The sequence below is a fragment of the Bradyrhizobium sp. SZCCHNR1053 genome (assembly GCF_032381235.1).
GTDB lineage: Bacteria > Pseudomonadota > Alphaproteobacteria > Rhizobiales > Xanthobacteraceae > Bradyrhizobium.
Window position 1 is genome coordinate 627,286 of the sequence record NZ_JAUHJM010000002.1, and the last position, 113,015, is coordinate 740,300.

General features: G+C 66.2%; 102 protein-coding genes and 2 pseudogenes (2 of these 104 only partly in view). 48 read left to right on the top strand and 56 right to left on the bottom strand.

The features are described 5' to 3' along the window. On the top strand, positions 1-41 hold the 3' portion of the coding sequence (locus QX051_RS07760; protein WP_315775671.1) for an enoyl-CoA hydratase/isomerase family protein. It extends 766 nt beyond the left edge of the window; the window shows 41 of its 807 coding nt (coding positions 767-807); the start codon falls outside the window, past its left edge; the stop codon is at positions 39-41. 46 nt (positions 42-87) lie between these two features. Here the strand turns inward: QX051_RS07760 and QX051_RS07765 are convergent, their stop codons facing one another. The 3 genes from QX051_RS07765 to QX051_RS07775 all read right to left on the bottom strand — a co-directional run bounded on the left by QX051_RS07765 (position 88) and on the right by QX051_RS07775 (position 3,173). Further along, positions 88-861 carry a VOC family protein gene (locus QX051_RS07765; protein WP_315775672.1) on the bottom strand — a complete coding sequence of 258 codons (774 nt, stop codon included), beginning with the start codon at positions 859-861 and terminating at the stop codon, positions 88-90. Between the two features lie 131 nt (positions 862-992). Then, a complete protein-coding gene (locus tag QX051_RS07770) occupies positions 993-1,787 on the bottom strand; it encodes an enoyl-CoA hydratase (RefSeq protein ID WP_315775673.1) in 795 nt (264 codons plus the stop codon). Between the two features lie 201 nt (positions 1,788-1,988). Beyond that, positions 1,989-3,173: an ABC transporter substrate-binding protein gene (locus QX051_RS07775; protein WP_315775860.1), complete on the bottom strand. Its 1,185-nt coding sequence runs from the start codon at positions 3,171-3,173 to the stop codon at positions 1,989-1,991. A 213-nt stretch (positions 3,174-3,386) separates the two neighbouring features. On the opposite strand from QX051_RS07775, the gene QX051_RS07780 reads away from it, so the two are divergent. Beyond that, positions 3,387-4,163 (top strand): thermonuclease family protein, encoded by a 777-nt coding sequence (locus QX051_RS07780; RefSeq protein ID WP_409998073.1) that lies wholly within the window; start codon positions 3,387-3,389, stop codon positions 4,161-4,163. 48 nt (positions 4,164-4,211) lie between these two features. Further along, positions 4,212-5,678, top strand: coding sequence for a M48 family metalloprotease (locus tag QX051_RS07785; protein ID WP_315735734.1), 1,467 nt, complete (start codon positions 4,212-4,214; stop codon positions 5,676-5,678). A gap of 401 nt (positions 5,679-6,079) precedes the next feature. Here QX051_RS07785 and QX051_RS07790 read toward each other — a convergent pair whose 3' ends face one another. The 5 genes and pseudogenes from QX051_RS07790 to QX051_RS07810 all read right to left on the bottom strand — a co-directional run bounded on the left by QX051_RS07790 (position 6,080) and on the right by QX051_RS07810 (position 13,007). Then, positions 6,080-6,910 (bottom strand): CarD family transcriptional regulator, encoded by an 831-nt coding sequence (locus QX051_RS07790; protein ID WP_315715249.1) that lies wholly within the window; start codon positions 6,908-6,910, stop codon positions 6,080-6,082. Positions 6,911-7,412: 502 nt separating this feature from the next. Then, positions 7,413-7,751, bottom strand: a complete 339-nt coding sequence (gene fdxA, locus QX051_RS07795; RefSeq protein ID WP_315715248.1) for a ferredoxin FdxA — start codon at positions 7,749-7,751, stop codon at positions 7,413-7,415. A gap of 142 nt (positions 7,752-7,893) precedes the next feature. After that, positions 7,894-8,160, bottom strand: a pseudogene (locus QX051_RS07800) (RNA-binding S4 domain-containing protein); the annotation flags it as partial. 61 nt (positions 8,161-8,221) lie between these two features. Next, positions 8,222-11,779: a helicase-related protein gene (locus tag QX051_RS07805; RefSeq protein ID WP_315775674.1), complete on the bottom strand. Its 3,558-nt coding sequence runs from the start codon at positions 11,777-11,779 to the stop codon at positions 8,222-8,224. Positions 11,780-12,227: 448 nt separating this feature from the next. Next, positions 12,228-13,007 (bottom strand): DUF3108 domain-containing protein, encoded by a 780-nt coding sequence (locus QX051_RS07810; protein ID WP_315735736.1) that lies wholly within the window; start codon positions 13,005-13,007, stop codon positions 12,228-12,230. 641 nt (positions 13,008-13,648) lie between these two features. Between QX051_RS07810 and rpmB the strand changes: the two genes are divergently transcribed. Next, complete coding sequence (gene rpmB, locus QX051_RS07815; RefSeq protein ID WP_315735146.1) at positions 13,649-13,957, top strand: 50S ribosomal protein L28; 309 nt, start codon at positions 13,649-13,651, stop codon at positions 13,955-13,957. A gap of 341 nt (positions 13,958-14,298) precedes the next feature. Beyond that, entirely contained in the window at positions 14,299-15,561 is a 1,263-nt protein-coding gene (locus QX051_RS07820) for a DUF2235 domain-containing protein (RefSeq protein WP_315773201.1), read from the top strand. Positions 15,562-15,621: 60 nt separating this feature from the next. Here the strand turns inward: QX051_RS07820 and QX051_RS07825 are convergent, their stop codons facing one another. The 3 genes from QX051_RS07825 to QX051_RS07835 form a co-directional block, all read right to left on the bottom strand. Then, on the bottom strand, positions 15,622-15,870 hold the full coding sequence (locus QX051_RS07825; RefSeq protein WP_315775675.1) for a hypothetical protein: 249 nt from the start codon (positions 15,868-15,870) through the stop codon (positions 15,622-15,624). A gap of 159 nt (positions 15,871-16,029) precedes the next feature. Then, positions 16,030-16,266, bottom strand: coding sequence for a transcriptional regulator (locus QX051_RS07830; RefSeq protein ID WP_315775676.1), 237 nt, complete (start codon positions 16,264-16,266; stop codon positions 16,030-16,032). 127 nt (positions 16,267-16,393) lie between these two features. After that, positions 16,394-16,600 carry a cold-shock protein gene (locus QX051_RS07835; RefSeq protein WP_315735153.1) on the bottom strand — a complete coding sequence of 69 codons (207 nt, stop codon included), beginning with the start codon at positions 16,598-16,600 and terminating at the stop codon, positions 16,394-16,396. A gap of 457 nt (positions 16,601-17,057) precedes the next feature. Here QX051_RS07835 and rpsU point away from each other — a divergent pair, with 457 nt between their 5' ends. Further along, on the top strand, positions 17,058-17,381 hold the full coding sequence (rpsU, locus tag QX051_RS07840; RefSeq protein ID WP_315773200.1) for a 30S ribosomal protein S21: 324 nt from the start codon (positions 17,058-17,060) through the stop codon (positions 17,379-17,381). Between the two features lie 55 nt (positions 17,382-17,436). Here the strand turns inward: rpsU and QX051_RS07845 are convergent, their stop codons facing one another. The 11 genes from QX051_RS07845 to cobS form a co-directional block, all read right to left on the bottom strand. Beyond that, a complete protein-coding gene (locus tag QX051_RS07845; protein ID WP_315735157.1) occupies positions 17,437-17,625 on the bottom strand; it encodes a hypothetical protein in 189 nt (62 codons plus the stop codon). A 250-nt stretch (positions 17,626-17,875) separates the two neighbouring features. Next, on the bottom strand, positions 17,876-19,486 hold the full coding sequence (locus QX051_RS07850) for an ABC transporter ATP-binding protein (RefSeq protein WP_315775677.1): 1,611 nt from the start codon (positions 19,484-19,486) through the stop codon (positions 17,876-17,878). 4 nt (positions 19,487-19,490) lie between these two features. Continuing rightward, positions 19,491-20,330 carry an ABC transporter permease gene (locus tag QX051_RS07855; protein ID WP_315775678.1) on the bottom strand — a complete coding sequence of 280 codons (840 nt, stop codon included), beginning with the start codon at positions 20,328-20,330 and terminating at the stop codon, positions 19,491-19,493. Continuing rightward, positions 20,327-21,298, bottom strand: a complete 972-nt coding sequence (locus QX051_RS07860) for an ABC transporter permease (protein WP_315756918.1) — start codon at positions 21,296-21,298, stop codon at positions 20,327-20,329. The genes QX051_RS07855 and QX051_RS07860 overlap by 4 nt, the downstream gene beginning before the upstream one ends. Before the next feature lie 80 nt (positions 21,299-21,378). Next, entirely contained in the window at positions 21,379-22,926 is a 1,548-nt protein-coding gene (locus QX051_RS07865; RefSeq protein WP_315775679.1) for an ABC transporter substrate-binding protein, read from the bottom strand. A gap of 324 nt (positions 22,927-23,250) precedes the next feature. Continuing rightward, complete coding sequence (locus QX051_RS07870) at positions 23,251-23,676, bottom strand: hypothetical protein (protein WP_315735167.1); 426 nt, start codon at positions 23,674-23,676, stop codon at positions 23,251-23,253. A gap of 182 nt (positions 23,677-23,858) precedes the next feature. Beyond that, positions 23,859-24,959, bottom strand: coding sequence for an LLM class flavin-dependent oxidoreductase (locus QX051_RS07875; RefSeq protein WP_315775680.1), 1,101 nt, complete (start codon positions 24,957-24,959; stop codon positions 23,859-23,861). A 217-nt stretch (positions 24,960-25,176) separates the two neighbouring features. Continuing rightward, positions 25,177-26,289: an NADH:flavin oxidoreductase/NADH oxidase gene (locus QX051_RS07880; RefSeq protein ID WP_315775681.1), complete on the bottom strand. Its 1,113-nt coding sequence runs from the start codon at positions 26,287-26,289 to the stop codon at positions 25,177-25,179. Between the two features lie 103 nt (positions 26,290-26,392). After that, on the bottom strand, positions 26,393-27,469 hold the full coding sequence (locus QX051_RS07885) for an esterase-like activity of phytase family protein (protein ID WP_315775682.1): 1,077 nt from the start codon (positions 27,467-27,469) through the stop codon (positions 26,393-26,395). 66 nt (positions 27,470-27,535) lie between these two features. Further along, positions 27,536-29,437: a cobaltochelatase subunit CobT gene (cobT, locus tag QX051_RS07890; RefSeq protein WP_315735175.1), complete on the bottom strand. Its 1,902-nt coding sequence runs from the start codon at positions 29,435-29,437 to the stop codon at positions 27,536-27,538. A gap of 144 nt (positions 29,438-29,581) precedes the next feature. Next, positions 29,582-30,580 (bottom strand): cobaltochelatase subunit CobS, encoded by a 999-nt coding sequence (gene cobS / locus QX051_RS07895; RefSeq protein ID WP_315735178.1) that lies wholly within the window; start codon positions 30,578-30,580, stop codon positions 29,582-29,584. A gap of 294 nt (positions 30,581-30,874) precedes the next feature. Here cobS and QX051_RS07900 point away from each other — a divergent pair, with 294 nt between their 5' ends. Beyond that, positions 30,875-31,531 carry a DedA family protein gene (locus tag QX051_RS07900; protein WP_315775683.1) on the top strand — a complete coding sequence of 219 codons (657 nt, stop codon included), beginning with the start codon at positions 30,875-30,877 and terminating at the stop codon, positions 31,529-31,531. Positions 31,532-31,536: 5 nt separating this feature from the next. Here the strand turns inward: QX051_RS07900 and QX051_RS07905 are convergent, their stop codons facing one another. Next, positions 31,537-32,760: a citrate synthase family protein gene (locus QX051_RS07905; protein WP_315775684.1), complete on the bottom strand. Its 1,224-nt coding sequence runs from the start codon at positions 32,758-32,760 to the stop codon at positions 31,537-31,539. A gap of 81 nt (positions 32,761-32,841) precedes the next feature. Between QX051_RS07905 and QX051_RS07910 the strand changes: the two genes are divergently transcribed. After that, positions 32,842-33,930: a citrate synthase/methylcitrate synthase gene (locus QX051_RS07910; protein ID WP_315775685.1), complete on the top strand. Its 1,089-nt coding sequence runs from the start codon at positions 32,842-32,844 to the stop codon at positions 33,928-33,930. Between the two features lie 43 nt (positions 33,931-33,973). Here QX051_RS07910 and QX051_RS07915 read toward each other — a convergent pair whose 3' ends face one another. After that, on the bottom strand, positions 33,974-34,618 hold the full coding sequence (locus tag QX051_RS07915) for a J domain-containing protein (RefSeq protein WP_315735186.1): 645 nt from the start codon (positions 34,616-34,618) through the stop codon (positions 33,974-33,976). Between the two features lie 110 nt (positions 34,619-34,728). On the opposite strand from QX051_RS07915, the gene QX051_RS07920 reads away from it, so the two are divergent. Then, the gene (locus QX051_RS07920; protein WP_315752308.1) at positions 34,729-34,998 is read left to right on the top strand and encodes a BolA family protein; all 270 of its coding nucleotides are present in this window, start codon (positions 34,729-34,731) and stop codon (positions 34,996-34,998) included. A 7-nt stretch (positions 34,999-35,005) separates the two neighbouring features. On the opposite strand, the gene QX051_RS07925 is transcribed toward QX051_RS07920, so the two are convergent. The 3 genes from QX051_RS07925 to QX051_RS07935 form a co-directional block, all read right to left on the bottom strand. Further along, positions 35,006-36,310: an HlyC/CorC family transporter gene (locus QX051_RS07925; RefSeq protein ID WP_315735190.1), complete on the bottom strand. Its 1,305-nt coding sequence runs from the start codon at positions 36,308-36,310 to the stop codon at positions 35,006-35,008. A gap of 73 nt (positions 36,311-36,383) precedes the next feature. Continuing rightward, complete coding sequence (aroB, locus tag QX051_RS07930) at positions 36,384-37,532, bottom strand: 3-dehydroquinate synthase (protein ID WP_315775686.1); 1,149 nt, start codon at positions 37,530-37,532, stop codon at positions 36,384-36,386. Further along, positions 37,529-38,194 (bottom strand): shikimate kinase, encoded by a 666-nt coding sequence (locus tag QX051_RS07935; protein WP_315775687.1) that lies wholly within the window; start codon positions 38,192-38,194, stop codon positions 37,529-37,531. Before QX051_RS07935 ends, aroB begins: the two co-directional genes overlap by 4 nt. Positions 38,195-38,349: 155 nt before the next feature. On the opposite strand from QX051_RS07935, the gene QX051_RS07940 reads away from it, so the two are divergent. The 7 genes from QX051_RS07940 to QX051_RS07970 all read left to right on the top strand — a co-directional run bounded on the left by QX051_RS07940 (position 38,350) and on the right by QX051_RS07970 (position 46,324). Continuing rightward, positions 38,350-38,496, top strand: coding sequence for a histidine kinase (locus QX051_RS07940; RefSeq protein WP_315735738.1), 147 nt, complete (start codon positions 38,350-38,352; stop codon positions 38,494-38,496). A gap of 171 nt (positions 38,497-38,667) precedes the next feature. Then, positions 38,668-39,624 carry a site-specific tyrosine recombinase XerD gene (gene xerD, locus QX051_RS07945; RefSeq protein ID WP_315775688.1) on the top strand — a complete coding sequence of 319 codons (957 nt, stop codon included), beginning with the start codon at positions 38,668-38,670 and terminating at the stop codon, positions 39,622-39,624. Between the two features lie 219 nt (positions 39,625-39,843). Continuing rightward, the gene (locus tag QX051_RS07950; RefSeq protein ID WP_315756907.1) at positions 39,844-40,806 is read left to right on the top strand and encodes an acetyl-CoA carboxylase carboxyltransferase subunit alpha; all 963 of its coding nucleotides are present in this window, start codon (positions 39,844-39,846) and stop codon (positions 40,804-40,806) included. A 294-nt stretch (positions 40,807-41,100) separates the two neighbouring features. Beyond that, the gene (locus QX051_RS07955; RefSeq protein ID WP_315775689.1) at positions 41,101-42,588 is read left to right on the top strand and encodes a L,D-transpeptidase family protein; all 1,488 of its coding nucleotides are present in this window, start codon (positions 41,101-41,103) and stop codon (positions 42,586-42,588) included. A gap of 990 nt (positions 42,589-43,578) precedes the next feature. After that, complete coding sequence (locus QX051_RS07960) at positions 43,579-44,043, top strand: Rrf2 family transcriptional regulator (protein WP_315735202.1); 465 nt, start codon at positions 43,579-43,581, stop codon at positions 44,041-44,043. After that, a complete protein-coding gene (locus QX051_RS07965; RefSeq protein WP_315775690.1) occupies positions 44,033-44,740 on the top strand; it encodes a class I SAM-dependent methyltransferase in 708 nt (235 codons plus the stop codon). The genes QX051_RS07960 and QX051_RS07965 overlap by 11 nt, the downstream gene beginning before the upstream one ends. A 264-nt stretch (positions 44,741-45,004) precedes the next feature. Next, positions 45,005-46,324, top strand: coding sequence for a hypothetical protein (locus QX051_RS07970; protein WP_315775691.1), 1,320 nt, complete (start codon positions 45,005-45,007; stop codon positions 46,322-46,324). Between the two features lie 57 nt (positions 46,325-46,381). Here the strand turns inward: QX051_RS07970 and QX051_RS07975 are convergent, their stop codons facing one another. After that, complete coding sequence (locus QX051_RS07975; RefSeq protein ID WP_315775692.1) at positions 46,382-47,272, bottom strand: hypothetical protein; 891 nt, start codon at positions 47,270-47,272, stop codon at positions 46,382-46,384. 172 nt (positions 47,273-47,444) lie between these two features. Here QX051_RS07975 and QX051_RS07980 point away from each other — a divergent pair, with 172 nt between their 5' ends. After that, positions 47,445-47,567, top strand: coding sequence for a hypothetical protein (locus QX051_RS07980; protein ID WP_315775693.1), 123 nt, complete (start codon positions 47,445-47,447; stop codon positions 47,565-47,567). Between the two features lie 131 nt (positions 47,568-47,698). Here QX051_RS07980 and QX051_RS07985 read toward each other — a convergent pair whose 3' ends face one another. Beyond that, a complete protein-coding gene (locus QX051_RS07985) occupies positions 47,699-48,880 on the bottom strand; it encodes a substrate-binding domain-containing protein (RefSeq protein ID WP_315775694.1) in 1,182 nt (393 codons plus the stop codon). A gap of 185 nt (positions 48,881-49,065) precedes the next feature. Here QX051_RS07985 and QX051_RS07990 point away from each other — a divergent pair, with 185 nt between their 5' ends. From QX051_RS07990 to QX051_RS08000, 3 genes are all read left to right on the top strand, one after another. Continuing rightward, entirely contained in the window at positions 49,066-49,509 is a 444-nt protein-coding gene (locus QX051_RS07990; protein WP_315735215.1) for a MarR family winged helix-turn-helix transcriptional regulator, read from the top strand. Between the two features lie 335 nt (positions 49,510-49,844). Next, on the top strand, positions 49,845-51,752 hold the full coding sequence (locus tag QX051_RS07995) for an acyl-CoA synthetase (RefSeq protein WP_315775695.1): 1,908 nt from the start codon (positions 49,845-49,847) through the stop codon (positions 51,750-51,752). A gap of 62 nt (positions 51,753-51,814) precedes the next feature. Beyond that, entirely contained in the window at positions 51,815-52,324 is a 510-nt protein-coding gene (locus QX051_RS08000; protein ID WP_315775696.1) for a GNAT family N-acetyltransferase, read from the top strand. Positions 52,325-52,459: 135 nt separating this feature from the next. Here QX051_RS08000 and QX051_RS08005 read toward each other — a convergent pair whose 3' ends face one another. Beyond that, a complete protein-coding gene (locus QX051_RS08005; RefSeq protein WP_315775697.1) occupies positions 52,460-53,488 on the bottom strand; it encodes a glycerophosphodiester phosphodiesterase in 1,029 nt (342 codons plus the stop codon). A gap of 211 nt (positions 53,489-53,699) precedes the next feature. Between QX051_RS08005 and QX051_RS08010 the strand changes: the two genes are divergently transcribed. Next, a complete protein-coding gene (locus QX051_RS08010) occupies positions 53,700-54,998 on the top strand; it encodes a flavin-dependent oxidoreductase (protein WP_315775698.1) in 1,299 nt (432 codons plus the stop codon). Positions 54,999-55,248: 250 nt separating this feature from the next. After that, the gene (locus QX051_RS08015; RefSeq protein WP_315775699.1) at positions 55,249-55,683 is read left to right on the top strand and encodes a hypothetical protein; all 435 of its coding nucleotides are present in this window, start codon (positions 55,249-55,251) and stop codon (positions 55,681-55,683) included. Between the two features lie 154 nt (positions 55,684-55,837). Here QX051_RS08015 and secA read toward each other — a convergent pair whose 3' ends face one another. After that, positions 55,838-58,690: a preprotein translocase subunit SecA gene (gene secA / locus QX051_RS08020; RefSeq protein WP_315775700.1), complete on the bottom strand. Its 2,853-nt coding sequence runs from the start codon at positions 58,688-58,690 to the stop codon at positions 55,838-55,840. A gap of 393 nt (positions 58,691-59,083) precedes the next feature. Here secA and QX051_RS08025 point away from each other — a divergent pair, with 393 nt between their 5' ends. Next, on the top strand, positions 59,084-59,983 hold the full coding sequence (locus QX051_RS08025; protein WP_315775701.1) for a peptidylprolyl isomerase: 900 nt from the start codon (positions 59,084-59,086) through the stop codon (positions 59,981-59,983). A 275-nt stretch (positions 59,984-60,258) separates the two neighbouring features. After that, positions 60,259-61,500 (top strand): bifunctional glutamate N-acetyltransferase/amino-acid acetyltransferase ArgJ, encoded by a 1,242-nt coding sequence (gene argJ / locus QX051_RS08030; protein ID WP_315773188.1) that lies wholly within the window; start codon positions 60,259-60,261, stop codon positions 61,498-61,500. A gap of 60 nt (positions 61,501-61,560) precedes the next feature. On the opposite strand, the gene QX051_RS08035 is transcribed toward argJ, so the two are convergent. After that, positions 61,561-62,889, bottom strand: a complete 1,329-nt coding sequence (locus QX051_RS08035) for a TadE/TadG family type IV pilus assembly protein (protein WP_315773186.1) — start codon at positions 62,887-62,889, stop codon at positions 61,561-61,563. A gap of 182 nt (positions 62,890-63,071) precedes the next feature. Between QX051_RS08035 and QX051_RS08040 the strand changes: the two genes are divergently transcribed. Next, positions 63,072-63,482 carry a (deoxy)nucleoside triphosphate pyrophosphohydrolase gene (locus QX051_RS08040; RefSeq protein WP_315735232.1) on the top strand — a complete coding sequence of 137 codons (411 nt, stop codon included), beginning with the start codon at positions 63,072-63,074 and terminating at the stop codon, positions 63,480-63,482. A gap of 120 nt (positions 63,483-63,602) precedes the next feature. On the opposite strand, the gene QX051_RS08045 is transcribed toward QX051_RS08040, so the two are convergent. Next, positions 63,603-64,460, bottom strand: coding sequence for a methyltransferase domain-containing protein (locus QX051_RS08045; protein WP_315775702.1), 858 nt, complete (start codon positions 64,458-64,460; stop codon positions 63,603-63,605). Between the two features lie 78 nt (positions 64,461-64,538). On the opposite strand from QX051_RS08045, the gene QX051_RS08050 reads away from it, so the two are divergent. The 5 genes from QX051_RS08050 to QX051_RS08070 all read left to right on the top strand — a co-directional run bounded on the left by QX051_RS08050 (position 64,539) and on the right by QX051_RS08070 (position 67,580). Beyond that, positions 64,539-65,342 (top strand): ComF family protein, encoded by an 804-nt coding sequence (locus QX051_RS08050; protein ID WP_315775703.1) that lies wholly within the window; start codon positions 64,539-64,541, stop codon positions 65,340-65,342. 29 nt (positions 65,343-65,371) lie between these two features. Next, a complete protein-coding gene (gene grxC / locus QX051_RS08055; RefSeq protein WP_315735238.1) occupies positions 65,372-65,647 on the top strand; it encodes a glutaredoxin 3 in 276 nt (91 codons plus the stop codon). Next, the gene (locus QX051_RS08060; protein ID WP_315735240.1) at positions 65,644-66,522 is read left to right on the top strand and encodes a carbon-nitrogen hydrolase family protein; all 879 of its coding nucleotides are present in this window, start codon (positions 65,644-65,646) and stop codon (positions 66,520-66,522) included. Before grxC ends, QX051_RS08060 begins: the two co-directional genes overlap by 4 nt. Continuing rightward, the gene (locus tag QX051_RS08065; RefSeq protein ID WP_315735242.1) at positions 66,519-67,001 is read left to right on the top strand and encodes a DUF1178 family protein; all 483 of its coding nucleotides are present in this window, start codon (positions 66,519-66,521) and stop codon (positions 66,999-67,001) included. The genes QX051_RS08060 and QX051_RS08065 overlap by 4 nt, the downstream gene beginning before the upstream one ends. Positions 67,002-67,142: 141 nt before the next feature. After that, positions 67,143-67,580, top strand: coding sequence for an EamA family transporter (locus QX051_RS08070; protein WP_315735244.1), 438 nt, complete (start codon positions 67,143-67,145; stop codon positions 67,578-67,580). On the opposite strand, the gene QX051_RS08075 is transcribed toward QX051_RS08070, so the two are convergent. Continuing rightward, entirely contained in the window at positions 67,581-68,480 is a 900-nt protein-coding gene (locus QX051_RS08075; protein WP_315775704.1) for an EamA family transporter, read from the bottom strand. Positions 68,481-68,718: 238 nt separating this feature from the next. Here QX051_RS08075 and QX051_RS08080 point away from each other — a divergent pair, with 238 nt between their 5' ends. After that, the gene (locus QX051_RS08080; RefSeq protein ID WP_315775705.1) at positions 68,719-69,000 is read left to right on the top strand and encodes a GIY-YIG nuclease family protein; all 282 of its coding nucleotides are present in this window, start codon (positions 68,719-68,721) and stop codon (positions 68,998-69,000) included. Positions 69,001-69,364: 364 nt separating this feature from the next. Here the strand turns inward: QX051_RS08080 and ubiG are convergent, their stop codons facing one another. Then, the gene (gene ubiG, locus QX051_RS08085) at positions 69,365-70,129 is read right to left on the bottom strand and encodes a bifunctional 2-polyprenyl-6-hydroxyphenol methylase/3-demethylubiquinol 3-O-methyltransferase UbiG (protein ID WP_409998076.1); all 765 of its coding nucleotides are present in this window, start codon (positions 70,127-70,129) and stop codon (positions 69,365-69,367) included. Between the two features lie 47 nt (positions 70,130-70,176). Next, entirely contained in the window at positions 70,177-70,644 is a 468-nt protein-coding gene (locus QX051_RS08090) for a PH domain-containing protein (RefSeq protein WP_315735252.1), read from the bottom strand. Positions 70,645-70,808: 164 nt separating this feature from the next. Between QX051_RS08090 and QX051_RS08095 the strand changes: the two genes are divergently transcribed. The 5 genes from QX051_RS08095 to QX051_RS08115 all read left to right on the top strand — a co-directional run bounded on the left by QX051_RS08095 (position 70,809) and on the right by QX051_RS08115 (position 78,258). Continuing rightward, positions 70,809-72,065, top strand: a complete 1,257-nt coding sequence (locus QX051_RS08095) for an aspartate kinase (protein WP_315775706.1) — start codon at positions 70,809-70,811, stop codon at positions 72,063-72,065. A 302-nt stretch (positions 72,066-72,367) separates the two neighbouring features. Beyond that, positions 72,368-74,635: a phosphoenolpyruvate--protein phosphotransferase gene (gene ptsP / locus QX051_RS08100; protein WP_315735256.1), complete on the top strand. Its 2,268-nt coding sequence runs from the start codon at positions 72,368-72,370 to the stop codon at positions 74,633-74,635. Positions 74,636-74,695: 60 nt separating this feature from the next. Then, positions 74,696-75,781, top strand: a complete 1,086-nt coding sequence (gene prfA, locus QX051_RS08105; RefSeq protein WP_315775707.1) for a peptide chain release factor 1 — start codon at positions 74,696-74,698, stop codon at positions 75,779-75,781. Positions 75,782-75,974: 193 nt separating this feature from the next. Beyond that, positions 75,975-76,862, top strand: coding sequence for a peptide chain release factor N(5)-glutamine methyltransferase (prmC, locus tag QX051_RS08110; protein ID WP_315775708.1), 888 nt, complete (start codon positions 75,975-75,977; stop codon positions 76,860-76,862). 562 nt (positions 76,863-77,424) lie between these two features. Continuing rightward, positions 77,425-78,258, top strand: a complete 834-nt coding sequence (locus QX051_RS08115; protein WP_315775709.1) for a DUF4167 domain-containing protein — start codon at positions 77,425-77,427, stop codon at positions 78,256-78,258. 88 nt (positions 78,259-78,346) lie between these two features. Here QX051_RS08115 and QX051_RS08120 read toward each other — a convergent pair whose 3' ends face one another. Continuing rightward, a complete protein-coding gene (locus QX051_RS08120) occupies positions 78,347-79,123 on the bottom strand; it encodes a class I SAM-dependent methyltransferase (RefSeq protein WP_315735264.1) in 777 nt (258 codons plus the stop codon). A 193-nt stretch (positions 79,124-79,316) separates the two neighbouring features. On the opposite strand from QX051_RS08120, the gene gloB reads away from it, so the two are divergent. Continuing rightward, entirely contained in the window at positions 79,317-80,084 is a 768-nt protein-coding gene (gene gloB, locus QX051_RS08125; protein ID WP_315775710.1) for a hydroxyacylglutathione hydrolase, read from the top strand. Between the two features lie 14 nt (positions 80,085-80,098). After that, a complete protein-coding gene (locus QX051_RS08130; RefSeq protein ID WP_315775711.1) occupies positions 80,099-80,533 on the top strand; it encodes a cupin domain-containing protein in 435 nt (144 codons plus the stop codon). A gap of 1 nt (position 80,534) precedes the next feature. Here QX051_RS08130 and QX051_RS08135 read toward each other — a convergent pair whose 3' ends face one another. The 4 genes from QX051_RS08135 to QX051_RS08150 form a co-directional block, all read right to left on the bottom strand. Beyond that, positions 80,535-82,544: a putative bifunctional diguanylate cyclase/phosphodiesterase gene (locus QX051_RS08135; RefSeq protein ID WP_315735270.1), complete on the bottom strand. Its 2,010-nt coding sequence runs from the start codon at positions 82,542-82,544 to the stop codon at positions 80,535-80,537. A 229-nt stretch (positions 82,545-82,773) separates the two neighbouring features. After that, the gene (locus tag QX051_RS08140; RefSeq protein ID WP_315735272.1) at positions 82,774-83,646 is read right to left on the bottom strand and encodes a DMT family transporter; all 873 of its coding nucleotides are present in this window, start codon (positions 83,644-83,646) and stop codon (positions 82,774-82,776) included. A 152-nt stretch (positions 83,647-83,798) separates the two neighbouring features. Continuing rightward, positions 83,799-84,524, bottom strand: a complete 726-nt coding sequence (locus QX051_RS08145) for a beta-ketoacyl-ACP reductase (protein WP_315715178.1) — start codon at positions 84,522-84,524, stop codon at positions 83,799-83,801. Between the two features lie 270 nt (positions 84,525-84,794). Beyond that, on the bottom strand, positions 84,795-85,973 hold the full coding sequence (locus QX051_RS08150) for an acetyl-CoA C-acetyltransferase (protein WP_315775712.1): 1,179 nt from the start codon (positions 85,971-85,973) through the stop codon (positions 84,795-84,797). A gap of 383 nt (positions 85,974-86,356) precedes the next feature. Between QX051_RS08150 and phaR the strand changes: the two genes are divergently transcribed. After that, positions 86,357-86,950 (top strand): polyhydroxyalkanoate synthesis repressor PhaR, encoded by a 594-nt coding sequence (gene phaR, locus QX051_RS08155; protein ID WP_315735740.1) that lies wholly within the window; start codon positions 86,357-86,359, stop codon positions 86,948-86,950. A gap of 20 nt (positions 86,951-86,970) precedes the next feature. On the opposite strand, the gene QX051_RS08160 is transcribed toward phaR, so the two are convergent. Beyond that, complete coding sequence (locus tag QX051_RS08160) at positions 86,971-88,638, bottom strand: bifunctional diguanylate cyclase/phosphodiesterase (RefSeq protein WP_315735742.1); 1,668 nt, start codon at positions 88,636-88,638, stop codon at positions 86,971-86,973. A 306-nt stretch (positions 88,639-88,944) separates the two neighbouring features. Between QX051_RS08160 and QX051_RS08165 the strand changes: the two genes are divergently transcribed. After that, positions 88,945-89,226, top strand: coding sequence for a hypothetical protein (locus QX051_RS08165; protein ID WP_315775713.1), 282 nt, complete (start codon positions 88,945-88,947; stop codon positions 89,224-89,226). 18 nt (positions 89,227-89,244) lie between these two features. Here the strand turns inward: QX051_RS08165 and QX051_RS08170 are convergent, their stop codons facing one another. The 3 genes from QX051_RS08170 to QX051_RS08180 form a co-directional block, all read right to left on the bottom strand. Then, positions 89,245-89,946, bottom strand: coding sequence for a hypothetical protein (locus tag QX051_RS08170; protein WP_315775714.1), 702 nt, complete (start codon positions 89,944-89,946; stop codon positions 89,245-89,247). A gap of 188 nt (positions 89,947-90,134) precedes the next feature. After that, complete coding sequence (gene rpmF / locus QX051_RS08175) at positions 90,135-90,317, bottom strand: 50S ribosomal protein L32 (RefSeq protein ID WP_006610266.1); 183 nt, start codon at positions 90,315-90,317, stop codon at positions 90,135-90,137. A 168-nt stretch (positions 90,318-90,485) separates the two neighbouring features. Continuing rightward, complete coding sequence (locus tag QX051_RS08180) at positions 90,486-91,157, bottom strand: transglycosylase domain-containing protein (RefSeq protein ID WP_315775862.1); 672 nt, start codon at positions 91,155-91,157, stop codon at positions 90,486-90,488. A 185-nt stretch (positions 91,158-91,342) separates the two neighbouring features. Here QX051_RS08180 and QX051_RS08185 point away from each other — a divergent pair, with 185 nt between their 5' ends. Both QX051_RS08185 and QX051_RS08190 read left to right on the top strand, forming a co-directional pair. Further along, a complete protein-coding gene (locus tag QX051_RS08185) occupies positions 91,343-92,266 on the top strand; it encodes a farnesyl diphosphate synthase (RefSeq protein ID WP_315756873.1) in 924 nt (307 codons plus the stop codon). Between the two features lie 9 nt (positions 92,267-92,275). Further along, positions 92,276-92,968: a DUF1345 domain-containing protein gene (locus tag QX051_RS08190; RefSeq protein ID WP_315775715.1), complete on the top strand. Its 693-nt coding sequence runs from the start codon at positions 92,276-92,278 to the stop codon at positions 92,966-92,968. Here QX051_RS08190 and QX051_RS08195 read toward each other — a convergent pair whose 3' ends face one another. After that, positions 92,969-94,834 carry a caspase domain-containing protein gene (locus QX051_RS08195; protein WP_315775716.1) on the bottom strand — a complete coding sequence of 622 codons (1,866 nt, stop codon included), beginning with the start codon at positions 94,832-94,834 and terminating at the stop codon, positions 92,969-92,971. A gap of 219 nt (positions 94,835-95,053) precedes the next feature. On the opposite strand from QX051_RS08195, the gene QX051_RS08200 reads away from it, so the two are divergent. Continuing rightward, positions 95,054-95,428: a nuclear transport factor 2 family protein gene (locus tag QX051_RS08200; protein ID WP_315775717.1), complete on the top strand. Its 375-nt coding sequence runs from the start codon at positions 95,054-95,056 to the stop codon at positions 95,426-95,428. Positions 95,429-95,458: 30 nt separating this feature from the next. Then, entirely contained in the window at positions 95,459-97,066 is a 1,608-nt protein-coding gene (locus QX051_RS08205; RefSeq protein ID WP_315775718.1) for a Na+/H+ antiporter, read from the top strand. A gap of 176 nt (positions 97,067-97,242) precedes the next feature. Here QX051_RS08205 and QX051_RS08210 read toward each other — a convergent pair whose 3' ends face one another. The 4 genes from QX051_RS08210 to QX051_RS08225 all read right to left on the bottom strand — a co-directional run bounded on the left by QX051_RS08210 (position 97,243) and on the right by QX051_RS08225 (position 101,200). After that, the gene (locus tag QX051_RS08210; RefSeq protein WP_315775719.1) at positions 97,243-97,755 is read right to left on the bottom strand and encodes a GNAT family protein; all 513 of its coding nucleotides are present in this window, start codon (positions 97,753-97,755) and stop codon (positions 97,243-97,245) included. 485 nt (positions 97,756-98,240) lie between these two features. Further along, positions 98,241-99,542 carry a flavodoxin-dependent (E)-4-hydroxy-3-methylbut-2-enyl-diphosphate synthase gene (ispG, locus tag QX051_RS08215; protein ID WP_315775720.1) on the bottom strand — a complete coding sequence of 434 codons (1,302 nt, stop codon included), beginning with the start codon at positions 99,540-99,542 and terminating at the stop codon, positions 98,241-98,243. 13 nt (positions 99,543-99,555) lie between these two features. Then, on the bottom strand, positions 99,556-100,509 hold the full coding sequence (locus QX051_RS08220) for a DMT family transporter (protein ID WP_315775721.1): 954 nt from the start codon (positions 100,507-100,509) through the stop codon (positions 99,556-99,558). 199 nt (positions 100,510-100,708) lie between these two features. Then, entirely contained in the window at positions 100,709-101,200 is a 492-nt protein-coding gene (locus tag QX051_RS08225) for a Fur family transcriptional regulator (RefSeq protein WP_315775722.1), read from the bottom strand. Positions 101,201-101,376: 176 nt separating this feature from the next. Here QX051_RS08225 and QX051_RS08230 point away from each other — a divergent pair, with 176 nt between their 5' ends. From QX051_RS08230 to QX051_RS08240, 3 genes are read left to right on the top strand one after another with little or no spacing between them, the layout of a single operon-like run. Beyond that, complete coding sequence (locus QX051_RS08230) at positions 101,377-101,856, top strand: MarR family transcriptional regulator (RefSeq protein WP_315756866.1); 480 nt, start codon at positions 101,377-101,379, stop codon at positions 101,854-101,856. Further along, positions 101,849-102,997, top strand: coding sequence for an HlyD family secretion protein (locus QX051_RS08235; protein ID WP_315775723.1), 1,149 nt, complete (start codon positions 101,849-101,851; stop codon positions 102,995-102,997). The genes QX051_RS08230 and QX051_RS08235 overlap by 8 nt, the downstream gene beginning before the upstream one ends. Before the next feature lie 6 nt (positions 102,998-103,003). After that, on the top strand, positions 103,004-104,563 hold the full coding sequence (locus QX051_RS08240; RefSeq protein ID WP_315735301.1) for a DHA2 family efflux MFS transporter permease subunit: 1,560 nt from the start codon (positions 103,004-103,006) through the stop codon (positions 104,561-104,563). 359 nt (positions 104,564-104,922) lie between these two features. On the opposite strand, the pseudogene QX051_RS08245 reads toward QX051_RS08240, so the two are convergent. The 4 genes and pseudogenes from QX051_RS08245 to pcaF form a co-directional block, all read right to left on the bottom strand. Continuing rightward, positions 104,923-105,198 (bottom strand): annotated as a pseudogene (locus tag QX051_RS08245) (SPFH domain-containing protein); the annotation flags it as partial. Between the two features lie 172 nt (positions 105,199-105,370). Then, a complete protein-coding gene (locus QX051_RS08250; RefSeq protein ID WP_315775724.1) occupies positions 105,371-106,435 on the bottom strand; it encodes an aminoglycoside phosphotransferase in 1,065 nt (354 codons plus the stop codon). A 59-nt stretch (positions 106,436-106,494) separates the two neighbouring features. Further along, positions 106,495-107,388: a dioxygenase gene (locus QX051_RS08255; protein ID WP_315775725.1), complete on the bottom strand. Its 894-nt coding sequence runs from the start codon at positions 107,386-107,388 to the stop codon at positions 106,495-106,497. Positions 107,389-107,459: 71 nt separating this feature from the next. Continuing rightward, positions 107,460-108,668, bottom strand: coding sequence for a 3-oxoadipyl-CoA thiolase (gene pcaF / locus QX051_RS08260; RefSeq protein ID WP_315775726.1), 1,209 nt, complete (start codon positions 108,666-108,668; stop codon positions 107,460-107,462). 361 nt (positions 108,669-109,029) lie between these two features. On the opposite strand from pcaF, the gene mutS reads away from it, so the two are divergent. Further along, complete coding sequence (gene mutS, locus QX051_RS08265) at positions 109,030-111,762, top strand: DNA mismatch repair protein MutS (RefSeq protein WP_315775727.1); 2,733 nt, start codon at positions 109,030-109,032, stop codon at positions 111,760-111,762. Between the two features lie 214 nt (positions 111,763-111,976). On the opposite strand, the gene QX051_RS08270 is transcribed toward mutS, so the two are convergent. Together QX051_RS08270 and QX051_RS08275 are read right to left on the bottom strand one after the other, a co-directional pair. Beyond that, positions 111,977-112,780 carry a hypothetical protein gene (locus QX051_RS08270; protein ID WP_315775728.1) on the bottom strand — a complete coding sequence of 268 codons (804 nt, stop codon included), beginning with the start codon at positions 112,778-112,780 and terminating at the stop codon, positions 111,977-111,979. A gap of 220 nt (positions 112,781-113,000) precedes the next feature. After that, a protein-coding gene (locus QX051_RS08275) for an OsmC family protein (RefSeq protein ID WP_315756858.1) crosses the window boundary here: on the bottom strand, positions 113,001-113,015 show its end. 495 nt of this gene lie beyond the right edge of the window; the window shows 15 of its 510 coding nt (coding positions 496-510); its start codon lies beyond the right edge, outside the window — the gene reads right to left on this strand; the stop codon is at positions 113,001-113,003.

Sequence of the window (113,015 nt, forward strand, 5' to 3'; positions counted from 1 at the left end):
CAACGGAGGAGCGGCGCTTCGCGAACTTCAAGGGGCGGTGACGAGCCTCGAGCTTCCAACGTCGTCATGGCCGGGCATGACGAGCAACTAACTGGCGACCGCCCCCTGCAACGCGAAGGCAACGCCGCCAATCGTGAAACAACCGCCTGAAACCGCATAGCCACGGGCGCGCGCGGCGTCGGTCACACGTGCAGCATCGGCGACGCGGAACGTCAGGCCGCTCATGAGTTCGCGCTCGCCGGGTTCGACACGGATACGGGCGTTCGGCAAGTACAACTGCTCAACACCATCGCTGCCGGCCGCCGGCACCACGTCGAGAATCCGCCCCCAATGCGCGGCGAGCGAGGTCGGCTCGGGGCTCCGCAGCACCACCTCGGTCATCGCCGTCGTCACGTCGCTGCGGATTGCGCGCGTCCAATCCGGCCCGGCGGGCGGATAGGCGCCAAGCACATCGTCGCTGCCCTCGGTGTGATTGAGCTCGATGAAGGCGGCGCGGCAGTCACGCGGATGCAGTTGCACGCCGTGATAGGGCGGATGATCGATCACGTTGGCGGTCCGCACACCCATCTCGTTGGCGCGGGCGGCGCGGCCATCGGGATCATCGCAGGAAAAGATCGCCATGTAGCCGCCGCGGCCGCCGGTCTTGTCGAGGAAGCGTCCCGCCGCGGTGTCATCGCGGGTCGGCGCAATCACCTCGAGCAGGATCGGCCCGACCGGCAGCAGCGCATTCTCCAGCCCGTATTTGGCGACATGCGGATCGCGATAGCAGACCTCCAGCCCCATGATCGCGGCGATGTCCGAGACCACCGGCTCGAGCCGGGGCGCGACCAGGCAGATCTGACGGAGGTGGAGGTAAGCCATCGCAGCCCTCTTTGAGGAATCACGTGTTCACACAGGCCCGCGGCGTCATTGCGAGCGACGCGACGCAATCCAGAGCTCAGGCCATGACCCTGGATTGCGTCGCTTCGCTCGCAATGACGGAGAACGCGGAGCTACCGACCCTGAAACACCGGCGCGCGCTTCTCGACGAAGGCTTTCGCCGCCTCCTTGTGATCCTCTGTGTCGCTGCAGCGTGAGTGGTGCATCGCCTCGGCGTCGAAGCAGGCCTCCAGCGTCATCGTCTCGGCATTGTTGATGTTGCGCTTGATGTAGCCGAGCGTCACGCTCGGCCCCTGCGCCAGCGACAGCGCCAACGCGCGCGTGGCGGCTTCGACCTCGGCGTCGGGCACGACCTTGGTGACCATGCCCAGGGTGAGCGCCTCCTGCGCCGTCAGGACCGGCGAGGTCAGATACAGCTCCCGCGCCTTGGCGCTGCCGAGCAATTGCGTGAGGAAATAGGTGCCGCCGAAATCGCCCGACAGCCCGACCTTGGCGAAGGCCGTCGTGATCTTGGCCGACTCGCCGGCCACCCGCAGATCGCAGGCCAGCGCGATCGACAGGCCGGCGCCGGCAGCCGCACCGTCGATCTGCGCCACGACCGGCTTCTGCATCTGGTGCAGCAGCCGCGACACCTCCATGCGCTCGCGCAAGGTCGTCACCTTGGTCTCGAACGAGGGCGCGGTCTTGGCTTCGGCCATCGCCTTGACGTCGCCGCCGACGCAGAACGTGCCGCCGGCGCCCTTGAGCAGCACCGCACGGACCTCCGGATCATTGGCCGCACGATGCGCCGCCTCGACCAGGCCCTTGGTCATGTCGCTATTGAGCGCGTTGCGTCGCTCCGGACGGTTCATCGTGATCGTGAGCAGGCCGGAGTCGAGATGCTGCAGAACTGTCGTGTTGGTGGTCATGGCCGGCGCTCCTTGTTGTTTCCCGGTGTCATGTCTCCCGTCATTCCGGGGCGACGCGTCGGCGTCGAACCCGGAATCCCGAGCTGATGGACTCACATCGAGGTTCCGGGTTCAACGCTGCGCGTTGCCCCGGAACGACGGATGTCGTGGCAGAGTTTGCGCCTTGCTCAGGCGCGCCCCGGAATGCCGCGGCCCCGGCCGTCACTTCTTCACAAGCGGGCAGCGCGACGCCTCGATCGGCTGGAATGCCTCGTCGCCCGACACGGTCGCGAGCAGCTTGTAGTCGTCGGACTTCCCCTTCGATTCCGAGGGCTTCTTGACCTCGAACAGGTACATGTCATGCACCATGCGTCCATCCTCGCGGATGCGGCCGCCCTTGGCGAACATGTCGTTGATGGGCGTGGCCCGCATCACCTTCATGACGGCGTCCGCATCGGTCGTCCCGGCCGTCTTCACGGCTTTCAGATAGTGCGTGACGGAGGAATAGACCCCCGCCTGGGCCGAGGTCGGCACGCGCCTGGTGCGCTCCATGAAGCGTTTGGTGAAGGCGCGGGTGTCGTCGTTGAGATCCCAATAGAACGCTTCCGCGACCAGAAGCCCCTGCGCCGTCTCGAGCCCGACGCTGTCGATGTCGGAGACGAAGGCGAGCAGCGGCGACAGCTTCTGGCCGCCTTTGCTGAGGCCGAACTCCGCCGCCTGCTTGATCGCGTTGATGGTATCGCCGCCGGCATTGGCGAGGCCGATCACCTTGGCCTTGGAGGCCTGGGCCTGGAGCAGGAAGGAGGAGAAGTCCGACGTATTGAGCGGATGACGCACGCTGCCGAGCACCTTGCCGCCCGACTTCACCACCACGGCGGTGGTGTCCTTCTCCAGATCCTGGCCGAAGGCGTAATCCGCGGTCAGGAAGAACCAGCTGTCGAGGCCGGACTTCACCGCCGCCAATCCCGTGACATTGGCCTGCGCGAAGGTGTCGAACACGTAGTGCACGGTGTACGGGCCGCAGGCCTCGTTGGACAGCCTGACAGAGCCGGGACCGTTGAAGATGATGATCTTGTTGCGCGCCTTGGCGATCTCGCCGGCGGCCAGCGCGGTGGCGGAGGCTGCGACATCCCAGATCATCTCGACGCCCTGGTTGTCGAGCATGTCGCGCGCGATGTTGGCGGCGAGATCGGCCTTGTTGAGATGGTCGGCCGCAAGCACCTCGATCTTGCGGCCCAGCACCTCGCCGCCGAAATCCTCCACCGCCATCTTCGCCGCGGTCTCGCTGCCGGGACCGGTGATGTCGGCGTAGAGGCTCGACATGTCGAGAATGCCGCCGATCTTCAGCGGCGGCTTGCTCTGCGCATGCGCCACGCCTGCGGACAACGTCAGCGCCGACGCCAGCATGAACAGCGACGCCGCCGCGCCGCGGATGGTTCTGGTCATAGATATCCTCCCTGCCGGGCGCGTCGCTGCATGGCGACGGCCTCTTTGATAGTTCGCATCATGGCGTACGTAGTCGCAGGCGGCAAGCGCTCAGCAAAGGCACCGCTGCTGCTGCTTTCCGCTCAGTGGAATGGAAATTTCGTGCGATGATGCAACATGGCGAGAGTGCGCAGAATGCAGAGCAGATGGAGGCCGATTGCGCTCGGTGCGAGCGTCGCGATCATCGCGATGATGTCGGCGAGTCACGCCTCGCCGTGCATGTTCGCCGAGCTCGGCGAAGGACACGTCAGCGAGATCATCGATGCGCGCAGCTTCCGTCTCGACGACGGCCGAGAGGTCAGGCTCGCCGGCATCGAGGCGCCGCCGGACGAGCAGCGCGCGGCAGCGATCGATGCGCTGGGCGTGCTGCTGCGCGGCCGCGACGTCGTGCTGCGCGGCGAGGACGACACTCCGGACCGCTACGGCCGGCAGCGCGCCTTCGCCTTCGTGGCCGGTGCGGACCAGCCGGTGCAGAGCGAGCTGCTCCGACAGGGCGCCGTGCTGCGCGGGATCGACCTGCCGGACCGGGATTGCGCCCTCAGCCTGGGTGCGGCGGAAGCGGAGGCACGCAGCGCCGGACGCGGCCTCTGGAAGATTGGGACCGTCATAAAAAACACGGAAAGTCCAGACGATATTTTGTCTCGCGTAGGGCAATTTACGGTTGTCGAAGGGAAGGTGTTGTCCGTACGACAGACGGGGACAACAACTTATCTGAACTTCGCTCGTAGCTGGACACGGGGCTTCGCGGTGACTATTCCAAAGCGTATGATGGCGGTATTGGAAGGTGCCGGCATCGACGTCAAATCACTTGCGAATCGACAGATTCGCGTGCGCGGTTGGATCGAAGCGCATGCGGGTCCGAGACTGGAACTGACGCAGATCGCCCAGATCGAGATTTTGAGCGGGAATTGACCGCTGAGGTACGTGAGTAGCGACGTGAGCCTGTCTGTTCGAAAGCGCATGACGGTGATGAACTGCGGTTCGTGGATCGCACCGGCGTTGCTGTGCCTGGGACTGGCGTTGTCCGGTTGCAGCGACATGGGCAAGTTGCAGCAGGCGACGGCGCCGATGCCGACGCCGCGGCCGAAGCCGGCGATGGTGCAGACGACGCCGGCCAGCGATCGCGAGCACGAGCGCATTCTCGCAACTTATGGCGGCGCCTATGAGGATCCCCAGCTCGAGGGCCTGATCGGCAAGATCGTCGACCGGCTGGTGGCCGTGTCCGATCGGCCCGACCAGGGCTACAAGGTCACGATCCTGAACTCCGGTGCGGTCAACGCCTTCGCGCTGCCGACCGGACAGCTCTACGTGACGCGCGGCCTGATCGCGCTCGCCAACGACACCTCCGAATTGTCGTCGGTGCTGAGCCACGAGATGGCGCATGTGCTGGCGCGCCATGCTGCGATTCGCGAGGACCAGGCGCGGCAAGCCGCAGTGGTGACCCGCGTCGTCTCCGACATGGGCAACGATCCGGACCTGACGGCGCTGGCGCTCGCCAAGACCAAGCTGACGATGGCGAGCTTCTCTCGCACCCAGGAGTTCGAGGCCGACGGCATCGGCGTCGGCATCTCCGCCAAGGCGAAGTTCGATCCCTACGGCGCGGCGCGCTTCCTGAGCTCGATGGAGCGCAACGCCGAGCTGAAGGCCGGCAAGGTGGCGATCGACCCGCGCGCGCAGGACTTCCTGTCGTCGCATCCGGCGACGCCGGAGCGGGTGCAGAACGCTGCCGCCATCGCCAAGCAATACGTCTCCCCCGAGGCCAGGGAGCATGACCGCGAGACCTACTTGGCTGCGGTCGACAACATCGTCTACGGCGAGGACCCGAGCGAGGGCTTCGTGCGTGGGCGGCGCTTCCTGCATCCGAAGCTCGGCTTCACCTTCCAGGCGCCGGAGAACTTCACGCTCGACAACACCGCGCAGGCGGTGATCGGCGTGCGCGAAGGCGGCGCCCAGGCGATGCGCTTCGACGTGGTGCGCGTGCCGGCCCAGCAGACGCTCGGCGACTATCTGAATTCCGGCTGGATGGAGAACGTCGACAAGTCGGCGACCGAGGAGCTGACGATCAACGGCTTCCCGGCGGCCTCGACCTCGGCGAGCGGCGATCCCTGGCAGTTCAAGGTCTACGCGCTGCGCGTCGGCAGCGACGTCTACCGCTTCATCTTCGCCTCGCGTCAGAAGACCACCGAGAGCGAGCGCAATGCGCGGGAGACGGTGAACTCGTTCCGCCGGCTCAGCCTGGAGGAGATCCAGTCGGCGCGGCCGCTGCGCATCAAGGTGATCACCGTGCAGCCGGGCGACACGGTCGAGTCGCTCGCACACCGCATGACCGGCGTCGACCGTCCGGTCGAGCGCTTCCGCGTTCTCAACGGCCTCGACGCCCGCGCCCAGGTCAAGGTCCGCGACCGCGTCAAGATCGTGGTGGAGTGACGGGCTGAGGGACGGATTCCCCGCTTGCCCCGGCGGGTTGATGCCATGCCAGGACGGCCACACCACAACTGTCGTCCCGGGCAAGACCGGCAACGCGACAGCGTTGCCGGGCGCCGACCCGGGATCCATAACCACAAGTGCAAATGGCTTGAGCGCTGGAGCTCCAGCGAGCGTCCTTGCAGGCGCCCGGGATTATGGGTCCCGGCGTTCGCCGGGACGACAGCGGAGCAAGTGCGACCAGCGCCCCACCTTCGCACGCAGTCCATCGCCAACTCGCGAACGGCAAGCACGTCTACACCATGGCCATGAAGCGGTGCCGTCGACGTGCATCCCAAACAAAAAGCCCGACCTTTCGGCCGGGCTTTCGTAAGCAACTAATTGGAAAACGCGCTAACGGTCGATCAGGCGGCCTCGTCGGCCACGGCGGTGTCGTCGCCGTCGATATCATCGCCCTCGGCGTCGGCATCACCTTCGGCGACCGCATCGGCTTCGGTCTTGGCACCGCGGCGCGGGCTCTTGGCGAGCTGCGTCTCGATCTCCTTGACGGCCTCGGTCTCGGTCGAGTGCTGCACGACGGCGATCTCGCGCGACAGACGGTCGAGCGCCGCTTCATAGAGCTGGCGCTCGCTGTAGGACTGCTCGGGCTGCGACTCCGAACGGTAGAGATCGCGCACGACCTCCGCGATCGCGACGATGTCGCCCGAATTGATCTTCGCTTCGTATTCCTGGGCGCGGCGAGACCACATGGTGCGCTTGACGCGGGCGCGGCCCTTCAGCGTCTCGAGCGCCTTCTTCACCAGCGCCGGGTCGGACAGCTTGCGCATGCCGACATTGGCGACCTTGGCGGTCGGCACGCGCAGCGTCATCTTGTCCTTGATGAAGTTGATGACGAACAGCTCGAGCTTGGCGCCCGCGATCTCCTGCTCCTCGATGGCCAGGATCTGGCCGACGCCGTGAGCCGGATAGACGACGAATTCGTTGGTCTTGAAGCCCTGGCGCTGGGTCGGCAGCTTCTTTTCCTCGACGCGCGGCGCGGCCGCGGCGGGAGCAGCCGGCTTGGCGGCGACAGCGGGCTTGGCAACAGGGGCAGCAGCTGCGGGAACGGCGGTCTTGGTGGCAGCCTTGGGCGCAGCGGCGGCCTTGGCAGGCGCAGCCTTGGCAACAGAGTCCTTTGCAAGAGTGGTCTTCGCGGCGGATGCTTTCGCGGCAGTCTTGGCAGTCTTTTCAGGCATTGCGCTTCTTTTGTTCTTAGTGGACTTGGCAGCCGAGGCCTTCGCGGCAGCCCGAATCTCCTTTACAGGAGTCCGGGCACGGCCCTTGGAAACGCTGCGGCTGGCCGCGGCGGCTTTTTTTGTACTCTTGGAAGCACTCTTTTTACGCGTTTTCTGTGACACAGCCTGCGCGCGGAACTGCCACGCCCCTGTTTGATGTTGCGGGAACCTAAAAGGGCGGCCAAAAAAGGTTACGCATGGCCGGGTTCGGCTCTGAGAATGTGCTATATATAGCACATTTGCCGCAAAAATCAATGATTTAGAGGCCGCAGGGGCGGTATTGTGACGGATCCACGAAGTTAGGGTTAAGTGAAGCGTGCCGGAATAGAACAACTCGTGCAGCGCGTCCCGCTCGCCGCAAGAGGTGTTCTAGGCCATTGTTTCCGCGTAACGATTTCGATCGGCGCGACGGCACCCCGCAGGCCGGGGCGCGCTGGCGAACGCGCAGGTAGCGAGACGACCGTCAGTCTCCGGCGCCGGGCTTCGACGAAAAATATTTCTGGAACTTTCCATCCTCGCCGTCGTGCTCCTTGGCGTCGGCCGGCGGGTCCTTCTTCTGGGTGATGTTGGGCCAGGACTTGGCATATTCGGCGTTCACGCCCAGCCACTTCTCCAGCCCCGGCTCGGTATCCGGCTTGATCGCGTCGGCCGGACATTCCGGCTCGCACACGCCGCAATCGATGCATTCGTCCGGATGAATGACCAGCATGTTGTCACCCTCGTAGAAGCAGTCTACCGGGCAGACCTCAACGCAATCGGTGTATTTGCACTTGATACAGTTTTCGGTGACGACGTAAGTCATCCAAGGCTCCGGAACGGATCGACAATTCGGCTGGCTTGGACTAGCGCAGGACGTGTTGTGCCGCAAGTGAAGCGGGGCGAAGAACTGAACCGGAAATTGCTCTGGCGCAACCGATCTGGCGCAACCGATCTGGCGCAATCGATCAGGATCGTCCGCCATCCAGATCATCGTACAGTCCGCGCACGGAGGCGGCATCGCCGCGGCGCTCAGCAAAGCCGGTCACCTTGAGCACGCGCACGCTGCGGTCGAGCGCGATGGTCAGCACGTCACCGGTCTTCACCCCGTGGCCGGGCGAGGTCTCGCGCACGCCATTGATCCGGACATGGCCCGACGACACCAGCGCCGCGGCGCTGGTGCGCGCCTTCACCAGCCGCGCATGCCACAGCCATTTGTCGAGGCGCTGGCGCTCTGACGGGGTGTCGGACGTCGGCGTTGTCCTTCCAACCTATCTTGCCAACCGATCTTGTCGCTCAATCCTTGCGGTTGTTCGCCGCGAGTTGCTCCTTGAGCGCAGCAAGCTTGGCGAACGGCGAGTTGGGATCGACCGGACGGTCGCGATCCCGGCCTCCGCCGCCACTCGAGGCATAGGGCCGCAGCGCCGGACCGCTGTCGCGCTTGTCGCGACCGCCCTTGCCGAAGTCGCGGCCGCCGCGCCCCTCACCACCGAATTTGCCGCCCTTGTTACGATCGCGGTTCTGGTCGCGCCCCTTGGCGTCATGGTCGCGGCGCGGCCCGCGATCCTCGCGGGCCGGCGCTGATGCACCCTCGGCTGGAGCCGCACCAGCCTCCGGCGGGCCCTTGCGGAAGTCCTTGCCGAACTCCTTCATCCGGTCGCGTCGGCCCTGGCCGCGGTGATGGCGCTCGCGCGCCTCGCCGCCCTCGGCGGGAGCCGTCCCGGCAGGCGCCTGCCCGCCGCCGGCACCCTGCCCGCGCTCGTGCTGCGGACGGTTGGGCCGGCCGCGATGATGATGGTCGTGGCGCGGCCTGCGCTCCTCCGAGCGCCCGCCCGGCCGCCAGACCTCGACCAGGACGGGCTCGGCGGCAGCAGCGGCCTCGGCCGGAGAAGCCGCGGTCGCGGTAGATCCAGCAGCAGTTTCCGCCGCGGCAGCTTCAGCCGAAGCATCGCCGATGCTTGCTGCCTCGTGCGCGACGGCCTCAGCGGCTTCTGGCTGCGGCGCATCCGCAGCAACGGCGGTTTCCGCCTCGGCGACGACGCTTTCGGCAGCCGTCTCGGCCACGGACGCCTCGTCCGCCGCATCCGGCGTGACGAAATCGACGGTCGGCAGCGATGCCAGGGCCGACACCGACGCGGTTTCCGCCTGCTCCTCGCCGACCGCCGCGGGCACGGCGACGGTCTGCTCGGTCACCGGAGCGACGGCGGCCTCCGCGACGGTGGGAACCTGCTCGTCGGCCGGCTCGCCGGCGACAAGCGCGAGGTCCTCGCCCGGCACGGCCTGCGCTTCTGCCGGCTCAGCCGGGGCGGTCTCCACAGCAGCGGCCTCGGCAGCAGCAGCCTCGACGGGCTTCTCAATCGGCTTGGGCGGCAGGGGCGGGCGCTTCTCCATGCGATAGCCAAGCGCGCGCAGGATCGAGGCGAAGTCCTCGCCGGCCGAACCGGTGAGCGAGGTCATCGCCTGCGTCACTACGAAGCCGCGGCCGTCGAAGGCGCCGGCGGGCTTTTCGCCCGGTGCATTGTCGCGCCAGGCCAGGGCGGGACGAATCAGGTCGGCCAGCCGCTCCAGGATGTCGACGCGCACCGCGCGCTCGCCCGCCTGCTTGTAGCCGAGCACGCGATAGGCATCGCGCGGCAGCGCCTTGTCGACCGGGAACGAGGTCCGGCCCGAGCTCGCCAGATGCTGCGCGCCGGTCAGCGCGGACATGTCGACATTGCCCTGCTTCTCGGCCCACAGCAGCGCAGCGAGCGCGCGCGCCGCCGGCTTGAGCAGCGCCGGGACGTAGATGTGATAGGCGCCGAAGCGCACGCCATATTTGCGCAACGTGGCGCGCGACGGCTGGTCGAGATCCTTCATCTCGGCCGCGATCTTGGCGCGCTCGATGACGCCGAGCGCCTCCACCAGTTGGAACGCGATGCCGCGGCCGATGCCGGTGATGTCCTCGGCCTTGGACAATTCGAACAGCGGGCCGAGCAGCTTCTCGATATGCGTCTTCAGCCAGAGATCGAGCCGCGCCTGCACCTTGTCGCGCGCAGCACCCGTCAGCCGCTCGTCGGCGATGATGCGCAGGCGCGGATGCAGCGCGTCGTCGGCCGCGACCAGCTTGGCGACCGCGTCGCCGGTCCAGCGCACCGTGCCGTCGGCGGTGAGCACGATGTGCTCGTCGGGCGCGCTGGACAGCTTCTCGGCGCGCGCCTCGATCTCGCCGGCCAGCGCCTTCTGGGCAGCAGCCTGCAAGGCCTTGGCCTCCGAGCCGGCTTCGGCGGCGTCGGGCGCGAAGGTGAATCCATCCAGACGGCCGATCGCGTGCCCTTCAACGATCACTTCGCCGGTCTTGCCGATTTCCGTATTCAAAACACTGTTCTCCCGCAGGCGCCGCATCAATACACTGGTACGACGATCAACGAAACGCTCCGTGAGCCGTTCATGAAGGGCGTCTGACAATTTATTTTCGAGCTCGCGGGTAATCCCCTGCCAATAATCAGGGTCGCGCAGCCAGTCTGGCCGGTTGGCCACGAAGGTCCAGGTACGAATCTGTGCAATCCGCCCCGACAGCGTGTCGATGTCGCCATCGACGCGGTCGGCCTGATCGACCTGTGCGGCGTACCAGGCGTCCGGAATACGCCCCTTCTGCATCAGGAAGCCGAACACGGTGGTCACCAGCTCCGCATGGGCGGCCGGCGACAGCCTGCGATAATCGGGGATTTGGCAGGTCTCCCAGAGACGCTCGACCGCGGCCGCGCCATGCGCCATGTCGCGCACCTCGGCGTCGCGCGCGGCATGATCGAGCACGCGCAGATCCTCCGCGATCGGCGCGCGCGTCAGCGCCTCATGCCCCGGCGCGATCGCCAATGAGACCTGAAGCGCGCTCAAGGACGCGAAATCAAGCCTGGAGTTCCGCCATTGCAGCACCTTCACGGTATCGAAGGTGTGGTTCTGGAGCGCATTGACCAGCTCGGGCTCGAACGGCGCACAACGCCCGGTGGTGCCGAACGTGCCGTTGCGCGTCGCCCGTCCGGCACGGCCCGCGATCTGGGCAAACTCCGACGGCGTGAGCCGGCGGAACTGATAGCCGTCATATTTGCGGTCGGACGCAAAGGCGACGTGGTCGACGTCGAGGTTGAGCCCCATGCCGATCGCGTCGGTGGCGACGAGATAGTCGACGTCGCCGTTCTGGAACATCGCCACCTGCGCGTTGCGGGTTCGCGGCGACAGCGATCCCAGGACCACAGCGGCGCCGCCATGCTGGCGGCGGATCAGCTCGGCGATGACGTAGACCTCGTCGGCCGAGAAGGCCACGATGGCAGTCCGGCGCGGCTGTCGCGTGATCTTGCGGTCGCCGGCGAATTCGAGCTGCGACAGCCGCGGCCGCGTCACGGTCGATACGCCCGGCAGCAGCCGCTCGATGATGGGGCGCATCGTCGCAGCCCCGAGCAGCAGCGTCTCGTCGCGGCCCCGCCGGTTGAGGATGCGGTCGGTGAAGACGTGGCCGCGCTCGAGATCGGCGGCGATCTGGATCTCGTCGACGGCGAGGAACGACACGTCGAGATCCCTGGGCATCGCCTCGACGGTCGACACCCAGTAGCGCGGGTTCTTCGGCTTGATCTTCTCCTCGCCGGTGATCAGCGCAACGGCCTCGCTGCCGACGCGATCAGCAATCTTGTTGTAGACCTCACGCGCGAGCAGCCGCAGCGGCAGTCCGATGATGCCGGAGGAATGCGCGAGCATGCGCTCGATCGCCAGATGCGTCTTGCCGGTGTTGGTGGGGCCGAGCACGGCGGTGACGCCGCTTCCGGGAGCACGGTCGGACGCGCGCTCGAAAGGCGAGGCTGCCGAAGAAGACGAAAAAGCCATTCGTTAAATTGGGTCTCGAGGCCGGCGTTGCAGGCGCGCGGGTCAGGCGCGATGGATGCTGGAATTATCGTCGTTCTGAGAGGCTGCGATCCTCACACCTGTGTCACATTGCTACGCATATAGGGACGCAGCTTAAGCTTCGGAACGCCTTGAGAACGAATCACGCCCGAATCGCTGACTCCAGCGCCTTTCCGGCTTCGTTCACCGCAACATCTCGCGCCGCGCGATCAAGTCAGCACTAGATCAAGTTTTCACAGTCTCGACAAGCAACGCTTTCGCGAGGGAACTGGCGCTGTTTCGAGCAGGCCCGAGTCGAATCAGAATCGGCGAAGAGTCAAACGGATTCACGCGAGCCGTCGTTCAGGCCGCGCGCCGGATCACACATGCTGGCTTTCCGGGCGGCCTCGCAATGACGGCGCCGGCCGGACAACGAGGATTCCGCCGCGCGCTACTGCGTTTTCGCGACGTGCGGCGAGGCCTGGGTGATGAAGGAGGTCGCCTCGAGCATCGCCTTGCCGAAAGAGGTCGGAATCACGACCCGGAACGGCACCAGGATGCGCGTGCCCGCGAGCGGCACGAAGAAGATCTCCATGTTGCGGGCCTGGGCGAGATATTTGATCACCGGCCGGTCCGGGATGTAGCCCGCAACCGGCGTGAAGTAGACCGCGCAGACCAGCGCCGGACCACGATAGCCTTTGTCTGCCTTGACGTTCTCCATGCGCTTGTAGTCGAGCTTGAGCTCGTAGCGCATGCGGCCGTCGAACACGGGCGCAGCGCCGCGGCACGAGTCCGGCGACAGCAGCTCGCCATTGCCCGGCACCCGCACCAGCGAGGCCGTCATCGGATCGAGCACGCCGCGCTTGTGGGCATCCGTTACCGGGATGCGGTCGGGATCGACCGGCGGCGTCGGCTCGATGGCGAAATCCTTCACGGTGCCGTTCTGCAGATTGATGCGGATCTGCTCGGACTTCTTTCCCGTGGTGGTCGAGGCCTGGTAGCTCTGCCCGACCAGGGCGCCGTTGACGACGCGCCCCTGCACCGACCCGGTGCCCGATCCTTGGGAGAAGCTCTTGAGCAGGCCCGCGGTGCCGCCCTGAGCTGCGGCGCCGTACTGATCATCCCCGATTTCGACCGCCCAGGTGCCCTTGCCGACGGGGATGCCAGCCAGCGAAGCCTCATATTGGGCGTCCAGCCGGGCCTGTGCCCAGGCGCCGTGGGGGGCCAGCAGCAGGAGCGCCGCGATGGAGCCGGCCACCGCCAGGCGCCGGAAACGGAAGAAGGCCGTGCTGTTGGTCACGTCGAAATGGTCCTGCCGATCCGCTTGTCGGGCCCCGGCCCCTGTGCCGCGCCACTGCTGTTACTTACGCCAAAAACGCTCCTGAACAACGCGAACCGGTCACATCCTGGCCGATTGTCCAGCGCTTTACGTCCGGCTCCGCTTCCGGCGAAGCCGCATCGGGCGGCCCAAACTCCCCGTGAGCCCCTGCAATCCGCCGGGCTCGACGGGCCAATTTGACGCGCCATCGCGCGAACGTCCACTCATCACGCCCGAATACGCCCTTTATGTGGTCTCCGGCGATCGGCTATGATGTTGATTGTACGACGTCTTTCGGAGAAAAACGGCCATGCGGACGCCTATGGCCGGACGCCGTGCCGCGGGCGCAAATACCGCCGCCGTGAAGCGAGGCAGCCCTGCGATTCGGCGCGTGGCTAAGGGGCCACCGGCCCCATCCCTCAAAACCTTGACGAAAAGCCGCATCCCCCCTATAGGACCGCATCTCCCAGAGACGAGCTGGACGAGTTTTGGACCCCCGCGGCCCGCCGACACAGGCGGACGAAGGGTGCGGGGATGAGAGAGGATTTACTGCCATGTCGCGGCGCTGTGAACTGACGGCCAAGGGCCCCCAGGTTGGCCACAAGGTCAGCCACTCCAACATCAAGACCAAGCGGCGCTTCCTGCCGAACCTGTGCAACGTGACCTTTATCTCGGATGTACTCGGCCGCAACGTGCGCCTGCGCGTCTCGACCAACGCGCTCAAGAGCGTCGACCACAATGGCGGCCTCGACGCCTATCTGCTCAAGGCTAACGCTGCGGCGCTGTCGCCGCGCGCGCTGGAGCTAAAGCGCGCCATCGAGAAGAAAGCGGCGGACGCTGCCCCGGTCGCCAAGGCGAGCTGAGAGAGCAAGCCGAAATCCACGATTGATGCAGAAGCCGGACGCGTCACAGGCGGGGCTTCGAGCGAAGCGAGATATCGAAACGGCCGGATCGAGAGATCCGGCCGTTTTGCTTGCGGCTGCCGTGACCAGCCGACAACTCTGGACACGGCAGCCGGCGCGGGGCGACCGGACACGTCGAGTGACCATCCGTTCGTACGGCGGCGCCATTCGATCACTTCGCTATGTCCGTCGCGCGGCGCGCAACAGCGACCCAGACGAAGTGCCATAGGAACCGACCTCCCCAACACCAGCCCGATGCTCTACACTCGTTGCGGTAGCATTATCGCGGACATTCCTTTGTCATGAAGAACATTGTCATCTGCTGCGACGGCACCGGCAACGAGATCAGCGAAAACATCTCGAACGTGCTCAAGCTCTATCGCTGCCTGCGCAAGACCGACAAGACGACGCCACTCCAGGCCGTGTTCTACGATCCCGGCGTCGGCACCCTGACACAGCCGGACAGCTGGCATCGCTTCAGGGCCAATTTCAACATGGTGCTGGGGCTCGCCACCGGGTACGGCCTCGACGACAACATCATCAGGGCCTACTGCTTCCTCGCCACGCATTACCAGCAAGGCGACCGCATCTTCCTGTTCGGCTTCTCACGCGGCGCCTACACCGTGCGCGTGCTTGCCGGACTGATCCACAAGGTCGGGCTGATCTCGCCCGATCAGATCAATCTCGCCGGCTCGGGCGTGATCGCCTACAAGAAGTACTCCTCCGACAATCCGAAGGCCGGACGCGGCATCACCACCGAGGTCGAGAGCACCGAGGACGAAGGGCCGATTCCCGAGAGCCGCGACGACCAGGCCGCGCAATTCGCGCGCATCACCTCGACACGCTGGCCAACGATCCATTTCGTCGGCGTGTGGGACACGGTGGCCAGCGTCATCGTGCCGCGCACCGACCGGTTCCTCGCCCTCCCCAGCCTCGAGGAGCTCGCCTTCTCGATCGAGAACCCGAGCGTGAAGATTTTCCGGCAGGCCGCTGCGATCGACGAACGGCGCTGCATGTTCCGGCTGAAGCCGTGGAACATGCCGCAGACCTTCACGCCGAACCGCTTCAACAAGGCGCATGCTGGACCGCAGGACGCCAAGCAGGTGTGGTTCGCCGGCGTACATTGCGACGTCGGCGGCGGTTATCCCGAGGCGCAATCGGCGGTCTCGAAGTATCCGCTGCTGTGGATGATCGACGAGGCCGTCGAGGCGGGGCTGGCGGTCAATCCGCGCACGGTGAACCAGCTCGCCTGGGGCGTGCAGCGCAAGAACAGCCCGTTCTCCTATGTGGCGCCGAGCATCCAGGGCCCCCTGCACGATTCGATGAGGCCGGCCTGGCGGCTGCTCGAATGGCTGCCGAAGAGCGCGACGTACAAGGAGTGGCCGGAGCGCAAGGCGCGTTTCGGATTCTACATTCCGAATTGCGAGCCGCGCTTCATTCCGGAGGGCGCGTTCATCCACGAGAGCGTGCTGATGCGGATCGCGGAATCGCAGGACTACCGGCCCGTCAATCTGCCCGCGTCCTATGAGCGCGTCCCGCTTCCGGTCAAACAGAAGGCGGAGTAGCAGCAACGGCGCGTAGCGCGTCGGGCAGCGTCTTCGGAGGCTCGCGCGTGGCGGATCGCCTCAGATCATGCGCAGATGGATGACGCCGTCGGTCACCTCGCCACGGGCGAACTGCTCGCGCGCCATCTGCTCGAACGCCGTGCGGTTTCGCTGCAGATAAGCGAACGCCTGATTGCGTGTGCCGAAGCAGGTCTCGAGATGACAGACCTGCCGCGTAGCGCCGATTGCAAGCGCAAATGCGATCGTCTGGCCTCCACGCTGCGTCTCGTCCTTTGCAATGCGAACGTCTGTAGCTGTCAACTTGGCCACGTCAGCCTCCTCGGTACGAAGGTCGGATCTGTACGCGGGACGCGGTTGAGGCGTAATGATCAGGCATGGATCGCCCGTCTGTTCGAGCACCAGCAACGGATCTGAAGTTCCGCTAGTTCCACCGGCGCAGCCGACGTCGGAAGGCGAGATGAAGCAGCCCTAGCGAGCGACCTTCTTCCGCCGCTTCGGCGCAGGCGCAGCAACAGGACCCGCTTGCGCAGCTTCCGCTTCCTTGGCGAGCCGCAACACGCGCAGCCGCTCCATGTTCTTGCGGACCGCCGTCGCGCGCTGATCCCATTCGGCGCGCGCCTTCGCCCCGTCCTCGGCGGCGACGCGCTGGCGCTCTGACCGCGCAATGCTTTCGGGGGAGCGTTCTGACATCTTCTTGGTGGCCATCGACTGATCCTTCCGGAGATGCGGGTTACCGTCGAGACGCAGAAAGCCCGCTCAATACAGGATCGAGCGGGCAAACCAGCCATTTCAGTACATCCGTGAAATGGCCCAAGACGTCAGATCAGTACGATCAGACCAGCGCGAGATTTTCTGCGCTGGTTTTACCGCGCATCTTGTCCGTCTTGACCTCAAAACTGACTTTCTGGCCTTCAGCCAAGCCAGCGAGACCAGCGCGTTCAACCGCGCTGATGTGAACGAACACGTCGTTCCCGCCATCCTCCGGCTGAATGAAACCAAAGCCCTTCTGGCCGTTGAACCACTTGACGGTACCCTGCATGTCTATCTCCAAATCATTAATCGCGCGACCATCACGCGATCCTCATTCAACTGAGCAATGACTTTTGGAAATAGCCCACGGGCACATTCAGAAAGGCACAGCGGCTAATCGAACTACCTCAAAGTAGAGATTTTCTGGGGGATTACAAGGCCGCGCGGCAAATATAGTTTGCCGAGGGCTGGGACCGTGAGTCGGCTCGCGCTGGCAATATCAGCAAATTGCCCTTATCTTCACAGGACCATCGGTAACGGCCTGGCCATCGATGGCTGAGAGACACTCGTGCTCCCGCCTTCCGACGAAGGGGATCAACGTGTCTTGCACGTATCGTGGCTCATCACATTGTGAGCAACACGTTTCATTGACGCCGCTCTGCTGAGCGCGCCGCTCCCCCGCCGCCGCGCCGATCGGCTTCGCCAACCTAATTTCATCGATAGAGATGAAGACAAGGAGGACACTTTTGCAGGTTCTTGTTCGTGACAACGACGTCGAGAAGGCGTTGCGCATCCTGAAGCGGAAGATGCAGCGCGAAGGCGTATTCCGCGAGATGAAGCGCCGCAGATCCTATGAGAAGCCATCGGAACGCAAGACGCGCGAGAAATCCGATGCGATCAGGCGCCAACGCAAAGTCGCGCGCAAGCTGGCCATCCGCGAAGGCCTGCTGCCTGCGCCGGTCAAGAAGGTACCTGCGTCGCGGCCGGGCGTGCTGCCCTCCACGACCTCGACGCGCCCCGATCGTGATCGGCCGCGGGATTCACTCACCTCTGCAACGCCGCGCAGCTGAGCGAACGACGGCATGTCCGCCGAAAACGACGGACCCGACGGAAAGAGGCTGGCGTTCACGCCAGCTTTTTCGGTTGTTTACCGGCGTTGTCGGCCGCTTCGCGCGCCAGGCGCTCGGCCTTCAGTCGCTCGCGGTTCTGATCGAACGCGGTCTGAGCCTTTTCATAGTCGCTCCTCGGCGGCTCGGCCGGCTTGAAGGCCTTGTGAGCCTCGCGCACGGCGGCCGTTGGCTTGCGCTCCGACATGATGACAGTCCTCGTTGGAATGGTGAACGCCGCTGCGACATCCTGTCGAGACTGGCATAGCATGGGCACGGTTCAATGACGGCCTCGGGTAGGCGGAGCCCGCTGTCTTGGCGCGGACCGGCTTGAACGACCACCCTGCGGCCTCATCGGGGGCCCTTCCTATTATAATCCAAATACGCCGAAGATGTTGCAAGGAATTGAACCCGACCCGGCGCTCCATCGTTCCGACCGGCCGACGGCTTACGCACAATCACGCCATCCCGTGCTTGCGGCCGGGCACGGCAGCGAGCAGCTCGCGCGTATAGACGTGTTCGGGATTGGCGAACAGCGCCGCGGTCGGCTTCAGCTCGACGATCTCGCCCTTCTGCATGACGGCGATCCGATCGCAGATCTGCGCGGCCACCCGCAGGTCATGCGTGATGAACAGCATCGACAGACCAAGGCGCGCCTTCAAATCTTCCAGCAGCCGCAGCACCTGCGCCTGGACGGACACGTCGAGCGCCGACACCGCTTCATCCGCGACGATGATCTCCGGATCGAGCGCGAGCGCGCGCGCAATGCCGATGCGCTGACGCTGGCCGCCGGAGAATTCATGCGGGTAGCGGCCGATGGCGCCGGCGTCGAGCCCGACCATGCCGAGCAATTCCTGCGCGCGTTTCAGCGCTGCGTCGAGCGCGGTGCCGCGCGCAACCATGCCGTCGGCGATGATGCGGCCGACCTTGCGGCGCGGGTTGAGCGAGGCGAACGGATCCTGGAAGATCATCTGGATGCGATGACGCTGCGCGCGCAATGCGCGGCCGTCCAGCGCCGTGAGATCGACATCGCCGATCCGCACCGTGCCGCGATCGGCCTCGATCAGCCGCATCACGAGACGCGCAACGGATGACTTCCCCGAGCCGGACTCGCCGACGAGTCCGAGCGTCTCGCCCTGATGGATCGCGAAGTTGACCGCATGCGCCGCGCGGGTCTCGCGCTTCGGACGGAACCAGCCGGTCGGCGTCACATATGTCTTGTCGAGGCCGATCACCTCCACCGCCCGAGGCGCATCCTCGCGTGATTGCCGTGGCGGCGGATCGAACGACGGCACGGCGGCGAGCAGCGCCTTGGTGTAGTCATGCTGCGGATGGCCGAGCACGGCGGCGGCCGTGCCCTCCTCCACCACCTTGCCATGGCGCAGCACCACGACCTCGTCGGCGATATCGGCGACGACGCCGAAATCATGGGTAATGAACATCACCGCCATGTTGTGGCTGGCCTGCAGGTTGCGGATCAGCTTGAGGATCTGCGCCTGGGTCGTGACGTCGAGCGCGGTGGTCGGCTCGTCCGCGACGAGCACGGCCGGCTCGAGCGCGAGTGCCATCGCGATCATCGCCCGCTGGCGCTGGCCGCCGGAGAGCTGATGCGGATAGGCGCGGATGATCCGTTCGGGATCGGGCAGCCCGACCTCACGCGCCAGCTCCAGCGCCTTGGCGCGGCGCTCCCGGGGGCTCAGCAGATCATGCGCTTCGAACACCTCCATCAGTTGCTCGCCAATCCGCATCAGCGGATTGAGCGCGGTCATCGGCTCCTGGAACACCATGGCGATGCGGCGGCCGCGCAGATCGCGCCAGCCTTCGGCATCGACGGCAAGCAGGTCGCGTCCCTCGAAGCGGATCTCGCCGCTTTCGACTCTGACAGTATCCGGTAGCAGGCCGAGCAGCGCATGCGCGCACATCGACTTGCCCGAGCCGGATTCGCCGACCACGCAGACGATTTTGCCGGCGGAGAGATCGAACGAGACGCCGTCGACCGCATGGGCGCGCTCTGCGCCCGGCGGCAAGGCGATACGGAGGTTCCTGATGGCAACGACGGGATCGGCCATCTTCTCACCTGCCCTCGCGCGACAGGCGCGGGTTGAGCGCATCGTTCAGCCCCTCGCCGATCAGATTGAGGCCGAGCACCGACAGCAGGATCGCGACGCCAGGAAACACCGTGATCCACCACGCCTGACGAATGACGGTGCGACCGGCGCCGACCATGTAGCCCCAGGAGATCAGGTTGGGATCGCCGAGGCCGAGGAACGACAGCGAGGATTCCAGGAGGATCGCGGTCGCGACCATCAGCGAGGCCAGCACGATCACCGGCGACAGCGCGTTAGGCAGGATCTCGCGCCAGATGATCCAGGCATTGCTCTGGCCGGTGACGACGGCGGCCTGGACATATTCGCGGGTACGCAAGGACAGCACCTCGCCACGCACCAGCCGCGCCACCGGCGGCCAGCTGACGAGGCCGATGGCGGCGACGATCGAATAGATCGACGGCTGCAGGATCGCGACCAGCACGATGGCGAGCGCGAAGCTGGGGATGGTCTGGAAGAACTCGGTGAAGCGCATCAGCGCATCATCGACGCGGCCGCCGAAATAGCCGGCGATGGCGCCGAGCGGCACGCCGACGATCAGCGCAACGAGCGTCGAGACGAGACCGACCAGCAACGAGACGCGGGCGCCGAAGATCAAGCCGGCGAGCACGTCGCGTCCCAGCGCATCGGTGCCGAGCGGGACCTTCGACAGCGTGAACGGCGGAACGAACGGCCGCTGCACCATGCGCCATGGTGAATTGGGAAAGTACAACGGCCCGGCCACCGCGATCACGATCGCCAGAACGAGAATGATCAGCCCGATGATGCCGCTCGGGCTGCGCAGCATGGTGCGCCAGAACTGCCTCATGAGGCGTACTCAATGCGCGGATCGACCAGTCGGTAGACGAGATCGGTGACGAGATTGAAGATCAGCACCATGGCCGAGGAGACCACGAACACGCCGAGCAGCAGGTTGTAGTCGCGCTGGATCAGCGCGTCGTACATCAGCCGCCCGATGCCCGGCCAGGCGAAGACCGTCTCGGTCAGCACCGCGCCGCCAACCAGGGTGCCGGCGTGGACGCCGGCGAGAGTCACCACCGGCAGCAGCGCGTTGCGCAGCACGTGGCGGCGCAGGATGACGCCATCGCGCAGGCCCTTGGCGCGCGCGGTCTTGACGAAGTCGAGCCGCTTGACCTCGAGCATCGAAGCGCGGGTCATGCGGGTGTAGGTCGCCATGAAGAACAGGCCGAGCGTGGCAGCCGGCATGGCGAGATGTGCGGCGACGTCGAGCGCATGGCGGACTCCCGTATAGCCGGCACCGACCGTTTCATAGCCGAAGCTCGGCAACCAATCGACCCAGACCGAGAACAGCAGGATCGCGATCAGGGCGATCCAGAACAGCGGCGTCGCGTAGAAGATCAGCGCGAGCACAGTAATTGCAGTATCGAGGATCGTGCCGGCGAAGCGCGCGGCGAGGGCGCCGAACAGGATGCCGAGACCGAGCGAGATCGCGAACGCGGTGAGCGTCAGCAGCAGCGTCGCCGGCAGCCGCTCGGCGATCAGCCTGGCGACCGGCGCCTGCTGGCGGAACGAGAAGCCGAGGTCGAGGCTGGCGATGCCCTTGACGTAGATGAGGAGCTGTTCCGGCAGCGGACGGTCGAGGCCGAATTTTTCGCGCAGCTGCGCCACGAAAAGCTGGTCGGAGGCGCCGGCTTCGCCGGCCATCACCACGGCCGGATCGCCCGGCGCCAGCCGGATCAGGAAGAAATTCAGCACAATGATGGCGAGAAGGACGATGACGCCCTTCACGACGCGCTGGGCGATGAAGGAGAGCATGAAAGCCCCGTGGAAGTCAGCTCGGCAGAACAGCGAAACACTGGAGTGCGGGGATCATGGCCGCGCCCCGGAATGCACCGCTATTTGTCGAGCCAGGCATCGCGAAAGCCGTCGTTGACGCCGATGCCGGTGGTGATGAGGTTCTTCACCTTGCACTTGGTGATGGTCGGGAACTGCAGCTCGAGCAGCCAGGCCACGGGCACGTCCTCAGCCAATATCTTCTGCACCTTGTCATAGGCCTCCTTGCGCTTGGCATCGGTCGGCGCCGTGGCGCCCTCCGCGAACAGCTTGTCGACCTCCGGGTTCGAATAGCCCTCCACATTGTTGAACAGCTGGCCCTTGGCGATCGCCGAGGTGATGTAGTTGCGGGAGACGCCGAGCGCGGGATCGCCGTACTGATAGAGATAGGTGAAGGCGATGTCGTAGTCCCACTCCATGATCTTCTGGTTGCCGCCCGGGACGTCGGTCGCGATCGTCTCGATGTTCATGCCGACATCCTGCAGGTTCTGCTTCACCGCCTCGCCCCAGCGCTGCCAGGTCTCGCCATAGGCCAGCGGCAGCATGCGAATCTTCTCGCCCTTGTAGCCGGCCTCCTTGAGCAGCGCCTTCGCCTTGGCCGGGTCATACGGATATTTCGGCACGTCGTCGCTGTAGAACCTGATCGTCGACGCCGACGGGCCGGTGGCCACCTTGCCGAGGCCGTTCCAGATCACGTCCTTGGCGAAGTCGCGGTCGATGGCGTACATGATCGCCTGACGCACCTTCTTGTTGGCCAGGATTGGATTGCGGTTGTTGAGCCACATCCAGGCCAGCGGCGAGAAGAACTCCCAGCCGGCGCCGGTGACGCATGCGCCGGGCAGCTTGGAGACGCGCGGCACGTCGAAATTCTCGATCGAGCCGCCCGGCAGCACGTCCACCTTGCCGGTCTCGAAGGCGACCGCGCGCGCGGCAGCGTCGGGAATGATCTGCCAGTAGACCTCGTCGAGATAAGGCTTGCCCTTCTCATGGTAGTTCGGATTTTTCACCATCCGGATGAAGGAGCCCTTCTGCCATTCCTTGAACATGAAGGGGCCGGTGCCGACAGGCGCGTTGTTGTTCGGATTGGTCTTGTAGTCGGTGCCCCCATACAGGTGCTTCGGCACCATCGGCATCGATCCGACCTCGAAGATGCCGATGAAGGGACCGAACGGCTCCTTCAGCGTGAACACCACCGTGAGATCATCCGGCGCCTCGACTTTCTCGACCATCACGAGGTTGTTGCGGGCGCGCGCATGGGTCTGCTTCAGCATCTCGATCGAGAACAGCACGTCGGCCGAGGTGAACGGCTTGCCGTCGTGCCAGGTCACGCCGGGCTTCAGCTTGAAAGTGTAGACCTTGGCATCCGGGCTGATGGTCCAGCTCTCGGCGAGGCCGGGCAGCGGCTCGAGCTTGGGGCTGTAGCGCAGCAGACCTTCGAAGATGTTGCCGGCGACCATCTGCGTCGGGCCGTTCTGGACCATCGCGAGCATCAGGCCTGGCGGCTCGGGCTGAATCGCCGCATTGACCACGCCGCCGACCTTCGGCTCCTCCGCTTGCGCCGCGGACAGTCCGCAGCCAATGACTACACCCAGCAGCACCCGTTTCAACATGATGAACTTCCCAAATGTCATTGCCGGCCGCGATGCATCAAGCGCGCCAAGGTGCGCGATATCGCCATGCGGCTTCTGATGTGATGCCTGCTCTGGGCGCATGGACTGTTGGATCGTCCGCGCGCAGCGCCGTAGAACGGACTCCAATACGACCGCGGGCAACGCTTTGGAAACGTCGCCAGGACCTGTGTCAGTCGCGCAATGCGCCCCCCGGACGACGCGGCTCACAGGTCGAGCCCCCCGATGCAAAGGCTCACACAATCGCGATCGCGGCCGCAAGATGAAACTCGCGACAGCGTTAGCCCAAAAATTGAACAGGGAAAATCAGCGCCGCAGACGCGCGATCGCGCCGGAAACGATCTGCATGATCACGCCGATGATCCAGCCGACCATGATCAGCGACGTCCAGACGATGTGCGGATCTTCGCGCAGGATAATGATGGCGACGGCGAAGAACGCCGTCAGGGTCGCAAGGAAGGTCCCGACGGCGCTCAGGAATTCGGCCGTATCGATCTTCGTCTCCGCAGGTGAGTCCTCGTCATGCGGATGAAAAGGGAGTTGCGGCGTGTCGATGCCGAGATAGAAGCCCAGTGCCCCAGATAGCATCATCACGATCAGGAAGCCCTGCGTGGTCAGCAACGGAACGCTGGAGCCGACATGCGCCCCGACGAAGACGCCGCAGGCAGCCCCCGCCAGAGCCAAACCCGAGCGTTCGAGGATATGGGCAAACTTCCTGACGCGAAACCGCATGACCCGCCCCCAAATGTCAGACCCGCCACGCGCATGCAGCGGATTCGACGCCTGGACCGTCCTAACGGCAAGACCGTCACCCAAACGTCAAATCTGAAGCTGCACTCGCGCGAAAATTTTAGCTACATTTCTTTTGACCCCAGCACTGCCCGAAAGGGAGGGCGAATGCTGGCGCGAACATATTAGGCGGCCCTGGTCAGGTCGGCATTGAGGTGGCTCAACCTCGGCATGACCTCCTGCTTCAAGAGGCGCAGCGAGTTGTGCCAGGCTTCCGGCCTGTGCTTGTAGTCGAAGCCGAACACGCACAGCGTGCCGAAGCCGCCGACCTCATGCCAGATCTTCTCGATCTTCTCGGTCACCGTGGCTGGCGAGCCGACGATCCAGTTGCGCTTGGCGCAATAATCTACCGTCACGTCGGAATCGGGCACGTCGGGTGAGTGCTTCAGATAGTCCTTGAAGCCGAAATGACCGAGCAGGGGCAGGAAGTATTCGCCCATCATCCGTCCCATCATGTCGCCGGAGGACAAGCGCCAGGCTTCCTCGTCCGTATCGGCGACGAACACCTCGCGCACCAGCCGCCAATCGCTGCGGCTGGGCTTGCGACCGGACTTGGCGGCGCCGGCCTCGACCGAGTCCCAGTGCGACGACACATAGGCGGGGTTGAGGTTGAGGCTCATCGGGATGAAGCCGCGCTCACCGGCAAGCTTCAGCGTGTCGGAGTTCTTCGATAGGCCGGCGACGCCGATCGGCGGATGCGGCGCCTGCACCGGCTTGATGTGCGGCTTGAGGAAGTCGAACATCACATCGGGCTTGGTCACCGTCCAGTACTTGCCCTTGTACGTCCATGGCGCGTCCTCGGACCACATCTTCAGGATGATCTCCAGCGCCTCGCGCGTCATCTCGCGGTTCTGGCCGCTCATGCCGTCGACGTTGAACATCGCCCAGTCGCTCGGCAGGCCGGATGCGGCAATGCCGAAATTGAGGCGGCCGTCGGAGAGGTGATCGAGCATCGCGACGCGATTGGCGAGCTCGGCCGGGTGATGATAGGGCAGCAGGAAGCCGCCGGGCCCGAGCCGGATGTTCTTGGTTTCGCGGAAGGCCTGCGCCAGAATCAGGTCGGGCGCCGGATGCGGCTCCCAGGGCGCGGTGTGATGCTCGCCGATCCAGGCTTCCTGATAGCCGAGCTCGTCGAGCCACCGCAGGACCTGCAGGTCCCACTCCTGCCCCTCCTTCAATCCGCACTCCGGCGGATGCGAGGGCATCGTGAAATATCCGATTTCCATGGCGCTTTCCTCTCGCGTTTATATTGCGGCGCATCTTTGCGATGCGCTCATCGTCACGCGAGACGAAACACGACCAGACGAGTCGGCATCGCCGCACGTGGTCTGCGAAGTCTAGCACTTCGTCCGACAGCGACAATCGTCAGCCGTGTCGCGGGCGGAATGATGACCGCAGAATTTTGCAACGCTGATGCGCAACATTGCGGTCATCAATTGCACGTCAGCGTGCGCCGAACGTCGTCCTGCCGAACAGCTCCTTCTGCGTCGACGGCTGCGAGCGCCAGTATTGCGGAGGTGCGGCGACTTGTCCGCCGAGCTCCGCTGCGGCGTGCCAGCCCCAGCGCGGGTCATAGAGCATGCCGCGGGCCAGCGCGACCATGTCGGCCTTGCCCGAGGCCACGATCTCCTCGGCTTGCTGCGCCTGCGTGATGAGACCGACCGCAATGGTGGGAAGCGCCGTCGCCTGTTTCACGGCCGCGGCGAACGGCACCTGATAGCCGGGTCCGAGCGTGATCTTCTGCAACGGCGACACGCCGCCCGAGGAGACGTCGATCCAATCGGCGCCGCGGCGCTTCAGCTCTTGCGCAAACGTGATGGTCTGATCGAGATCCCAGCCGCCGTCGACCCAATCGGTCGCCGAGACGCGCACGCCGACCGGTCTGTCCGCCGGAAATACCGCCCGCACCGCATCGAACACGTCGAGCGGAAACCGCATGCGGTTTTCGAGCGAGCCGCCATAGGCGTCGCTGCGCTGGTTGGCGATCGGCGACAGAAACTGATGCAGCAGATAGCCATGCGCGCCGTGGAGCTCGATCGCGTCGATGCCGAGGCGCGCGGCTCGTTGGGCTGCGGAAACGAACGCATCGCACACCCGCTTCAGTCCGGCTGCATCGAGCTCCTGCGGCGCGAGTTCGCCATCCTTGTGCGGCAGGGCCGAGGGCGCGACCGTCTGCCATCCGCCGTCCGCGAGCGGAATCTGCTGTCCGCCATCCCACGGCTTGTGGCTGGAGCCCTTGCGTCCGGCATGAGCGAGCTGCATCGCGACCGCAGCCTTCGCATGTTTGCGAACCGAGGTCAGGATCGGCTTCAGCGCAGCTTCCGTCGCATCGTCCCACAGCCCGAGGCAGCCGGGGGTGATGCGCCCGATCGGCTCGACATGCGTCGCCTCGATGCAGAACATCGCCGCACCCGACAGCGCCAGCGTGTTGATGTGGGTGAAGTGCCAGTCATTGGCCGCACCACTCTCGGCCGAGTACTGGCACATCGGCGACACCATGATGCGGTTGGCGAGTTCGAGACTGCGCAGCTTGATCGGAGTGAACAGGGCGCTCATGCTGAGTTCCAGGTTGTAACGGCGGACACGATGATCTGATGGCGGCAAGTGTCGATCATGGACGAGGCGCGGTCAACGCGAGGCGCCGCAGCGGCGCCGCGGCTCACTCCACCAGCGTGAACTGCAGCAGCAGCGTGCGCTGGATCATCGAGAAATTGTCGTCGGACACCAGCGTCAGCACGGTCTCGCCCTCCGGCGTGACATGCGCATCGATGCCCTCGAGATTGTCGATCTCCTGCCCGAGATCGGCGGAGAAGATCGCCGGACCATCGACCAGCGCGCCCGGCGCGATCTGCGCAAGCATCAGTCGGCGGATTCGAATGCCGACCCCGTTGAACAGCGAGAACTTGCGTTCGAGCACCAGCAGATCGCCCGACGGCAGCAGCACGGCATCGCTGACGTCGAACTCGTTGCTGCGGACGATGCTGAACTGTCCCGCCGCAGGTCCGCCGATCAGGAAGGCGAGCAGATTGCCGTTCGGGTCCAGACCGCGCTCGGAGAGCGCGATCAGGGCGCCGGCGAGCGGCAGGCCCTTCGGCACGACTACCAACGCTTCCAGTCCCTTGTTGTAGGGCAGCCGCTTGGCGGCCGACGGCAGCGGCACGATCTCGCCGCGCGCGCCGGTTCCGCCCTTGGCGAAATCGTAGCGCAGGAGCTGGTTGACGCGCTCGAGGCCGACATAGACGATGTCGCCATCGCGAGCGAGCGACTCGGAATCATACCAGCCGCGATCGGTGATGGGCCGTCCGTCCGGACTGAGCAGCGGCGCCGCTTCGACATCGGCGAGCCCCGCGATTTCGCGGCCGGAATAGGCAATGCGGCCGGTGAACCAGCCGCCCTTGTCGCTGACCGCGAGGAAGCGTTCACCCTTGCCATCGAGCCGGATGCCGGACAGGCCGCCGAAGCCGGGATAGGACGAGGTCAGCGCCACGCCGCTGCGATACTGCAGCATCCCGAAGCGCAGATGGGTCCTATCGCGGAGGTCGAACGAAGGCAGCGGTCGCGCATTGACCTCGATCTTCACCGGCGACGTGACGGAGTGCTCGTCGGAAGCTGCGCGTCTGCGGACAGGCGTCGGCGCGAGTTGCGCACGAGCCGTCGTGGACCATGCGAATGCCGACACTCCGCCGATGGTCAGCGCGAGAAAGCGCCTGCGGTCGGCAATCGCCTGCAGCGACATCGTCAGCGGAGCCCCCTCCCCCACCTCCTCCGAGGCGAAGGAGGGACGCAGCCGGCCGACGGCCGCTTACGAATGCAGCCTGCGCTTTTGCCCCGGCGCAGGCTGCGGCGCCGCGTGGGTCTCCGTGAACAATTCGGCGAGCTTCTCGGTGATGGCGCCACCGAGCTCCTCGGCATCGACGATGGTCACCGCGCGACGGTAGTAGCGCGTGACGTCGTGGCCGATGCCGATCGCGATCAGCTCGACCGGCGAGCGAGTCTCGATCTCCTCGATGATGTGGCGCAGATGCCGCTCCAGATAGTTGCCCGGATTGACCGACAGCGTGGAGTCATCGACCGGCGCACCGTCCGAGATCATCATCAGGATCTTGCGCTGCTCCGTACGCCCGAGCAGGCGCTTGTGCGCCCAGTCGAGCGCCTCGCCGTCGATGTTCTCCTTCAGCAGCCCCTCGCGCATCATCAGGCCGAGATTCTTGCGCGCCCGCCGCCACGGCGCATCGGCCGACTTGTAGATGATATGGCGGAGATCGTTGAGGCGGCCGGGATTGGCCGGCTTGCCGGCGGCGAGCCACGCCTCGCGCGACTGCCCGCCCTTCCAGGCCCGCGTCGTGAAGCCGAGGATCTCGACCTTGACGCCGCAGCGCTCGAGCGTGCGGGCGAGAATGTCGGCGCAGGTCGCGGCCACCGTGATCGGGCGTCCGCGCATCGAGCCGGAATTGTCGAGCAGCAGCGTGACGACCGTATCGCGGAAGGTCGCCTCCTTCTCGCGCATGAACGACAGCGGCTGATAGGGATCGATGACCACGCGCGACAGCCGCGCCGGATCGAGGACGCCTTCCTCGAGATCGAACTCCCAGGCGCGGTTCTGCTGCGCCATCAGCCGGCGCTGCAGCCGGTTGGCGAGCCGCGCCACGATGCCTTGCAGGTGCGCAAGCTGCTTGTCGAGATAGGAGCGCAGGCGCTCCAGCTCGTCGTGGTCGCACAGGTCCTCCGCCGCGATGATCTCGTCGAACTTCGGCGCGAAGGCGTGATATTCGGGGCCGCGCGGCTCGTTCGCACCGCCTCGGTTCGGACGCGTCGCCTCACCCGGCGTCTCGTCGTCGCCGAGTTCGCCGTCATCGAGCGTGTCGGACGCCGAGGCCTGGGCCGCCTCCATGGCGCTCTCCGACATCTCGTCCGACGTCGTCTGCGCCTGGTCTGCGCTCATCTCCTGCGCAGCGTCGGATTCGGGCGAGCCCTCGGCGCCGGACTGCTCATTGTCGCCGTCGCGGTTGTCGTCGTTGTCCTCGTCCTCTTCCGAATCGGCGTTGCGCTCATCGCCGAGATCGAGCGCCGACAAGAGATCGTGGACGAGGTCGCCGAACTTGGCCTGATCCTCGGTGAAGCGGCCGAGCTCATCGAGACGCTGGCCGATCCTGTCCTCCAGGAACGGACGCCAGAGATCGACCACCTTGCGCGCCGCATTCGGCGGCGCCATGCCGGTGAGGCGCTCGCGCACCATCATGGCCAGCGCATCCGACAGCGGCGCGTCGGCGCGGTCGGTGATCTCGTCATATTTGCCGCGATGGAAGTGATCATCGAGCATCGCCGTGAGATTCCTGGCGACGCCGGCCATGCGTTTTGCACCGATCGCCTCGACGCGGGCCTGCTCGACCGCCTCGAACACGCCGCGCGCCTGCGGATTGCCCGGGATCAGCTTGCGATGGATTTTCGGATCATGACAGGCGAGCTTCAGCGCGATCGAGTCGGCATGGCCGCGCACCACGGCGGCGTCGCGCTTGGTCATCTTGCGCGCCGGCTCCGGCAGCCGGGCCTTGCCCGGCGCAAGGCCGGGACGCTCGGCCGCGAAGGAGACTTCGAGCTCGGGCGCCCTGGCGATCGCGCGCAGGCACCCCGTGACCGACCTCTTGAAAGGTTCGGTTGGTGCTTCCTTGACGCCAGGACGGGGCTTGTTGCTCGGTGTGGTCATCTGATTCCTGCGGCTATCGTCCCGGCGAACGCCAGGCCCGATAACCACCGGCGTTCGTTTGTTCGCACTCGCTCTCCCGCGTCACCCGACGAGAGAGGCCGCGGCGTATGGGTCCCGGCCCGAGGCCAGGACGACGCCGGTGTGTCAGCTCAGCGCCACGTTGATGGAGGATTCCGGCAACTCCGCATTGAAGCAGCGCTGATAGAATTCCGCGACCAGCGGACGCTCGAGCTCGTCGCACTTGTTGAGGAACGTCACACGGAAGGCAAAGCCGATGTCGCCGAAGATCTCGGAGTTCTCGGCCCAGGTGATCACCGTGCGCGGGCTCATCACCGTCGACAGATCGCCATTGGCGAAGGCGTTGCGCGTGAGGTCGGCGAGCCGCACCATCTTGTTGACGGTGTCGCGGCCCTGTGCGTTCTGATAGTGCTTGGCCTTGGCCAGCACGATCTCGACCTCCTCGTCATGGGCGAGGTAGTTGAGCGTGGTGACGATCGACCAGCGGTCCATCTGGCCCTGGTTGATCTGCTGGGTGCCGTGATAGAGGCCCGAAGTGTCGCCGAGCCCGATGGTGTTGGCGGTCGCGAACAGACGGAACGCCGGGTGCGGCTTGATCACCTTGTTCTGGTCGAGCAGCGTCAGCCGGCCCGACACTTCGAGCACGCGCTGGATCACGAACATCACGTCCGGACGGCCGGCATCATATTCGTCGAACACCAGCGCGACGTTGTGCTGCAGCGCCCAGGGCAGGATGCCATCCCGAAACTCGGTGACCTGCTTGCCGTCTCTGACCACGATCGCGTCCTTGCCGACGAGGTCGATACGGCTGATGTGGCTGTCGAGGTTGACGCGCACGCACGGCCAGTTGAGTCGCGCCGCGACCTGCTCGATATGGGTCGACTTGCCGGTGCCGTGGTATCCGGTCACCATCACGCGGCGGTTCTTGGCGAAGCCGGCCAGGATCGCAAGCGTCGTGGCGCGGTCGAAGCGGTAGTCGGCGTCGACCTCGGGGACATGCGGGTCGCTTGCGGAAAAAGCCGGCACCTCAAGGTCGCTGTCGATCCCGAACACCTGCCGCACCGACACCTTCATGTCGGGCACACCGGTCATCTCCTGCGCATTGGTCGTAGCGGCGGTCGTCATTCATCCTCCGAGGTCCCGGGCATTCCCGAAACCAGATTTCATGTTTGGCTGCGGTTGAAGGGCTTCGACGCCAGCCTAGCAGAGAGCACGCGCGGGCAGAAGCCTAAGCCTTGATCAAAGTTCCGTCGTTATATCATCGAGATAGGCATGAGTGGCCGTTTTCGAAAGGCTGCCCTGCGAATCGTGCCACCTTTTCGCCCACCGGCTCTTCCCAGGATCTCGACGTGGCACCCGGAGCCGGGGTTCCTACTTATCGAGGAGCTCCCGCCCACCCTCTCCACCAACAGGAACCGCGTGGCCCATCTGTTCGATCCCCTCATTGCCTTCGTCTCAGCGCATGCGGGACTGGCCTATCTCACCCTGTTTCTGGCCGCCCTGCTGGAGGCGATCCCGATCATGGGCTCGGTGGTTCCAGGCACGACCATCATCCTGGCGCTGAGCGCGTTGATTCCGGGCGGCGAGCTGACCCTGCAATGGGTGCTGGCGGCGGCCATCCTGGGCGCGGTGCTGGGGGACGGCGGGGCGTTCTGGGTCGGCCATCGCAGGCAGCGCGAGATCCTGACGAGTTGGCCGCTCTCGAACTATCCGCGCCTGGTGGCGCAGAGCGAGGCCTTCTTCCACCGTTTCGGCACCCTGGCGATCTTCTTCGCCCGCTTTGTCGCGCCGATCCGCGCCGTCGTGCCGATCACGGCCGGCGCGCTCGACATCCCTCCGCCGCGCTTCTACGCCGTGAACATCCCTGCCATCGTGCTGTGGGCCTGCGCCCATGTCCTGCCCGGAGTATTCGCCGTGCAGCTGTTGCACCGCTATGGCGGCATTCCGCATCATAGCCATATCGCCAAATCCACCTGGATCATCGCGGCGATCGCCGGAACGATCGTGGTCTGGCTGGTCCTCAGATTGACGCGGAAGCGGCGCGAGACGCAGCTGGCGGCCGGCGCCGCGGATTAGAACGGCTACAGCGAATCCAACATGGCGCCGCGGCCGGGTGCGGGTCCGATATAGCGGGCGCGCGGGCGGATCAGGCGGCCATGCTGCAGCTGCTCGCAGGCGTGGGCGATCCAGCCGACGCAGCGGGCCATCGCGAACAGCGCCAGCTCGCTGCCGGCGGGCAGACGCAGACTATGCACCAGCACCGCAAGCGCGTAGTCGATGTTAACGAACTCGCCGGTCGCCTCTGCGATCCGCTCCGGCACCTCGCGGGTGAATTTGCGCGGCGCGCCGGCCCGCGTCAGCGCCTCCAGCAGCGAGATCGCGCGCGGATCACCGCGCTTGTAGACGCCATGCCCGAACCCGGCGAAGCGCTCGCCCAGCGCCACCCGCTCGCGGATCAGCGGCGCGACATCGCGATCGATGAGTGCCTTCACCAGTTGCGACGCCAGCACGCCGGCACCGCCGTGCTGCGGCCCTTTGAGCGCCGCAAGACCCGCGATGACGGCATCGTAGAGGCTGAGGCCCGTCGACGCCGCACAGCGGACGGTGAAGGTCGACGCGTTCAGCTCATGATCGGCAAGCAGCACCAAGGTGCGGCGGATCAGGTCCGGCGCATGTTCGTGTCCGGGCGCCCAGCTCCGCGCTACCTGAACATGGAGCGGATCGGCTGACGCGGGCTGGTTCAGCATGGTTGCGACCACAAGCCGAACGATGCGGGCGCCGACCAGCGCCCGACCGTCGGGTGCGCGGTTGAAGGCCGCGGGATCAGCATGTGTCGCCAGCGCCAGCACCGCGATGGCGCGGTCGATCGGCGCCGCGCGCCGCGCGGCATCGGCGATGAGACTCATCTCCTCCGACACGGCCGGAAGGTTGTCTGGCGCAAACGGATCGAGCGCGGTCACGTCCCACAACAGTGTCGCGGCATGCTCCAGCGTGTCGCGCGCGGCCAGGTCGACGCAATTGACGCCGCGATAGATCGGACCGGCTTCGGTGATCGTCGACACGGCGGAATCGAACACGGGGAGATCCGCATCGAAGCTGCGGAAAGCGCGCGGCTCGGGGGCCGGCGCACGACGCTCCTTCAGGGCGCGGATGTCCTCGGCGCGATAGCGGCTGCTGCGCGAGTTCGGCGACGGCTCGGAGCGGACCAGGCCGCGGCTGACATAGGCGTAGAGGGTGGCCGGCGAGATCGCGAGCTCGGCCGAAGCTTCACGGGCAGATAGGTAAAGTCCGCTGTCTTTTTTCATATTGATCAGCTTAATCAAGATTGATCAAGTTGTCGACTGGGCGGATCTTGCCGGCGTGACCACTCGTGAAGGAGACCCGCCATGACCATCCACCTCGGCAAGACCCCGATCGGCCTCGACGGCATCGCCGCCGCCGAGACCGTGCTCAGCCACGTCGACGGCCAGCAGGGAGAGCTCATCATCGCCGGCGCCCGTGTGGCCGATCTCGCCGCCGCCAACGGCTTCGAGGGCGTGACCGCCCGGCTATGGAGCGCGGCCACGAAGCGCACCGTCGGCGAGGCCGAGGTCCGCGCCAGCCTTGGTCGTGCCCGCGAGCGTGCCTTTGCCCGGCTGCCCGAGCTGCTCGCCGCGACCTCCGGCCTGTCGATCATCGACGGCTTCCGCGCCGCGGTCGCGGCGCTGCGCCACGAACCCGGGCTCGACGACGAAGCCACGATCGTCGGCGCCTGCCCGGTGATCGCCGGCGCCTTGGTCCAGCGCGCGCAGGGAGCGCCGCCGATTGCCCCCGACCCTGATGCCAGCCACGCCGCCGATACGTTGCGGATGGTGCGTGGCGATAGGCCCGAGAGCGGGGAGGTGGCGGCCTTGGACACCTATCTCGTCACCGTCTGCGATCACGGCATGAACGCCTCGACCTTCGCCGCGCGGGTCGTGGCCTCGACCCAGGCCGACCTGTTCGCGTCGGTGACCGCCGGCTATTGCGCGCTCACCGGCCCGCTGCATGGCGGGGCGCCGGAGCCGGTGCTGGAGATGCTGGACGCGATCGGGACGCGCGACCACATCAAGCCGTGGGTCGACGCGGCGCTCGGCCGCGGCGAGCGGCTGATGGGGTTCGGGCATCGGATCTATCGCGTGCGCGATCCGCGCGCCGACGTGCTCAAGGGCGCGATCGAGCGGCTGGCGGGCAGCGGGGCTGATCTGCCGTTTGCGAGCGAGGTAGAGGCTTACATCCGCCAAGCGCTGCGGCAGAAGAATCCGGAGCGCGTGCTCGACACCAATGTCGAGTTCTTCACCGCCATCCTGCTCGATGCGCTGAAGATTCCGCGCCAGGCGTTCACGCCGATCTTCGCGGTGGCGCGTGCGGCGGGCTGGACGGCGCATGCCCGCGAGCAGCAGCGGACGGGGCGGCTGATCCGGCCCAGCTCGGCCTATATCGGGCCGAAGCCCTGAACCGTCAAGCGCGACGCGCGGCAGCCTCGAGCGCTGCCGCGCGTCAGCCCTTCACCACCGTCTTCAGGTAGTTGTAGGCCTTGATGATCTCGATCAGGCGATCCTCGGTGGAGCGGTCGCCGCCATTGGCGTCGGGATGGTGCTGCTTCACCAGCGCCTTGTACTTGACCTTGACGTCTTCGAGCGTCGCATCGGGACCAAGGCCCATCACCTGCAGCGCCTTGCGCTCGGCGTTGAAGACCTTGCGCGTCTCGGCCTTGGGGGCCGACTGGGGATCCGGACGCCAGCTGCCGCGGCCGTTGATCTCGGCGAAGACGCTGAACGGATCGGCGGCATCGCCGAGATCGCCCTCGGCGCTGCCGGTGCCGCGCTTGGCCGACGTGTTGGCACCCATCTTCCAGGTCGGGCGATGTCCGGTCAGCGCATCCTTCTGATAGCGCGCGACCGCCTCGGCGTTCATCCCCGAGAAGAAATTATAGGACTGGTTGTACTCGCGCACGTGGTCGAGGCAAAAGTGCCAATACTCGCGCACGTTCTCGCGTCCCTTGGGCGCGCGGTGCGAGCCCTTGTTCTTGCAGTCCGGCCACTGACAGGGCTGGGCCTCCTCGCGCACCACCGGCTGCCGCGCAGCCTGCTTCTTGGGCTTGATGCGGATGGAGTCGAAGAATTTGTTTGAATCGATCGGCATGGCGGACTTTGACTACGCAACGCCGAAAGCTTCAAGTCTTGACATTGCGAATACCTCTGGCGGGGACCGCCGATTGACGAAAAATAATTTGATGCGTATTTCCAGAGACCATGCGGACCCGAGATGCTATCATCAAAAAGTTGCGCGAAGCTTTCTCGCCGGAAAGCCTCGATGTTCAGGACGAATCACATCTGCACGAAGGCCATATGGGCCATCAGCCGAGCGGTGAGACCCATTTCCGCGTGTATATTGTGTCGCAGGCCTTCGCCGGCAAGAGCCGTGTCGATCGCCACCGCCTGATCAACGCCGCATTGGCAGCGGAACTTGCCGGCTCGGTGCACGCGCTCGCGCTGCATGCGAAGGCGCCGGGCGAGGCTTGATCCCCAATTAGAACGCCGTGCCTGCACGGCGCGGCCGCGTCTCCTCGGTTTCGCCGCGCGGCACCGGTACGATGCGCAGCGCGGTGATGCGATTGCGCTCCCGGCGCAGCACGCGAAAGCGGAAGCCGTAGAACGTGAAGCTCTGGCCGCGCTCGGGGATCGAGCGCGCCTCGTGAATCACGAGACCTGCGACAGTGGTCGCCTCCTCGTCCGGCAGCGTCCAGTCCATCGCGCGATTGAGATCACGGATCGGCACCGAACCGTCGACGACGACGGATCCGTCCGGCTGCACGCGCACGCCCGCGACCTGCACGTCCTGCTCGTCGGAGATGTCGCCGACGATTTCTTCCAGGATGTCCTCGAGCGTGACGATGCCTTCGACCTCGCCATACTCGTCGACCACGAGCGCGAAATGCGTCTTGCGGCGGCGGAACGCTTTCAGCTGTTCCGACACCGAACGCATCTCCGGCACGAACCAAGGCGGCAGCGCCAGCGAGGCGACGTCGATGTGCGACACATCGCCCTCGGCGGCGCGGATCGCACGCAGCAGGTCCTTCGCATGCAGCACGCCGATGATGTTCTCCGGCGTCCCGCGCCATAGCGGGATGCGGGTATACTCGGTGGCGAGCACCTCGCGCACCAGTTCCTCCTGCGGCAGGTCCGCATTCACCATCACCATCTCGGTGCGATGGACCATCACGTCGGACACCTGCAATTCGCGCAAGTCGAGCAGGCCGCCGAGCATGTCGCGGTCCTGCTTCTCGACCTTGCCTTCATGATGCAGGAGATCGACGGCGCCGCGCAGGCGTTCGGTCGGCGACAGGATCGGCTGATTGGCCCCGACCTTGAAGCCGATCAGCCGCATCAGCCCACGCACGATCGCTTCGATCACGGCCAGCACGGGACCGAGCACGATCACGGCGGCCCGCATTGGTCTGGCAACCGTGAGCGAGACGCGATCGGGCGCATTGATCGCGATCGTCTTCGGCAGCACCTCGGCGAAGATCACCACCAGCGCGGTCATCACGCCGGTCGCGTAGAGCACGCCGACCTCGCCGAACCAGGCGGTGAAGATGCCGGTCGCCAATGCGGACGCGGCGATATTGGCGATGTTGTTGCCGAGCAGCAGCGCGCCGATCAGCCGCTCGCGCATGTCGAACAGGCTCGACACCACGTCGGCGTCGCGATTGCCCTGCTTCGACAGCCGCAGCATCGAGGCGCGGGAGGCACCGGTCAGCGCGGTCTCGCTCAGCGCAAAGAAGGCCGAGGCGGCGAGGAGGATGATGACGACGGAGAGTGTGATCCAGTCCATGACGCCGATGTCGCTCTGTAGGGAGGCCGCCGATGATCCGTTGGCACTGCTCAACACGGCGTAAAGCCCGGGATCAGCTTCTGCTGCGCAATTTGGCCTGCAGGAAGTCGCGAACGCGCGCCGGATCGACGTCCTTCGCGATGACGGCGCGGCCGATGGCTTCCATCAGGATGAAGGTGAGCTTGCCCCGCTTGACCTTCTTGTCCTGCGCCATCAAGGCCAAAAGCCGGTCGGCGTCGCCGATCCCCTCCTGGGCGAAGCCGGCGATATCCTGCAGATGGGTCGGCAGACCGACCGCGGCAAGGTGACGCTCGATGCGTGTGACGTCGTCGGGCGGCAGCATGCCGAGCTCGGCCGAGAACTGCGCCGCCAGCACCATGCCGACCGCGACGCCCTCGCCGTGGAACAGCCGGTCGGAGAAGCCGGTCACGGCCTCCAGCGCATGGCCGAAGGTGTGGCCGAGATTGAGCAGCGCCCGATCACCGGTCTCGCGCTCGTCGCGGGCGACGATCGCCGCCTTGGCGCGGCAGGAGGTTGCAACCGCGTGCTCGCGCGCCGCACCGCCCTTGACGACGTCGGCGTGGTTGGCCTCCAACCAGGCGAAGAAGCTGGCATCGCCGAGCAGGCCGTATTTGGCGACCTCGGCATAGCCGGCGCGGAACTGGCGCGGCGACAACGTGTCGAGCACCGCGGTGTCGGCGATCACCAGCACCGGCTGGTGGAAGGCGCCGAGCAGGTTCTTGCCCTGCGGCGAGTTGATGCCGGTCTTGCCGCCGACGGAGGAATCGACCTGCGCCAGCAGCGAGGTCGGGACCTGCACGAAGTCGACCCCGCGGCGCAGGATGGCGGCCGCGAAGCCGGCGAGATCGCCGACCACGCCGCCGCCGAGCGCGACGACGAGGTCGTTGCGCTCGATCTTGGCGGCGATCAGTGCCTCGCTGACCTTCTCGAGCCCGGCATAGGTCTTGGAGCCCTCGCCCTCCTCGACCACGATCGTGGACGACGGGATTCCCGCCTCCGCCAGGATCGCCTCGGTCGGCTTCAGCCAGTGCGCGGCCACGGTGCGGTCGGTGACGATGGCCGTCCGGACACCCGGACGCAACGCCGCGATGCGCTGACCGAGCGAGGCCAGCACGCCGCGGCCGATGACGATGTCATAGGCGCGCTCGCCGAGCGCGACGTCGACGATGATCGGATCGGAATGCTTCAGTGGTGCCGTCATCGGAGCGCGCCCATCGCCTGCGGAGGATCGGATTGAACTGGATCGGGTTGTGGTCCGGTGGGCCTCGCCGCGGTCTCCGGTGGAGAGAAGAACGCCTGCAGCGCCTCCAGGCAGTCCTCGACGACCCGGTCGTGCGGCACGTCGCGCGAGAAGATCGTGAGGTCGGCGAGCTGGTAGACCGGCTCGCGCTCGGTCAGGAGCCGCGCGACCGTGCCTTCGGGATCAGCCGTCTGCAGCAGCGGGCGGTCGGCCCGCCGCCGGACGCGGCGCATGATCACGTCGGCATCGGCCTTCAGCCACACCGAGACCGCCTTCTCCTGGATGCGCCGCCGCGTCTCCTCGCGCATAAAGGCGCCGCCACCGGTGGCCAGCACCGCCGGACCATTTTCGAGCAGGCGGGCGATCACCCGCGCCTCGCCATTGCGGAAATAGTCCTCGCCGCGCGACTCGAAGATTTCCGGTATGGTCATGCCGGCCGCGGTCTCGATCTCGGTATCCGCATCGACGAACGGCAGCCGGAGCCGCGCCGCGAGCCGCCGGCCCACGGTCGACTTGCCGACCCCCATCATGCCGACCAGCACGATCAGCCGCTTGCCGAGGCCTGCGAGAATCGCGGCCTCCTGGGCGACAGGTCCAGATGCTGGTTGCGTCGGTTCGGTCATTTCTCCGCTTCTAACCCAGGCCCTGCTGCTTTCAAAGGCATCCTGTTCCGCTCCCCGAGCCAAGGCGAGCTGCCCGGTCTGCCCGACGGGCTTGCAAGGCCGATGCGAACATGTTGGATGAAACCGTTCCCTTTCTGGTGGCCTGCGCGACCGACATGCCCAGCCTGTTCCGCTTCCTGACCGTCATCGCCATCATCGTCGGCGTGGTCTATGGCGCGATCTACGCGCTGGCGAATTTCGTCAACCCGAAGCCGCGCGAGATGACGGTGACGATCCCGCCGGACAGGTTCCAGAAGAGATGATCGGCACCGCTGCGGCGAACCGAAAAGCCACAGGGCATTGATTAAGAATTTTACGATTGTCTGAGGCGGCTGGGCGCCGCGATATCGGCCAGATTTGCAGTCACCGCTCGACGTGCCGGCACGAATACCTCGTAGTGATTCGATCGCCTCGGACGCAGCGGATTTCACGACATGAAGGTCAAGGCCTCCGACGCCAGGCTGATGAGCCTGTTCCTCGACATGATGGCCGCCGAGCAGGGCGCCGGTCAGAACACGCTGGACGCCTATCGCCGCGACCTCACTGATCTCTCCGAATTTCTCGGCGGCAAGGCCAACGGCTTCGCCACGGCCGACACCCAGGCATTGCGCGACTATCTCGCCGATCTCGACACCAGGGGCTTCAAGTCCTCCAGCGTGGCGCGGCGGTTGTCGGCGATGCGGCACCTGTTTCGCTTCCTGCTGAGCGAGCGCATCCGCAGCGACGATCCCGCCGCGATCCTGTCCGGCCCGAAACGCGGCCGGCCGCTGCCCAAGGTGCTGTCGATCGGCGATGTCGACCGGATGCTGACCCGCGCGAAGGAGCTGAGCGAGGGCACGGACGCTTCGCCGGCGCAGCGGCTGCGCGCGCTGCGGCTGTATTGCCTGCTCGAGGTGCTCTACGCGACCGGCTTGCGCGTCTCCGAGCTGGTGGCGCTGCCGCGGACGGCCGCCCGCAACGACGCCCGCATGATCGTGGTGCGCGGCAAGGGCAACAAGGAGCGGCTGGTGCCGCTGAACCAGGCCTCGCGCCAGGCGATGGCCGACTATCTCGCCGCCCTGGATGCGCTGAAGCCCGAGAAGAAGGCCAGTGCGACGTTCGGCAAATGGCTGTTTCCCTCGTTCGGCGAGAGCGGCCACCTCACCCGCCAGCACTTCGCCCGCGACCTCAAGGAGCTCGCGGTGGCGAGCGGCCTGCCGGCCCGGCTGGTGTCGCCGCACGTGCTGCGCCATGCCTTCGCCAGCCATCTGCTGCACAACGGCGCCGACCTGCGCATCGTCCAGACCCTGCTCGGCCACACCGACATCTCGACCACCCAGATCTACACCCACGTGGTCGAGGAGCGCCTCAAGAGCCTGGTGCGCGACCTGCACCCGCTGGCCGAGACCTGACCTCGCTTCACACCTTCCCGAAACCAAATCCGCCGGCGTGACGCCCGGCCGGCTTGACTTCGCGCCCGTCTGCCCCGAAAGAGCGCCATCCTGCCCGCGATCCCGGCGCGATGCCGGGAGGCTGGGCACCGATCGTACCCTAAGCTCCTGAAGTCCTTCGGCTTCAGGTCCGAAGGCCGAACCGATTTCGTCTCCCAGCGCTCTTCCTTCAGCTCTTCCATGCCGGATCCCATGCGCAGCTACCTCGATTTCGAAAAGCCTGTTGCCGAGCTCGATTCCAAGGTCGACGAACTCCGGGCGATGGCCGCCTCCGGCACCGATATCGGCGAGGAGGTCAGCCGGATCGAGGAGAAGGCCGGCCAGGCGCTGGCCGAGCTCTACGCCACGCTCACGCCGTGGCAGAAGACCATGGTGGCCCGCCACCCGCAGCGGCCGCACTTCACGGACTTCGTGGGCGGGCTGATCACCGAGTTCACCCCGCTCGCCGGCGACCGCAAGTTCGGCGAAGACGCCGCTTTGCTCGGCGGCTTCGGCCGCTTCCGCGGCGAGCCGATCTGCGTCATGGGCCAGGAAAAGGGCGCCACCACCGAATCCCGCCTCAAGCACAATTTCGGCATGGCCCGCCCGGAAGGCTACCGCAAGGCGGTCCGCCTGATGGAAATGGCCGAGCGGTTCGGCATCCCCGTGCTGTCGCTGGTGGATTCCGCCGGAGCCTATCCCGGCATCGGCGCCGAGGAGCGCGGCCAGGCCGAGGCCATCGCGCGCTCGACCGATGCCTGCCTGGCACTCGGCGTGCCCAACGTTGCGATCATCACCGGCGAGGGCATGTCGGGCGGCGCCATCGCGCTGACCACCGCCAATCGCGTGCTGATGCTGGAGCATGCGATCTACAGCGTGATCTCGCCGGAAGCCGCCTCCTCGATCCTCTGGCGCGACGGCACCAAGGCGCAGGAAGCCGCCAACAGCATGAAGATCACCGCCCAGGACATGCTGCGCTTCGGCGTGGTCGACACCATCCTGAAGGAGCCGGTCGGCGGCGCCCACCGCGATCCCGCGGCGATGATCGCGGCCACCGGCGAGGCGATCGCCCAGGCGCTTGACGAGCTGAAGGGCCTCGACGCCGACGCCATCCGCAAGCAGCGCCGGCAGAAGTTCATCGAGATCGGCCGCAAGCTCGGCTGAGCGGGCGGGAGCCGAGCCCTCGGCGCTCGCGGTTTTGTGAGTCTTTCCAGCCGTTTGGCCGCATTTCGGCCCCGCCGGCGGGCTCTGCTGTTTAGGAGTTGTTGACCAAAGCGGCCAGGGCCTCGCGGCACCGCCGGAGCGCGGGTTGCGGGTCGTGGGGTCAAAGGCTACAATTTTAATCAATGGTTTGACGGCATGACGCAGGGTCGACCCGTGATTTATCCAGCTTTCGGGCCGATCGGGTGAGATGAGACTGGGGTGTTGCGGCATGCCGGGTTTGCGGGGAGCATTGTCTTGATCAACCGCGCTTTCGTCCGGGTTCTGATGACCTCGGCGGTGTTGGCCGCCGGTGCGCTGCTGACGGGTTGCAACAGCGATCAGGTCGCGCTCGCCACCAACGCCAAGGCCAACCAGCCGGTGTCGCCGAAGCTCGTCGCGACGATGGGCGAGAAGGACATGGATCTGCAGTCGCCGATCCTGGTCCGCGTGTTCAAGCAGGAGGCCGAGCTCGAGGTCTGGAAGCAGGACCGCTCCGGCAAGTTCGCGCTGCTCAAGACCTATCCGATCTGCCGCTGGTCCGGCGACCTCGGACCCAAGGTGCGCGAGGGCGACCGCCAGGCGCCGGAGGGTTTCTACTCGATCAATCCGAGCCAGATGAATCCGCAGTCGGCCTACTACCTGTCCTTCAACACCGGCTATCCGAACGCCTTCGACAAGGCGCTGGGCCGCAGCGGCTCGCAGCTGATGGTGCATGGCGACTGCTCCTCGCGCGGCTGCTTCGCCATGACCGACGAGCAGATCGCCGAGATCTATGCGCTTGGGCGCGAGTCGTTCTTCGGCGGCCAGCGGGCCTTCCAGTTCCAGGCCTATCCGTTCCGGATGACGCCGGTGAACATGGCCAGGCACCGCAACAATCCGAACATGCCGTTCTGGCGCATGATCAAGGAAGGCTACGACCATTTCGAAGTCACCCGGCAGGAGCCGAAGGTCGACTTCTGCGAAAAGAAGTACGTCTTCGACGCCCAGAAGCCGCCGGGCGCGACGCATGATCCGGTGTTCGACGCCGCCGCCAAGTGCCCGGCCTATGTCGTTCCCGACGAGATCACCGCCGCCGTGCGCGACAAGCAGCAGGCGGACGAGGTGGAATACGCCAAGCTCGTCGCCAAGGGCACGCCGGTCGCCAAGCTCAACACCGGCATCGATGGCGGCATGAATCCGATCTTCGCCAGCCGCGTGCCGGGCGCCTCCACCGGCCTGTCCGATGCCGGCGAAGCGCCGGGCCTGTCGCTCGCCAACTTCTCGCCGGCGCCAGGCACGATCCCCGGTCATGTCAACCCGCCGCGCGCGCCCGGCGCCGACGAGGTCGCCGCGATGCCGGCCAGTGCGGCTCCGGCTCCCGCAGCGGCGCCCTCCACCCGCGTGGCGGCCGTCAGTGCGCCGGAGAAGCCGAGCTTCATGTCGAGCCTCGCCCGCAAGGTTGGGATCGGCGGCAATGCGGCGGCCGACACCAAGGCTGCGACGGCGAAGCCCGAGACCAGGACCGCCGAGGCCAGGCCCTCGGAGATCAAGCCCGCCGAGATCAAACCTGCGCCCAAGCCGGTCGCGGCCAAGCCGGCCGAGACCAGGCAGGCTGCCGCGCGGCCGCCGTTCAAGCCTGCCGCCGGCGACGCGCCCGCCACCACGGCCTCGGCCCCCGCCCAGACCCAGACCGCACTGGTCTCCGGCGCCGTCCCGGTGCTGCAGTCGAACTCGTTCGACAGCCGGTTCGCAGGATTCAAATAGTAAGCCGTCCATCGAGCGCCGCTTTTTTGCGAGACACCGAGGGCCGCCGGACGCGCGCAAGCTAGCCGCGCGCTCGGTGCCACCCTCCCCTGGAGGGGGAGGGTCGATCGCACGCGAAGCGGGCGAGCGGGGTGGGGTGATCTCTCCACGCATGCTTTTGCGCGCGGAGACATCACCCCACCCCGCCTCACGTTTCGCTTCGCTCCTCGTGAGGCGACCCTCCCCCTCCAGGGGAGGGTGAGCACCGCGTTTGTGGTGCCGTCGTGGTCAGCAATCTCAAACTGCATTTGGGGATGCGCGTCATTGTCCTCGCGGCGCTCTTCGCGTCCGAGTGATGCATCGATCTCACCCTCCTCCGAAGCGAGGGTGCAGGGAAGGCCGGACCTCGACTGAGGCCCGTGGCCCGCCTGCGAAAAAAATGCAGGCGGCAGGTACCACAGGTCCAGCCGGACGACCCGGCCCTCCCTGCGCGATAGTCTTAACGGCTGCTTCGCGATCTCCCTGGGGACCGGGCTGTCTTGCCCCCATCACCGGCGAGATGCGCGGGGCATCATCAGCCGACTTGACCTCAGCATCGGGAGGCCAGGACCACGCGACTTGACCGTGCGAGCCAATGTTGTTCGTCCGCGCGAATGATCACGCTGCAAACCGGCCCGCCCATCGCATCCCGCACTCCACGCTTCGTGACGACCGCGCAGCGCCCCTCGTCGATGAGGCGGGACGAACGGAATAAATCACGAAATTCCGAAAACGAGAAGCGGCATATTTTTGCTAACGGGACTGGACAGCCCAAATCAGCTTGACCGCGCAGGAAAATTCAGTTTTTACGCGCGGCACATTTCTCATCGCTGCGAGGCATGGACCCGCCCGCCGCACGCGGGACGCAGGACCGAATCGCCCGACGGGCAGAGGCGCCGGCGTCGTCGCCCAAGCCTTCATGGCCGGGCTGGCCGGTTGACGGCCGGAATATCATGCCATATTAAAAGTTACGTGAGACCCAACAGCCAGTTGTCCGGCATCCTGCACGTCCTGCTCCACATGGCGGAGCACGACGGTCCGGTGACGTCCGAGGCGCTCGCAGCGATGATGCAGACCAATCCGGTCGTGATCCGCAGGATCATGGCCGGCCTCCGGGACAGCGGCTATGTGCGCTCCGAGAAAGGCCATGGCGGCGGCTGGACGCTCGCCTGCGATCTGGCGACCGTCACCCTGCGCGACGTCTACGATTCACTCGGGCGTCCATCGCTGTTCGCCATCGGCCATCGGAGCGAGACTCCCGACTGCCTCGTCGAGCAGGCGGTCAATGCGGCGCTCGACACCTCCATCCGGGCCGCCGAGACCTTGCTGCTGTCCCGTCTCGGCGCCATCACGCTGGCGGCGCTGAGCGCTGATTTCCACGACCGCCTCGAACGACGGAAGCGACCCCGCAAAGGAGACATTTGTCATGCCGGCTGACATCGCCGACGGCGCCCAGCAGTTCATCCGCGCGTTTTCCGATCCCGAGTTCGTCGCGCGCTACACGGATGGTCCGCGGCGCTTCGTGCCCGGTCTCGACGGGCTGCACCGGATGACGGCGGTCCTGCTGGCCGAGCGGGCGCCCGAACATGCGAGGGTGCTCGTGCTGGGCGCGGGCGGCGGGCTGGAGCTCAACGCGTTGGCGGAAGCGCAACCATCGTGGACCTTCGTCGGCGTCGATCCGGCGCCGCAGATGCTGCGACTCGCCGAACGCACGCTCGGCGCGCGGACGAGCCGGGTCGAACTGATCGAGGGCACCATCGACGACGCGCCGGCCGGCCCGTTTGACGCGGCGACATGCCTGCTGACGCTGCATTTTCTGGCAGCGCCTGAACGGTTGCGGACAGTCCGCGCCGTGCGCGACCGGCTCCACCCTGGAGCGCCGTTCGTGGTGGCCCATAGCTGCCTGCCCAACGAGCCAGTCGAGCGGTCGCTGTGGCTGGATCGGTACGCGGCCTATGCCGTTGCGTCCGGCACGGACCCCGAGAGGGCCAGGACGATGCGCGCGACCGTCGATGCCAGCGTCAACATGCTGAGCCCAGGGGAGGATGAAGCCATCCTGCGTGACGGCGGCTTTCGCGATGTTCGTCCATTCTTCACGGCGCTGACCTGGCATGGCTGGATCGGTCACGCCTGAACCGCCGCCGAGCATCACGCCGATGCCGCCCTGAACGATCGCGATCAGGGCCTGCTAATTAGTTGCCCGGCCTGCGCCGGCATCCACGCATGTCCCTCCCTGCGCCCCCCGAAGAGGTGGATGACGCGGCTTACGGACAGGCTTCGCACCGGAGCCCTGCCACGTCTCAGCCTGCGTGACGTCGCGCACGGAGCGCGGGGCCGCGATCTGCGACAAACGGCGCCGTCACCCGAGGCGAGGTGACGCAACCGAGAGGAGCAGGTCATGAGCTTTTGGGATGATATCGGAGATGCCGTCAGTTCCGCCGTGGACGACGTGAAGGACGTCGCGAAGGATGTGGCGGGTGCGGTCGGCGGTGCGGCGGGCGCCGTGGTCGATACGGTCGAGCACGTCGCCGGCGATGCGGCCCATGCCGTGGGCAGCGTGGTGCATGGCATCGGCGCGCTCGGCGGCGAGGCCATCCATACCGTAGGCGGCGTACTCGGCGCGATCGGGCACGGTGCCGAGGCGATCGGCGGCGGCCTGCTTCACACCGTCGGCGACGTGGCCTCGACCGTGGTCCATGTCGGCGGCGACGTCCTCCATACCGGGATCAACGTCGCCGGCGACGTGGCGTCCGGGGTGGGCCATCTGGTGCATGGCGACATCGACGGCGCCATCAATGACGTGAAGCATATCGGCGGCGACATCGTCGATGGCGGACTCAAGGTCGGGGGCGACGTGGCGCATGGCGCCCTCGACGTCGCCGGCGACCTCGCACACACCGCGGTCGGCCTCGGCGAGGCCGGGCTGGAGGCGGCCGGCGCAGTCGGCCACGGCGCGCTCGGCATGGCCGGCACCATCGTCGGAACGGCCGGCGAGGTCGGCATGGACGCGCTCGACGCCGCAGGCGCGGTGGTGAAGGGCGGCTTCGACGCCGGCGTGGCGGTGGCCGACGGCGCCATCGGCGTGGTCACCGACAGCGCCTCCGCGGCCGGCCACCTGATCGGCGGACCGATCGGTGAAGCGATCTCCGGCATCGCCCACGGCGCCGATGCGGTCGGCACCGGCATCGTCGACGGCGTCGGCCACTTCGTCGGCGAAGGCCTCAACGGGCTGGCGCAGACCGCCGGCGAGCTGAGCCACTCGCTGGGTCAGCAGCTCGACGCGATCGGCCACGACCTGGGCTCGCTGGTCAACGACCTCAGCCATGGCGATCTCGGCGCGGCGATCGGCGACGTCTTCAAGCTGGCCCAGGACGGCCTGCGCAGCGACGGCAGCATCCAGATCGCTCATGCGGGACAGGACGGCGGCAGCCATGGCGGGTTCTGGGACTCGATCGCGCAGGCGATCCATCAGTCCGGCGACAACGTCCAGGGCGGCCAGGGCCCCGGCCCCGGCTTCCCCGGCCCGTTGCACGGCGAGGGCTCGTCGCACAACCCGATCATCGTCGACAATTTCGGCGACCATGGCCATGCGGGCAACACCGGCATCGTGCCGCCGAATTTCGACCACGCGCCGGTGGCCGTGCACGACGCGCCGCACGCCGACTACAGCCACATCGTCCAGATGGACGATTCGCATCACTTCGCGATGCATGGCTGAGACACCGGCGCTCAGCCGGCAGGCATCCCGCCGTGACCGTCACGGCGGGATGTCGCGTCAGGACCGATCGGCGGCGTGCTGGACGATGGCCGGCGGCGCGCCGATCGCCTGCGCGCGATCATGCGGCTGATCGTTCATCGCCGAGAGCGCACACAGCGCCAGCGAGCCCCAGACAGCGGCGCTGAAATACAGCGACATCCAGGCGATCTCTTCCTTCCAGTGCTCGAACTCGTGGGTGACGGTCCAGCGCGTCGCGGAGTCGCGCAGGCCGACGAGCGGATGCAGCAGCGGCGTGCCGGCGGCGCGCTCGATGCGCCAGCGCTTCACATACATCGGGACATCGATCACGACGAGGAAGGCGAGATAGCAGGCGACGCCGACGAGGCCACCGATCAGAAGCCCGCGCACCATACCGTCGAACTCCGGCAGCAGCCGGCCGAGGCCGATGCCGACGAACAGGAAGGCCACCGCCCACAGCGAGTTCTCGATCGCGTTGTAGAGGAAATTCCTGGTGACGACCGCGTACCAGGAACAGATCTCGGCAACGACGATCAGCGGCACGATGATGCGGGCCATGTTGACCGCGGTCTCGGCATCCGCGATCGCGCCGAGCTGCGCCAGGATGATGGCCCATTGCGCCGCGAAGGCGATCTCGGCGATGGTCGCCACGGTGCGGCCGACGAACACGCTCGACAGCCAGCTGTCGACCAGACAGATGCGCTGCACGTCGGCGCGCGGCAGCACCGAGCGGAAGGCGCAGCCGAACACATAGGCCGCCGATAGCACCAGCATCGAACCGGTCTGGGAAGCCTGGCCCAGGGTATTGCTGCCGCCGTTGAGCTGGCGGTACAGGATGAACCAGAACACGATGTTGGCGAGGCTGACGAGCGTCAGCATGGCCCACCACAGACCGACCGGGTTCGACAGGGCTCGCGACTGCGCACGCATCCGGGCACTCCAACTTTCATGTGACTGACATCCGATCGTATTAATTCCGTCACGGAGCGGCAACCCGTTCCGGCCACCGGGGGCGCAAAAGGCCGTGTGCCGGCGAGCCCTGCGGCCGGCGTTGGGAGTTGCCCGAGTTCCTTGCAGGAACCCGAAGGCGATCGGCGTCACCGTGGCGATGGACGATTTCGGCAAGCCGATGCTGCAGGAGGCCATCAGCAGGATGATTCGTTTGGTCGGAGGTACGCCGGCGGCTGCCGTCGACGTGCAGGCCAGGAAGGCTGCGGCCGCGTGACGGCAGATCTTGTCATCGTGATTGCCTTGCGGCTGAACTGAACAGGCGGCCGCGAATGTGATGGCTCACCCTCCCCTGGAGGGGGAGGGTGACCGCGGCACGCAGCCCGGCCAAGCTCGGCGCAGCGTTACTCAGAACGTCCGGATGATCTTGAAATCGAGTCCGTCAGCCGCGGCGAGATGCATCGCCATGCCGGCCCGGCCCTGCCGGATCGTCACCTCGCCGCGCGCGCCGGAATAGACGATGTTGCGGCCGGCGGCGGCGAGCGGGCGCAGCGACAGCGAGCCGGCGCGCTCGGCGGCCGCCTTCAGAAAGCGCAGACCCTCGTAGTTCGACTGGCCGACCGATCCGACCGGCGGCGCATCGGCGCCGAACATCGCGGTGTAGCGGCTCATGAACGCGTCATTGGCCTTGGAGCCGATGCAACTGAAATAGCCGGAGGCCGAATACAGGTTCTCGGTGTTGTCGGCGCCGATGCCGAGCAGCACCGTTTCGTCCACCGCGCCGGCGAGACGCAGGGTGGTCGCGGCGAGGCCCGACTCGCCGAAAGCCCGATTGAAGGTGATGCTGTCGGTGCCGATCAGCGAGATCAGCACGACATCGGGCCTGGCAGCGCGGATGCGCGCCAGATGCGCCTCGTGATCATCCTCGCCGACCGGCACAAACTCCTCGCCGACCACCTGGCCGCCGGCCTCGGTGATGTAGGTCTTGGTCTGAAGGTGGGACTGCCAGGGCCAGACATAGTCGCTGCCGATCAGATACCAGCGCCGGGCGCGCTTGTTCTCCGCCAGCCAGTGGATCGCGGGGCGGGTCTGGCTGTGCGGCGTCTCGCCGATCGCCATCACGCCGGGCGTGCGCTCGCCGCCTTCATAGACCGGCGTATACACATACGGGATGCGGCCACGCGTGAGCCGGCGCAGCGCCAACCTGACGGCGCTGATATGCGAGCCCATGACGACGTCGATGTCGCCGAATTCGAGCGCGTCCCTGGCGCGATCGGTCACCTCGTCCACCGGCCCGCCGGAATCGTAGAACGACAACTCGATCTCGCGCCCGAGGATACCGCCGTGGCGGTTGATCTCGGACACCGCGAGTAGCGCGCTGTTGGTCGCGGCCGGCCCCCAGATGCCGGGCGACCCGGAGAAGGTAAGGAAATTGCCGATGCGCAGCCTGTTCTGGGAGCCGCGCCGCTGGAGACGGTCAGGATCGAACGGGGCGAGTGCGGGAAGGCCGGCCCGCCGGGGCGGGCTCCTGAACAGCAGGGATGGCGGCAGACTGAGACGCCCGGCCGTGACAGATCCTGTCGAGAGCACACCCACTCCTTGGCCGCAACCGTGTCTGGCCCATTGTGGACCGGCGGTCATACGCCGTCAAAATCAGCACGCGTTCGGCAAATATCCTATTCGAAAATGTTGAATGTTCAAGAATTGGGATGCATATAGATCGGGCAGCAACTGCCGGACATTCATTCAAGTCGGGACCGCAAGCGAAATTCACCGTGGCCAAACCGCCCCATCCCAACACCCCCCTCACCGAACATCTCGCCTACCTGCTCGCGCAAGCCAACCGGGAGATCAACCGGCAGCTGGAGTCGCGCCTGAGCACCGAGGGCGTGCCCGTCGAGCAGTGGCGCATCCTCAAGGTGCTCTCCGACGGCGAGGGGCACTCGATGGGCGATCTCGCCGACGCGGTGCTGCTGAACCACCCGACCCTGACCAAGATGATCGACCGCATGGTGTCGGACTCGCTGGTCTACCGCCGCCAGGACGCCCATGACCGCCGCAAGGTGCTGATGTTCATCAGCGATCATGGCAAGGCGCTGTGCAAGCGGCTGAACTCGCTCGCCGCCAGCCAGGAGGCGCACATCCTGGAGAATTACGGCGACAAGGCCACCGGCGAGCTGAAGCGGCTGCTGGAGAATCTGATCGACGCGGCGAGCTGAGTGATCTGCTGTAGGGTGGGCAAAGGCGCGCCGAGCTACTGATTTGACTAAGACTGACTCTCGCGCCGTGCCCACCATTGCACACCGAGCACGCCGATGGACGGTGGGCACGGCGCGTTGACTGCATACCGCGGAGCAGCACCGGTGGACGCGCCTTTGCCCACCCTACCGCATCCCGCCTGCGGCAATGTGGCGGCAGGCCCGGCAACGCCGGGATAGACGCAAGACGAATCCTCCATCATCCTGTCCTGTGACGATCGCGACGAACGGGACACAGAGCCCGCGCGCGATCTCCGGCCATGCCGGACGAGGACACGACACAGGGAGGACAGGCCATGGGCATTCATCTGCTCGATCGCGCCATCGGCAGCGATTATCCGACATTCGCCAGCACGGCTGACATCCGCGCTTTCGAACAGATGCCGTACAATGAACGGATCGCCGCGCAGAGCACCTACGAGGCGCTCAAATGCGGCGCATCGGTCAACCCGGACGCGCCGGCGATCCAGTTTCTGCAAAATGCCGATCCGGCCGATACGCCGGTCGTGATCTCCTATCGCGACTTCATCGCCAGGGTCACCCAGGCCGCCAACATGTTTCATGCGCTCGGCGTCGGCCCCGACGACGTCGTCAGCTTCATGCTGCCCTTGGTGCCCGACGCCTTCGTCACGCTGTTCGGCGCGGAAGCCGCCGGCATCGCCAACCCGGTCAATCCGCTGCTGGAGCCGCACCAGATCGCCGAGATCCTCGACGCCGCCAAGACCAAGGTGCTGGTGGCGCTCGGGCCCCTGCCCGGCACCGACATCTGGCAGAAGGTCGAGAAGGTCCGCGGCAGCCTCAAGCACCTCAAGGCGATCGTGCAGGTGCACGGCGGCGGTGGTGACCCCGCCAACGGCATTCACGCCTTCAACGACCTGATCAAGCCGCAGCCGGGCGATCACCTGGTCAGCGGCCGGCAGATCAAGGCCAGCGACACTGCGGCCTATTTCCACACCGGCGGCACCACGGGCACGCCGAAGCTGGTGCGCCACAGCCATGGCAACCAAGTCTATCAGGCCTGGGGAATCAACCTGATCCTCAAGGCCATGCCGGGCGGCACGCTGCTGTTCGGCATGCCGCTGTTTCACGTCGGCGGCTCGCTGACGCAGACCTTGCAGACGCTCTCGGCGGGCGGCAGCCTCGTCGTGCTCTCCGGTGCCGGCTGGCGCAACCCGAATGCGGTGCGCAACATCTGGGGCCTGGTCGAGCGCTTCAAGCCGGAGACGCTGTCGAGCGTGCCGACGGTGCTGGCGGCGACGCTGGCGGTGCCGCAAGGCGCGGCCGACATCTCCAGCCTGCGCTATGCCGCCGGCGGCGGCTCGGCGATTCCGGTCGCCGTGGGGCAGGCGATCATGGACAAGCTGAAGCTGCCGGTGATCGAAGTCTATGGCATGACCGAGACTGCGAGCGTGCACACCATGGCCTATCCGGACCAGCCGATCCGGCTCGGCTCGGTCGGCCTGCCGCTGCCCTATGCGCAGGTGCGCATCGTCAAGCTCGATGCCGACGGGCGCTACGAGCGCGACTGCGCGGCGGATGAGATCGGCGTCGTCATCATGGCCGGGCCCGGCGTGTTCTCAGGCTATCTCGACGACGCCCACAACAAGGGCGCGTTCATCGACGGCCATTGGGTGAACTCCGGCGATCTCGGCCGGCTCGATGCCGACGGCTTCCTCTGGATCACCGGCCGCGCCAAGGACCTCGTGATCCGCGGCGGCCACAACATCGATCCGGCGCCGATCGAGGAGATTTTGTTTCAGCATCCCTCGGTCGGCTTCGCCGCCGTGGTCGGCCAACCCGACGCCTATGCCGGCGAGCTGCCGATCGGCTACGTCCAGCTCAAGCCGGGGGCAGCCGTGCAGCCGGGCGAGCTGGAGGACTGGGTGCGCGCCCGCACGCCCGAGCGCGCCGCCGTGCCGGTGCAGATCATCCCGATCGACCCGATGCCGGTCACGGGTGTCGGCAAGGTGTTCAAGCCGCAATTGCGCTGGGACGCCGCGACGCGCGTGTTCACCAAGGTGCTGTCGCAGCTCACCGACCGCGGCATCGATTGCAGCGTGAAGGTCGGCCCGCACGGCAGCCACGGCAGCATCGCGACGGTGACGTTGCGCAACGTGCCTGCGGAGACCCGCGAGGCGGTCGAGAACGAGGTGCACACGCTGCTGGCGCCGTTCGTGATCCGGCACGAGGTGGTGATGGGGTGAGCCGCGATTGCGCGTGAGACAGCCGTCTCGGCATTTGATCGGGACGGTGGTGCTCTGGCACGATGCTGACGCGTTTCGTCACGTTTGCCAGGCCGGAGACGATGAACCCAACCGACATCACCATCGCGATCGAAGATGCCAGACAGGCTGATGTCGCCGACCTCATCGCGGAGGCCAATGCCTATCTGCGGACGCTATACCCTGCTGAAAGCAATCATCCCGTCGATGCCCACGCGCTCTCGGTGCCCGGAGCCGCATTTTTTGCCGCCCGCCGTGACGGGACGCTGCTCGGATCGATCGCCCTTCGGCTCATCGGTCCTGGACACGCCGAGATCAAGCGATTGTTCGTCCGCGAAACCGCCCGCGGCTGTGGGCTCGGACGCAGGCTCCTCATGACATTGGAAGACGAGGCCCAAGGTCGCGGGCTTGGCCGCGTAAGCCTCGAAGTGGGCATCAGACAGCCGCAGGCGATCCAGCTCTATCGCAGCTCCGGCTATCAGGATTGCGGGCCGTTCGGGATCTACCGACTCGATCCGCTCAGCCTGTTCATGACCAAACGGCTGGTCGCTTGACCAGGCTGACCCGAACGGTGCTTGGGTGTCCGGATGCATCGAACGTGCAGTCAGGGGGAGTGACGAAAGGTCGGACAACAAAGTATCCCCCGCGCGGCGGCGCCTCACCCCGACGCGTGAGAGCTCTCGGCTCCGCTACTCCGGATGCGCCTTTGGCTTCGTCGATTGCAGCCGCAGCTCACCTGTCGGACTTGCCACCCCCTTGTCGGCAGCAACCTTGCGCAGCACATCCGGCCGGTCGGAGATGATGCCGTCGACGCCGTCATCGATCAGTTGCGCCATGTCCGCGGGCTTATTGACCGTCCAGACCACGACCTCCAGGCCAAGCGCATGCGCCTCGGCAATCAGCTCCGGCGTGACATCGGTAAAAAAGGGCGACCACACCTTGCCGCCGGCCGCGTGAATCGTCCGCGGCAGCGAGCCGCCGTGATCGGCGGGGTTGAAGCCCGCGGTCCAGCGCGTCGCCTCGGTCGGCGACACCGTGGGCGTCTTGCCGCTTTGCCGTGACAGATAGACGGTGGGGATCCCAGGCGCGCGCTGCTGCACCAGTTGCAAGGTGCGCCAGTCGAACGACTGGATCATGACCCGGTCGGTGAAGTGCTCGGCCTCGATCAGGCCGAGCAGCAGGGATACGAACCGCTCGGGGTCCAGCGCTTCATTCGGAAGCGCTGGATCGAGCTTGGTCTCGATGTTGAGGCGCACGCGATCCTTGCCCGAGCCCCTGACGAGATCGATGACCTGCTTCAGGGTCGGAATGCGCGGCGGCGGGACGTCCCCAGAGATCACCTGCTGCTCGGGAAACTGCCTGGCGTAGTCGCTGCCGGGACGGATCTGGCCGACGTCGTAGGACTGCACCTCCGCAAGCGGCAGACCGATCAGCAGCGGCCCCGGCGGCGCAACGTAGTTGCCATCGGGGGCGCGGGCGAGATCGGGATTGAGCCGTCGCTCATGCGAGACCACCAGCACGCCGTCCTTCGTGACGCCGACATCGAGCTCGAGCGTGTCGACATGAAAGGCCAGAGACATCTTGAAGGCCTGCAGCGTGTTCTCCGGATAAAGCGCACGCCCGCCGCGATGGGCCTCGATGTCAAAGGCCATGGCAGGGCTCGCAAGCTCGAGCAGCAACAGAGCGGCGGTGAGGAACAGGGTGGGACGACGGTGCATGGCACCAGCCTACCACGGCAGCGCGGAATGCCCATTCCCCTTGTCTCCGCCGGGCATCTGAACTAGGCCTTTCGCCATCGGACCAGCCGACAACGCTGGCCAAGGACGGATCGAAGGGAGGCGATCCGCACGCGCAGCAGCGCCGTGCCTGCATCCCTTTGCCCCTCCTTTCGCGTTCTGCTTTCGAGTTCACGTGCGACGGACCATGCCCATGACCGATCTTCCTGTCATCATCGCCGGCGGCGGCATCGGCGGCCTCGCGACCGCACTCACATTGCAGCAGATCGGCGTGCCCTGCATCGTCTACGAGAGCGTGCGCGAGATGCGGCCGCTCGGGGTCGGCATCAACCTGCAGCCCAACGCGGTGCGGGAATTGTATGACCTCGGCATCTCGGCCGACGATCTCGACCAGGTCGGCGTGCCCGCGCGCGAATGGGCGCTGGTCGGGCTGAATGGCAACGACATCTATTCCGAGCCGCGCGGCCTGCTCGCCGGCTATGACTGGCCGCAATATGCCGTGCATCGCGGCAAGCTGCACATGCTGCTGTACAGCCGGCTGGTGGAACGCGCCGGCGCTGGAAGCGTGCGGCTCGGCAGCCGCGTTGCGGGCTACGAGAAGAACTCGGACGGATCGGTAACGGCCCGCATCGAGCATGCCGATGGATCGCGCATCGAGACGCGCGGCCGGCTGCTGATCGGCGCCGACGGCATCCACTCGGCGATCCGGGCGCAGATGCACCCCACACAGCCGCCGATCCATTGGGGCGGCGCGGTGATGTGGCGCGGCGTCACCTGGGCGAAGCCGATGCGCACCGGGGCGTCCTTCGTCGGGCTCGGCACCCATCGCCACCGCGTCGTGGTCTATCCGATCTCGCAGCCCGATCCGAAGACGGGGCTGGCGCTGATCAACTGGATCGCGGAAGTGACGATGGACAACACCGAGGGCTGGAAGCAGACCGGCTGGTTCCGCCAGGTGCCGGTGGCCGAGTTCGCCCATCATTTCGCCGGCTGGACCTATGACTGGCTCGACGTGCCCGCGCTGATCGCCGGTGCCGACGGCGCTTATGAGAACCCGATGATCGACCGCGATCCGGTGCCGACCTGGGTCGACGGCCCGGTGGCGCTGATGGGCGACGCCGCGCATGCGATGTATCCGACCGGCTCCAACGGCGCCAGCCAGGCCATCGTCGACGCCCGCGTGCTCGGCGCCTCGCTGCTGGCGCACGGCGTGACGCCAGCCGCGCTCGCGGCCTATGACGACAAGCTGTGCGGCCCGATCTCGCAAGTCATCCTGCGCAACCGCGGCGCCGGCCCGTTCGGCCTGCTCAACCTGGTCGACGAGCGCTGCGGCGGCACCTTCACCAACATCGACGACGTCATCCCACCGGCCGAGCGCGAGGCGTTCATGGCCGGTTACAAGAAGGCCGCGGGATTCGCCATCGAGCAGTTGAACGCGGCGCCGCGGACGATTGCGGAAGGCGCGCGCGTTGAGGTGGTGAAGGCCGCCTGATCCGAACTCAGCTGATGCCACGAGCAAGCACGCGACGCAGCAGCGCGACTGTTGACCTTCCATGACTTGTTGCTGGCAGAGTTGGAGTTTATGAGTTGGGCAGTGTCGATCGCAGCATCGATTGGGACCCAACGGTTGGCCGGCAAGTCAAGCTCCGCAGGACCCCACTGCACAGTATTCCAGCGATCGGACTCCCTCCGCCAATATTCGGCGGAGGCCCCTGTAATCTTTTTTGGTGAGTTGACGGATCATGCAACGACCCGACTACGCGGCGAACTACGAAACTTTAATGGCGGTAGTCACCCATCTTGCAGTGAACAAGTGGCCAGCTCGCCAACCGAAAGGCATTGCGAAAGATCTATCGATAGAGAATGTCGATGCGGTGCGCGGTGTGTTAAGGACCTTCAAAGGGCTCTTTCGAGAGTCGAGAGGCGTGTCGCGAGATCATGGAGAACCGCTCTACTCACTTCATTTGAGACATTCTCGATTCGTCGTTGCTGACGAAGAGCAGGAACGCCCCCCGCTCAATACTGAAGATCTATTCGCTCTTCTTCGTTTGGTTTCAGAGAAGGCAGCTCAGCAGACCCAACAAGCTTCCGCCCTCAGGATCGCAGCTCTTACTTCAATAATCTCGCTGATGGTTGCTGCCGCATCGCTACTCGTGGCCCTTCACAAGGGCTTATGACGCATTCCTTAGGCAGGCTTCGACATCCGCTCCAACCCAGAACGAATTATTCGTCAACGCGAGCGTTGCTAAGCAATCCAGAGCTGATTGCGAGACTCTGAAATTGCTTCGCTTGCGCTCGCAATGACGATGGAGAGACTGCCTCAGTCCGCGCTTAAGCATACCTGCCGTGGCAGTGCTTGTACTTCTTCCCCGAGCCGCAGGGGCAGTCCTCGTTGCGGCCGATCTTGCCCCAGGTGGTGGGGTCGTTCGGGTTACGCGCTTCGGCCGGGACCGGAGCGACGCCGGAGGACGGCACCACGGAGACGTTGGCGAAGGCCATTTCGTCCTCACCGGTGTTCGGATCGACGTGGTGCGCCTGCATCGGCGGCAGCACCGGCTGCTGCTCCTCCGGCGGCACGATCTCGACGCGCATCAGTTGCGCGGTGACCGCCTCGCGCAGATGCGCGATCATGGCCTCGAACAGCGTAAAGGCTTCCGACTTGTACTCCTGCAGCGGATCGCGCTGGCCGTAGCCGCGCAGGCCGATGACCTGGCGCAGATGGTCGAGCATCACCAAGTGCTCGCGCCAGAGGTGGTCGAGCGTCTGCAGCAGGATGGTCTTCTCGACGTAGCGCATCACGTCGGGGCCCCATTGCGCGACCTTGGCGGCCATGCGCTCGTCGGCATGGGTCTCGATGCGCTTGAGCAGCTCCTCGTCGGCGATGCCCTCTTCCTTCGCCCATTCGTCGACCGGCAGGTCGATGTCGAGCACACGCTTCAGCTCCTCCTTCAGGCCGGCGACGTCCCACTGCTCGGCATAGGCATGCTCGGGCACGTGCTTGGCGACGAGGTCGTCGATGAAGGCGTGACGCATGTCGGTGATCGTCTCGACCACGCTCTCGTCCTGCATCAGCTCGACGCGCTGGTCGAAGATCACCTTGCGCTGGTCGTTCTGGACGTTGTCGAACTTCAGGAGGTTCTTGCGGATGTCGAAGTTGCGCGCCTCGACCTTCTGCTGCGCCTTCTCCAGCGCCTTGTTGATCCAGGGGTGGATGATGGCCTCGCCTTCCTTGAGGCCGAGGCGGGTCAGCATGCTGTCGAGCCGGTCGGAGCCGAAGATCCGCATCAGATCGTCTTCCAGCGACAGGAAGAACTTCGAGCGGCCGGGATCGCCCTGGCGGCCGGAGCGGCCGCGCAGCTGGTTGTCGATGCGGCGGGATTCGTGGCGCTCGGAGCCGATGATGTAGAGGCCGCCGGGCTTGCTCACGGTCTTGGCCGGCTTGGAGCCCTTGGCGGGCTCGATCTCGACCGTCTCCTCGGCCTTCAGCACGATCTCGCGGAAGCGGGCGATGTCGGCCTTGATCTGCTCGATCTTGGCGGCCTTCTCGGCCTCGTCGGTGATCCCGGCGGTCTCCTGCTGCAGGCGCATCTCGAGCGAGCCGCCGAGCTTGATGTCGGTGCCGCGGCCGGCCATGTTGGTCGCGATCGTGATCGCGCCGGGCACGCCGGCTTCGGCCACGATATAGGCTTCCTGCTCGTGGAAGCGCGCATTCAGCACCGCGAACAGCTTGGCCGGCTTGCCGGCGCGGGCCGCCGCATAGAGCTTGTCGAGCGCCCGCTCGCTGCCGAAGTCGATCTGCTTGTAGCCATGCTGCTTGAGATAGGCGGCCAGCACTTCCGACTTCTCGATCGAGGCGGTGCCGACCAGCACCGGCTGCAACCGGGAGTTCGCCCGCTCGATCTCGGCCAGGATCGCGGCGTATTTCTCCTGCTGGGTGCGATAGACCTCGTCGTCCTCGTCGAGACGCGCGACCGGCAAATTGGTCGGGATCTCCAGCACCTCAAGTTTGTAGATATCGAACAGCTCGTCGGCCTCGGTCGCAGCCGTGCCGGTCATGCCGGCGAGCTTGGCATACATGCGGAAGTAGTTCTGGAACGTGATCGAGGCCAGCGTCTGGTTCTCGGGCTGCACCGGCTGGTGCTCCTTGGCCTCGAGCGCCTGGTGCAGGCCTTCGGAATAGCGCCGGCCCGGCATCATGCGGCCGGTGAACTCGTCGATGATCACGACCTCGCCGTCGCGGACGATGTAGTCCTTGTCGCGGGTGAACAGCGTGTGCGCGCGCAGCGCCTGGTTGATGTGGTGGACGACGGAGACGTTCTCGACGTCGTAGAGCGACTCGCCCTTGAGCTGGCCGGCATCGCGCAGCAGGGTCTCGATCTTCTCCATGCCGGCTTCGGTGAGCGTCACCGTGCGCTGCTTCTCGTCGACCTCGTAGTCGGTCTTGTCGAGCTTCGGCACGAAGGTGTCGATGGTGTTGTAGAACTCCGAGCGGTCGTCGAGCGGGCCGGAGATGATCAGCGGCGTGCGCGCTTCATCGATCAGGATGGAGTCCACCTCGTCGACGATCGCGAAGAAGTGTCCGCGCTGGACCATGTCCTCCAGGCGGTACTTCATGTTGTCGCGCAGATAGTCGAAGCCGTATTCGTTGTTGGTGCCGTAGGTGATGTCGCAGGCATAGGCCGCCTTGCGCTCGGCATCGTCGAGGCCGTGCACGATCACGCCTGTGGTCAGGCCGAGGAAGCCGTAGATCTGGCTCATCCAGCCGGCGTCGCGGCGGGCAAGGTAGTCGTTCACCGTCACGACGTGGACGCCCTTGCCGGCCAGCGCGTTCAGGTAGACCGCGAGCGTCGCCACCAGCGTCTTGCCTTCGCCGGTCTTCATCTCGGCGATGTCGCCCTCGTGAAGCACCATGCCGCCGATCAGCTGGACGTCGAAATGGCGCTGGCCGAGGGTGCGCTTGGAGGCCTCGCGGACGGTGGCGAAGGCCGGGACCAGGATGTCGTCGAGCGTCTTGCCGTCGGCGAGCTGCTTCTTGAACTCCTCGGTGCGCGCCTTGAGCTGCTCGTCGGTCAGGTTTGCGAGCTCCGGCTCCAGCGCATTGATGGCGTTGACACGGGACTGATAGCCCTTGACGCGACGGTCGTTGGCGGAGCCGAATAGCTTACGGGCGAGCGCGCCGATCATTGCTGAAATCCTGCCTCTATGGGTCTGCGTTGCAGCCGCAACTCATGGTTTGGGTTTGCTGTTCCCGACGTGATGCACCGCAGCACCCGCGCCAGCCTCGACCTTCGGCGCCGGGCGGCGTCCGCCAGATGAGTGGGAGACAGGCAAACCAGGGTTCAACGGCCAAAAACGCAGCAAAATAAGCGCTATCGCCCTTGAAGCGACCGGGGAGAGATATGGCTGGGGGGGAACGTTGTCAACGGCGCCCGACAGCCGGGCCGTCGCCGCCCACCTGTCGCCGATTTCACGAAATTGACAGACTTTTCGCGTTGCCAAGGCACGGCGATTGGGCGAGTGTCCCGGCCGCCCTGAGGCCTCCCCCCTCGAGCCCCCTCTTCTCAACAAGGATTTTCCATGACCACGTCGTTCCCGGTTACGAAAACCGGCCTGCGCCTCGGCCTTGCCACCGCTCTCGCCGGAAGTCTCGCGTTGTCCCTGCTTGCCGCGCCCGCACGCGCCGCCGACGATGCCAACCCGGTGCTGGCCAAGGTGAACGGCGCCGAGATCCGCAAGAGCGACGTGACGCTCGCCGAGGAGGAGCTCGGACAGAGCCTCGCGCAGATGGATCCGGCGACCAAGGACGAGAACGTCCTGTCGTTCCTGATCGACATGAAGCTGGTCGCCAAGGCGGCCGAGGACAAGAAGGTCGCCGACAGCGAGGAGTTCAAGAAGCGCCTCGCCTTCACCCGCAACCGGCTGCTGATGGACAGCCTGCTTGCCAGCGAGGGCAAGGCCGCGACCACGCCGGACGCGATGAAGAAGGTCTACGAGGAGGCCGCCAAGCAGATCGGCGGCGAGCAGGAGGTGCACGCCCGCCACATCCTGGTCGAGACCGAGGACGAGGCCAAGGCCGTCAAGGCCGAGCTCGCCAAGGGCGCCGATTTCGCAGAACTCGCCAAGAAGAAGTCCAAGGACCCCGGCGCCTCGGACGGCGGCGATCTCGGTTTCTTCACCAAGGAGCAGATGGTGCCGGAGTTCGCCAACGTCGCCTTCTCGCTCGAGCCGGGCAAGATCTCCGATCCGGTGAAGACCCAGTTCGGCTGGCACATCATCAAGGTCGAGGAAAAGCGCAGCCGCAAGCCGCCGGAGTTCGACCAGGTCAAGGGCCAGATCGAGACCTACGTCACCCGCAAGGCCCAGGCCGACTATGTCGGCAAGCTGCGCGAATCCGCCAAGATCGAGCGCCTGGACAAGCCGGCCGCCGACGCCGCCAAGCCGGCGGATGCGAAGCCCGCCGAGCCGGCGAAGAAATAAGCGGCCGAGCCGCTCGGCCTGAGGCGGGAACGTCTCTGACTCGTCAAGGCCGTCACCATCGCGTCACAAAAGGTGTCGTCCCCGCGAACGCGGGGACCCATACCGCGTGATGTGGGGAATGGGCACCGGGCAAGTACCGTGCGCGACAACTAAACCCTGTGGTTATGGATCCCCGCGTTCGCGGGGATGACACCGTGGGAGTTTCAAGCCTCTCCCGTATCATTGACCGAGATGATACAGAGCGCTTCCCGCTCATCCTCTGCCGGAAGCTCTCGATGTCCTCAGCCGTCTCCCCGCTCGCCCCCACCGATGTCCCCGACATGCCCGCCGTTGCGGGCGTCAAGCTCGCGACCGCGGCGGCCGGCATCCGCTACAAGAACCGCACCGACGTGCTGCTGGCGCTGCTCGATCCCGGCACCGCCGTCGCCGGCGTGTTCACGCTGTCGAAATGCCCGTCGGCGCCGGTCGAATGGTGCCGGGCCAAGCTGAAGGGCGGCAAGGCGCGCGCCCTGGTGGTCAACTCCGGCAACGCCAACGCCTTCACCGGCAAGACAGGCAAGCAGTCGACGGCGCTGACGGCGGCGATCGCCGCCAAGGCGGTCGGCTGCAAGCAGGACGAGATCTTTCTCGCCTCGACCGGCGTGATCGGCGAGCCGCTGGATGCGACCAAGTTCGACGGCGTGCTCGAAGGGTTGGCCGGCACCGCGGCGCCTGAGGACTGGATGGGCGCGGCGCGCGCCATCATGACCACCGACACCTTCCCGAAGGTCGCGACCGCGACCGTCAAGCTCGGCAAGGCCAAGGTGACGATCAACGGCATGGCCAAGGGCGCCGGCATGATCGCGCCCGACATGGCGACGATGCTGTCGTTCATCTTCACCGATGCGCCGATTTCGGCACCCGCGCTGCAGGCCCTGCTCAAGGCCGGCGTCGAGGACACCTTCAACGCGGTGACGATCGACGGCGACACCTCGACATCCGACACGCTGCTCGCCTTCGCCACCGGGACCGCCGCGGCGAAGGGCGCACCGAAGATCAGCCGCGCCAGCGATCCGCGCGCGAAAGCGTTCGTGAAGGCGTTCAATGCAGTGCTGGCCGACCTCGCCGAGCAGGTCGCGCGCGACGGCGAGGGCGCCCGCAAGCTGGTCGAGATCATCGTCGAGGGCGCCAAGAGCAAGCCGTCCGCGCGCAAAATCGCGATGTCGATCGCCAATTCGCCGCTGGTCAAGACCGCGATCGCCGGCGAGGACGCGAATTGGGGCCGCGTCGTGATGGCGGTCGGCAAGGCCGGCGAGCCGGCCGACCGCGACAAGCTCTCGATCTCCTTCAACGGCATCCGCGTCGCATCGAAGGGCGCGCGCGATCCGTCCTATGACGAGACGGAAGTCTCCGAGGCGATGAAGGCGCAGAAGGTGCAGATCAAGGTGGCGCTCGGCCTCGGCAAGGGCCGCGACCGCGTGCTGACCTGCGACCTGACCAAGGAGTATGTCGCGATCAACGGCGACTACCGGTCCTGATTCCGCAACCGACCGCGGCGGGGAAGCGCGCAAGGCCGGCGCGCTTCCGGGCCGAGTCGATCAGCTCGCGATCCGTGCGTCGGCGACCGCCTTCTGGAACAGCGCCTTCATCGCCTCCGCGATGCCCTGCGTCGGCGACACCTCGAAATAGAACCCGTCCGAGGCGCAGGCCTGCATCTTCTGCGCGATCTCGCTGTTCGGCGACGGGCCGAACGGCCCCTTGTTGAACGGATCGATCCAGCTCATGTACCAGCTGTTGGTCGGCAGCTGCAGATAGGTGGTGTAGAGCACCGCGATCTTGATGCCGCGGTTCTTGAGCGTCGTGCAGAGCGCCGGATTGATCGGCGACTGGCAGCGGTTGCCGCTGGCCTTTGGCTTCAGGCAGGCGGCGTTGCTCTCGTCCGCGACGCCATCGGAGACGAAGAACAGGTATTTCAGCGGCGAGCCGGTGGTGCCGTCACCCGGCGTCGAGATCTCGTTGTTGATGGCGGGGAACACCGTGGTGAACGGCGTATCCTTGTCGGCCGTGTAGGAATCATTGTTGCCGTAGACGCCCATCAGGTCGATGTTGCCTGCGGCGCTCTTGGCGCTGGACAGGCTCGACGACAGCGAGAACAGCGCCCGCAATCCGATCGTCTTCGACGCCGCGCCGAAATCGTAGATCGCCATGCGGAACTGGTTCGTATAGGTCTGCGTCTGCTGCGCCGTGTCCATCAGCTGCTGGGTGGCGCTGCGCAGCACGTCGATCCGGGTGGTCACGCCGAGCGTCTTGGCGAGATTATAGTAGTTGTTGGAGTCGTTGTAGTCGTGGCATGCGAAGGCGCATTTGTCCGAGGTCGCATTGACCATCTTGGTCACGTCCGCCGGCGTCGCCGCCACGCCCATCGACGGCGAATTGTCGAGCAGCAGGTAGAAATCGATGTATCGCGGCATCGAGGCCTTCGCCGTCGACGAGCCGTTCAGGGTCATGGTCTTGAACCCGACGATGTTCATGAACATCATGGGCACGGTGGCCGAGAACGACACGGTGGCGCTCAGCACCGAGCCGGCCTTCTTCACCTCCGGCGTCAGGCTGGTCAGCGTATAGCCTGATGTGCCGGACATGTTGCCGTTGAAGATCTTCGCCGCGTCGTCATTGCCGGCGGCGATCACCCCGTCCGAGGTCATCGCGCCCGCGGCGATGAAGGCCGGCGCCGTCCGGGACACCGCGCCGACCGATGCGGCATCGACCGCCGCCTGCAGCTTGGCGCGCATCTGGTTGGCCCGGCTGTAGTCGACGCCGCAGCCGACCGCCGTGATCAGCGGAACGCAGACGATGGCGAACGTCACCGCGACGTTGCCGCTGACGTCGCGGCGAAGGCGGGCAAGCAGGCTGGATACAATTCGCATGAATGATGCCTAACGAGCCATGAGGGGGTCACGGCGTTCACCCGTGAAAATACGCGGGCGGCCATTAAGGTTGGCTTATTTCAACCGTGGAAACGGGGCTCAAAACGGCCTAGGTTAAAACTCCCTCAACAGGCGCGCCTGGTTCTCGGACCGGCCCATCCCTCTCGAAACCCGATCGGACCATGCCCGACCTGAAACTCACGCTCGTGGTCGCCTGCGCGCTCGTCGACGCCGACAATCGCGTGCTGCTGGCGCAGCGGCCGCCCGGCAAGGCGCTCGCGGGCCTCTGGGAATTTCCCGGCGGCAAGCTCGAGCCCGGCGAGCGCCCGGAAGCCAGCCTGATCCGCGAGCTCGACGAGGAGCTCGGCATCACCGTGCGCGAAGCTTGCCTCGCGCCGCTGACCTTTGCGAGCCACGCCTATGAGACGTTCCATCTGCTGATGCCGCTCTACATCTGCCGGCGCTGGGAAGGCCTGGTGACCGCGCGCGAGGGCCAGCAACTGGCCTGGGTGCGGCCCAACAAGCTGCGCGACTACCCGATGCCGCCCGCGGACATCCCGCTGCTGCCGCATCTGATCGACTTGTTGATGTGAGCCACGGCGACAGCCTCACGCTCACGCGTCATGCGCGGGCTTGACCCGCGCATCCATCTACATTTCGGACTCTTCAAGAGGGATGGATCGCCGGGTCAAGCCCGGCGATGACGAGAGTGGCTATTCATCCGCTCCCTCGCGCGGGCTCCGCTTCACTGCCGCCTCTAGGCTCGCCGTCGCCGAACCCGGCTTCAGCGGCTTCTGCTGGCTCTCATGCGGGGCCCAGCCTGACAGCCAGATGATATCGAAGGTGGCGCGGATGCGGCCGTCGGGATCGGCGAAGCGCTCGGCATAGATCTCGGCCATGCGGAGCAGGGTGGCGCGGCGCGTCGGCGTGCGACGGCGCTCGACCAGGCTGTTGGTCGCGCCCATGCGGCGGAGATCCTGCATCAGGCCGAGCGCGCTGGCATAGCGGACCACGACGCGGTCGACGTCGGTGACGGGTAGCGCGAAGCCTGCACGCTGCAGCAGACCGCCGACGTCGCGCAGATCGGCGAACGGCGCGACGCGCGGTGATACGCCGCCCTCGCACTCTGCCTCGGCGGCGGCGAAGGATTGCCGGAGCTCGGTCAGCGTATCGCCGCCGATCATCGCCGCCAGCAGCAGACCATCGGGGCGCAAGGCCCGGCGAATCTGTACCAGCAGTCCGGGCAGATCGTTGACGAATTGAAAGGCCAGCGCCGACAGCGCGAGATCGAGCGATTGCGCGGCCAGCGGCAGCCGCTCATCCGCCGTTTCGGGCGCAGCGATATGTGCGAGCTGCGAGAGGCGTCCCGAAAGATACGGCTTCAAACCCGCGCCCGGCGTCCAGACGTCGGCAGCCGCGGTGAAGGACCGGTTCACTGCCGCAAGCCGATCCTCGATGTCCTCCGCAACGCGCTCCAACAGGAAGGTCTCCGGCGCTGCCGCAGCCCGCCGCTGCCTGAGCGCGAGCAAGCTACGATCGAACAGAACGGGAGTGGTGACGGACTGGATCATTGGGTCTGGTTACGCCGATCCTCGCGGCCGGGCAATGCACCGCTTGAGCAGCGTGGGTTGCGGCGCTAGCCTCAATACATGGGTGTGACGTTTGCTCCAATCGGCGTCGGACGACTTCGTGCAGCCGTGGGCGCGCTGCACGGCGGTCTCGCGCATGTCGCGAAGCTCGCGCTCGACGTCGCGCTGCCGACGCTGTGCATCGCCTGCCGCGAGCCGGTCGACGGCGAGGGCGTCTGCGCGGCCTGCTGGGGCAAATTGTCGTTCATCGAGCGGCCGTATTGCCCGAAGCTCGGCATCCCCTTCGTCTACGATCCCGGCCCCGAGCTGCTGTCGATGGAGGCGATCGCGGCGCCGCCGGCCTATGCCCGGGCGCGCGCCGCCGTGCGCTATGACGAGGTCGCGCGCACCCTGGTGCATCAGCTGAAATATCAGGACCGCACCGATCTGGCGCCGATCATGGGCCGCTGGATGGCTCGCGCCGGCCGCGAGCTGCTGGCCGAGGCCGACCTCGTGGTGCCCGTGCCGCTGCACTGGCGGCGCGGCTTCAGCCGGCGTTACAACCAGTCCGGCGCGCTGGCGCGGGTGATCGCCCGGTCCAGCGGCGTCCGAATGCAGGGCGATGCGCTGCGCCGCGTGCGGGCGACCGAGCAGCAGGTCGGCCTGTCGCGCGCCCAGCGCGCCAGCAATGTGCAGGGCGCATTCCAGGTATCTTCAGACCGCCTGCATGACGTGCAGGGGCGCCGCATCGTCATCGTCGACGACGTGCTGACCACCGGCGCGACGGTGGATGCCTGCGCCCGCGCTCTGCTGCGCGCCAAGGCGGCCGAGGTCAGCGTGCTGGTTTTCGCCCGGGTTGTCGATGCCCCCCGCGCTCCCATATAATCTGTCGTTCCGTAACAGCTGAGCGCGACATGACCGCTGCGATCGAAATCTATACCCGTCCGGGGTGCGGCTACTGCACGGCCGCCAAATCGCTTCTGACCCGCAAGAACGTTCCCTTCACCGAGCATGACGCGGGCAAGGATCCGACGATCCGGCAGAAGATGTATGATCGTGTCGGCCCGGGCTCGACCTTTCCGCAGATCTTCATCGGCCACACCCATGTCGGCGGCTGCGACGATCTCTATGCGCTCGATCGCGAGGGCAGACTCGACGCCATGCTGGCGGGAGACAAGGCAACATCATGAGCAACGACCGCAGCTTTACCGCCGCCATGGTGCAGATGCGCACCTCGCTCCTGCCCGAGCCGAGCCTCGAGCAGGGCACCAGGCTGATCCGGGAAGCGGTCGCGCAGGGCGCGGAGTACGTCCAGACGCCGGAAGTGAGCAACATGATGCAGCTCAACCGGACGGCGCTGTTCGAGCAGCTCAAGAGCGAGGCGGACGATCCCTCTCTCAAAGCCTATCAGGCGCTCGCCAAGGAGCTGAGCATCCATCTGCACATCGGATCGCTGGCGCTGCGCTTCTCGGCAGACAAGGCCGTGAACCGCTCGTTCCTGATCGGCCCCGAGGGCAACGTGCTGGCGAGCTACGACAAGATCCACATGTTCGACATCGACCTGCCGGGCGGTGAGAGCTATCGCGAGTCGGCCAATTATCAGCCGGGCGAGACGGCGGTGATCTCGGATCTGCCCTGGGGTCGTCTGGGGCTGACGATCTGCTACGACGTGCGCTTCCCGGCGCTGTATCGTGCGCTGGCCGAGAGCGGCGCCTCGTTCATCAGCGTGCCCTCCGCCTTCACGCGCAAGACCGGCGAGGCGCACTGGCACACGCTGCTGCGCGCCCGCGCCATCGAGACCGGCTGCTTCGTGTTCGCCGCCGCCCAATGCGGCCTGCACGAGAACAAGCGCGAGACCTTCGGCCACTCGCTGATCATCGATCCATGGGGCGAGATTCTCGCCGAGGGCGGCGTCGAGCCCGGCGTCATCGTGGCGCGCATCGACCCGTCGCGGGTCGAGAGCGTGCGCCAGACCATTCCTTCGCTGCAGCACGGCCGCCGGTTCGGCATCGCCGACCCCAACGCGGGTCCGGACTATCTGCACCTGGTGCGGGGCTCGGCATGATCCGCTATGCGCTGCGCTGCGAGCGTGACCACACGTTCGAAAGCTGGTTCCAGAGCTCCTCGACCTACGATTCGCAGGTGAAGCGCAAGCTGGTGGAATGCCCGACCTGCGGCTCGACCAAGGTCGAGAAGGCGATCATGGCGCCGCGCATCGTCAGCAAGAAGGGCCGCGAGGCCGTTCCAGTGCCAGTGCCGGCCTCACCGACGCCAGCGCAGGAAGTAATTCCGCCGGGATCGACCGCGCTGATGATGGCGCAGGAGCGCGAGCTGCGCGCCAAGCTCAAGGAGCTGCGCGACCACATCGTCAAGAACGCCGACGATGTCGGCGAGCGTTTCCCAACGGAAGCGCGCAAGATGCATTACGGTGAGACCGAGCACCGGCCGATCTATGGCGAGGCCTCGCTCGACGAGGCCCGCGAACTGATCGAGGAAGGCATCGAGGTCGCCCCGATCCCGGTGCTGCCGGACGACCGGAATTGAGCAATCGAGAAGGCCTCTTCGTCATTGCGAGCGAAGCGAAGCAATCCAGGAGTCGAGGACAGATTCTGGATTGCTTCGCTTCGCTCGCAATGACGGGGGAGAGATCTCGGCCTGCACTCTCTCTTTCGCCGGTGTGACGACATGTCCCCCCTCTCCTCCTCCTGGCAGCTCTGGGCTCTGCTGTCGGCGCTGTTTGCGGCCCTCACCGCCATCTTCGCCAAGGTCGGCGTCGAAGGTCTCAACTCCGATCTCGCCACGCTGATCCGCACCGCGATCGTGCTGGTGACGCTGGCCCTGATCCTGTTCGCGACGGGCCAACTGACGAGCCCCGGCCCGATCTCGATGAAGAGCTGGATCTTCCTGACGCTGTCGGCGCTCGGCACCGGCGCCTCGTGGCTGTGCTACTTCCGCGCCCTGAAGCTCGGCCCCGCGACGCTGGTCGCGCCGATCGACAAGCTCAGCGTCGTGCTGGTCGCCTTGTTCGGCGTCGTGTTTCTCGGCGAACGACCGAGCCTGCAGGGCTGGATCGGCATCGTCCTGATCGCGGCCGGCGCCGTGCTGATCGCGATCAAGGGCTGACTATACTGCGATCAGCAGCGCTACCCCGGCAACGATCAGCACGATGCCACAGACCTCGCGCAGCGAAACCGGCTGCTTGAACGAGTAGTACGACACGCCCTGCGCGAACAGCACCTCGATCAGCGCCAGCGTCCGGACGTTGGCGGCCGCCGTCAGCGCGAAAGCCAGGAACCAGAATTGTGACGCGAAGGCGCCGACGAAGCCGGCCATCATCGACGGCCGCCACAGCGACAGGATTCCGCGCAGGACGTCGGGCGCGCGCGCCAGCAGGTAGACGGTCAGGATCGCGGTTTGCACGAACAGGCCCCCGACCAGCGTGTACGATGCGGCGGTCACGAAGGAGACGCCGTCGACGGCGATGATGGCGCCGCGGAAGCCGACCGCCGACAGGGCGAACGCCGCCGCCGCAACGAGGCCGGTCACGGTCGGCTTCAACTCCGCAAAGCTCTTGTCGCCACCGGGCCGAAGCGCCGTGACGACGACGCCGATGGTGGCGATCAGGATCGCGATTACCTTCGGCACCGAGAGCGGATCGCCGAGGAAGATGAAGCCGAAGATCGCGGTCTGGATCGCTTCGGTCTTCAGATAGGCCGTGGTGACGACGAAGGAGCGGTCGGTCATCGCCAGCAGCATCAGCCCGGTGGCGATGATCTGGCTGAGCGCACCGAGCAGCAGCCACGGCCAGAACACGGCCGGCGGCCAAGGCAGGTGGTCGCCGGTGGCCAGCAGCACCGCGGTCAGGAACACCAGCGAGAACGGGAAGCCGAACAGGAAGCGGATATTGGTCGCGCCCCAGGTGCCGAGCTTCGCCGTCAGCGACCGCTGCATCGCATTGCGTGCGACCTGACCGGCCGCAGCCACCAGCGTGAAGGGAATCCAGAGCGAGGCGATGGAGAGCATGCGGGCACGGAGCGGCTGTGAAGGCCGGCCACCGTGACCAGCGCGAGGCGTCGGGTCAACAGCTCAGGCGGCAATTCAGTCGCATGTCAGGATTGCAGATCGCGGCGGGATGACAAACCACTATCTGCAGTTTGTGGTAAGCTCGCGTCACAAAGACGGTGTCGTCCCTGCGAACGCAGGGACCCATAACCACCAGCTTCAGCTAGGTTGGACAATCCATCCAAGCGATGGTGCGGCAATGTACTACGTCTATATTCTGGCGAGTAGTCGCCACGGCACGCTGTATATCGGCGTCACCAACTCGATCCACAAAAGGCTTCAGCAGCACCGCGACGGCCAAGGCTCGGTCTTTGTGAAGAAATACGGAGTTTTTCGGCTGGTCTACATCGAGACCTACAATATCGCCGAAGAAGCAATCACCCGCGAAAAGCAACTCAAGCGCTGGAAACGCGACTGGAAGATCGAGCTGATCGAACGCGACAACCTCGAATGGCGCGATCTCAGCAACCTGATCTCCTAGCGTGCCTCAAACCACTCCCTGGGGTTATGGGTCCCTGCGTTCGCAGGGGACGACACCTTTGGTCGAGCGGCATCTGGCTGGACCGACGACAACCGAGAATGAAGCTGGCGAGGGGGAGCAAAGCTGTCGTCCCGGGCAAGCCCGATGACGCGGCGCGTCAGCGGGCGTAGACCCCGGGACCCATACCGCGTGATCTGTCTTGGGGCAGGCTGCACGTTGAACCTGTCGCGCCACGGAAAGCCCGCCAGCGACCTGATCTCCTAGCGTGCCCCGAACCACTCCCTGGGGTTATGGGTCCCTGCGTTCGCAGGGACGACACCGGTTGTGGAGCAGCATCCCGGCCGAACCGAAGCGCGACGCCGCGCTACACCATCTGCTCGGCGACCATCATGTAGTTCACGTCCATGTCGGTCGACAGGCTCCAGCGGTCGGCGAACGGGCTGTAGACCACGCCGCTTTGCTCGGTGATGACCAGGCGGTTGTCGAGCAAATATTTGGTCAGCTCGTCCGGCGTGACGAACTTGCTCCACTCATGCGTGCCGCGCGGCAGCCAGCGCAGCACATATTCGGCACCGACGATGGCGAGCGCAAAGCTCTTCCAGTTGCGGTTCAGCGTCGAGACCACCATCATGCCGCCCGGCTTCAGCACGGCGGCACAGCGGCCGAGGAAGGCACCGACATCGGTGACGTGCTCGACGACCTCCATCGCCAGCACGATGTCGAAGCGCTCGCGCGGATCCATCTCCTCGATCGTGGTGCAGCGGTAGTCGATCGACAGATGGCCCTTTTCCGCGTGCAGCCTGGCAGCGGCAATGTTGCTGGCCGAGGGATCGACGCCGACGACCTGCGCGCCCAGCCGCGTGAACGGCTCGCACAGCAATCCCGCGCCGCAGCCGATGTCGAGCATGCGCAGTCCCGAGAGGCAGTTCAGGCTCTTGGCGTTGCGCTCGAATTTCCGGCAGGCGGCATCGCGGATGTAGGTCAGGCGCAGCGGGTTGATCTTGTGCAGGGGCGCCATCTTGCCCTTGGGGTCCCACCAGGTCTCGGACAGTTTCGAGAACTTCGCGATCTCGGCCGGATCGACGGTCGAGCTGGAGGGAACAGAAGTGCTGCGGGAATCCTGAGGCATTGTCATCGCTGAATACTCAATGATCGAAGCTGCGGCGCCGTACCGGGCTAACGCGCCGTGATGGCGTTCCGGAACGCCAGCGGCTCCGCGATGGTCGAAATGGTTTCCTTGCCCTCGCCCACCCCCAAGATGGTGACGTCGCCGTAATTGAGAACCCGTCCCATGATGGTCTGGTTGACGTCGACGCTCTCGACCTTGTCGAGGGCCATCTCGAAGGTACGGCGCTTGATGAAACCGGTTTTATGGACGACGCGACGATTGGTGACGTCCGTCTCCGTGGTGAGGCGATGGAACCAGGCCCGGACCGTCCAATACAGGGCGACAATGGCGATGACGGCGGCGGTGGCCAGGCACAGCATGACCAAACTGTCGTTCACGGTCATGCGGGAGAGGACGAGCAATCCGAACACGACGATCCAGGCCCCGATCGCGGGCAGGTAGAACATCCAATGCGCATTGGTCGAATACAGCACCTTCTCGCCGGGTTGCAGGATTTCGTCGATGTAACGCGCCATTCCAAGCCTCTCACCTGACCCTGTCACCAACCTGACCCTGTCACCACAAGGAACCGTCTTGCCCCCAGCCGCGGCGCTATGTATACGCGCGTTTCGGCTGGCGCGCCTCCGGTTTCGCGCTCAGCCGGTCAACTTATCCTCCTGATGGGAATGAGCGCGTCGTCATGGGTCGCCTCGTGCTGAAATTCGGCGGCACATCCGTCGCCAACATCGACCGCATCCGCAACGTCGCGCGCCACGTCAAGCGCGAGGTCGATGCCGGTCATGAGGTTGCCGTCGTCGTCTCGGCGATGTCGGGCAAGACCAACGAGCTGGTCGCCTGGTGCACCGAGGCGTCGCCGATGCATGATGCGCGCGAATACGACGCCGTGGTGGCCTCGGGCGAGCAGGTCACGTCCGGCCTGCTGGCGATCGTGCTGCAGAGCATGGGCATCCAGGCCCGCTCGTGGCAGGGCTGGCAGATCCCGATCAAGACCAGCGACGCCCATGCCTCGGCGCGAATCGTCGATATCGACGGCGCCGAGCTGATCCAGCGCTTCCGCGACCGCAAGGAAGTTGCGGTCATCGCCGGCTTCCAGGGCATCAACGCCGAAACCGGGCGAATCACCACGCTCGGCCGCGGCGGCTCGGACACTTCGGCGGTGGCGATCGCGGCCGCCATCAAGGCCGACCGCTGCGACATCTATACCGACGTCGACGGCGTCTATACCACCGATCCCCGGGTGGTGCCGAAGGCCAAGCGGCTCGACAAGATCGCCTTCGAGGACATGCTGGAGCTGGCGTCCCAGGGCGCCAAGGTGCTGCAGGTCCGCTCGGTGGAACTGGGCATGGTGCACAACATGCCGATCTTCGTCCGCTCCTCATTCGACAAGCCCGAGGATATCGACCCGCACGCCAACCAGCCGCCGGGGACGCTGATCTGCAGCGAGGAACAAATCATGGAAAATCACGTCGTGACCGGCATCGCCTTCTCCAAGGACGAGGCCCAGATCTCGGTGCGCCAGATCGAGGACAAGCCGGGCGTTGCCGCGTCGATCTTCGGACCGCTGGCTGATGCCAATATCAATGTCGACATGATCGTCCAGAACGTCTCGGAAGATGGCAAGACCACCGATCTGACCTTCACGGTGCCGGCGACCGACTACAACCGGGCGCGCGAGACCATCACCGCGGCCAAGGACAAGATCGGCTACCAGCGCTTGGATACCGCAACCGACGTCGCCAAGGTCTCGGTGATCGGCTCGGGCATGCGCAGCCATGCCGGCGTCGCCGCCAAGGGATTTGCCGCGCTCGCCGCCCGCAACATCAACATTCGCGCGATCACGACCTCCGAGATCAAGTTCTCGGTGCTGATCGACGCCGCCTATACCGAGCTCGCCGTCCGCACGCTGCACACGCTCTACGGACTGGACCAGGCCTAGAAAATCCTCCTCCACGACCACACCTGTCCCGTTATGTGACAGCGGGACGGGCCGGAGATCGTTCGAAAGCCGTTGACGCCGCCCGCGGTGGCAGGCGTTTTGCTTGGCAAAACAAGCCCTAATTCGCTATACGCCATCGCAGGATGGCAGCCGCAAACTGTGCTCCAGTGATGGTTGTTCTGGTTCGGGCCGGCACTCTGAGCGTGCGATAGTGCCGAATCGAGAAAGCTGTTAGATGCCACGAGTTTAGCGCCAGATCCGGCCGCGTGCCGGGCTGGCCCCAGGAAGGGGGATTGTGCCACATGCGAAGCGCGTCGGGAGGCCCCCGCGTCCTGCTCAGACGGCTTCGCGAGACCATGGCGGAGCAGGTCTCGGCACAGGAGCGACTCGACAAGATCGTGGTGCTGATCGCGGCCAACATGGTCGCGGAGGTCTGCTCGGTCTATGTGCTTCGCGTCGACAACACGCTCGAGCTCTACGCCACCGAAGGTCTGAACCGCGACGCCGTTCACATGACCGTGCTGAGCGCGCATGAGGGCCTCGTCGGCCTCGTCGCGAGCGAGGCGACGCCGCTCAATCTGAACGACGCGCAGAGCCACCCCGCCTTCTCGTACCGGCCGGAAACCGGCGAAGAGATCTACCACTCCTTCCTTGGCGTGCCGATCCTACGCGCCGGCAACACGCTCGGCGTGCTGGTGGTGCAGAACCGCGCCAAGCGCACCTATGTCGAGGAAGAGGTCGAGGCGCTGCAGACCACCGCGATGGTGCTCGCCGAGATGATCGCCTCCGGCGAGCTCGCAGCGCTCGCCCAGCCCGGCGCCGAGCCGGCGGCGCGGCACTCGATCCACAAGACCGGCACCGTGCTGTCCGATGGCATCGCGCTCGGCCACGTCGTGCTGCACGAGCCGCGCGTCGTCATCAACAACTACATCGCCGAGGACCTGCCCAAGGAGATCAAGCGGCTCGACGCCGCGCTGCTCAAGCTGCGGGCCGACCTCGACCGCATGCTGGAGCGCGGTGACGTCGCCGATGGCGGCGAGCACCGCGAGGTGCTCGAAGCCTATCGCATGTTCGCCAACGACCAGGGCTGGTCGCACAAGCTGCACGAGGCGGTCGCGACCGGCCTCACGGCGGAAGCCGCCGTCGAGCGCGTGCAGTCCGACACCCGCGCCCGCATGCTGCGCTCCACCGATCCGTATTTGCGCGAGCGGCTGCACGATCTCGAGGACCTCGGCTACCGGCTGCTGCGCCAACTGGTGGGCCAGGACCACGCGCCCCGGCGCGAGCACCTGCCCGACAATGCCATCCTGATCGCGCGCGCAATGGGCCCGGCGGCGCTGCTCGACTACGACCGCAAGCGGCTGCGCGGCCTCGTGCTCGAGGAAGGCACTGCCAACTCGCATGTCGCGATCGTGGCGCGTGCGCTCGGCATTCCCGCCGTCGGCGAGGTGCCGAACGCGCCGGGCATCGCCGATCCCGGCGACGCCATCATCGTCGATGGCACGTCGGGCTCGATCTACGTTCGGCCGTCGTCCGAGATCGAGTCCGCCTATGCCGAGCGGGTGCGCTTCCGCGCTCGCCGCCAGGCGCAATATGGCGAGCTGCGCAACAAGCCCTGCGTGACCAAGGACGGCCAGCCGATCGAGCTGATGATCAATGCGGGCCTGGTCATCGACCTGCCGCATATCGAGGACACCGGCAGCGCCGGCATCGGCCTGTTCCGCACCGAGCTGCAATTCATGGTGTCCGCCAGCCTGCCGCGCTCGAGCGACCAGCTGGCGCTGTATCGCACGGTTCTCGACGCCGCCGGCCACAAGCCGGTCACGTTCCGCACTTTGGACATCGGCGGCGACAAGGCGCTGCCCTACATGGAGACCGTGATCGAGGAGAATCCGGCGCTCGGCTGGCGCGCGATCCGCCTCGGCCTCGACCGCCCGGGCCTGCTGCGCGGCCAGATCCGGGCGCTGCTGCGCGCCGGCGGCGGCCGCTCGCTGCGCATCATGTTCCCGATGATCTCGGAAGTCGCCGAGTTCGACACGGCCAAAGCGATCGTCGAGCGCGAGCTGACTTACTTGCGCCAGCACGGTCACACGCTGCCGGAGCGCGTCGACGTCGGCACCATGCTCGAGGTCCCGGCGCTGCTGTATCAGCTCGACGAGCTGCTTTCGAAGGTCGATTTCATCTCGGTCGGCTCGAACGACCTGTTCCAGTTCCTGTTCGCGGTCGATCGCGGCAATGCCAAGGTCTCCGAGCGCTTCGATACGCTGTCGACGCCGATCCTGCGGGCGTTGCAGCAGATCGTGCACAAGGCCAAGGCGGCCAAGCGGTCGGTGTCGCTGTGCGGCGAGATGGCCTCCAAGCCGATCGGCGCGCTGGCGCTGATCTCGCTCGGCTACCGCTCGCTGTCGCTGTCGGCCACCGCGCACGGCCCCGTGAAGGCGATGATCCTCGAACTCGACGCCGGCAAGGCGGCGACGAAGATGGCCGAATGGCTGGCCGCACCGGCTGGCAGCTTCTCGATGCGGCAGAAGCTGACCGAGTTCGCCGAGAGCGAAGGCCTCGCGCTGTAGCGGGTCCGTCGCGCCAAGCGTCTTCCGTTCGTATCGTTTGCTCCTAGATCAGATTGCATCATGTCGTCGCTTCCCCAAGCCAAACTGGATGTCCTGCTCGCGCATCACGCCTCGCTCGAGGCGGAGCTGCTAGGCCAGGTCAATTCCGACCGCTACGTGCAGATCACCCGCGAGCTCGCCGAGCTCAATCCGCTGATCGACGCGGTGAAGGCGTATCGCGCCGGCGTCAAGGAGCTCGCCGAGACGGAGGCGCTCATCGCCGATCCCACCACCGACGCCGAGATGCGCGCGATGGCCGAGGCCGAGCGCGACGAGCTGATCGCGCGCCGCGGCGAGCTGGAGCAGCAGATCCGCGTCGCGCTGCTGCCGAAGGATGCGATGGACGACCGCAACGTCGTGCTTGAAATCCGCGCCGGCACCGGCGGCGACGAGGCCTCGTTGTTCGCCGGCGACCTGTTCCGGATGTATGAGCGCTTCGCCGCCCTGCAGGGCTGGAAGGTCGAGGTGATCTCGGCCTCCGAAGGCACCGTCGGCGGCTACAAGGAAATCATCGCCGAGGTGCAGGGCCGCGGCGCCTTCGCCAAGCTGAAATTCGAATCCGGGGTGCACCGCGTGCAGCGCGTGCCCGATACCGAGACCCAGGGGCGCATCCACACCTCGGCCGCCACGGTTGCCGTGCTGCCGGAGGTCGAGGAGGTCGATGTCGACATCAAGCAAGACGACCTGCGCATCGAGACCATGCGCGCCCAAGGCGCCGGCGGCCAGCACGTCAACAAGACGGAATCGGCGATCCGCATCACCCATATCCCGACCGGGATCGTCGTGATGATGCAGGACAGCCGCTCGCAGCACAAGAACCGCGCCTCCGCGATGAACATCCTGCGCTCGCGCATCTACGACGCCGAGCGGCAGAAGGTCGACGCGGCGCGCTCGGCCGAGCGCAAGGAGAAGGTCGGCTCCGGCGACCGCTCCGAGCGCATCCGTACCTATAATTTCCCGCAAGGGCGCGTCACCGACCACCGCATCAACCTGACGCTCTACAAGCTGCCGCAGGTGATCGCGGGCGAAGCGCTGAGCGAACTGATCGACGCGCTGACGACCGAGCACCAGGCAGCCCAGCTCGCCGCGCAAGGTGCGGCGGCGTGATGCGCACCGGCGCATTGCAGGAGGCGATGCGACGCTGCCCCGACACAAACGGTGTCGTCCCGGCGAACGCCGGGACCCATAGCCACCGGCCTTCGTGGCTGTCACAGAAGGCAACTCCGACCGCCCGTCCCGCAACGGCACGGCGTATGGATCCCCGCGTTCGCGGGGATGACGCGTGGAGGGAGCTTGCGCGATGACCGGCCTCATCGCCGGCGTGACCATCGATGCCGCCCGCCGTGCCCTGGCCGCACGCTTTGCAGATGCGGGCCTCGACTCGCCCGAGCTCGATGCGCGGCTGCTGATCGGCTATGCGCTGCAGCTCGACCTCACCGGGCTCGTGATGCACGGGAGACGACAGCTCTCCCATGACGACGCGCAGCGCCTGGAAACGCTGATGCAGCGCCGGCTGGCCGGCGAACCGGTCGCCCGCATCCTCGGCACCAAAGAGTTCTGGGGCCTGGACCTGCGATTGTCGGCCGATACGCTGGTGCCGCGACCGGACACTGAGACCGTGGTCGAGCTGGCACTGGAACATCTCGCGGCCGGCGGCGACCTGAAGCGTCGCTTGCGCATCGCCGATCTCGGCACGGGCTCCGGCGCGATCCTGCTGGCGCTGCTGTCCGAGCTGCCGTGGGCCTTTGGACTGGGCACCGACATCAGCTTGGCCGCGCTGACGACCGCGCGGGACAATGCGCGCGCGCTCGGATTGGCCGACCGCGCTGGCTTCGTTGCCTGCTCCTACGCCGCAGCGCTGGCTGTAGGTTTCGACCTGATCGTGTCGAACCCGCCCTACATCCCGTCGTCCGAGATCGGCGCGCTCGACGCCGAGGTGCGCGCTCATGATCCGCTACGCGCACTGGACGGGGGCAAGGACGGGCTCGACGCCTACCGCGCGCTGATCCCGCAGGCAGCGGCCCTGCTTCAGCCCGGCGGCGCTGTCATCGTGGAGGTCGGGCTTGGCCAGAGTGACGACGTCGCTGCATTGATGGTGAGGGCTGGCCTGACGGCCGATTCCTCGACGATCCGGGCCGATCTGGCCGGTATTCCCCGAACCGTCATGGGCTTAAAAAAGCTCCGGTAAAGGTCGGGGGATAGAGAAAAAGCTCTTGGAATATCCCCCGGGAGCGACTACGTTCCACCCATAGCACCGGCGCAGGCCACGACGAGCGGTATTCACGGAACACCGCAGCAGTCAGATGCCAGAGAGCCGCGCCGGGCGATAGGTTCCAGAACGCAGATCTGCTGAGCGCGAGAGCCGGATGGCTGCGCAGCCCGCGACTGCAAAGCGAACGAAAGCCTGACTTTGCACTTGAGGTCTTACGCTAAGCAAACTGGGTCGGTCGTGGCGCATCTCGCCGTGGCTGGCTGAATGACGTGGTTCGCTGGTCCCAGGGGGCTGGCGGGTGGGGAACGCGTTTTGAACGCGCTTTTGTCGAGAGAATCGGCTGTCGATCACATCGGCATGGGTCGAACCGGCATGTCGGAACCGGCATGGGTCGGATGGGCCATTTGGACCGCGCACGAGGCGTCCGAGCCCGGCGAAGGTAATTCAATACGCTTTCGGTATTCCGATAACAATCAGTGCTCACTATCAGTGCTCAGCAATCGGTGCTCCTAACGCAGGGTTGGAATAAAGGCAGGACATGAGAAACGGTCAGAACAACAAGCGGATGCGCAACCGGAACAGCGGCGGTAACAACAACAATAACCGGCGCGGCCAGAATCCGCTGACCAGGGTGTTCGAGTCCAATGGACCGGACATCAAGATCCGCGGTACCGCCTCTCATGTCGCCGAGAAATATGTCCAGCTTGCCCGCGACGCCCGCTCCTCGGGTGACCCCGTTGCCGCCGAGAACTACTACCAGCACGCCGAGCACTATTTCCGCCTGATTGCCGCCGCGCAGGAGCAGTTCCGCCAGAACCAGCCGCAGCAGCAACCGCGCAACGCCGATGACCTGACCGTCGACGACCTCGATGATGAAGGCGAGAGCTTCTCGCATTTCGGCCAGGAGCCCGGCTTCGTTCCGGCCCAGCCGCAGCCTCAACCCCAACCCTTCATGCGCGATCGCGAAGGCGGCCAGCGCGAGCGCGGCGACAACCAGCCCTATCAGCGCGAGCAGCAGCCGCGCGAGCATCGCGAAGCGCGTGAGCATCGCGAGCCGCGCGAACACCGCGAGCCGCGGGAGCACCGTGAACCGCGGGAGCATCGCGAGCGGGAGCCGCGCGAGCACCGCGAGCGTCCGCAGCCCGTCCAGTACCAGCCCCAGCCGCAACCCCAGCCCGTCATCGCCGACAGCGGGGTCGATCGGTTGCCGTCCTTCATCACCGGCCCGCAGCCGCAGATCGCCAATGCCCCGGCCGCCTTCGAGGGCGCTGCCGAGCGCTATCCGCGCCGCCGCCGGCGTCCGCATGGTCCGCGCGGTGAAGCAGCCGCTGCTGCGCCGGCGCCGAGCGAGGACCTCAATCCGGGCGAATAGCGATTTCGCTCCGTCATGACGAAACGGGTGGGCCCTGAGCCCACCCGTTTTTCTTTGCGCTGAGAGGCACGCAGGGAGCGACCCGGTGTCATCCGTCGCGCGACGGCAGACCGACCTCGCGGCGGCCGGAGCCGCCGGATCCTGGGGCCGACGGTGACGGCGCCAGCACGGGTTCGAGTCGTGGGATCAGCCGGATGCGCTCGCGGCGCGCCGGGATCACCCGGTAGACCTGCTTGGTCGCCTCGACGATGTGGACACCGGCGAACGGCAGCGACAGCGCAGCGCCGACGCGCTCCCAGGCCATCGCCGATTTCAGGAACCAGCCACCGACCGGGGGCATGAACAGCGCCTCGCCCCAGCCGGTCGGCGTGAACCAGGTCTGCCGCAGCAACTGCGTGATCTGCGAGCGGGAATAGGGCCGGCCATGGCCGAATGGCGTGTTGTCGGTCCGCGTCCAGACGCCGCGCCGGTTCGGGATCACGATGATCATGCGTCCCGCCGGCGCCAGCACCCGCCACATCTCCCGCAGCAGCCCGGCCGGGTCGTCCGACATCTCCAGCGCATGCACGATCAGGATGCGGTCGACCGCCGCATCGGGCAGCGGCAGCGAGAACTCGTCCACCAGCGAGGCCAGGGTCGGCCGCGCCGTCGGCCATTTCAGCACCCCCTGCGCCGCTGGCATAAAGGCGATGCAGCGTTCGGAATCCTCGCGGAACAAGCCGAGATAGGGCGTGGGATAGCCGATGCCGAGCACCCGCTGCCCGGCCGCGTTCGGCCAGCGCGCGCGGATGCCGCGGTTGATCAAGAGCCGCGCGACGATCCCGAGGCGACCCGAATAGAAATTCCGCAGATCGATCACGTCCATGACGTCAATGTATCATGCGGGCGCGCGCTGCCGCGCGCCGAATATTGCGTTGCGCCTCCAGCGTTAACGCCATATCTCTGCCCGGGACATCGGAGGCCGCCCCGCAGCGCTGCGCCCGGGCTCCGCTTCCACGACCTTCTGGCATCGCGAGCGCTACCATCGTGCCTCGCCCGGTCCCGCCGACGGAGACATCATGGCCGCCGACATCCGCGTCTTCACCTGCCTGTCCGACAATTTCGGCTATCTGATCCATGACCCCGCGACCGGCGCGACTGCCTCGATCGACGCCCCCGAGGCCGGACCGATCGTCCGGCAATTGGACGCCGAAGGCTGGACGCTCACCGACATCCTGATCACGCATCATCATCACGACCATGTCGGCGGCGTCGCCGAGCTCAAGCAGAAATATGGCTGCCGGGTGGTCGCGCCGCACGACAAGACGACGGCGATCGCCAACGTCGACCTGCGCGTCGCCCATGGCGATGTCGTGAAGATCGGCGCGCTGCTCGCGCGCGTGCTGGAAACGCCCGGCCATACGCTCGACCACGTCTCCTACGTGTTCGACGCCGACAAGGCGTTGTTTGCGGCCGACACGCTGTTCTCGGTCGGCTGCGGCCGCGTGTTCGAAGGCACCTATCCGATGATGTGGGACTCGCTTCTCAAGCTGCGCGCGCTGCCGGACGACTTCCGGCTCTATTGCGGCCACGAATACACAGCCTCGAACGTCAAATTCGCGCTCACCGTCGACGGAGACAACGAGGCGCTGAAGGCTCGCGCCGAGGAGGTCACGCGGCTCCGTGCCGCCAACCGGCCGACCATTCCGTCGCTGCTCGGCGACGAGAAGACCGCCAACGTGTTCCTGCGCGCCGACGATCCGGCCGTCGCTTTGCGGCTGCGCATGAAGGGCGCCAGCGCCGAGCAGGTGTTCGGCGAACTGCGTGAGCGCAAGAACAAGTCGTAAGGCTGGGGACGACGATGACCACGCTCTCGGCTGCCGACATCATCGCGCGCCTTGGTCTGCAGCCGCATCCGGAGGGCGGACATTTTCGCGAGACCTTCCGCGATCCGGCCCTTGACGCCTCCGGCCGCGCCGCATCGACCTTGATCTATTTCCTGCTCGCCCGCGGCGAGCGTTCGCATTGGCACCGTGTCGACGCGGTCGAGACCTGGCACTTCTATGCCGGGGCACCGCTGACCTTGCGGATCGCCGCCGAAGGCCAGGCGCCGCAAACGACGACGCTGGGGATCGACCTCGCAGCCGGCCAGCAACCGCAGGCGATCGTCCCTGCCCATGCCTGGCAAGCCGCCGAGAGCACCGGCGATTGGACGCTGGTGGGCTGCACGGTGGCGCCGGGCTTCATGTTCGAAGGATTCGAACTCGCGCCGCCCGGCTGGGAGCCGGAGGTCTGAGTCAGGCGCTCGCGCCCGCGACCTTCGCGGCGGGCTCGGCGAAGCGCTGGCGCTCCTGGGCGAGGAAGCCGGAAATCGCGTCGGCCGGCATCGGCTTCGCGAAGTAGTAGCCTTGGATGTAGTCCGCGCCCAAACGCCGGAGGCTGTCGAGCTGCTCCTTGGTCTCGACACCTTCGACCACACACGAGATTTCCATGTCGGCGCAGAGGCCGGTCAGCGACTTGATGATCTTGTGGCTGATCGGGTTGGCATTGACGTCGCTCACGAAACTGCGGTCAACCTTGAGCTTGTCGAGCGGCAGCCGGTGAACGTGGCTGAGCGACGAGTAGCCGGTGCCGAAATCGTCCAGCGAGATACCGCAACCGATCGCCTTCAGCGCCGCGATCGACTGCTCGGCGCGGGCGAAATCAAAGGTGACGGCGGTCTCCGTGATCTCGAACTCGATTCGGCGCGGCGGAACGCCGCTGGCATGAATGACCGCCAGCAGCGGAAGAACACCGTCCGGCGAACAGATGTCGTGCGCGGAGAGATTGAACGACACGCGAATGTCGTCCGGCCAGGTCCGCGCCGCCGCGAGCGCCTTGACCAGCAGACAGCGCGTCAGGCTGCGGATGACGCCGATCCGCTCGGCCGCCGGGATGAAGCTTGCGGGCGACACCGTGCCCAGCTTGGGGCTGTGCCAGCGCGCCAGCACCTCGAATCCGGTGGTGCGCGAATTCGTCGCGTCCATGATCGGCTGAAACGCCAAATCCATCTCGGCTTCGAAATCGGCCGTGCGCAACAGGTGCTCGATCACGCTGCGGCTGCGGATCTCCGCCTCGAGCTCGGTCGAGAAGATGATGGCCTGGCCGCGGGCGCGGCGCTTGGCGTGGTAGAGCGCATAGTCGGCGCATTCGTACAGCGCATCCGCGGCCATGGCCGAGCGCGGATATAGCGCAAAGCCGGTCGAGCACGACAGGCCGGTATGCGTCGTGTCGAACTGATAGGGCAGCTTGATCAGCTCGGTGATCTGCCGTCCGAGGTTGAGCAGATCGTCGTCCGTGGGGTTGCCGGCGACCACCAGTCCGAACTCGTCGCCGCCGAGCCGGGCGAGATGGACCTGGCCGCCATGGCCGGCACAGGCGTCGCGGACGCGGCGCGCGGCCTCCATCAGCACGCGGTCGCCGACCGTATGTCCATAGGTATCGTTGATCGGCTTGAAGCCGTCGAGATCGATGATGCCGACGGCGAGCCGCGTGCCGTCCCGCTCGGCCTCGGCGAATGCCTGCGTGAGCTCCGAGAAGAAGCGGCGGCGATTGGGCAGATCGGTCAGCGCGTCCAGATTGGCGAGGCGGAAGTTTTCATCCGACAGCGCTTGCGTCGCGGCCTGCTCTGCGAGCAGCGATTTGCGGCTGGCGACGAGCGCGGCGAAATCCCGATAGTAGATGAACAGCACCGTGACCATGGCGCCGGACACGAGCAACTGATTGACCGCGATCGCACGCAGCGCGTGAACGCCCGTGGACATGAAGAAGATGACGTAGGGGACGATGACCACGAGGGTCACGATCAGCGCCGCGGAGCGCAAATGCATCAGGCAGAAGATGATGCCGATGACCGTGACCGCCATGTAGAACGCGACCTGCCCCTTGGCGAACGGATCGCCATAGGGAAACAACGCGAATGACCAGACGACGAACAGCGCCCCGATCGGGCCGGCGATCCGGTTGGTGACGCGCAGGTTGCGCAGCACCTCGGCGTCGTTGCTGGCGGCCTCGCCCTGCCGCAACCACCACAGCATCCGCGCGCCGGTAATCGTCGATAGCAGGGCCGGCACCGAAATCGTGAGCCACGTCGGCGCCAGCGGCAGGAAGGTGTAGGCGAGCGCCAGGCTGTTGGTGATGAGAATGAAATAGAGCAGCGGCACCTGCTTCGAGAACGCCTGGAACTGCGCGCGCGTCAGCTCGGGATTGTCGGCGGGGACGCGAAACAACTCCCCCGCGCGGGCCATGTAACGTCTCACGTCCGGCATCGCCGCCCCGTTGTCAGCACCATTTCCCGCGAACTATCGCGCGGGACGGGTAAAGGGCGGGTTAGGTGCAGACCGCGCCAAACCGTAATCGGCGGTTGTGAGCTACCGGCCGGCGCGCTGGTTTTGCGCACGGTTAAGTGCGCATCAAGGATAACCGGCGGATTCGGGCCGCCGTACCGAAGTCCGCATGCGAGCGGGCACCGCCTGACTTTCGCTCAACCTGACGCGGTCAGCGCTTGCGCAGAAGGAACATGTCCTTGGCCGCGACCAGACCGCCGCCGGCGATCAGCAGCGCCGCCACGGCGATGGTCGCGCTCGGCCGCGCGTAGCCGGCAACGATCAGGAACGCCGTCGACAGCAGCGGCGTCGCATAGGACGCCGCACCGAGCACCCGAATGTCGCCCCGCTTCATGCCGATGTCCCAGGCGTAGAACGCAGCACCCACCGGGCCGATGCCGAGACCGGCAACAGCGAGCCACTGCGTCGGGCTGTCGGGCCAGACCGTTCGCTCGACCGCAACATGGACCAGGGCCGCCAGCGCGGACGTCGCCAGGCAGAAGCCGGCGACCGCATCGGTCGGCACCGCCTTCAGACGACGCGAGAGCACCGAATAGATCGCCCACACGAACGCCGCGACGAAGGCGGCCGCAAGCCCCGGCAACTGGCTCGCAGCGAAGCTCGCACCGTTGCCGAGCAACAGCAGCGCGGTTCCGACGAGACCGATCGCGGCGCCGATGACGTGATGGACCGCCAGGCGCTCGCCAGGCAGGAAGGCCGAGAACAGCACGATCAGCAGCGGCCAGAGATAGTTCAGCAGCCCGGCTTCCGCCGGCGGCGCGAAGCGCAGCGCCAGGAAATACAGCGCGTGATAGCCGAACAGGCCGCCGACGCCGACGGCCCACGCCCTCGCCGGCTGCCGCAACACCTGCAGCCCATCCGGTCGACGCAACACACTGAGCAGGCCGACCGCGCCGCCGACAGCAAAGGTCATTGCCGCAAGCTGGAAGGCGGGGATCGTACCCGTCGCCACCGTCAACAAGGCGAGCAGCGACCACATCAGGATCGCGGTCAGACCGATCAGGGTCGCAGTTCGCTGGGACATCAGGCGGCAGGCTCCGTCACGGCCGGCTCATGCCGGCCACCCACGCCTTCGTCCGTGCGGGAAGCGTCCAAGACGTGAATGCCCGCGGCGAGCGCGGGCGTTCGATTTCCTTAACCGCAGAAGGCGGCCGGAGGCAACGCCGCCGGCGCGGATCACACCATGTACTGGCCGCCATTGACCGACAGCGTCGAGCCGGTGATGGCTCCCGCCTCATCCGCCGCGAGGAACACCACGGCGCGCGCGATCTCCTCGGGCTCGCCGAGGCGCCCCACCGGAATCAGCGGCAGAATGGCTTTCTCGAGCACGTCCTTCGGCACCGCCTGCACCATCTCGGTGTTGATGTAGCCCGGGCAGATCACGTTGACGGTAATGCCGGCCTTGGCCGTCTCCAGCGCGAGCGCCTTGGTGAAGCCGATGTCGCCGGCCTTCGCCGCGGAGTAGTTGACTTGGCCAAACTGGCCCTTCTGGCCGTTGATCGAGGAGATGTTGATGATGCGGCCGAACTTGCGCGCGCGCATGCCCTCGATGACCGGGCGGGTCATGTTGAACAGCGAGCCGAGATTGGTGTTGATGACGGCGCTCCACTGCTCGAGCGTCATCTTGTGGAAGGCCGTGTCACGGGTGATGCCGGCATTGTTGATCAGCACGTCGATGGGACCGAGATCGGCTTCGACCTTCTTGATGCCTTCGCCGCAGGCCTCGAACGAGCTGACGTCCCATTTGTAGACGGGGATCTCCGTCTCGCTCTTGAACTTCTCCGCAGCGGCATCGTTGCCGCCGTAATTCGCCGCGACCTTGTATCCCGCCGCCTTCAGCGCCTTGCTGATCGCCGCTCCGATACCGCGCGTCCCCCCGGTCACCAACGCCACACGTGCCATGTCGAATCCTTCCCTCGATGACTGATCGCACAGGACAACCTCTGGCTGCCACCGTGCATACCGTTATTATTGGATCATGAAACGTCGTGCGACGATCAACTTGCCGCATGACCATCGATGCTCGCTCAACTCCATTTTTTAGTGGTCGATTATGCGACGTGTTTGACGGACATCAAGAACAAAACGCCCGGCGAGATCGCCGGGCGTTGATCTTTAGTTGAGCTGGACGCGATTGCGAAGACTGAACGGTTCGCAGTCAGTGCCGGCTTTTTAGTCGCGTGCGACGCACAGCGCGATGCCCATGCCGCCGCCGATGCACAGCGTCGCGAGGCCCTTCTTGGCGTCGCGCTTCTGCATCTCATGCAGCAGGGTCACGAGCACGCGCGCGCCGGATGCACCGATTGGATGGCCGATCGCGATCGCACCGCCGTTGACGTTGACCTTGGCCGGATCCCAGCCGAGGTCCTTGTTCACGGCACAGGCCTGCGCGGCGAACGCCTCGTTGGCTTCGATCAGGTCGAGGTCGGCGATATTCCAGCCGGCCTTCTTCAGCGCCGTGCGCGACGCCGGGATCGGGCCGGTGCCCATGATCTTCGGGTCGACGCCGGCCTGTCCCCAGGACACGATCCGGGCGAGCGGGGTCTTGCCTTCCTTGGCGGCCTGCTTGGCGGTCATCAGCACCACGGCCGCTGCGCCGTCATTGATGCCCGACGCGTTGCCGGCGGTGACCGTGCCGTCCTTCTCGAAGGCCGCACGCAGCTTGGCCATGGCCTCGACCGTCGCGCCATGACGCGGGTATTCGTCGGTGTCGACCACGGTGTCGCCCTTGCGGCTCTTGACCGTCACGGGCGCGATCTCGTCCTTGAACCTGCCGGATTTCTGAGCGGCCTCGGCCTTGTTCTGCGATGCAACGGCGAACTCGTCCTGCTGCGCGCGGGTGATCTGATATTGCTTCGCAACGTTCTCGGCGGTGTTGCCCATGTGATAGCCGTTGAAGGCATCCCACAGACCGTCCTTGATCATCGTGTCGACCAGATCGAGCGAGCCCATCTTCACGCCGGCGCGCAGGTATTGCGCATGCGCCGCCATGCTCATCGACTCCTGGCCGCCGGCAACCACGATGTCGGAGTCGCCATTGACGAGCGCCTGGTAGCCCAGCGCGACGGAGCGCAGGCCCGAGCCGCACAGCTGGTTGATGCCCCAGGCCGGGCTTTCCACCGGAATGCCAGCGGCGATCGAGGCCTGACGGGCCGGGTTCTGGCCCTGAGCTGCGGTCAGGATCTGCCCCAGAATGACTTCGGACACACGGCCCGGCTCGATGCCGGCGCGTTCCAGTGCGGCCTTGATTGCGACAGCGCCCAGCTCATGGGCCGGAACACTGGCAAAGGCACCGTTGAAGCTTCCAACCGGGGTACGGGCGGCGCTGACGATGACGACATCGTCTGACATGGGCATCTCCTAGGGTTCTTGATCTTGGACGTGAAAGCGAGGGCTTGAGAACTTGAGGGTATTTGAAATGAAAATGATCTTTTCAGTTCACGGTCGTGCCGGCCGTCCGCAAGCCCCGGATTGGCGAGTGCGAAACCTTCGCGCTTCATCCTGTTAACGTCGTTGCGACATGTCAATTGGCGGCATCAGCAATTCCTGTTGCAGCGCATTCAAATTGGGATGCTTGGCCGTTTCGTGAGCAAGATTTCTGCTGCGGGATTAACCGTTCCGCACAAAACCGTAGCCGAACTCGCCCGAAAGTGATTACGTTATTGCATTGCGTAGCTCTTCGCCCTGCGGCGACGCCGCCGGGTTCCCTGTTCTCGGTTTGCATGTGTGAGCTCATGGCGAAATCTGACCAACCCACCACAATCAAGAAATACGCGAACCGGCGGCTCTACAATACCGGGACGAGTACCTACGTGACCCTCGAAGATCTTGCCTCGATGGTTAAGAACGGGGAGGATTTCCTGGTCTACGACGCCAAGACCGGCGACGACATCACACGCTCCGTACTCGCCCAGATCATCTTTGAACAGGAGAACAAGGCCGGCCAGAACCTGCTGCCGACCACGTTCCTGCGCCAGCTCATCCGCTTCTACGGCGACAGCATGCAGATGGTGGTACCGAAATACCTTGAGCAGTCGATCGATACCCTGACCAGAGAGCAGGAAAAGTTCCGCAAGCAGATCGCTGACACCTTCAGCGGGACGCCATTCGCGCCGCTCGAGGAGCAGGTGCGCCGCAACATGGAGCTGTTCCAGCAGACCTTCTCGATGTTCAAGCCGTTCGCGCCGCCGGCCCGCGGGGAGGAAAAGGCGGCCGAGCCGACCCCGGCCGCCGACGACAACATCGATGAGCTGCGTCGTCAGATGAAGGAAATGCAGGATCGGCTCGACCGCATGTCCGAGCCGAAGAAGGACGAGCAGCAAGGCTGACGCCGAAGGCCGGCGGCCGATCAGCTCGCCGCCGGCAACTCGACCGTGCCATTACCGATCCACGGCCGATCGACCGAGGCGAGGCCGATCACCCGTCCCTGGATGTAGTCGCAGCCCCAGTCGCGCAGCAGCGCGACCGACGCCTCGTCCTGCACCCATTCCGCGACCGTCTTGATCTGCAGCCGTCGCGCCAGCTCGACCAGCGTCTGCACGAAGGCGCGGTCATCAGCCGAGCGCACGAGATTCTGCACGAAGGCGCCGTCGATCTTGACGATGTCGACGCCGAGCTTGCGCAGATTGCGGAACGAGGTGTGTCCGGCGCCGAAGTCATCGATGGCAATTCGGCTGCCGAGATCTTTCAGCCGCGTCACGAAGCCGCGGAGATCGTCGACGTCCTGGATCTCGACCGTCTCGGTGATCTCGACGATCAGCCGTTCGGCGACCCCCGGATGGGCGCGCATCATGGACTCGATCGAGGCCCACCAGTCCGGATCCATGGTGGTCTCAGGCGAGATGTTGAGGCTCAGGGTGACGTCGGGCGTGCTCGCAAGCTCCGCCACCACCAGCTCCAGAATGCGGTGATCGACCAGGCGGATCAGGCCGAGACGTTCGGCGACCGGCACCACGTCCGGCGCCAGGAGGGCCCGACCGTCATCCTGGCGCATCCGCACCAGGCATTCATAGAAGGCGGGCGCAAGCGTGTTGGCATTCACCACCGGCTCGAACGCCGTGACGATGCGCCGCTCATTGAGCGCGGTCACGATCTCATCGGTGACGCGGATGTTGACCTTGCGCTGCGCGTCGCGCTCCACGTTCGGCCGCCAGGTCGAGAACGATCCGATGCGGCGGCGCTTGGCGGCGTCGAGCGTCTCATGGGCGCGGTTGACCGCCTCCTCGACCGAGCGGGCGTGACGGGGAACGCTGACTGCGCCGATCGTCGCGGTGACGGCGACCGGACCAGACTTGGTCGGCACCACCTCGTCGCGCACCGTCGCGAGGAAGCGTTCGGCGGCGGTGTTCATGTCGTCCATCGTACAGTTCTTCAGGATCAACCCGAACTTGTTGCCCGAGAACCGCCCGAGCGTGTCGCCGCCGCGGAGCCGGCCCCGGATGCGCTGGGCGATCTCCAGCACGACGCCGTCGGCGACGTCGAAGCCGAAGGCGTCGTTGATGCGCGCGAGATGATCGATGCCGACCAGCATGAAGGCGCAGGAGAAGCGGAACCGCTGCGACTCCTCGATCACCTCGGCAAGCGTCGCCAACAGGTGCGTCCGGTTCAGCTCGCCGGTCAGCGGATCGTGGCGTGACAGCTTGAGCAGTTGCTCCTCGCGGGCGTGGCGCTCGTTGTTGATCCGCACGATGCCCTGGGCACGCGATGGCCGCCCATCGGGGCCGGCGAACCAGCAGCCGGTCTCCTCGACCCAGATCAGCGGCGCACCCGCGTGGGTGCGCACGCCATATTCGATCCGGTACGGCGTGCCGGCGGCGCCATGCAGCGGCGCCGCCTGGTGCATGATCTCGGAGCGGATGCTGCGGTCCGGCTCGATGAGCTTGCTGAATTCGGCGCCGTTGCAGAGTTGCGGCAGCGGAACGTCGGCAAACACCGCCCCGACGTGATCGCTCCAGACGATCACGTCGCTCGCCAGATCCCAGACGAAGGCAGCTTGGCCCAGGGACGCCAGGATCATCGCGGTCTGTGGCAATTCGGATGTCAAGATCGCCTCGTTTCGGCACAGGCCGGCAAGACCGGCGCTGATTTGGGAACGGCCGACGCGTATCAGCGCGAGCGGCGGCGGCCGACTTCGCGAATCAGACTACGCATCTCTGGTTAACGGAGAGCATGCCGAGGCGACGGGCGCGTGTCCGAGACGCGTCAACCATCTTTGGAACGTACAGCGCCCGACGCGCTTGGAACGGCATTGGCTTTGCGAGTTGGAATGGCGAAAGGCTCCGGCGTCCCATAACGTGACACGCGCGCCGGTAATGGTTGGGCAATGTTAACGATTGATCAGGACGAGGGCCGCCTGGACCGAACGGAGGAGACGTCGCGCTCGGTCGTGCTGCTGCCGGCCGGCACCAGCGACGAGCATCGCGCGCGCATGGTCCGCGCCTCCCGCCCCGACGCCAGCTTCGTCACCCATCTGATCGCGACCGCCGAGCACCTGCCACAGACCCGCACGCTGAGGCGTGCCGCGCCGGCAGACGTGCACAACGCCTATGCGGCGAGGCTTCAACCGGTGACGCGGGCCGTCGGCCGGACCCGGCAGGTGATCTGAGCGCGGCTCGCCTGCGCGTCAGGCCTTTGGCGTGTCGGTTTTTGGCGGCTCTTGGGCCCCCGGGCCGGTCACCTCGGCCTGCAACTCCGGGGCAGCGCCTTTCGGCTCCGCAGCAGCCGGCCGCGGCACCGAGCGATCGAGCAGCACCGATTCGGCGACCGAGGCCGCTGCCGGCACGGCATCGGTGGACTCCTCGTCGGGTGCAGGAGGGACAGCGGCATCCGCCGGCTGAAGCTCTGCCCTGGCCGGTTCTTTGGCCGATTCTTCGATCAGCTCGGGCTCGGGATCAGAGACGGGCACGTCGGCAGGAACCGGCGCGGGAGCAGGCGCGGCTACGACGGCGCGGGCGGCGCGCTTGGTGCGCAGCGAGATGCCGCCGAAGAAATCGACCATCGCCAGCAGGGTCAGCAGCAGAAAGGTCGAATTCCCGAACTTCTGCCACATCACGAATTCCGCCGCGGCGCCGCCGAAGACCAGCAGCGACAGCAGATGATCGGTCAGATATTTCCCGTTCGGCTTCGCCGCCTTGATGATTTCGAGCAGCAGCAGCAGCACGCCCAGGGCCAGCAGCATGTCGCCGAGCGAGATCGTCCAGACCTCGCCGGACGGAAGCTGAAGGCGCAGCAGCGTCTCGCTGAAGGCGACCCCCGGCATCAGGAAGACGATCATGTTGTAGATCGCCAGCGGGATCAGCAGCAGCGGGAAACCGACCATGGACATCGGTTGAAGCCTTGGATGGCGCGGGCGGCGGCCCGGCGCAAAATCAATCGGTGCGAAGATGATGACAGCGAGACGGGATCACGCGGCACAGATACGCAACGGTCCCGGCGAATCACGTCGCACGGGACCGCTTTCAACCCCATCGATGGCCGAATTCGGGCAGCTTGGAAAGCGGCCCGCGCGGACAATCAGGCGTCTTTCTTCTTCAGAACCTGGCGGCCCTTGTACATGCCGGTCTTCAGGTCCAGGTGGTGCGGACGACGCAGCTCGCCGGAATCCTTGTCCTCGACATAGGTCGGCTTCTTGATGGCGTCAGCCGAGCGGCGCATGCCGCGGCGAGACGGCGAAGTTTTTCTTCTGGGGACGGCCATATCGGTATCCTCTAGGGGTATTTCGGAAGGCATCGTCCGCAAAGGGACGGCTGCAGCCATGAAGCTGGCGAGCCGGATGCCGATCAAGGCCGCGCTTATAGAGGAAGGGGTGCGGCATGGCTAGGGCTCTCCGAGGCATTTTTGGCCAAAATTGCGCCCGCTCGGGTCTCAACGCCGCTCCCCCCAGCAGGTCTGCAGGCTGGAGGCCTGGGCCCGCACCATGTAGGTCGCGGACAGCCGCCGCACACCCGGCCCCGGAACCCGGGCACTGCGCCGGACGGGGTTCGGCAGGATCGAGGCCATCAACCCCGCCTCGCGCGGGCCGAGCCCCGCGGCGGAGCGGTTGAAGGCGTAATTTGCGCCCGCCTCGACGCCGAACTGGCCGGATGGGCCAAGCTCGGCGATGTTGAGATAGATCTCGAGAATGCGCCGCTTGCTGAGCACGAGATCGATCCACAGCGCCACCGGCAGTTCCAGCGCCTTGCGGACATAGCTGCGGCCCTGCCAGAGGAACAGGTTCTTGGCAACCTGCTGGGTGATGGTCGAGCCGCCGCGGCTGACCTCGCCGTCCTCGGCGTCGTCCATGACCTCCCGCAGCGCCCCCCAGTCGATGCCGTGATGGCCGCAGAATTTGGCATCCTCCGCGGCCACCACCGAGCGGGGCAAATACGGCGACATCGCCGAGAGGTCGATCCAGTGCCGCGTTACCGGCTGCCCCGTCACCGACCGCCACAGCATCAGGGTCGAGACGGGGTGACCCACGGCATAGAACGGCGTCAGCGCGTAGGGCACGAGCAGCACCAGCACGACGATCAGGAGGATGGTTCTGACGGTACGCAAGGGCAGGCGTCGCTCGGGTTGGACCGCCGCGGCGGCGGACAATTGGCCGGGATTATCCGACATCTCCATGAGGTTTCCTGCTTTTTTCCGCAGTTGCGGCCGAAAGCCGCCACCGCCCCGGCAATTGACGAAGTCGCCGCCATCAACGATTGTCCGGCGAATTTTGCCCCTGGAGCTCTTGTTAAATGACTGCGACGGCCCTCACCGACTTCACCCAACGCCTGGACAAGACCGCGGAAGAGACCGAAGCCCTGCTCGGCGAGCTCCTCGGCGATGCGCCGCTGGCGGACGAGATCATCAGGCCGAAGCGGCTGATCGAGTCGATGCGCTATTCGAGCCTCAACGGCGGCAAGCGGCTGCGCCCGTTCCTGGTGGTCGAGAGCGCCGCCGTGTTCGGCGTGCCCCGGCGCGGCGCGCTGATGGCGGGCGCGGCGCTCGAATGCATCCACTGCTATTCCCTGATCCATGACGACCTGCCGGCGATGGACAATTCCGACCTGCGCCGGGGACGTCCGACCCTGCACAAGGCCTATGACGACGCCACCGCGATCCTGGCCGGCGACGCGCTGCTGACCATCGCCTTCGACATCATCACCCGCGACGAGATCCATGCCGACGCCGGCGTCCGGCTGGCGCTGACCCGGGCGCTGGCCCGCTGCGCCGGTGTTGGCGGCATGGCCGGCGGCCAGATCCTCGACCTTGCCGGCGAAGGCCGGTTCGGCGACCGCGACCCGGTCGACGTCGCTCGCGTGCAGCAGATGAAGACCGGCGCCCTGCTCCGCTTCGGCTGCATCGCCGGCGCCCTGCTCGGCCAGGCGTCGGCAGCTGAGTACCAGGCGCTCGACGACTACGGCCGCGCGCTCGGCGAAGCCTTCCAGATTGCCGACGACCTGCTCGACGTCGAGGGCGATGCCGCGACGCTCGGCAAGCCGGCCGGCGCCGACGCCGAGCTCGGCAAGACCACTTTCGTCACCCAGCTCGGCGTCGAGGGCGCCAGGCAGCGCGTCCGCGACCTCCTCGCCCGCGGCGATGCCGCGCTGTCGATCTTCGGCGCCAAGGGCGACGTGCTGCGCGCCGCCGCCCACTTCGTCGCCGAGCGCAAGAGCTGAGGCGAGGCGTTGGCCGGAGTCCATCCCGACGATCCGGACCTCGCCCGCTTCGCGCGGCTGCCGGCTCCGCTCCGCGTCATCTATGCGCGGCCGCGCACCTTCGTCTCGCTGGGCATCGCGATCATCGCGTTCTTCCTGCTGCCGCAGGCGCTCCGCCTGATCACGCGGCTGCTGCTCGCCTGGGACATCTTCACCGCGCTCTACCTCGTGCTGGTCGCGGCGATGATGCTGCGCAGCGAGCATCATCACATCCGCCGCAAGGCGATCATGCAGGACGACGGCCGTTTCGTGATCCTGCTGGTCACGGCACTCGGCGCCTTTGCCAGCATCGCGGCGATCGTGCTCGAGCTCGGCGCCTCCAAGCGCGACGCCCCGGCGCTGACGCTGGCGCTGCTCACCGTCTCGCTGTCCTGGGCCGCGGTGCATGCGACCTTCGCCCTGCACTACGCTCATGACTACTACCGCGGCGCCAAACCCGGCGGCCTGCAATTCCCCAGCGGCGACACGGACGAGCACGCCGACTACTGGGACTTCGTCTACTTCTCCTTCGTCATCGGCATGACCGCCCAGGTCTCCGACGTCGGCATCACCGACAAGATCATCCGCCGCACCGCGACTGTGCACGGCATCATCTCGTTCATCTACAACACCGCGCTGGTCGCCCTGATGGTCAACATCGCCGCCAGCGTAATCTCGTCCTGATCAGTTGCACACCTCGACGCTGGCGTTGTTGGCCGGACCACCGCCGCCACGATATTCGAGACGGCAGCCGGGCCTGACGGCGCGGCACAGATAGGCATCGCAATAGATCTGGCCGGTGGACTTCGGCGGCCGAGCGGCCTGGGTCTGCGGCCTGGCGTAGCCCGGGGCCGACCCGATGCCGACGCCGGCATTGGGAAGCGGCAGGCCGGGCTCGGGAGCAGCACGGGCGCGACGGCGCGACGGCATGTCCTCGTCGTCCTGCCCGCGCCTGGCGACCGGCTTCTTCTCGCGCCGCTTCTCGCATTCATTGTCGTCGTTGACGAACGAGCCCTCGGCGCAAACGATGCGGGTGCAGCGGTCGCCGTCCGGCTTGGTGCCATGCTGGCAGACCAGCGGGCAGACGCGGGCCTGCTTGAGCTTGATCGCCTGCAGCGCATCGGCCGAGGCCGCCTGGGTGTCGAGCTTGGTGCCCGCATAGCGGTTGAACTGCGACAGCGAGCGGCGCGAGGCCGAGCCCCAGTCGCCATCGGCGTCCTCGGTGAGGCAGCCGACGCGGCGCAGCTCGAGTTGAACGGATTTGGCGAGATCAGCCGGCTGCGATGGGGGAGTCAGCGAGGCGACCTCCGGCCCCTGCTGCAGGGCTGCGGCCGCCGGCGCGCCCGGCGATGTCGCCGCGCGCGGATTGTCGGCCGCCGCGAGCTGCTGCTCCTGCCGCTTCTTCTCGGCGTCGGCCGCCTGCTGCTGTGCCAGCTGATTGGCCTTCTCGGCAGCAATGCGCGCCTGCTCGGCCGCCTTGGCCTCGGCCTCCGCCTTGGCGAGGGTATCCTTGCGGGCGCCCTCCGCGACGAGTCGCGCGCGCTCGGCCTCGGTGGCGCGGGCCTTCTCGGAAGCGGCGGCGCGATTCTCCTCGGCGGTGAGCTTTTCGAGCTGCAACTTGGCCAGGCTCGCATAGAAGCCGTCCGGATATTGCGCCAGGAACGCGTTCAGCGCGCCCTTGTTGCCGACCTGCATCGCGAGCTCGTAGTCGCGCCGGATGTCGGCTTGCGGATTTGCGGGCGGTGCGACCGGCATCTGCGTGACGACGCGCGGCACGCCGGGGACCAGCGGCACGTCCTCACCGCCCAGCGAGCCATAGACGAACGGTTCCTGGCGGTTGCCGGTCGATTTCAGCACCTCGTCGCGCACGAAGCCGAACGCCTTGCGGACGTCGAGGCCGGGGGTCGCGATGTGCCGCGACAGCGCCAGTGTAAAGGGGCTGTTCTTGCCGTCGCCGTCCTGCGCCGTGGAGCCGGCCTTGGCGGAGTAGGCGATCAGCGTGTTGGGGCTGGTCGGCTCGACCTTGGCGAGGCCGCGGCCGAGGCTGCGGGTCGCCACCGTCCGCTGCATGTTGCGGGTGAACGGATTGTCGCGGCAAGCGTCGAGGATCACCAGCCGCAGCTTCTTGGCCGGCTCGACCGCAACCAGGATGCGGTCGAGCGACAGCGTCTCGTCATAGACGTCGGTATCACGCTCGAGCCGGGCATCGATCGGGATCAGGTAGTTGGCCCCTTCGACTTCCATGCCGTGGCCCGCATAGTAGACCACGGCGATGTCGGCATCGCGCGCGGCGTCGGCAAAATCGCGCAGCGCCCGCCGGGTCTCACGGGCGGTGAGATCGCGCCTGTAATCGACGACGTCGAAGCCGGCGCTCTTGAAGGTCGCGGTCATCACCGCGCCGTCATTGGCGGGGTTCGTGAGCTGCGGCACGTTCTGATAGGCGGAGTTGCCGATGACGAGCGCCACCCGCTTCTCGGCGAGCGCGGGGTGGCCGATCAGCAGCAGCGCTGCCGTCAGGATGTAACCGCCCAATCGAAGTGACCAAGACATCGTACCCACCCCATACCGCTGGGAGATCTGCTGGGACCTGCCTATCAGAGTGCAGCCCATTCGGCTTGTGACCGGGATCACGCAGATTTATTCCCGATCGACCTGGCCTCGGCCATTATAGTCTGTCGCTGGCGCAATGACGCCAGTTCATGCCTTGCCAAGCGCCGCTTTGCATCGAAAATGCGATCCTTGTTTGTCCAGGTTCCCAGGGAGTTGGCCGTGAGCACAGACCGTTCCACCGTCGAGGCCGTCGTTCAGGGCTATTTCGATGCGCTCTACGAGGGCGACGCCGACAAGCTCGGTGCCGTGTTCCACCCCACCGCTGACCTGCGCTGGGTCGAGAACGGCGAGCTCAAGATCCTGACCGTGCCGGACTGGCTGGCCTGGGTGCGCAAGCGCCCGTCGGCGAAGGGCGAGGGCAAGCCGCGCGAGGACTTCATCGTCACCATCGACCGTTCGGACGACAAGACGGCCTTCATCAAGGTGCGGTGCCAGCTGCCGCCGCGCTATTTCACCGATTATCTCGTGGCGATGAAACTGAAGGACGGCTGGCAGATCGTGTCGAAGTCCTACCGCTACGACCTCCGGGATTGACGCCGGCGCAACGACGCCAAGCCCCCAGCCATGGAAGCTCACTTTCAGATATTCCTGATCCTGCTGGCCGTGTTGGCGGGAACCGCCCTGATCGCGCGACGCGCCAATCTCGCGCCGGCGATCCTCTTGATGCTCGCCGGCATCGCGCTCGCCTTCGTGCCGACGATGCCGGCGTTCGCGCTGCCGCCGGAGTTGGTCCTGCTGGTGGTGCTGCCGCCGCTGATCTATTCGTCGAGCGTCGCGATGAGCTGGCGCGAGTTCAAGCGCAATCTGCGGCCGATCGTGCTGCTCGCGGTCGGCTGCGTGATCTTCACGGCGTCCGCTGTGGCGACGGCGACCCACTATCTTCTCGGCCTGCCCTGGAGCATCGGCTTCCTGCTCGGCGCCATCGTGGCGCCGCCCGACGTCGTGGCGCCGCTCGCCATCGCCCGCCGGCTGCATCTGCCGCGCCGGGTCATGGTGATCCTCGAAGGCGAGGGCCTCGCCAATGACGCGACAGCGCTGATCCTCTATCGCTTCGCGGTGGCCGCCATCATCACCGGCGCCTTCTCCTTTCCGGTCGCGGCCGGCGAGTTCGGCCTGATCGTGGTTGGCGAGATCGCCTTCGGCATCGGCGTCGGCTGGCTGATGCTGCGCGCCCGTCACTATGCCCGCGACCCGCAGGTCGAGATCACCCTGTCGGTGCTGACGCCGTATCTGGCGTTCTGGATCCCCGAGCATGTCGGCGGCTCCGGCGTGATCGCGACCGTGGCCTGCGGCCTTTACATGAGCTGGAACGGCCCATTGTGGATCTCCTCGGCAACCCGCCTGCAGGGCGTCTTCTTCTGGGACCTGATGGTCTACCTGGTCGAGGGCATGCTGTTCCTGCTGACCGGCTTCCAGATGCGGCTGATCTACGAGAAGTCGAAGATCTTCCCGCTCGACGAGATCATGATCGCGACCGCGCTGGTGCTCGCCATCGTCGTGATCGCGCGCTTCGCCTGGACCTTTCCGGCGACCATCCTGCCGCGCCTGCTGAGCTCTTCGCTCCGGGCCCGCGATCCGCTGCCGCCGTGGCGGCAGACCTTCATCATCGGCTTCACCGGCGTGCGCGGCACGGTCTCGCTCGCCACCGCGCTGGCGCTGCCGCTGACGCTCTCGACCGGCGATGCGTTTCCCTATCGCGACCAGATCCTGTTCATCGCCTTCGGCGTGATCTTCTTCACCCTGATCGGTCTCGGCCTGACCCTGCCGGCCGTCGTGCGCTGGCTCGGGGTCGGCAACCAGGGTCGCGCCGAGCATCAGCGCGAGCATGAGCAGGAGATCGCGGCCCGGCGCGAGGCGCTCGACAGCGCCCTGCGGTCGCTGGAGACGATGACCAGCGATCGCGAGCTGTCGGACGAGGTGGTGCGGCTGCTGCGGGCGCGCCACGAGGTACGGACCAACCAGCTCCCGGAAGGTCTGAGGCCCGAGGACAACGACGCCTCCGCGCTCGGCATCGAGCTGACCCGCGAGCTGATCACGGCAGAACGCAAATTCATCCACGTGATGCTGCGCGACGGCAAGATCACCGACGAGACCCGCCGCCGCATCGAGCGCGATCTCGATCTGGAAGAGGCGAGCCTCGCCAATCGCGAATATGGGCACGTGCCGCTGTAGGAGCTGAGGGCTGGTGGCGGGGTTGTAGGACGCGATGTTGCGGCAAACGCCGTCATTGCGAGCGCAGCGAAGCAATCCAGAAATCCTTGCGCGGCCCTGGATTGCTTCGCTTGCACTCGCAATGACGTGGATAGAGCCGCGCACATCTCTCCCCGCTATCGAGGGGAGCCTCACCCTCACCGCTCGATCATCCAGCGCGTCACCGCCTGGTGGTAGTTCATCGGGCCGGGCACGGTCTTGTAGGTCTTCAAGTAGCGGAAGCCGGCCTTCTGCAGCGCGCGGTTGGGGGCGGTGTTGTAGGCGTGCGGCTCGCAGAACAGCTGCTTGAGCTTGAGCCGCTCGAAATAGAAATCGATGGTGCGGCGGACGCATGCGGTGCCGAGGCCGCGGCCGCGCAGCTCCGGCTCGGTGATATGCAGGTGCATGTGGGCGCGGTTGCCGTACACGATGCGATCTGAGCTGGAGAAGCCGATCGGGCGGCCGTCGAGCCGCCAGATCACCAGCAGCGCCGCGCGCTCGGCCAAAGGCGTGTCGTAGAGCGTCTGGAACAGTCCGGCCCACACCGACCTGGTCGGCATCCGCGTCGGATCGATGCCCATCAGGTCGAGCTGCTCGATGCTCGACGCATAGAAGTAGTCGATGACAACAGCGGTCTCAGCGAGTTCCATCTCCCTGATATCGAGATTCATGGAGCCATCCTCTTCAGCAGGCCTCAAGGTGCTGATCATGCGGGCAGCAGTGCGGCGGCCCCGATGGTGTCGACCGCGACACCGGTGCCCGATTTGGCGGCAGCGCATTGCGGCCGATCGGCGGCGAAAATTTCAGACTGAGAGGAGCGGCACAAGCAGCCGACGGTTGCAGAGGCGGCTGCCGCTCCTACAACAGCCAGATTGACCGCGAGATTTCGTCGCGGGCACTTTCTCAAGCTCCCCGCCTGCGACAGAGGGATCGCATATGACGATCGGAGTTGTGCGACCGTCTGCTGCCACATCGTCATGGCCGGGCTCGTCCCGGCCATCCACGCCGCTCGGCATCCTCGGAACGACGTGGATGCCCGGGACAAGCCCGGGCATGACGGAGTAACGAATGGTCAGGCCTTCTCGCCGCAAGCAACCGCGCGATCAACCCAGCGGACAGGAGGCGCCGCTGGCTGAGCCGGGACCGGCGTGCCGCCCTACTCCGCCGCGGTCACGCTCTCCGGCCCCTTGGCACCGCTGCCGTAGCGCTGGTCGATGTAGTCGATCACCAGCGCCTTGAAGTCGGCGGCGATGCTCGGGCCGCGCAGGGTGCGGAACTTCTTGCCGTCGACGAAGACCGGCGCGGCCGGGGCTTCGCCAGTGCCGGGCAGGGAGATGCCGATATTGGCGTGCTTGGATTCGCCGGGGCCGTTGACGATGCAACCCATGACGGCGACGTTGAGCGCTTCCACGCCGGGATATTGCGTCTTCCAGGCCGGCATCTCCTCGCGGATGAAGTCCTGGATCGAGCGTGCCAGCTCCTGGAACGTGGTCGAGGTGGTGCGGCCGCAGCCCGGGCACGCCGCAACCAGCGGCACGAAGGTGCGGAAGCCCATGGTCTGCAGCAGCTCCTGCGCGACCTGCACTTCGAGGGTGCGGTCGCCGCCGGGCTCGGGCGTCAGCGAAATGCGGATGGTGTCGCCGATGCCCTGCTGCAGCAGGATGCCGAGCGCGGCCGAGGAGGCGACGATGCCCTTCGAGCCCATGCCGGCCTCGGTCAGGCCGAGATGGATGGCGTAGTCCGACCGCGCGGCGAGGTCCTGGTAGACCGCGATCAGGTCCTGCACGGCCGAGACCTTGGCCGACAGGATGATGCGGTCCTTCGGCATGCCGAGTTCCTGGGCGCGGGCCGCCGAGAGCAGCGCCGACTGAACCATCGCCTCGCGCATCACCGCACGCGCATCGCGCGGGCTGGCGGCGGCGGCGTTCTCGTCCATCAGCTTGCTGAGCAGCTCCTGGTCGAGCGAGCCCCAATTGGCGCCGATGCGCACCGGCTTGGCGTATTTGTTGGCGAGCTCGATGATGGTCGAGAACTGCGTGTCCCGCTTGTCCTTGAAGCCGACATTGCCGGGATTGATGCGGTATTTCGCCAGCGCCTCGGCGCAGGCCGGATGGTCGGTCAGCAGCTTGTGGCCGATGTAATGGAAGTCGCCGATCAGCGGCGTGGTGATGCCGCGCTGGTCCAGCTTCTCGCGGATGTGCGGGACGGCCGCGGCGGCCTCCTCGCGGTCGACCGTGATGCGAACCATCTCGGACCCGGCGCGCGCCAGCGCTGCAACCTGGGCCACCGTCTGGTCGACGTCGGCGGTGTCGGTGTTGGTCATCGACTGCACCACGATCGGGGCGCCGCCGCCGACGGCGACGTTGCCGACCATGACGCGGGTGGTCTGATGCCGGGGAGCGGGTCCGGCGACATCGGACGCTGAGGTGTTCTCGGTCAGGATCTCGGGCTTGTTCATGGGCGCTCGGATATCAGGTTTTGGTGACATTCAGCAATGGATCAGTCGCGGCCAGGACCACGCGGTTCGGGCGGTTTACGAGAAAAAGCCCAACGATCACAAGCACGGCAGCCAAGCCAAAGGCCAGCGTCAGGGCGTCATGCAGGATGAAATAGCTCGCCACCACCCCGAATAAAGGGGTGATGAAGGTAAATGCCGACAATTTGCTGGCCGAGTAGGCCTTGATCAGGGCGAACCAGATCGTGAACGTGGTCCCGACCACCCAGATCGACTGGTAGGCCATCAGGCCGATCACGAACGGGCTGGGAACCTGGGTCAGCCGCTCGCCGGCGATCAGGGCCGCCGCCGCCATGATCGGGACGGAGACCGCGACCTGGTACCCCAATGCCCGCTCCGGCGCGATGAAGCGCAGTCGGGTGCCTTTGACGAACACCGTGGTCACGCCCCACAGCAGGCCGCCGCCGACCACCAGGAGATCGCCGAGCAGCACGCGGCCGTCGACATCGGCCTGGGGAATGCCGATCGCCAGCGCCACACCGGTGAAGCTGAGCGCCAACCCGCCCCATTGCGCCGGCCCCATCCGCTCGCCGAGGAAGCGGAACGAGCCGAGCGCGACGAAGAACGGCGCGGTATACAGGAACACGATGGCGCGCGACGCCGAGGTCAGCAGCAGGCCCTGATAGATCAGCACGAATTCCAAGCCGAACAGCAGGCCTGCCACCAGGCCGAGCCCCAGCGTGTCGTCGCGCTCGAACATCTTCACGCCGCGCACCCGCGCGAACACCAGCAGCACCGGCAGCGCACCGAGCGAGCGGAAGGTGGCCTGCAGCAGCGGCGGAATTTCAGGCAGCGCGAGCTTCACCGCGATCTGATTGAACGCCCAGGACAGGCACAGCACGAGGATGACGGCGATCGCACCCAGGCCGAGCGGCCGGGTCGCGGCGGATGAGGTTGACGTTGCGGACACGAGGACGTTGGCTCCCTGGCGCGTTTCTTTGTATTCGGACCGCCATCAAGGTGTGGTCAGCTTTGTCTTGGTCGGTCGGAGGTGATGCGGAGGTAGAGCGGCGGCGGTGCTGGCCTCTCCCTGCGCGCACCGGTCTCGCGCTGAACCTCGAATACGACAGTCATTCACACGTGTATAGCTTCGGCCGCAGTGACGGACCTCACGCGGCACTCTGGCAATGCGCGCACAACCCGGTGATCTCGACGACGGAAAGCTTCGGTGTGAAGCCCGTTGCCGCAGCGGCCAGCTTCAGGCTTTCCGCGATCGGCGCAGCCGGAACCTCGCCAACGGCGCCGCAGCTCTCGCAGATCAGGAACGCCACCAGCGCGGTCTGCTCGTGGTCGTGGGCGCAGGCGAGGAAGGCATTTCGGCTCTCGATGCGGTGCACCAGGCCGTTCGCCATCAGGAACTCGAGCGCGCGGTACACGGTGATCGGCGCGGGCCGCGCGGTGATCTTGGCAAGTTCCTCGATGATCTCGTAGGCCCCGAGCGGCCGGTGGCTCGACAGCAGCGCCTCCAACACCTGGCGGCGCTGCGACGTGAACTTCTGGCCGCGCTGAGCGCAGATGCGCTCGGCATGGTCCAGGGCATCGGCCGCGCAGCGGCCATGGTCGTGGTCCGGCGCCGGGAAGGTGGGCTTTGCGAGGGTCATTGCTGACAATCTAGCATCTCGGGCCGGTCTCGCCAAAGGCCCCCGGCCGAGCCATGCATCTTCGGCGGGGTCGGTGCGCTCGGCGGGGCCATCAAATATTCATAAGCTTGCTTATTATATCGGAGGCTCATTACAGCCAAAGCTCAATTTCTTCCGCCACTGAATCGAGATCCGCCATGACCCGCACGTCCGCGGACGTGAATTTCCTGTTTACGCTCGGCGAGTTGCAGCGCCTGGTGCGCGCCTATGCCGACAAGGAGGCGGCGCGCTTCGGCATGACCCGCGCGCAATGGGCCGTGCTGGCCAAGGTGGAGCGCAACGAGGGGATGAAGCAGTCCGAGCTCGCCGAGCAGATGGAGATGCAGCCGATCACGCTGACGCGGCTGATCGACAAGCTCGCCGACGCCGGGCTGATCGAGCGGCGCGGCGACGACACCGACCGCCGCGTCAACCGGCTCTATCTGAAGAAGGCCGCGCGTCCGCTGCTCGCGAAGCTCGCGGTGCTGCGCGGCGATCTGACCGACACCGCCCTTCAGGGCATCAGCGCCGACGACGCCGAGCGGCTGATGACCCACCTCGAGGCCATCAAGGAAAACGTGAGAAACGCCCTGCAGTCGTTGTGCGACGAGCAGCGAAAGGAGCAGCGCTATGGCTGAGCCCGCCCTGAAACTCGCCCCCGAACAGAAAGCCGGCTCGGATGCGGCGGCCGCCGCCGAAAAGCCGGCGCGCCCCGGATTCGTGCGCCGCTACCGTCGCACGCTGCTGCTGGTCGTGCTGCCGCTCGTCGCCGCCGTCGGCGGCCTCGTGCTCTATCTCAACGGCGGCCGCTACGTGACGACAGACGACGCCTATGTCGGCGCCCAGAAGGTGCTCATCACCCCCGACATCTCCGGCAAAATCATCAAGGTCGTCGTCAAGGAAGGCCAGCAGGTGCAAAAGGGCGACGAGCTGTTCGAGATCGATCCCGTGCCCTACCGCCTCGCGGTCGACCAGACCAAGGCGGCGCTGGAGCAGGCGCGGACCACCTACGACAACCTCACCGCCAACATCAAGATCTACGGCCAGATGCTCGACCTGGCCCAGCAGGGCATCGAGCTGAAGCAGAAGGACGTCGAACGCAAGCAGACGCTCGCCAAGAACAATTTCGGCTCGCAGCTCGACCTCGACAATGCCGCCAATGCGCTGGTGACGGCGAGCGCGCAGGCGCAGTACATCAAGCAGCAGCTATCGAACGCGAAAACGCAGCTGCTCGGCAATCCCGAGCTGCCGCTGGAACAGTTCCCGCCCTACATCCAGGCCAAGGCCAAGCTCGAGGACGCCCAGCGCGATCTCGACCACACCACCTTGCGCGCGCCGATGCCTGGCATCGCCACGCAGGTCGACCAGATCCAGCTCGGCCGCTTCGTCACCGCGGGCACGCCGGTGTTCTCGGTGATCGATGTCGGCAATCCCTGGGTCGACGCCAATCCGAAGGAGAGCGACTTCACCTATGTCGCGGTCGGCCAGCCGGTCGAACTCGACGTCGACGCCTTCCCGAACCATCGCTTCAAGGGCACGGTCGGCTCGCTGTCGCCGGGCACCGGCGCGCAGTTCGCGATCCTGCCGCCGCAGAACGCGAGCGGAAACTTCGTCAAGGTCGTGCAGCGCGTGCCTGTCAGGATCCATTTCGACAAGACCGACAGGTTCGTCGCCAGGCTGAAGGCCGGCATGAGCGTCAACGTATCGATCGACACCGGCCACGAGCGTACGCTGGCCGGGCTGTTCGGAGCGGCGCATGCGGCGGAGAAGGAGGAGTAGCGCGCCATGACTGCGCCGGCGGCCTCATCATCGGCGGTTCCGGGATTCCGCCGCAACATGGTAACGATCTGCGCCATGACGGCGACGATCATGCAGGCGCTCGACACCACCATCGCCAACGTCGCCCTGCCCTACATGCAGGGCACGCTGTCGGCCTCGCAGGACCAGATCAACTGGGTGCTGACGTCCTACATCGTCGCGGCCGCGATCATGACCGCGCCGGTGGGATGGATCGCCAACCGCTTCGGCCGCAAGCGCACCTTCATCGTCTGCTCGGCCGGCTTCACCATCGCGTCCGTGATGTGCGGGCTTGCCCAGGACATCACCCAGATGGTGCTGTTCCGCCTGTTGCAGGGCGTGTTCGGCGCCTCCCTGGTACCGCTGTCGCAGGCCGTCATGCTCGATTCCTACGCGCTGCATGAGCGCGCCAAGGCGATGGCGATCTGGGGCATGGGCGTGATGCTCGGTCCGATCATGGGGCCGTCGCTGGGCGCCTGGCTGACCGAGACCTATTCCTGGCATTGGGTGTTCTTCGTCAACCTGCCGTTCGGCGCCGTGACCGTGCTCGGCCTGATGGCGTTCATGGAGGAGACCAAGCCGAACGCGGAGCTGACGTTCGACTGGTTCGGCTTCGCTGCGCTCGCCATCGGCATCGGCTCGCTGCAGATCGCACTCGACCGCGGCGAGGATCAGGGCTGGCTGGAGAGCAACGAGATCATCATCGAGTTCATCGTCGCCGGCGTCGGCTTCTACTATTTCCTGGCGCATTCGCTGACGACGCAGCGCCCGTTCATCCAGTTCGCGCTGTTCAAGGACCGCAATTTCGTCGGCGGCTGCGTGTTCATGACCGTGATGGGCCTCGTGCTGTTCTCGACCATGGCGCTGTCCTCGCCCTATCTGCAGAACGTCATCGGCTATCCCATCATCACCGCCGGCGTGCTGTTGGCGACGCGCGGCTGCGGTACGTTCGTCGCGATGATGCTAGTCGGGCGGATGCTGCGCTATATCGAGGCCCGCACCTTGATCGTCGTCGGGCTTGCGCTCACGGCGCTGTCGCTGTTCCAGATGACGGCGTGGACCGACCAGACCGGCGTGCCCGAGATCATCACCATCAGCATCATGCAGGGGTTTGGCTTCGGCCTCGTCTTCGTGCCGCTGTCGACGGTTGCGTTCCTGACGCTGCCGGGCGAGCTACGGACTGATGGAACCTCGATGCTGACCCTGGTGCGAAATGTCGCAAGCTCGATCGGCATCTCCATTGCGATCGCGCAGCTCACCGAGGGAACGCGGCGAAACCACGCGATCCTGGTCGAGCACATCAACCCGTTCAATCACGCGCTGCAGATGCCCAATGTTGCCGGCCTGCTGAACCTGTCCACGGATGCCGGCCGCGCGATGGCCGATGCGATGGTGATGGTGCAGGCGCAGATCCTCGCCTTCTCGCACGACTACCAGCTGGTCATGATGTTCATCCTGGTCTCGATCCCGCTCGCGGTCATGATCGGCTCGACTCGGACGGCACTGCGCGCGCAGGCGGCACCGGCCGATCACGCGGTGATGGAGTGACCGTTCCCCGCGACGGAAAAAGCGTGCGCTGTTGAGACGCAGCGGGACCGGGATAGCAAAAAGGTGACCGCGACGTGATGGATTTGTAACTTCAATCCGGCGCGTTTCCGGCTATCTTCTGCTCACCCCACTCGGTTCTCTGCGTATGAGTTGCGCGCAGGGACTGCACTTCATGAGCGCCCCACTCGTGATGTGCCGGGCGGGGGCGGTGGCTCCTCCAGCGCCGCCCCCAGCCCCGGGGGAATTGGTCGCTCGCGTCGCGGGCTGACGGTATCAAGAATCCCAAACCGAGAACCTCCGCTGTCGTCCCGGGCAAGCCCGATGACGCAAAGCGTCAGCGGGCGCCGACCCGTCTGCCACGCCGTCTGCGTCGCGCTCGCCACCTCGGCACGGGTGCTCGCGGTCTTGTTGGCGATGTCGCGCTCGTCGAAGAAGTTCTCGGCGTTGAAGAACGAGATGTCGGTCTGGTCGAGCTTGGTCAGCGACACCGATTCCAGCTCCAGGCCGTTGGACTGCACGTCGGCCTCGACCGCGGCCTGGACGTGCTTGACGAAGTCCGAGCGCTTCTCCTGCAGGTCCAACAGCTCCATCGTCGCCGCGACCGAGCGCAGGCCGTCGACGAACTTGGCCTCGACGCCATGCCCATGCCGATATGTCGCGCCGATGCTGGCCGGCGGCTTAAGGCCGGCGAACAATCTCTGGTAATCGTTGAGGGGGCTGGTAGCGACGACGGCAAATGCACCGCAGTGACGTGTACCGACAAAGACCTCGCCGCGCGCGTGCGGCCCTGTCTCGAGGGAAGCGCCGTCAGTCCAGCAATTCGCGGCAGCCGAGATCGTCGAACGCAAGGAAGATGCGCTCGAGATTATTCCACCAGATCACCGGCGGGAGCTGGATCGCCCATTGCCAGACCGGCTGGGCGATGTGCCAGAGCACGGCGAGACGATAGTCCTGATCCAGCGACGCCCTGTCGTAGCCGGTCACACCGCCTGCGACCAATGTCTGATGATAGCTGTCGAGCAACGGCCGCTCGATCCGCGCCCGACGGTCGGGATAGATTTGCAGCGCGATCATGTAGGCGAGATCGTTCGCGGGCACGCCGATCCGCCACTGGTCGAAATCAAACGCGCGCACGTCGTCGCTGTCGGCGGCCTTCGGCACCAGAAAATTCCAGACATGCGCGTCGCCATGCGCAATGCTGAGGTTTCGCCGCGACAGATAGCGTTCCGAGAGCCGCGGCGTCGCCGCCATCAGGCGTTCGTAGACCGCGCGCCGGTCCGCGCTCAGGCGGTCTCCCAACTGATCGGCGAAGCGCCGATAGTGGCCGGCAAAGGTCCTGCCGCGCTCGGCGCGCTCGTCCGCGGTCGCGAAGCTGCCGATGGACACGCCAAGCCGCGGATCGTCCCACCACGCCGCATGCAGCCGCGCCAGCGCCCGCACGATGGCCTCGGCCTGTGGCAGAGCGGGCGGCAATGGCCATTGCGTTGCCGTCTGGTGCGTGTCGGTGAGATCCTCGAGCAACAAGTGCCAGGTGAGCGCGGCTTCGTCCCACGCGCCGCCGTAAGAGCCGGGCACCAGGCCCGTCGGCATGAGCCGCGCCAGTCCGCGATAAAAGTTGACCTCGTGGCGCCCGCCCCGCCACAGCGTCTTGGCGAAGGCCGGCATCGGGATTTTCAGGATCAGCGCCTTCGGCGCGTCCGGGGCCGCGCCGCTATAGGACAAACCAAGGCGGATGATGCGCGACAACAGCATCGGCCGGTCGCTGATCACGGCGACGTCCGAGACCGCGCCGGACTCGAGCACACCCGCCTCACGCATCGTCGCCGTCAACGCGGCAGGCTTGGCAACGGACGGCAAGTCGGTGGAGGACATGTAGGCGCCGTCCCTTCAGGGTTGCAGCTTGCCCACACTAGCATGGATATTCCGAAGCGCTACTTGATCGGCGCGCGCGGCAGCACGGTGTCGCCGATCTCCATCCGGTAGACGTGATCGAGCGAATACCAGGGCGTGGCGACGTCGGGCTCGGTCGGGTGCGGCGTGTCGTGGCGAATGAAGTTGCCGAGCAGCGCCTTGGTGACGCCGAACTGGACGTCGCTGTCGATGTGCGGGTCGTTGGGGTCGTAGACCTGCGAGATCAGGACCTTGAATCCCGGCTTGACGATCAGCGCGTGCAGATGCGCCGGCCGATAAGGATGGCGGCCCTGCGCCTTCAGAAGGCGGCCGACGACCCCGTCGGTCGGGATGGGATAGCCGACCATCATCACCGAGCGAAACCAGAAGCGGCCGTCGGCATCGGTCGTGAGCTTGCCGCGCAGGTTCATGTCGGCCTGCTCCGGGTCCTGGTTCTCGTAGGTGCCGACCGGGGAGGCGTGCCAGACGTCGACCTCGGCGCCGGCGACCGGCGCGCCATGGGGATCGACGACGCGCCCGTTGACGAACAACGCCGGCCCTGGTGTCGCCGAGCGCACGATCGAGCCGCCGTTCGCGGTAACAGGCGAATTCAGCCGCCAGAACGGACCGAGCAGCGACTGCGCGGTCTCGGTGTTGCCGCCATCGCCATTGTTGAGCAGGCAGACCAGCGGCGAGACGCCGAGCGAGCCGGCCATCAGCACCACCTCGTTGTGGGTGTCGTTCGTGCGCTGACCGAGCTCGGCGACGAGGGCGGCGGCCTCGCGGAATTCGGCCTCGGTCAGCCTGACATCGCGGACGAAGCCATGCAGGTGCTTGATCAGCGAGACCATGATCTCGCGCAGCCGCGGATTGGTGGTCTGCTCCATCACCGCCAGCACCGCCGGCGTGACGTCCTGTTCGCGGGAGATGGTCATGGTCAATTCTCCGTCATTCCGGGGCGATGCGAAAGCATCGAACCCGGAATGACGAAGCGCTTAGCGCTTCGTCAGTTGATCGTCTCGACCGCCAGCGCGACGCCCTGGCCGACGCCGACGCACATCGTGGCGAGCGCACGCTTGCCGCCGCGGACCTCGAGGCCGTGCACCGCGGTCATCGCGATGCGCGCGCCGCTCATGCCGAGCGGATGTCCCAACGCGATGGCGCCGCCATGCGGGTTGACGAAATCGGCATCGTCGGCGACGCCAAGCTGGCGCAGGCAGGCGATGCCTTGAGACGCGAACGCCTCGTTCAACTCGATCAGGTCGAAATCGGTGATCTTCAGGCCGAGCCGCTCCATCAGCTTGCGCACTGCCGGCACCGGGCCGATGCCCATGATGCGGGGCGGCACGCCGGCCGAGGCGAGGCCGAGAACGCGCGCGCGCGGCGTGAGGCCGTGCTTCTTCACGGCGGCCTCCGACGCGAGAATCATCGCGGCCGCGCCGTCATTGACACCGGAGGCATTGCCGGCGGTGACGGTGCCCGGATTGCGCACGATCGGCTTCAGCTTGGCGAGGCCTTCGAGCGTGGTCTCGGGGCGCGGATGCTCGTCCTTGTCGACGGTCACGGGCCCTGCCTTGCCGCCGGGCACCGACACCGGCGTGATCTCGGCGGCGAAATAGCCCGAGGCGATCGCCTGGCCGGCGCGCTGCTGGGAGCGGATCGCGAACGCGTCCTGGTCGGCGCGCGACACCTGGAATTCCTCGGCGACGTTCTCGCCGGTCTCCGGCATCGAATCGACGCCATACTGCTGCTTCATCAGGGGATTGATGAAGCGCCAGCCGATCGTGGTGTCGAAGATCTCGGCCGAGCGCGAGAACGCCTCCGTCGCCTTGCCCTGCACGAACGGCGCCCGCGTCATCGATTCGACGCCGCCGGCGATCGCGAGATCGACCTCGCCGGCGCGGATCGCGCGGCCCGCGGCGCCGACCGCGTCGAGACCGGAGGCGCAGAGGCGGTTGAGCGTCTGGCCAGGAATCGAGTCGGGCAGGCCCGCCAGCAGCAGCGCCATACGCGCGACGTTGCGGTTGTCCTCGCCGGCCTGGTTGGCGCAGCCGAAGAACACCTCGTCGACCGCCGCCCAGTCGAGATTTGGATGCTTGGCCTTGAGCGCCTTCAGCGGTGTCGCCGCGAGATCGTCGGTGCGCACTTTCGCCAGCGAGCCGCCGAAGCGGCCGATCGGGGTCCGCACCGCATCACAAATAAACACGTCTCGCATCGCTCTCTCCCGGATCTCACTGTTTCTGGTCAGAATTGACGGCGGTTTTAGGAGTGCGGTGGGAGCAGGTCAAATGACGGGAGCGCGGGGTGGCATGCGCTCAAGCTGCTGGATGCGACGCTCTCGCCTCACGAACGGTGGGCGTCCTCTCCCGCTTGCGGGGGAGGGCTGGGGTGGGGGCAGCCCCAAGCGAGAATCTTCGTGTGGAGAGATTTCCCCCACCCGTATCGCATCTTCGATGCGATACGACCTCCCCCGCAAGCGGGGGAGGTGCAACAGCAGGCACCGCCCATCGTGGAAAACCGGGACATCGCCGCCAAAGCGGTAGGACCGTCCGGGCAAATTGGCTAGTTTCCGCGCCATGACGATCCAGCAGCCCATCTCCGTCTCCGTTCCGCCCGACGCCGCGCCCGCCGAGGCGCCGGCCAAGCTCACGCCGATGATGGAGCAGTATCTCGACATCAAGGCGGCGCATCCGGGCCTGATGCTGTTCTACCGGATGGGCGATTTCTACGAGCTGTTCTTCGAGGACGCGGAAGTCGCTTCGAAGGCACTCGGCATCGTGCTGACCAAGCGCGGCAAGCATCTGGGCCAGGACATCCCGATGTGCGGCGTGCCGGTCGAGCGCTCCGAGGACTATCTGCACCGGCTGATCGCGCAGGGCATCCGCGTCGCGGTCTGCGAGCAGATGGAGGATCCGGCCGCTGCGCGGGCGCGCGGCAACAAGAGCGTGGTCAAGCGCGGCGTGGTGCGCGTGGTGACGCCGGGCACGCTGACGGAAGACAATCTGCTCGATGCGCGCGCCAACAACTATCTGTTGTCGATCGTGCGCAGCCGCGGCTCGTCCGGCGGCGATCGGCTCGGGCTCGCCTGGATCGACATCTCGACCTCGGACTTCATCGTCACCGAATGCGCGTTCGCGGAACTGACCGCGACCCTGGCGCGCATCAATCCGAACGAGGTCATCGTCTCCGACGCGCTGTACTCGGACACGGCATTCGAGCCTGCGCTGCGCGAGCTCGCCGCGGTGACGCCGCTGACGCGCGACGTGTTCGACGGCGCCACCGCCGAGCGGCGGCTGTGCGACTATTTCGCGGTGGCCACCATGGACGGCCTCGCAGTGCTGTCGCGGCTGGAGGCGACGGCCGCCGCTGCCTGCGTCACCTATGTCGAGCGCACGCAGGTCGGCCAGCGCCCGCCCCTGGCTCCTCCCGCGCGCGAGGCGACCGGCAGCACCATGGCAATCGATCCGGCGACCCGCGCCAATCTCGAACTGACGCGCACGCTCGCCGGCGAGCGGCGCGGCTCGCTGCTGGACGCCATCGACTGCACGGTCACATCCGCCGGCTCGCGGCTGCTGGCGCAGCGGCTCGCGGCGCCCTTGACGGAGCCGGCGCAGATCGGCCGCCGCCTCGATGCAGTCGCCACGTTCGTTGCCGATGGCGCCGCACGCGAGGACATCCGCTCCATCTTGCGCGGTGCGCCCGACATGACCCGGGCGATGGCGCGGCTCTCGGTCGGCCGCGGCGGCCCGCGCGATCTCGCCGCCTTGCGCGACGGCATCCTTGCCGCCGACCAGGCGCTCGCGCGGTTGTCCGCGCTGGAACAGCCGCCGCAAGACGTCACGTCCGTGATGGCGGCGCTGGCGCGGCCCACGCGGGCGCTCGCCGAGGAATTCGCCCGCGCGCTCGACGAGCAGCTGCCGCTGATCAAGCGCGACGGCGGCTTCGTCCGCGCCGGGTACGACGCGACGCTCGACGAGACGCGCAATCTGCGCGACGCGTCGCGGCTCGTCGTGGCGTCGATGCAGGCGCGCTACGCCGACCAGACCGGCGTCAAAGGCTTAAAGATCCGGCACAACAACGTGCTCGGCTATTTCGTCGAGGTCACCGCGCAGCATGGCGACAAGCTGATGTCGGCGCCGCTGAACGCGACCTTCATCCACCGCCAGACCCTCGCCGGCCAGGTGCGCTTCACCACGTCGGAGCTCGGTGAGATCGAGGCCAAGATCGCCAATGCCGGCGAACGCGCGCTCAATCTCGAGCTCGAGATCTTCGACCGGCTCTGCGCGTCGGCGCTTGCGATCGGCGATGATCTGCGCGCTGCCGCGCACGGCTTTGCGATGCTCGATGTCGCGACCGCGCTGGCGAAGCTCGCGGTCGACGACAACTATGTGCGTCCCGAGGTCGACGGCTCGCTCGGCTTCGCCATCGAGGGCGGCCGCCATCCCGTGGTGGAGCAGGCACTCAAGCGCGACGGCCAGCCGTTCATCGCCAATTCCTGCGACCTGTCGCCGACGCCGGCGCACAAGAGCGGTCAGCTCTGGCTGCTCACCGGCCCCAACATGGCGGGTAAGTCCACTTTCCTGCGCCAGAACGCGCTGATTGCCCTGCTAGCCCAGATCGGCTCCTTCGTGCCGGCGAGCCGTGCCCGCATCGGCATCGTCGACCGGCTGTTCTCGCGCGTCGGCGCCGCCGACGATCTCGCACGCGGGCGCTCGACCTTCATGGTCGAGATGGTCGAGACCGCGGCGATCCTCAACCAGGCCGGCGAGCGCGCGCTGGTGATCCTCGACGAGATCGGCAGGGGCACCGCGACCTTCGATGGTCTCTCCATCGCCTGGGCCGCAATCGAGCATCTGCACGAGAGCAACCGCTGCCGCACGCTGTTCGCGACGCATTATCACGAGCTGACCGCGCTCGCCGCCAAGCTGCCGCGGCTGTTCAACGCCACGGTCCGCGTCAAGGAATGGCAGGGCGACGTGGTGTTCCTGCACGAGGTGCTGCCCGGCTCCGCCGACCGCTCCTACGGCATCCAGGTCGCGAAGCTCGCCGGCCTGCCGCCGGCCGTGATCAGCCGCGCCAAATCGGTGCTGTCGAAACTGGAGGCCCAGGACCGCGGCCAGAGCGCGCGTGCGCTGGTCGACGACCTGCCGCTGTTCGCGGTGCCCTCGCGCGCGGCCGCCGAGCCCGCGATATCGAAGGAGGCGGAGGAGCTGATCGCCGCCGTGAAGGCCCTGCATCCGGACGAGATGACCCCGCGCGAGGCCATGGACGCGCTGTATCAGCTGAGGGCGAAACTGCCGAAAACGTAGTTGCCGTCATTCCGGGGCGCGCGTCAGCGCGAGCCCGGGACCCATTTTTCGTCAGTGCATTCGGTCCGGTGGATTCCGGGCTCGTGCTTCGCGCGCCCCGGAATGACGGAGAGATGAGTTCACGGTGCCGTAAGGTGGGCAAAGACGCGAAGCGTCGTGCCCACCATTTGCAGCGTGATATGAAACTCGGTGGGCACGCTTCGCTTTGCCCACCCTACGCAAGCTGACGAGCTGTCTTCCTTCTCCCCAGCCACCACAGGCCGAGATTCCACCCCACGCAGGTCGCCAGCGCGCCGCTCAACCCCACGGCTGCACCGACATGCAGGCTGCCGAGATGCAGCACGACCACCGCGAGCGAGAAGCCGATCAGGCCGTAGGTGCCGTTGGCCAGCACGGCCGCCGTCGCCGGTCCGCCGATGCGCGGCTGCAGGATCAGCATCATCGAGCTGAAGACGATCGGAAACAGGGCCAGGATGCCGGAGACGCTGGGGCCAGCCCAGCCGGAGACCGAGGTGACGGTGGCGACGAGGGTCGCGACCAGCGAGGCGCGCAGCGGCACGTCGTACCAGCGCCTCGTGATCAGCGGCATCTTGGCGTGGCGATAGCGCTGCAGCAGCGGCAGGCAGATCGCGAATGTGATGATGTTGGCGACGATGCCCATCGCGAGCGTCCATTGCACGCTCTTGATCAGTGACGCGAGACCCAGCCACACGGCAACAGCAGTGGCGCTGGCGACCAGCACGCTGCGGCGCTGCGCCAGGACGGCGTAGGCGAGGCTGAGGAAGATCGTCGCGGCGTTGATCGGCAGGCTGGTCAGCGCGCCCTGCGCGATGAAGGCGGCATCGTGATCCAGCGCCAGGAACACGTAGGTCGGCCCCGCCGAGATCGGCAGGGTCGCGACCAGTGCGCCGATCACGGGCCCGGTGCGCTCGGCGATCATCGACGCCGACACCACGAACGACGCCGCGATCGCCATGCGCAAGGTCAGCAGCAGCAGAAAGGGGGGATCGAGGGACATCAGCTCATGCTGCGCGGACAGTGATCTCCCTCCCCCGCCTGCGGGGGAGGGCCGGGGTGGGGGCGTGGCTCGGGTGGTGATGATGGGTGCGTTGTGTGGAGAGAATTCCCCCACCCGCCGCGCATCTGCGATGCACGGCGACCTCCCCCGTACGCGGGGGAGGCGCAGACCGGGCAAGCCTCGGTGGCTTGTCGTCATCAGCGGCAAGGCGAGGGCGACCTCACACCCGCTTCAG

What these genes read in the sequence shown, in the direction of transcription:
- QX051_RS07765 (WP_315775672.1), bottom strand. Translation starts at nt 861, where the DNA reads ATGGCTTACCTCCACCTCCGTCAGATCTGCCTGGTCGCGCCCCGGCTC.
- QX051_RS07770 (WP_315775673.1), bottom strand. Translation starts at nt 1,787, where the DNA reads ATGACCACCAACACGACAGTTCTGCAGCATCTCGACTCCGGCCTGCTC.
- QX051_RS07775 (WP_315775860.1), bottom strand. Translation starts at nt 3,173, where the DNA reads ATGCTGGCGTCGGCGCTGACGTTGTCCGCAGGCGTGGCGCATGCGCAG.
- QX051_RS07780 (WP_409998073.1), top strand. Translation starts at nt 3,387, where the DNA reads ATGCAGAGCAGATGGAGGCCGATTGCGCTCGGTGCGAGCGTCGCGATC.
- QX051_RS07785 (WP_315735734.1), top strand. Translation starts at nt 4,212, where the DNA reads ATGACGGTGATGAACTGCGGTTCGTGGATCGCACCGGCGTTGCTGTGC.
- QX051_RS07790 (WP_315715249.1), bottom strand. Translation starts at nt 6,910, where the DNA reads ATGCCTGAAAAGACTGCCAAGACTGCCGCGAAAGCATCCGCCGCGAAG.
- fdxA (WP_315715248.1), bottom strand. Translation starts at nt 7,751, where the DNA reads ATGACTTACGTCGTCACCGAAAACTGTATCAAGTGCAAATACACCGAT.
- QX051_RS07805 (WP_315775674.1), bottom strand. Translation starts at nt 11,779, where the DNA reads ATGGCTTTTTCGTCTTCTTCGGCAGCCTCGCCTTTCGAGCGCGCGTCC.
- rpmB (WP_315735146.1), top strand. Translation starts at nt 13,649, where the DNA reads ATGTCGCGGCGCTGTGAACTGACGGCCAAGGGCCCCCAGGTTGGCCAC.
- QX051_RS07820 (WP_315773201.1), top strand. Translation starts at nt 14,299, where the DNA reads ATGAAGAACATTGTCATCTGCTGCGACGGCACCGGCAACGAGATCAGC.
- QX051_RS07830 (WP_315775676.1), bottom strand. Translation starts at nt 16,266, where the DNA reads ATGGCCACCAAGAAGATGTCAGAACGCTCCCCCGAAAGCATTGCGCGG.
- QX051_RS07835 (WP_315735153.1), bottom strand. Translation starts at nt 16,600, where the DNA reads ATGCAGGGTACCGTCAAGTGGTTCAACGGCCAGAAGGGCTTTGGTTTC.
- QX051_RS07845 (WP_315735157.1), bottom strand. Translation starts at nt 17,625, where the DNA reads ATGTCGGAGCGCAAGCCAACGGCCGCCGTGCGCGAGGCTCACAAGGCC.
- QX051_RS07850 (WP_315775677.1), bottom strand. Translation starts at nt 19,486, where the DNA reads ATGGCCGATCCCGTCGTTGCCATCAGGAACCTCCGTATCGCCTTGCCG.
- QX051_RS07855 (WP_315775678.1), bottom strand. Translation starts at nt 20,330, where the DNA reads ATGAGGCAGTTCTGGCGCACCATGCTGCGCAGCCCGAGCGGCATCATC.
- QX051_RS07860 (WP_315756918.1), bottom strand. Translation starts at nt 21,298, where the DNA reads ATGCTCTCCTTCATCGCCCAGCGCGTCGTGAAGGGCGTCATCGTCCTT.
- QX051_RS07865 (WP_315775679.1), bottom strand. Translation starts at nt 22,926, where the DNA reads ATGTTGAAACGGGTGCTGCTGGGTGTAGTCATTGGCTGCGGACTGTCC.
- QX051_RS07870 (WP_315735167.1), bottom strand. Translation starts at nt 23,676, where the DNA reads ATGCGGTTTCGCGTCAGGAAGTTTGCCCATATCCTCGAACGCTCGGGT.
- QX051_RS07875 (WP_315775680.1), bottom strand. Translation starts at nt 24,959, where the DNA reads ATGGAAATCGGATATTTCACGATGCCCTCGCATCCGCCGGAGTGCGGA.
- QX051_RS07880 (WP_315775681.1), bottom strand. Translation starts at nt 26,289, where the DNA reads ATGAGCGCCCTGTTCACTCCGATCAAGCTGCGCAGTCTCGAACTCGCC.
- QX051_RS07885 (WP_315775682.1), bottom strand. Translation starts at nt 27,469, where the DNA reads ATGTCGCTGCAGGCGATTGCCGACCGCAGGCGCTTTCTCGCGCTGACC.
- cobT (WP_315735175.1), bottom strand. Translation starts at nt 29,437, where the DNA reads ATGACCACACCGAGCAACAAGCCCCGTCCTGGCGTCAAGGAAGCACCA.
- cobS (WP_315735178.1), bottom strand. Translation starts at nt 30,580, where the DNA reads ATGACGACCGCCGCTACGACCAATGCGCAGGAGATGACCGGTGTGCCC.
- QX051_RS07905 (WP_315775684.1), bottom strand. Translation starts at nt 32,760, where the DNA reads ATGAAAAAAGACAGCGGACTTTACCTATCTGCCCGTGAAGCTTCGGCC.
- QX051_RS07910 (WP_315775685.1), top strand. Translation starts at nt 32,842, where the DNA reads ATGACCATCCACCTCGGCAAGACCCCGATCGGCCTCGACGGCATCGCC.
- QX051_RS07915 (WP_315735186.1), bottom strand. Translation starts at nt 34,618, where the DNA reads ATGCCGATCGATTCAAACAAATTCTTCGACTCCATCCGCATCAAGCCC.
- QX051_RS07920 (WP_315752308.1), top strand. Translation starts at nt 34,729, where the DNA reads ATGCGGACCCGAGATGCTATCATCAAAAAGTTGCGCGAAGCTTTCTCG.
- QX051_RS07925 (WP_315735190.1), bottom strand. Translation starts at nt 36,310, where the DNA reads ATGGACTGGATCACACTCTCCGTCGTCATCATCCTCCTCGCCGCCTCG.
- aroB (WP_315775686.1), bottom strand. Translation starts at nt 37,532, where the DNA reads ATGACGGCACCACTGAAGCATTCCGATCCGATCATCGTCGACGTCGCG.
- QX051_RS07935 (WP_315775687.1), bottom strand. Translation starts at nt 38,194, where the DNA reads ATGACCGAACCGACGCAACCAGCATCTGGACCTGTCGCCCAGGAGGCC.
- QX051_RS07940 (WP_315735738.1), top strand. Translation starts at nt 38,350, where the DNA reads ATGCCCAGCCTGTTCCGCTTCCTGACCGTCATCGCCATCATCGTCGGC.
- xerD (WP_315775688.1), top strand. Translation starts at nt 38,668, where the DNA reads ATGAAGGTCAAGGCCTCCGACGCCAGGCTGATGAGCCTGTTCCTCGAC.
- QX051_RS07950 (WP_315756907.1), top strand. Translation starts at nt 39,844, where the DNA reads ATGCCGGATCCCATGCGCAGCTACCTCGATTTCGAAAAGCCTGTTGCC.
- QX051_RS07965 (WP_315775690.1), top strand. Translation starts at nt 44,033, where the DNA reads ATGCCGGCTGACATCGCCGACGGCGCCCAGCAGTTCATCCGCGCGTTT.
- QX051_RS07970 (WP_315775691.1), top strand. Translation starts at nt 45,005, where the DNA reads ATGAGCTTTTGGGATGATATCGGAGATGCCGTCAGTTCCGCCGTGGAC.
- QX051_RS07975 (WP_315775692.1), bottom strand. Translation starts at nt 47,272, where the DNA reads ATGCGTGCGCAGTCGCGAGCCCTGTCGAACCCGGTCGGTCTGTGGTGG.
- QX051_RS07995 (WP_315775695.1), top strand. Translation starts at nt 49,845, where the DNA reads ATGGGCATTCATCTGCTCGATCGCGCCATCGGCAGCGATTATCCGACA.
- QX051_RS08000 (WP_315775696.1), top strand. Translation starts at nt 51,815, where the DNA reads ATGCTGACGCGTTTCGTCACGTTTGCCAGGCCGGAGACGATGAACCCA.
- QX051_RS08005 (WP_315775697.1), bottom strand. Translation starts at nt 53,488, where the DNA reads ATGCACCGTCGTCCCACCCTGTTCCTCACCGCCGCTCTGTTGCTGCTC.
- QX051_RS08010 (WP_315775698.1), top strand. Translation starts at nt 53,700, where the DNA reads ATGACCGATCTTCCTGTCATCATCGCCGGCGGCGGCATCGGCGGCCTC.
- QX051_RS08015 (WP_315775699.1), top strand. Translation starts at nt 55,249, where the DNA reads ATGCAACGACCCGACTACGCGGCGAACTACGAAACTTTAATGGCGGTA.
- secA (WP_315775700.1), bottom strand. Translation starts at nt 58,690, where the DNA reads ATGATCGGCGCGCTCGCCCGTAAGCTATTCGGCTCCGCCAACGACCGT.
- QX051_RS08025 (WP_315775701.1), top strand. Translation starts at nt 59,084, where the DNA reads ATGACCACGTCGTTCCCGGTTACGAAAACCGGCCTGCGCCTCGGCCTT.
- argJ (WP_315773188.1), top strand. Translation starts at nt 60,259, where the DNA reads ATGTCCTCAGCCGTCTCCCCGCTCGCCCCCACCGATGTCCCCGACATG.
- QX051_RS08035 (WP_315773186.1), bottom strand. Translation starts at nt 62,889, where the DNA reads ATGCGAATTGTATCCAGCCTGCTTGCCCGCCTTCGCCGCGACGTCAGC.
- QX051_RS08040 (WP_315735232.1), top strand. Translation starts at nt 63,072, where the DNA reads ATGCCCGACCTGAAACTCACGCTCGTGGTCGCCTGCGCGCTCGTCGAC.
- QX051_RS08045 (WP_315775702.1), bottom strand. Translation starts at nt 64,460, where the DNA reads ATGATCCAGTCCGTCACCACTCCCGTTCTGTTCGATCGTAGCTTGCTC.
- QX051_RS08050 (WP_315775703.1), top strand. Translation starts at nt 64,539, where the DNA reads ATGGGTGTGACGTTTGCTCCAATCGGCGTCGGACGACTTCGTGCAGCC.
- grxC (WP_315735238.1), top strand. Translation starts at nt 65,372, where the DNA reads ATGACCGCTGCGATCGAAATCTATACCCGTCCGGGGTGCGGCTACTGC.
- QX051_RS08060 (WP_315735240.1), top strand. Translation starts at nt 65,644, where the DNA reads ATGAGCAACGACCGCAGCTTTACCGCCGCCATGGTGCAGATGCGCACC.
- QX051_RS08065 (WP_315735242.1), top strand. Translation starts at nt 66,519, where the DNA reads ATGATCCGCTATGCGCTGCGCTGCGAGCGTGACCACACGTTCGAAAGC.
- QX051_RS08070 (WP_315735244.1), top strand. Translation starts at nt 67,143, where the DNA reads ATGTCCCCCCTCTCCTCCTCCTGGCAGCTCTGGGCTCTGCTGTCGGCG.
- QX051_RS08075 (WP_315775704.1), bottom strand. Translation starts at nt 68,480, where the DNA reads ATGCTCTCCATCGCCTCGCTCTGGATTCCCTTCACGCTGGTGGCTGCG.
- QX051_RS08080 (WP_315775705.1), top strand. Translation starts at nt 68,719, where the DNA reads ATGTACTACGTCTATATTCTGGCGAGTAGTCGCCACGGCACGCTGTAT.
- ubiG (WP_409998076.1), bottom strand. Translation starts at nt 70,129, where the DNA reads ATGCCTCAGGATTCCCGCAGCACTTCTGTTCCCTCCAGCTCGACCGTC.
- QX051_RS08090 (WP_315735252.1), bottom strand. Translation starts at nt 70,644, where the DNA reads ATGGCGCGTTACATCGACGAAATCCTGCAACCCGGCGAGAAGGTGCTG.
- QX051_RS08095 (WP_315775706.1), top strand. Translation starts at nt 70,809, where the DNA reads ATGGGTCGCCTCGTGCTGAAATTCGGCGGCACATCCGTCGCCAACATC.
- ptsP (WP_315735256.1), top strand. Translation starts at nt 72,368, where the DNA reads ATGCGAAGCGCGTCGGGAGGCCCCCGCGTCCTGCTCAGACGGCTTCGC.
- prfA (WP_315775707.1), top strand. Translation starts at nt 74,696, where the DNA reads ATGTCGTCGCTTCCCCAAGCCAAACTGGATGTCCTGCTCGCGCATCAC.
- prmC (WP_315775708.1), top strand. Translation starts at nt 75,975, where the DNA reads ATGACCGGCCTCATCGCCGGCGTGACCATCGATGCCGCCCGCCGTGCC.
- QX051_RS08115 (WP_315775709.1), top strand. Translation starts at nt 77,425, where the DNA reads ATGAGAAACGGTCAGAACAACAAGCGGATGCGCAACCGGAACAGCGGC.
- QX051_RS08120 (WP_315735264.1), bottom strand. Translation starts at nt 79,123, where the DNA reads ATGGACGTGATCGATCTGCGGAATTTCTATTCGGGTCGCCTCGGGATC.
- gloB (WP_315775710.1), top strand. Translation starts at nt 79,317, where the DNA reads ATGGCCGCCGACATCCGCGTCTTCACCTGCCTGTCCGACAATTTCGGC.
- QX051_RS08130 (WP_315775711.1), top strand. Translation starts at nt 80,099, where the DNA reads ATGACCACGCTCTCGGCTGCCGACATCATCGCGCGCCTTGGTCTGCAG.
- QX051_RS08135 (WP_315735270.1), bottom strand. Translation starts at nt 82,544, where the DNA reads ATGCCGGACGTGAGACGTTACATGGCCCGCGCGGGGGAGTTGTTTCGC.
- QX051_RS08140 (WP_315735272.1), bottom strand. Translation starts at nt 83,646, where the DNA reads ATGTCCCAGCGAACTGCGACCCTGATCGGTCTGACCGCGATCCTGATG.
- QX051_RS08145 (WP_315715178.1), bottom strand. Translation starts at nt 84,524, where the DNA reads ATGGCACGTGTGGCGTTGGTGACCGGGGGGACGCGCGGTATCGGAGCG.
- QX051_RS08150 (WP_315775712.1), bottom strand. Translation starts at nt 85,973, where the DNA reads ATGTCAGACGATGTCGTCATCGTCAGCGCCGCCCGTACCCCGGTTGGA.
- phaR (WP_315735740.1), top strand. Translation starts at nt 86,357, where the DNA reads ATGGCGAAATCTGACCAACCCACCACAATCAAGAAATACGCGAACCGG.
- QX051_RS08160 (WP_315735742.1), bottom strand. Translation starts at nt 88,638, where the DNA reads ATGATCCTGGCGTCCCTGGGCCAAGCTGCCTTCGTCTGGGATCTGGCG.
- QX051_RS08165 (WP_315775713.1), top strand. Translation starts at nt 88,945, where the DNA reads ATGTTAACGATTGATCAGGACGAGGGCCGCCTGGACCGAACGGAGGAG.
- QX051_RS08170 (WP_315775714.1), bottom strand. Translation starts at nt 89,946, where the DNA reads ATGTCCATGGTCGGTTTCCCGCTGCTGCTGATCCCGCTGGCGATCTAC.
- rpmF (WP_006610266.1), bottom strand. Translation starts at nt 90,317, where the DNA reads ATGGCCGTCCCCAGAAGAAAAACTTCGCCGTCTCGCCGCGGCATGCGC.
- QX051_RS08185 (WP_315756873.1), top strand. Translation starts at nt 91,343, where the DNA reads ATGACTGCGACGGCCCTCACCGACTTCACCCAACGCCTGGACAAGACC.
- QX051_RS08195 (WP_315775716.1), bottom strand. Translation starts at nt 94,834, where the DNA reads ATGTCTTGGTCACTTCGATTGGGCGGTTACATCCTGACGGCAGCGCTG.
- QX051_RS08205 (WP_315775718.1), top strand. Translation starts at nt 95,459, where the DNA reads ATGGAAGCTCACTTTCAGATATTCCTGATCCTGCTGGCCGTGTTGGCG.
- QX051_RS08210 (WP_315775719.1), bottom strand. Translation starts at nt 97,755, where the DNA reads ATGAATCTCGATATCAGGGAGATGGAACTCGCTGAGACCGCTGTTGTC.
- ispG (WP_315775720.1), bottom strand. Translation starts at nt 99,542, where the DNA reads ATGAACAAGCCCGAGATCCTGACCGAGAACACCTCAGCGTCCGATGTC.
- QX051_RS08225 (WP_315775722.1), bottom strand. Translation starts at nt 101,200, where the DNA reads ATGACCCTCGCAAAGCCCACCTTCCCGGCGCCGGACCACGACCATGGC.
- QX051_RS08230 (WP_315756866.1), top strand. Translation starts at nt 101,377, where the DNA reads ATGACCCGCACGTCCGCGGACGTGAATTTCCTGTTTACGCTCGGCGAG.
- QX051_RS08235 (WP_315775723.1), top strand. Translation starts at nt 101,849, where the DNA reads ATGGCTGAGCCCGCCCTGAAACTCGCCCCCGAACAGAAAGCCGGCTCG.
- QX051_RS08240 (WP_315735301.1), top strand. Translation starts at nt 103,004, where the DNA reads ATGACTGCGCCGGCGGCCTCATCATCGGCGGTTCCGGGATTCCGCCGC.
- QX051_RS08250 (WP_315775724.1), bottom strand. Translation starts at nt 106,435, where the DNA reads ATGTCCTCCACCGACTTGCCGTCCGTTGCCAAGCCTGCCGCGTTGACG.
- QX051_RS08255 (WP_315775725.1), bottom strand. Translation starts at nt 107,388, where the DNA reads ATGACCATCTCCCGCGAACAGGACGTCACGCCGGCGGTGCTGGCGGTG.
- pcaF (WP_315775726.1), bottom strand. Translation starts at nt 108,668, where the DNA reads ATGCGAGACGTGTTTATTTGTGATGCGGTGCGGACCCCGATCGGCCGC.
- mutS (WP_315775727.1), top strand. Translation starts at nt 109,030, where the DNA reads ATGACGATCCAGCAGCCCATCTCCGTCTCCGTTCCGCCCGACGCCGCG.
- QX051_RS08270 (WP_315775728.1), bottom strand. Translation starts at nt 112,780, where the DNA reads ATGTCCCTCGATCCCCCCTTTCTGCTGCTGCTGACCTTGCGCATGGCG.